This window comes from Ensifer adhaerens, from assembly GCF_002940685.1.
In the GTDB taxonomy this organism is placed as follows: Bacteria; Pseudomonadota; Alphaproteobacteria; order Rhizobiales; family Rhizobiaceae; genus Ensifer; species Ensifer adhaerens_E.
The window spans coordinates 1-112,225 of the sequence record NZ_PNFP01000012.1; the positions used below are offsets into that span (position 1 = coordinate 1).

The window sequence follows — 112,225 nt, forward strand, 5'->3', positions numbered from 1 at the left end:
TGGGTGTCGATGCCGCGCTTCTGGCCGTTGCCGAGATCGATGATCTCCTTCGGCTCGCCGAAATAGACGCCGCCGGTCAGTTCGCGCACGATCAGGATGTCGAGGCCTTCGACCAGCTCGGGCTTCAGCGACGAGGCGTCCGCCAGTGCCGGGTAGCAGATTGCCGGACGCAGGTTGGCGAAGAGTTCGAGATCCTTGCGCAGGCGCAACAGGCCCGCTTCCGGGCGCACCTCGTAAGGCACCGCATCCCACTTCGGACCACCGACGGCGCCGAACAGCACCGCGTCGGCTGAAAGCGCCTTTGCCATGTCCTCTTCCGAGATCGCCTGGCCATGGGCGTCATAGGCCGAACCGCCGACCAGGCCCTCGTCGGTCACGAAGCCGGAGCCAAGCTCGGCGTTCATGTAGGCGATGATCTTGCGGACTTCCGCCATGGCTTCCGGGCCGATGCCGTCGCCGGGGAGGATGAAAAGCTTGCGGGCCATTGTCGGCACTCCTGTGGTTCTCAGTCTGATATCGAGCGGCATGGCCGCGTTGATGATGATGCGGGCGAGATCTGGCTAGGCCGGCTTCGCGCCTTCGATCTGGCCGATGCGTTCGCGCAGCGTGTTGGCGATGCTCTGCGAGCTCGGGGCGACGGCGATTTCGAGGCTCGCCTTGCCACCATCCACCTCGACCGCAAGCTTCGAAACGCTGACGCCGAGCCGGCGAACGATGTCGAGCAGCCGCGAAACGATGTTTTCGAGATCGCCGCTTTCGACGGTGTAGCGCATCGTGTCGGTCATGCCGCCACCTTCGGCCAGGGGCGCTGCTGAGGGCGCATGGTCTCAAAAGCGCGCGCAAGGCGAAGCACGCCGATGTCGTCGAACTGTTGGCCGATGATCTGCAGGCCGATCGGCAGGCCGCCTTCGGTGTAGCCGCAATTGATCGACACGGCCGGTTGTCCGCCCATGTTGACGGCGACGGTGAAGGCGATGTGTTCGAAAGGCTTCTGCGGATCGTTGACCGGCGACGCCCATTCGGCCGGGTAGGAAGCGGTCGGAGCGGTTGGCGACAGGATGAAATCGTAGCCGGAAAGGGCTGTGTGCAACGCGTTGCGCATCGCCTCGATCTGGGCAAAGCCGGTATAGACCTCGCGGCCGGAGAAGTTCTCGGCGGTTTTGATCCAGTCGAAGATGTAGGGCAGGATCTGCGCCTGTTTCTCCGGCGAAAGGCGCGAGACGTCTTCCCAGCCCCGGGCCCGCCAGAAGCGGTCGAGACCGTCGATCATTTCGCGGGTTAGGAACGGACCGACCGGCTCGATGATCGCGCCGGCGTCAGCGAAGAGCCGTGCCGCCTTTTTGACCGCCCGTTCGGTCTCTTCGGTGACCGCCTGGCCGAAGCCGGCGTCGAGCCAGAGGCCGATCTTCAGGCCCTTCACGCCACGATCGAGATCGAGCCAGGGAATGTCGGCATAGGGCAGGGCCATGGTGTCACGGGCGTCCGGTTTCGACAGCACCGACATGTAGAGCGCGGTGTCGGCGACGGTTCGCGTCATCGGCCCGGCGACGCGACCGATGAAGGGCGGGTTGATCGGCACGCGTCCCGCCGAAGGCTTCAGGCCGACGATGCCGCACCAGCCGGCCGGCAGGCGGACGGAGCCGCCGATATCCGTGCCGATGTGAAGCGGACCATAACCGGCTGCTGCCGCAGCACCCGCCCCGGCGCTCGATCCGCCGGGATTGGCAGAGAGGTCCCAGGGATTGCGGGCGAGCTTGTGGAAGCTCGAAAGACCCGAGGAGAGCATGCCGTAGTCGGGCATGGTGGTCTTGGCGAGCAGGATGCCACCCGCCTCGCGGGTGCGGGCTGCCGGCGGCGCATCGGCTGCGGCCGGCGTCAGCGATACGGCGGCGCAGCCGAGCGGCACGGCCGTGCCCTTCGTCGCGATGTTTTCCTTGATTGTCACCGGCACGCCATCGATCGCGCCGAGCGGTTCGCCCTTCGCCCAGCGTTCCTCCGATGCCCCTGCAGCCTTTCGCGCTTCGGTGGGATCATAGGCCCAGAGCGCGTTCAGCTTCGGCTCGGAGGCATCGATGCGGGCGATGACGGCGTCGGTCACCTCGACGGGAGAGAGCTTTTTCGAGCGGTAGGCCTCGACAAGGTCGATGGCGGAGAGATCGGCGAGTTCGGACATGGGGCACTTCCTAGGCAAAATGGCAGCGGGCGGACCAGGCCGGCGTCACCGGCTTGGCCTCAGGCGTACGGGTCAGACAGATCTCCTGCCTCACGGGGCAGACGGCGGCATAGGCGCAGCCGACTGCGGTCGTTGCGGTATGAACAGGCGTTTGCGGCGGGCCGTCGGAGCGCACGCGCTTGCGGCGCCCGGAAAAGGGTTTCGGCACGGCGGCGACCAGCGCCTGGGTATAGGGGTGGCGCGGGTTGTCGAAGACTGCAGCCGTCGGTCCTTCCTCGACGATGCGGCCGAGATGCATGACGGCGACCCGGTCGGTGATGGCACGCACGACGCCGAGATCGTGGCTGATGAACAGATAGGAGAGGCCGAGCTTTTCCTGCAGGTCCATCATCAGGTTCAGCACCTGCGCCTGGATCGAGACGTCGAGTGCGGAGACCGGCTCGTCGGCGACGATCAGCGCCGGCCGGGTGATCAGCGCCCGCGCGATGGCGATGCGCTGGCGCTGGCCGCCGGAGAACTCATGCGGGTACTTGTCGGCCGACGCCAGCGGCAGGCCGACCGCCTCCAGCACCTCGGCGATGCGCCGGTTGCGCTCGGCGGGCGCAGTCCCGCGCTCCAGCGACACGATCGGTTCGGAGATGATCGTGCGCACCGTATGGCGCGGATCGAGCGAGCCGTAGGGATCCTGGAAAATCGCCTGGAAGCCCTTGCGCGCCTCGCGCAGGCCCGAGCGGTCGAGCGCATAGATGTTGCGGCCGGCGATGTTGACCTCGCCCGATTGCGGGCGTTCCAGTCCCATGACGGCGCGCGCGAGCGTCGACTTGCCCGAGCCGCTCTCGCCGACGATGCCGAGGCTCCGGCCGGCGGCGAGTTCAACACTGACGCCGTGCAGCACGCGCAGGCGGCTCTGTTTCGAGAAGATCGACGGGCGCGGCAGGTCGTATTCGCGCACCAGATCGGTGGTCTTGAGGATCACCTCGCTCACGGGGCCACCATCCTTTCGCGCGGATGAAAGCAGGCGGCGCGATGTTCGACGTTGTCATCGGTGTTGATCAGGTCGAGCGCCGGGATCGCCTGCCGGCAGTCCGCCTGAGCATAGGAACAGCGCTCGGCGAAGGAACAGTGCGGCGGCCGGCCAAAGGGATCGGGAACGATGCCGGGGATGGCATTCAGCCGCGGCCGTCCTTGGCTTGGCTGTCGGTCTGCAAGTGCCGCGCCGTGCGGCGAAGCGGCAAAGAGGCCGCGCGCATAGGGATGCGCCATCCGGGCAAAGACATCGTCGGTGCGCCCGGTCTCGATGATGCGGCCGGCATACATGACCGCGATGCGGTCGGTCATCTCCGAGACGACGCCGAGATCGTGGGTGATCAGCATCAGCGCCGTACCGGTGTCTTCGATCAGTTCGTCGAGCAGGTCGAGGATCTGCGCCTGCACCGTCACGTCGAGTGCCGTCGTCGGCTCGTCGGCAATCAGGAGATCCGGTTCGCAGGCGATCGCCATTGCGATCATCACGCGCTGGCGCTGGCCGCCGGAGAGCTGATGCGGGTAGAGATCGAGATCGAAGCGCGGCGCCGGCAGGCCGACCCGGTCGAGCAACGCGCGGGCCTTCTTCTCGGCATCGGCCTTGCTTTCTCCAAGGTGCAGTCGCCGGCCCTCGGCGATCTGGGCGCCGATCGACTTGACGGGATTGAGCGCGGTCATCGGCTCCTGGAAGATCATCGCCATGCGTCGGCCGCGATAGCCGCAGTATTCGGCTTCGGACAGACCAGCCAGATTGCGTCCGTCGAAGGAAAGTTCGCCCCGCACCCGCATGCGCTGCGGCAACAGGCCCATGACGGCAAGTGCGGTCATGGATTTGCCGCTGCCGGATTCACCGACGATCCCGAGGCGTTCGCCGCGGTTGAGCTTAAGATCGATGTCGCAGACGATATCGACCCGGCTCGCGCCCGCGGAGAGTTCGACCGACATGCCGGCCATCTGAAGCAAGGGTTTCGTCATCGTTGCCGCCTCACGCGCGGATCGAGAATGTCGCGCAGGCCATCGCCGAGCAGATTGAGGCCGAGCACGGCGAAGGTGATCGCGAGCCCCGGGAAGATCGCGAGCCACGGCGCCTGGTAGATGAAGGTCTGGGCGTCGTTCAGCATCTTGCCCCAGCTCGGCATCGGCGGCTGCGTACCGAGGCCGACATAGGAGAGGCCGGCTTCGGCGACGATCGCGAGCGCGAACTGGATCGTCACCTGGACGAGCAGCACGTGGTTGATGTTGGGCAGGATGTGCAGAAGCGTGATCGACACGTCGCCACGGCCGGCGCAGCGGGCAGCCTGCACATATTCGCGCTTCCAGAGGCCCATCGAGGCGCCGCGGGTCACGCGGGCAAAGACCGGGATGTTGAAGATACCGATCGCGATCATCGCATTGGTGGCGCCGGGACCGAAGATGGCGGTGATGATGACGGCGGTCAAAAGTGCGGGGAAGGCGAAGGCGAGGTCGCTCATGCGCATCACAAGACCGTCGACCCAGCCGCCGCGGGCAGCCGCCCAGGCGCCGAGCGGCACGCCGATGCCGGCGCCGACGAGCACCGCGACGATCGACACCGAGATCGAGTTGCGGGCGCCGACCATGATCATCGACAGGATGTCGCGGCCGAAGTTGTCGGTGCCGAACCAGTGCGCGAGGCTCGGTCCCTGCAGCTTGTCACGGAAGTTCATCGCGGTCGGCGAATAGGGCGTCCAGACAAAGGAGATGAGCGCCATCGCCACGAGGATCAGGGTGACAGTGGTGCCGATCGTCAGGTTTCGGCTGCCGATGAGCTTGGAGATCAGGCCGGGTTCGGAGGTTGTTGCCGAGGTGGACATCAGTGGCCTCCTCGCGACAGCCGCGGATCCAGGTAGCCATAGACCAGATCGACGAGGAAATTGATGGTGATGACCGAAGCCGCAAGTAGCGTCACCAGCGTCTGCACGGTGACCAGGTCGCGCTGTGCGATCGCCTGGAACACGAGGCGGCCGATGCCCGGCAGGTTGAAGACGTTCTCGATGATGATCGTACCGGCAAGCAGGAAGGAAAACTGCAGCCCGATGATGGTGACGACCGGGATCAGCGCATTCGGCACGGCATGCTTCCAGAGCGCGCCGGAGCGGCTGAGCCCCTTGGCCCGGGCGGTGCGGATGAAATCCTCGCCGAGCGTCTCGATGACGGCGGAGCGGGTGACGCGCCCGAGAATGGCGGCAAGCGGCAGGCCGAGTGCGAGTGCCGGGAGAATGAGCGAATGCAGGCCGTTCCAGATGCCGCCTTCCCAGCCGGCAAAGCCGGAGGCCGGGAACCAGGCGAGCTTCAGCGCAAAGAGCAGGATGAAGAGCAGCGCCAGCCAGAAGTTGGGGATCGCGACGCCGACCTGGGCGATGCCCATGACGACGGTGTCGCCGGCCTTGCCGCGGTTGGCGGCGGCATAGACGCCGATGGCGATGGCGACGACGACGGAGATCGCCATGGAGAGCAGCGCCAGCGGCAGCGTCACAAGGATGCGCGGTCCGAGCAGCTCGCGGATCGGCACGGAGTAGGTGAGGCTCATGCCGAAATCACCGACGACGAAGCCGCCGATCCAGTGGAGGTAGCGGATCCAGATCGGCTGATCGAGGCCAAGCTGCCGGTGCAGCGCCGCGATCGCGTCGGCGTCGGCATTCATGCCGAGCATCAGCACCGCCGGGTCGCCCGGCAGCACCTGCATCAGCAGAAAGACGATGACTGAGGCAACCAGCGTCGTCAGGACGAGCGACACGAGGCGACCGCCAATGAAGGAAATCACATCAACCTCCCGGAAAGAGCGGGCGTTGACCGGCGCCGGGTGCGCCAGTCAACGGCAGGTCCGCGCCGACCCCTCGTGGAAGGGGCCGGTGCCATTCCTTAGTTTTCCCAATAGGTCTGGGTCTGGTCGTCGGCCGGCACCGGCATGTTCTTCCAGAGACCCTTCACCTTCTTGTTCCAGACGCCGATCTTCGGCAGCGCGTAGAGGAACACGTTCGGTTCGTCCGCTGCCAGCTTGCGCTGGAGCTGTCCGATCAGATCCATCTGCTCGGCTTCGGTCGAAGCGAGCGTGTAGGACTTGTAGAGCGCCTTGTATTCCGGGTTCTGGTAGTTGAAGTAGTACTTGTCGCGGGCGTAGATATCGAGGTCGCGGGCCTCCGCATGGGCGATGATCGTCGCGTCGAAGTTCGAGTTCTTGAACACCTGATCGAGCCATTGCGCGAACTCGATCGGCACGAGGTTCACCTTGACGCCGACTTCGGCAAGCATGGCCGCGATGATCTCGCCGCCACGGCGGGCATAGGCCGGCGGCGGCAGCATGATGGTGATCTCGAGGTTCTGAACGCCCGCTTCCTGCAGCAGTTGCTGCGCCTTGCCCGGATCATAGGGGTAGGTGTCGTTGAGATCGACGTAACCGGGCTCGACCGGCGAATAATGCGAGCCGATGGTCGTGCCGAAGCCCGAATACGTGCCTTCGACCAGCGCCTTGCGGTCGATCGCATGGGCGAGAGCCTGGCGGACGCGCACGTCGTCGAAGGGCTTCTTCGCATTGTTGAGCGCGAGCACCACCTTGCCCGAGGTGCTGCCGACCTCGACCTGCAGGTTCGGGTCGCTCTGGAACTGGCTGACCAGTTCTGCGGCCTGGAACATCGGGAAGGCATCGACGTTGCCGGCAAGAACGGCGGCGGCCGCCGCCGACGGGTCGCTGATGAACTTGAAGGTCACTTCGCTGAGCTTTGCCGGTTCGCCCCAGTAGTCGGCGTTCTTTTCAAGCACGACCTTGTCGCCCTTGGCCCATTCCTTGAACTTGAACGGGCCGGTGCCGACCGGCTTGGTCTTGTTGTCGGCGGCCGACGACGGCGCGATCATGACCGCGTCGCCCCAGGCCATGTTGAAGAGGAAATTCGAGGCGGGGCGCTTCAGGGTCACGACGGCGGTCGCCGGATCCGGGCATTCGGTCTTTTCGATCGGCTCGAACAGGCCCTTCTGCGCATTGGTGGAATCGGCCGAGACGGCGCGCTCGTAGGAGAACTTCACGACCGAGCAGTCGAATGCGGTGCCATCGTGGAACTTGACGCCCTGGCGAAGCTTGAAGCTGTAGGTCTTCTGGTCGTCGGAGATCGTCCAGCTCTCGGCGAGCAACGGCTTTACCGTGCCGTCCTCCACGACGCGGACGAGCCCTTCGAACAGGTTGCCGTAGGTGATGTAGCGGATCGGCGCTGCGGCGCCGGCGGTCGGGTCGAGGCCCGGCGGCTCCAGCACCTGGCCGACGGTGATCGTATCCTTGGCCATCGCCGTCGTCAGCGACGCGGCGATGAAGCACGAGGCAAGCGCCCATTTCGTCAAGTTCATCATGGTTCCCCCGCTTTGCGGTTTGGTTGTTTATGGTCCCAGTAAGTCAATCGAAGCAATCAGATCGAGCGGCCGCCGTCGACATCGAGCGCCACGCCGGTGATCATCGATGCCTGCGGCGAGGCGACGAAGAAGGCGGCCTCGGCAAGATCCTCGGGCTTCAGCAGGCGTCCGAGCGGAATGGAGTCGCGGAACTTCTTGCGGATCTCCTCGGTGTCCTCGCCCATGAAGGTCGAAAGCAGCGGCGTTTCGCCGGCGACCGGGTTGAGCGCGACGACGCGGATGTTGAAGGGCGCAAGCTCGATCGCCAGTGCCTTCGTGGCGGAGACCACCCAGCCCTTGGTCGCATTGTACCAGGCAAGGTTCGGACGCGGCCGGTTGGCGCCGGTCGACGCGACGTTGACGATGACGCCCGCCTTGTTGTCCTTCATGTGCGGCAGCAGCGCTCGCGTCATCAGGTAGACGCCGCGCACATTGACGCCGAGGATGCGGTCGAATTCGTCGGGCTCGACCAGTTCGGCATTCTGCGGCTTGTGGCCGATGCCGGCATTGTTGATCAGGATGTCGATGCGCCCGAACTTTTCGAGGCCGGCCGCTACGGCGGCTGCGACATCCGTTTCCTTGGCGATATCGGCGACCACGGCGAAGGCGTTCGCGCCAAGCGCCTTGGCGACGCGCTCTGCGCCCGTGGCATCACGATCGACGACGATGACCTTGGCGCCGCCCTCGACGAAGCGCTTCGCAATGCCCTCGCCAAAGCCCGAACCTGCGCCGGTGATGAGAGCGACTTTACCTTCTAGTGACACGTGTTTCTCCTCAGGCAATCATGGTTGGAGCGGGATGGAGCGGACACCGCCCCATCCCGTTCTAGCCGTGGTAGACAGAAATGGTTTTCATGCTGGCAAAGCCGTAGAGGGCCTCGAAACCCTTCTCGCGGCCATGACCGGATTTCTTGACGCCGCCGAAGGGCAGCTCGACGCCGCCGCCGGCGCCGTAGTTGTTGATGAACACCTGGCCGGCGTGCACTGCGCGCGCCAGGCGCAGCTGCCGTCCGCCGTCATTGGTCCAGACGCCGCAGACGAGGCCATAGGCGGTGCCGTTGGCAAGGCGGATCGCCTCCTCTTCGCCGTCGAACGGCATGATTACCTGCACCGGGCCGAAGATCTCTTCCTGCACCGTGCGGTGTTCGTGCGGCACGTCGCGCAGCAATGTCGGTGCGACATAGGCACCCTGCGAGGGCGCATCGGCGACGATCTGGCCCTGGGCCGCGACCTTCAGGCCATCCTTGGCGGCGTCTGCAAGGAAGCTCTCGATGATCGCCTTCTGCCTCGGCGAGACGACGGGACCGACCGCGAGGTCGCTGCCGGCCGGGCCGACCTTGAGCGCGCGGTAGCGTTCGCTCATGCGTGCCACCACCTCTTCGTAGACGGCGCGCTCGACGAGGATGCGCGACGAGGCCGAGCAGGTCTGGCCGGCGTTCTGGATGCCGGCATTGACAAGGAAGGGAACAGCGCGGTCGAGGTCCGCATCGGCAAAGACGATCTGCGCCGACTTGCCGCCGAGTTCGAGCGTCACCGGCACGGCGTTTTTCGCCGCAGCGGCCTGCACCATTTCGCCGGTGCGCACCGAGCCGGTGAACGAGATGTGGTTGACGTCAGGATGTTCCGAGAGGGCGGCACCCGCTTCCGAGCCGAAGCCGGTGACGATGTTGAGCGCGCCCGACGGCAGGCCCTCTTCCTCGGCGATGCGGGCAAACTCGAGGATCGTGAGGCAAGCCTCTTCCGCGGGCTTGACGACGGCGGCGTTGCCCATGGCAAGGGCTGCACCCAGGCTGCGGCCGAGGATCTGCATCGGATAGTTCCAGGGGATGATATGGCCGGTGACGCCGTGCGGCTCGTAGACCGTCAGGACGGTGAAGCCGTTCTGGTAGGGGATGGTGTCACCATGCACCTTGTCGGCGGCGCCGCCATAAAATTCGAGATAGCGGGAAAGCGCCACCACGTCGGCGCGCGCCTGCGTCAGCGGCTTGCCGACGTCGCGCGCCTCAAGCTCGGTCAAGAGGTCGATGTTGCGCAGCACGGCCGCCGAAATCCGGGTCAGCACCCGGCCGCGCTCGGTCGGCGTCATGCGTCCCCAGTCACCGGCAAGCGCTGCGCGGGCCGAACGCACGGCGAGATCGATATCGTCCCGGGTACCGCGGGCGATGCGTGCAAATTCCTGGCCGTTGGAAGGATCCCGCACCGGGATGAACTCGCCGCCCGTTGCGTCCTGCCACTTGTTCGCGATGAAATTGCCGTAGGTCTTCACAGTCATGCCTCTTCGTCAGTCCCGCGCTCTTCAAGCAGCGCCTTCAATCTCATGGCCGTCGCGTTGATATGGGCGCGGGCCAGTTTCTCGGATTCATCAAGGTTCCGTGCGGCGATCGCCTCGACGATCAGCCCGTGTTCGGCGACCGCCGTGCTTGCCCGTTCGCTGGAAAGCGAAAAGGCCGGCGCAAAGACCTGTGAGGTCATGCGCAGAAGCGGCCCGAGCGCTGCGAGCGACGCATTGCGCGAGGCACTGACAATCGCCTCGTGAAAGACGACATTGGACTGGGTATAGGCGCCGGGATCCCAGTTTTCGACGATCTTGCGCTGGCGCTCGACCTGCTTTGCCAGATCCTTGATTTCGGCCGCGGTTGCGCGTTCGGCGGCGTTGCGCGCCGCCACGCCGTCCATCGCCTCGCGCACCGCATAGGCGTCCAAGAGTTTCGGCAGGTCGGCCGTCGCCACGCGCACGCCGCTGCCCGGCTTGTTGACGACCAGCCCATCGCGCTCCAGCACCCGCAAGGCTTCGCGCAGCGGCGTGCGGCTTATGCCGAACTCGGCAGCGATCTTCTCCTGGCGGAGCGTCGCGCCGGGCGCATAGACGCCGGCATAGATACGTTCGCGAAGAGCCTGGGCCACTTCGTCGAGCAGGCGTGACTGGCTTCGCCATTCGAAGGATTGGTTCATCGATCCCTCCCAAGATCGAGGCAAATTGTATCCAGGATACAGGCCGTGTCAATCCGCTGATGGCATGTAAGTCCCAGGGATTAACGGGAAGCGCTCGCCACGCCTTCGCCTTCGGCAAATCTCGAACTGCACCGACGCGTTGACGCGCCGCTCGCCGCGGCTTCTATTAGGAACAGCTGTGATGGGAGGCTGGCCGTGCAGATGCTTGATTGGATTGCGATTATCCTGTTCCTCGTGACCTGGGCGGGGCTGGAGCCGATGATGGCGCTTGGCTGGCCGCGCCGGACTGACAGCCTGATGTTGGACATGGTGCGTGTCCGACAGGCGTGGATGCGCGAAGTGCTCACGCGGGACACCAACTTCATCGGCGACGCGGCCATCCTCGGTCACACGATCAATTCGGCGTCGTTCTTCGGTTCAGCCAATCTCATCGTCATCGTCGCCATGAGCAGCGCGCTTTTCATCCAGCCGACGATCGGCCTCCAGTCGGGCATCATCGCGATGTTCGCGCCGATCGAGCCGTTGTGGCTGTTTCAATGCAAGGTGCTGCTCGTCATGGCGACCTTGCTGCGCGGGCTGTCCGAATTCATCTGGGCTGTCCGGCAGATCAACTATTGCCTCGCGGCGATCGGAGCGAGCCCGTCGCGCGAAGAAGCCCGCGATATCGCCGCATGGGCCCACGCCCTGTCGCTGATGATCAATCCGGCCCTTCGCTCCTTCAGCCAGGGCGTCCGCTCCTATTACTTCACCGTTGCCGCCGCGCTCTGGTTCCTGGGGCCGATCGCCTTTCTTATCGCCATCGTCGGCTCGGTCGCGCTTCTCGTCTGGAGGCATAGCTGGTCGGATACAGCCAAGGGCGTCATGGAGGTGCGCAAGCTGCTCGACGAGAGCGATCAGGCGGCCGCGGCGGCAGAACCCTCAACAGCCGTCCGTACTCCGGCGGCAAACAGCTGAGGGTTTTTGGCGTGACCGGTTGGATTTGGCCGGCGAGGTAACCACCTAGTATCCGTAACGCTCTGGAGGCGATCGCCCATGTCCGACAAACCGATCAAGATTCCCGGTCCCGATCACCCGATCACCATCGCGCAAAACCCGGCGCGGGTCGTTGTCAAACTCGACGGTCGCGTCGTTGCCGACACGCGCAATGCACTGATTTTGCGGGAGGCGTCCCATCCGCCGGTGCAGTACATCCCACGTGAGGACGTCGACATGTCGTTGCTTGAGCGCACCGATCACGCATCCCACTGCCCCTACAAGGGCGACGCTTCCTATTACAGCATCACCATTGGCGGCGAGCGCGCGAAGAACGCCGTCTGGACTTACGAGGACCCGCACGCGGCGGTCGCCGAAATCCGAAACCGGGTGGCCTTCTATCCGGATCGGGTGGATACGATCGAAGAGCTTCGGCCCTAGGCGCGAAAGGGCGCCCCGCCGCCCGCGCGTCGCCGCGTGACGGTTGTTGGAAGCGGGAGCGGGGTGACCCTACTTGCTCCGGACCCGAAACGTCTCGCGCACCGCTTTTAGGAACTCCGTCACTTTCGGCAGGTCGCCCAGTTGCTGGTGGTAGAGGTAGTAGAGGGGCGTGGGCGGCCCGGACCATTCGGGAAGAACCGGGACAAGTCTTCCTGCCGCTACGCCGTCGGCGGCGAGCGCGTCGCTCAGCATGCCGATACCGAGACCTTCGGCGATCAGGCGTTCGCCGATCGCCGGATCGTCGACGACGATGGATGGCGGACGCTCGAGCGTGAAATGCCTTATGCCATCTGTCAGCACCCAGTGTGCCAGCTCCCGGCGCATGCGGGTCCGGTGGGCGATAAGCGCGACCTGCATCAGGTCCTCGGGCGCGGACAGCGCCAATCCGGCGCAATAGCCTGGTGCGGCATAGAGGCGCTGTTCGATCGTTCCGATTTTCCGGTAGATCATCTCGCTGTCGACGGGTTCGCCCATGCGCAGCGCCACGTCGACGCTCTCGCCGATCAGGTCGACATTGTGGTGCGTCGTCTGCAGGTCGACCTGGACGTCGGGGCAAAGCTGTGCATAGCGCTTCAGGATCGGCGGCAGAAAGGTGCGGGCAAAGGCGACCGATGTCGCCACCCGCAGGCGCCCACGCGCCGTGCCGTCGGCGGGTCCGAAACCGGCAATGCCGCGATCGATGAGCTCCACCGCCCCGCCGATCTGTTCCAGCAGATGGTTGCCCGCCTCGGTGAGCGAGACACGGCGCGTCGAACGCAACAAAAGCGCGACACCGAGCGCGGTCTCAAGCTCCTGCAGCCGTCGGCTGACCGTGCTTGGCGGAAGATGAAGGCGAAGCGCCGCTGAGGAAAAGCTCTCGGTACGGGCAACCTCGAGGAAAATCCGGAGGCTGTTGAGATCGGCAGACAGAGGAGATTTCATGCGTTTCCGGAACAATCACTTCCACGATCGCAGGATAATCGACCGACGGTTGAATTGATAGCGTCTCGGCATCCAATCGAAGGAGCCGATCATGACCACCCGCAGACAAGCCCTTGGCCTTCTCGCCGCCACCGCCCTCTTGCCGCTGGCGCCGCGGTTTGCCTTTTCCGCCGCGCCATTCTCGACCGTCGCCAATGCAGGTTACTATCGCTTCCGCTTCGGAAAGTTCGAAGTCACCGCCTTGTCGGACGGCACCCTGGCACTGCCGATGACGAAGATCTATCAGAACGAACCGGAAGGCGAGCTGCAGCGCAGACTGGACGCGAACTTCCTCGGCAAGGAGCCGCATCTGTCGATCAACGCCTATCTCGTCAACGACGGCGAACGGCTGGTGCTGATCGATGCCGGGTCGGGCGCCCTGCTCGGTGCCGCCGCCGGCAAGCTCTTGCGGCATCTCATCGCCTCCGGCTACCGGGCCGATCAGGTCGACGCGGTGATCCTGACCCACGTGCACGCCGACCACTCCGGCGGCCTGACCGTCGACGGCAAGCCGCAGTTTCCGAATGCGGAAATCCACCTTGCCGATCGCGAGTACCGGTACTGGATCGAGCAAGAGGGCGTGACGGGGATGACCGAGGCGCAGAAGACCGATTTCCAGCGGGCGCACGATGCCCTCGTTCCCTATATCGACGCCGGAAAAGTGAAGCGTTTCGCCGACAATGCGGACGTCTTGCCGAACCTTGGATCGACCTTGCGCGCCGGGCACACGCCCGGGCATTCATCCATCGTGCTGAAAGCGGATGACGGCCAGCGCCTCGTCTTCTGGGGCGACATCATCCACGGGGATTACATCCAGTTCGACACGCCTGACGTCTTCGTCAGCTTCGACGTCGACGGCACCGCCGCGGCAGCGACGCGTGCCGTGGCACTGGCGGATGCGGCCGATGGGCGATACCTCGTTGCCGGTGCGCATCTGCCATTCCCCGGCGTTGGCCATGTGGCGCGCGACGAGACGCTCTATCGCTTCGTCCCCTGGAACTACGTCGAGTAGCGGGTGGCAGCTTAGGCCTTGTCTACGAGATGACGTTGCGGACGAAGGTCACGACGTCGTCGCCGTCATTGATGTAGGCATAGGCCTGGGCCGAGCTGAAGACCGTGAAGGTGCCGCTTGCGTAGCGCTTGCGCTCGCCCGAGAGCTCCAGCGTCAGGGCGCCTTCCGTCACGAACAGCATCTCATGCCAGCCCTGCGGGTCGGGCTCGGCGTCGTAGCGTTCGCCGGGCGCCAGCGACCACAGCCACATCTGGGCTTCGCTCGCTGCCGGGGTGGATGCCAGCAGCCGCGCTTCGCTTTCCGCTTGGCGGCCGCGCCAGGTCGCCGCGTCGATATTGTCGCGGGAGTGACGCGACGGGTCCCGGACGAGATCGACGAAGCCGATATTCATCGCTGCCGCCAGCCTGTCGAGGCTCGAGAGGCTGATATTGGCGTCGCCCCCTTCGACCGCCACGATCATGCGCCGGCTGATGCCCGATGCCTCTGCCAATGCCGCCTGGCTCAATCCGGCTGCGAGCCGGATCCGCTTCAGGTTCTCGGCCACGTGGGACAAAACGTCGGATCGATCTTGACTGTGCAATATATTGCTCATAACGTCTTTCTACAGGGATCGAACACCAAATGCCACAGCCATTTCCAGGGGCTTCCGTCAGCGACGGCGGGCTGCTGCGGAGCCGTGTCGGCATCATCGGTTCATGTCACAGGAAACGGCAATTCTCAACGAGCGTGCCCCGCACGGTTTCGGTTCGGGCGCCGGCATGCCCGAACATGTCTCAAGAATTCGAAAGGACGCATGCCATGAAAATCCGCGACTTCGGCGTCGAGATCTGGATGAACCGCTACGAGAACCATTGCGAATGGAACCTCGCCGAGACCTGCGTCGAATCGCTGACCGTGGCGGAACTCCTGGATATGGCGGGCAAGACGGACGCTATCCTTTCCGAACTGCTGCCGCTGAAACTGACCTATGGCGCTATCGAGGGGTCCGAGCGGCTGCGCGGCCTGATCGCCGGCCTTTACGCGAAGCAGGCGATCGAAAACGTCGTCACCACCCACGGCGCGATCGGCGCCAATGCCCTTGTTCACGCGACGCTCGTCGAGCCGGGCGACCGGGTGATTTCGGTGCTGCCGACCTACCAGCAGCACTATTCGATCCCCGAGAGCTACGGTGCCGATACGCAGATCCTGAGATTGACCGAAGCGACCGGCTTCCTGCCCGATCTGGAGCAGCTGCGGCGGCTGGCGATCCCGGGTACAAAGCTTATCGCCATCAACAATCCCAACAATCCGACCGGCGCGCTGATGGACCGCGCCTATCTCGAAAGGATCGTCGCGATCGCGCGCGCCTCGGGCGCCTGGATCCTCTGCGACGAGGTCTATCGCGGCACGGATCAGCAGGGCGACGGGCTGACCGCGTCGATCGCCGACCTCTACGAAAAGGGCATCAGCACCGGCAGCATGTCGAAGACCTTTTCGCTCGCCGGCCTCAGGCTCGGCTGGATCGGCGCGCCTCCGGAACTGATCCGCGCCGTTTCGGTCCATCGCGATTACAACACCATCAGCGTCGGCATGCTCGACGATCACTTCGCGGCAATCGCGCTTGAGAACAAGGACAAGATTCTCGCCCGCAGCCAGAGCATCACCCGCACCAACCTCGCCATTCTCTCGGACTGGGTGGAGGAGGAGCCGCTGATCTCCTGGGTCAAGCCACAGTCGGGCACGACGGCGCTTCTGAAATACGACCTGCCGATGACATCCGAGGCCTTCTGCCTCGAACTGCTCCAGCGCACCGGCGTGATGTTCACGCCGGGCAGTGCGATGGACATGGAGGGCTACCTCCGGATCGGCTACGCCAACAATGAGGGCATCCTGCGCGAAGGGCTGAAGCGCGTCTCCGCGTTCTTGCGGGAGCAACAGGCGGCCGCTGCCTGAGGGGGCTCAGGGCGCGATATCCAGTTCCGGGTAACGGCGGAAGATACCGTCCTCGTTGAAGGCCAGCCGTCGCGATGAGGCGAGATAGGCGGCGATGTTCGGCCGGGCTTTCACCGAGGCATGCAGTTTCATGAGGTTCGGGTAGCTCTCCTCATAGTGCCGCATCGCCTTGGCAAAGGCATAGCGGAGCCCCTCGATCACCTGGAACAGCGATAGGTCGACATAGGTGGTGGTGCGGCCTACTGCATGTCCGCCGCCCTCAGGGTTTTGCGCGAGAATCCGCTCGAAGTAACCGAGATACTTCGGGATGCGGTTGGTGACGAATTCGAATGCGCGATCCCTAGCCTCCGCCTTCTGCTCCTCATAATATTTCGAAGTCGCGATCGGATGGTGCGTGTCATGCACTTCGGCGATGAAGTCGGTGACGGTGAGCTGCAGGCCGTTGGCAAAGCACCGCAGCGCCTCATCGTCAGGCGCAAGGCCGACCTTGGGGCCGAGGTAGAAGAGGATGTTGGCCACATGCGAGATGGTCTGGTCGCCGTCTCGCAGGAAGGGCGGCGCAAAGGGCACGTACGCCTCGGTGGTGCTCTCCATCCGTTTCAGCATCTCACTGGTGCCGCGGCCCGTCGCGCGCGTGACATCGACGTAATCGGCGCCGGCGTCCTCGAGTGCCAGCCGGACAAATTCACCGCGCCCCTGGATGCCGTCCCAGTAGTACAATTCATAGGTCATGATGCCTCGATCCCGTTCTGCATACCCGGTTGATATAGGCGCCGCGGCAGCGGTGGCGAGGGGAGGCCCGACTTCGACGCGTGCTCTGTCGAACAGGGCCGGTCCCATGCTAAGGCGCTATGAACACGTGCGGTCGGTTGGGGGTAAGTCTGGGTGAGCAAACCGAACTATCGCGACATTGCCGAACTCGCGGGCGTCGGAACCGCGACGGTCGAGCGGGTTTTGAACGGGCGCGGCGGCGTTCGTCCGGAACTGGTGGAAAAAGTGGTCGTGGCCGCGCGCGCGCTCGCCTATCCGCGAACCCTTCCCGATGCCCATCGCGGGCTGCTGCGCATCGACGTGCTGATGGTCCGTCCGGAGACGACCTTCTATCGCCGCCTGTCCCAGGCGTTCCAGCGCATCGCCGAGACGCTCGACCCGCTCGTCGTCGTGCATCGCAGTTTTGCCGAGGAAATGAAGCCGGAAGAGATAGCCAGGCGCATCCTTTCAACGGAGGTCAGCCGCGCCGGATTGATCCTCGCCGTGCCGAACCATCCGCTGATCAGCGCCGCCGTCGAAGCCGTAATCGCGCGCGGCGTGCCTGTTGTCCACGTCGTGACAAGGGCCTCGGACAGGTTGGGCGAATTCGTCGGCATCGACAACCACGCAGCCGGACGGACGGCGGCACTCTTCATCGCGCGCATGGCGCGCCGAGCCGGACCCGTCGTCGCCCTCTGCCACCCGATCTACCAGGTCCATCGCGATCGGCTCAGCGGCTTTTCCGACTACTTCGCGACGCATCCGGGCGAGCGCCAGTTCGAGTGGCTGGGCTTCACCCGCGACGAGGAGCACTACGGCGCCGAAGCGCTGCGGTCCGCGCTCGAGATGTATCCTGATATGGCCGGGCTCTACAATGCCGGCGGCGCCAACGCGGCGCTGATAGACGTGCTTCGCCGCCACAAGCGCGGAAGTGAGATCTTCTTCGTCGGCCATGAACTGACCGACTATACGCGCAAGGCGCTTGGCGACGGCATCATGGATGTGGTGCTCGACCAGGCGCCCGAGGCGCAGGCTCGTCGCTCGCTAGACCTGATGCTGCGCCGGATCGGGCTTTCCGAGATGGAGCCGGACACCGCGCCCATTCGCTTCATCACCATCACCGCCGAGAGCCTTTGATCTGATTTGATCAAACAAGGCTTCGCCGTCCCAAGCGCCTCCTGCTAGATTTTTGTCAAGAAGGAGAGTGCGGATCCGAGGCAACCGGACAGTCTTCTCCTTCATCGGAATTTGGGCGGAGCGCACGCGGTCCGCCGGGAGGAGAGCGCCATGGACGATCTGAAGTATGGAACCCGCAACAAGCGCGGCGACTGGGCGCCGAACGAGCCGATCGAAACGGCACCGCTGTTTGCTTTCCCACCAAAACTGCTGGCGCTCATCAAGTGGCTGCCGCATTATTTCTTTCCGTGGAACGCGATCTTCGCCGCTTCCGCCGTCGCCTACTGGGCCTGGGTGATCCCGCCGGTCGAGACGATGCAGAGCCTGAGCTTCGGCTGGATCGCCTGGCTCTATGTCGTCAACGCGGCTTGCGTCTTCCTGTTCTACGGCGCTTTCGAACTGCATCTCTATGTGCTGAAGCGACAGGAAACGCGCTTCAAGTACAATGGCAAGTTCCCGGCCGAGCAGAAGAGCAAGGCCTTCTGGTTCGAAAGCCAGAACCTCGACAACATCCTGCGCACGTTCCTCTCAGGCGTCACCATCTGGACCGCCGTCGAAGTCGCCATGCTCTTTGCCTATGCCAATGGCTACGCGCCGTGGCTCACCTTCGCCGACAACCCCTGGACGCTCGCTTTGGTCGCGCTCGTCGTGCCAATCATCCACGAGTTCCACTTCTTCTGCATTCATCGGCTCATCCACACGCCGTTCCTCTACAAGTGGGTGCATTCGGTCCACCACAATTCGGTGAACCCGTCGCCGTGGTCGTCGCTGTCGATGCATCCGGTCGAGCACCTGCTCTATTTCGGCACCGCCTTCTATCACCTGGTCCTGCCGTCCAACCCGGTCCTGATGCTCTACCAGCTTCACTATGCGGGCTTCGGCGCCATTCCCGGCCATGTCGGCTTCGACAAGGTCGAGGTCGGCGAAGAGACGCTGGTCGATAGCCACGCCTATGCGCATTACCTGCACCACAAATATTTCGAGGTGAACTACGGCGATGCCCTGATCCCGCTCGATCGCTGGTTCGGCACCTGGCACGACGGTTCCAAGGAGGGCGAGGCGCGGATGCAGGAACGCTACCGCAAGCGCAAGGAAAAACTCGCTCGCCGCAAGGCACGCAACACCATCGGGGAGGCAGCAGAATGAGCAACGTGATCACCTGGGTTCCGGCTTGCAAGCTGGACGACATCGAACAGGAAGGGGCGATCCGCTTCGACCATGGCGGCCGCACCTACGCGATCTACCGCGGCCCCGACGACAGCGTCTATTGCACCGCCGGTCTCTGCACCCACGAAGCCATCCATCTCGCCGATGGGTTGGTGATGGACTACGAGGTGGAATGTCCCAAGCATTCCGGTGCCTTCGACTATCGCACCGGTGAAGCCATCAGGCTTCCGGCCTGCGAGAATCTCAAGACCTATCCCGCCGAAATCGTCGACGGGGAGGTCCGCGTGGCCCTCGGCTGAGGTCGAGCACGCAAGCACTGACCGGGCCCGCGGGGCCCCCGGAATGCGCTCGGGTGATCCGGCACCCATCGGGAGGAAATCATGAAATCCATGTGCCTGGCGGCAGCGCTTGCCGCCTTGTTGGGAAGTGCTGCCTCGGCGGAGACGATCGGCGTCTCGATGCAGAGCTTTGACAACAACTTCCAGACCCTGCTTCGTGAAGGCATAAGCGCCCGGGCGTCTGAAGCCGGCGGTGTCAGTGTTCAGATCGAGGACGCCCAGACCGACATCTCCAAGCAGCTCAACCAGGTCAACAACTTCATCGCGTCCGGCGTCGACGCGATCATCACGACGCTCGCCGATACCTCGGCCGCGCCCGGCATCAGCGAGGCGGCGGAGAAGGCCGGTATCCCGCTCGTCTATCTCAACCTTGAGCCTGACAATGTCGCCAGACTGCCGCAAAAGCAGGCCTATGTCGGCAGCCGGGAGACCGATTCCGGCAAGCTGGGCGCGGAAGCTGCCTGCTCACTGCTGAAGGAAAAGGGCAAGGCCGGCGATGCGCAGGTCTATATCCTGATGGGCGACCTTGCCCACCAGGCCTCGCGCGATCGCACCTCGTCGTTCAAGGAAACGTTGGCTGCCGGCGACTGCAAGGGCGTGACGATCGCCGACGAACAATCGGCCGCCTGGACGCGAACCACTGCGATGGATCTCACCACCAACTGGATCACCGCCGGTCGGCCGATCGACGTGGTCTTTGCCAACAATGACGAAATGGCGATCGGCGCCATCCAGGCGCTCAAGGCCGCCGGCGTGTCGATGGACGACGTGATCGTGGTCGGCATCGATGCGACGCAGGATGGCCTTGCCGCCATGGCCGCCGGCGATCTCGATGCGACGGTGTTCCAGAACGCCAGGGGCCAGTCGGCAAGTGCGCTCGATGCCGCCGTTGCGCTGGCGCGCGGCAAGACCGTCGAACGCGAAGTGATGGTTCCCTTCGAGCTCGTCACGCCCAGGAACATGGCCGACTACGCGACCCGCAACTGATCCTCCGACTGCATGTTTTTGTCCTTTGCCGTAGCCGGTCGAAGGACAGAAACATGCGGGAGTTCAAAAGTTCTGCAGCGACCTTGGCGCGTCTGATCCGACGCGCGGCGCTGTGGGCCGGCGCATGTCTCCTGCCTGCGCCGGCCACCTTTTTCCCTAAGCGGGATGAGGAAAAGTGCGGTTTTCCGCCCGCATCCCGTTCCACCCATGATTTATGGAGCCATGCCATGGACCGCATCGTCATCATCGGCGCCGGGGAATCCGGCACGCGCGCGGCCTTTGCGCTGAGGGAATCCGGGTTTACCGGCAGCGTCACGCTGGTCGGCACCGAACCGCATCTGCCCTATGAGCGCCCGCCGCTGTCGAAACCTGTCAACGGCGCGGTGCAGATGAAGCCGATCTGCGGCGCCGAGGCTCTGAAGGCTGCCGGCATCGACTATCTCCAGGGCGTATCGGCGCTGAACGTCGATCCGCATGCCCGGTCCGTGGCCTTGAGCGCGGGGGGAACGCTCACCTATGACAAGCTGCTGCTTTCCACTGGTGCCCGCCCGAGACGGCTGACGTGTCCCGGCTCGGAGCGCGCGCTTGATTTCCGCACCTTAGGCGATGCCGAAACCATCTTTTCGCGTGCCGCGGCAGGGCAGAACGTTGCGATCATCGGTGGTGGTCTGATCGGCATGGAGCTCGCGGCGGTGCTGCGCGGCAAGGGCATAGATGTCGGCATTATCGAAATGGCGCCGAAGCCGCTCGGACGCGCGGTTCCGGCACGCTTTGCTGCAAGGTTCCACGCCCGGCACCAGGCCGAAGGTGTCGGCTTCCATCTCGGGCAGGGCATCGCCGAAATCACCGACGATGCGGTTGTTCTCGCCGACGGCGGCAAGGTGCCGGCCGATATCGTCGTCGCGGCGATCGGCGTCCAGCCGGACACAGCACTTGCCGAGGCGGCAGGGATTGCCGTCGGCAACGGTATCCTGACGGACGGTCATCTGCGCACCAGCGACCCGAACATCTATGCGTCAGGCGATTGCGCCGCCGTGGCCCAGCCGGGCGGCGGCCATGTGCGGTTTGAAAGCTGGCGCAATGCCCGCGCCCAGGCGGAGGCAGCGGCCCGCAACATGGCCGGCGGCAAGGAGATCTTTGCCGCGATCCCCTGGTTCTGGACTGATCAATACGATCTCGGCCTGCAGGTGGCGGGCCTGCCGCATCCGGACCATCAAAGCGTGATACGCCAACTCGAAGGCGGCGAACTCGAATTCTACCTCGATGGTGGGTGCCTCGTCGCGGCCGCAGGCCTTGGTGTCGGCAATGGCCTCGCCAAGGAGATCAAGCTGGCGGAAATGCTGATCGCCGCCGGCATCAGCCCCGATCCGGCAGTGCTCGCCGATCCCGGCGTGAACCTCAAGTCGCTCTTGAAAAGCGCGCGGGCGGCCTGATGCAGAACCTGCTTGTCTTTCAGTCGCTCTGGGCCATGGAGCGCCGGCATCCGGACGGACACGAGCGCAGTCTTGAAGAAAACATCGCTGCCATCGTCGAGGCCGGGTTCGACGGCATCAGCGCGCACTACACCAGCCGCCATGACGTTGTGCGCCTCAACGAAGCGATCCGCGGCACCGGCTTGAAGATCGAGGGCGTCTGCTTTCCGAGAAGCGTCGAGGATCTGCGCCTGACGCTGGAACTGGCCTCGGAGTTCCCGGTGAGCCATATCGACCTGCAGGCCGACATTCGTCCACGCAGGGTCGAGGATTGCCTGCCCCTGCTCGACGGCTGGATGCGGCTTGCAGAGCAGGCGCGTGTTCCCGTCTACGTCGAAACCCATCGCCACCGGATCACCAGCGACCTGCTGTTCACGCTCGACCTGCTCGACCGGCGGCCCGATCTGCCGCTCTTGGCCGACCTCTCGCATTACCTGGTCGGCCGCGAATTCGCCTTTCCGGTCGAGGACGAAAGCCACGCCCAGATCCGGCGCGTCCTAGACAATGCCAGGGCGTTCCACGGCCGCATCGGTTCGTGCCAGCAGATCCAGATCGAGCTTTCCTTTGCGCAGCATCGACCATGGCTGGAGCTCTTCCGTAACTGGTGGGCCTGCGGTTTCCGGAAATGGCGCGCCCGCGCCGCTGACGATGCCGAGCTGGTCATGACCTGCGAGCTTGGCCCCAGGCCCTATGCGATTACCGACAGGCACGGCAACGACACGACCGACCGCTGGGCCGAGGCGCTTCTGCTGCGCGAGATGGTCCGTGAAATCTGGGCGGAGAGCGCCATGCTCCCGGCGCGTGAAACAAGGGATTTGACGCCTGAAGTCGTCACTTAACGAAGGATGGCCGGAATGGCAGATTGTGCTCGAGGCCGAGCCAGGGCGGGTTCTCCGCATACATTTCGACGATCAGATCCTTGATCAGCTCGATATGGCGTGAATTGTCGCCGGCCCGATGGTTGAGAATGACCGGCGAGGTCGCACGTTCGCCCTCGACCATGCGATAATGCACGTCCGAGCGGACCTGCCGGGCCGAAGAGGGCACGACGCAGAGGCCGGCTTCCGAGGCGACGAGGCCAAGGGCGCTCTGGATCTCGCGCACTTCATGCACCTCGGCCGGGCGCACATCCTCAGCGTGAAGCAGGCTGAGCACGTGATCGGCATAACTCGGGCGCGGTTCCTTGGGATAGACGATCAGCTTCTGACCGTTGAGCGCGCTCAAGGGCAGCGGAGACGTCTCAGCAGCCAGTGGCGTGCCCTGGGGTATTGCGATCGCAAGGCGCTCCTCGCGCATGAGGATGCCGACGACATTGGGATCGTTGTGGTGGAGCCGGCCGAAGCCGACATCGATCCGGCCTTCCTTCAGCGCCGCGATCTGCTGCACCGACACCATCTCGAGCAGCCTGATGTCGAGCTCCGGCGCGTTCTGGCGCAGCTTGCGCACGAGCGTCGGCAACCCGCCATAGAGCGTGGAGGCGACGAAACCGATCGACAGCACGCGGTTCTGGTTGAGGCCGACGCGGCGCGTCGCCTCCACCATCTGCTCGACTCTCCCCAGAACTTGCAGCGACTGCTCGTAAAACAGCCGGCCTGCTTCCGTCAGCCGCACCGGCCGGCTCTTGCGGATGATCAGCGGCACGCCCAGTTCTTCCTCAAGCAGCTGGATCTGCCGGCTCAAGGGCGGCTGGGCTATGTGCAGCTGCTCGGCGGCGCGGGTGAAATTGCGCTCACGGGCGACGGCGACGAAGTAGCGAAGCTGGCGCAGATCCAATGTTACAGCCTTTATTTTCCTACCATTGCGGTATGTTGCAGTGCGGCAAGCGCATGAATGCACGTAATCTTTGCCATACTATACCGTGAAGGTATCATAGATAACCTATTTGGTGTTGGACGTCACGCGCTGCGTGGGCGCACATTCAGGTCATGAACACGACCCTTGCACCCCTTGCTCCGACCGCAGCCCTGGCCCCCGTCGTCGAACGGGTCGAAACGATACTGGTCGACCTGCCGACGATCCGGCCGCACAAGCTCTCGGTCGCGACCATGACCGGCCAGACACTGATGCTGGTGAAGGTTCATTGCAGCGACGGCACGGTTGGCATCGGCGAAGGCACGACGATCGGCGGGCTCGCTTATGGCGGCGAAAGCCCGGAATCGATGAAGCTTTCGATCGATACCTATTTCGCGCCTGTCATGGTTGGCGAGGACGCGACCCGCGTGAAGGCGCTGATGGCGCGCATCGGCAAGGCGGTGAAGGAAAACCGCTTCGCCAAGTGTGCAATCGAAACGGCGCTGCTCGACGCCCATGGAAAGCGCCTGGGTCTGCCGATCAGCGAACTACTCGGCGGCGCGCTGCGCAAGCGGCTGCCGGTCGCATGGACACTGGCGTCGGGCGATACCGCCAAGGATATTGCCGAAGCAGAGACAATGCTCGACCTTCGCCGCCACCGGATCTTCAAGCTGAAGATCGGTGCCAGGCCGTTGAAGGACGACATCGCCCATGTGGCGGAGATCAAGAAGGCGCTCGGCGACCGCGGCGCGGTGCGCGTCGACGTCAACATGGCCTGGAGCGAATTCGAGGCCGCCTACGGCATGGCCGCGCTTGCCGACGCCGGTTGCGAACTGGTCGAGCAGCCGGTTGCATCGACCGCGGCACTCGGGCGCCTCGTCCGCCGCTTTCCGGTGGCGCTGATGGCCGACGAGTCGCTGACCGGGCCTGAATCGGCCTTCGAGATTGCCAAGACCAAGGGTGCCGACGTCTTTGCCGTCAAGATCGAGCAGAGCGGCGGGCTGTTCAATGCCCAGCGCGTGGCGGCGATCGCCGATGCCGCCGGCATCGAACTCTACGGCGGCACGATGCTGGAAGGTGGCATCGGCACGGTGGCGTCAGCCCACGTATTTTCCACCTTCACCAATCTGCAATGGGGCACGGAACTCTTTGGCCCGCTGCTGTTGACCGAGGAAATCCTGTCGACCCCGCTCGATTACAGCGACTTCGAACTGACGGTGCCAGACGGGCCGGGGCTCGGGATCGAACTTGATGAAGACCGGTTGAAGTTCTTTGCGCGCGACGGGCTGCGCAAGACGATCAGCGTTGCGAAGTGAGGATCGGCCCATGCTGTTTCACGTACGAATGGACGTTCGCATTCCCCATGACTTTCCGGCTGAGCAGGCAGCGGAAATCATCGCCCGGGAAAAGGCCTATTCGCAATGGCTGCAGCAGAGCGGCAAGTGGCGGCATATCTGGCGGATCGCGGGCGAGTACGCCAACTACAGCGTCTTTGACGTCAAGGACAATGCCGAGCTGCACGAGATCCTCTTGGGCCTGCCGCTCTTCAAATTCATGCAGATCGAAGTGACGCCGCTGCTTCGGCATCCGTCGTCGGTCCGCGAGGACGATAGCTAGATTTTTGTGCGTGCCGCGGCCGGGAGGTTTGGCAAGCGGCTTGAGCTTCAAGACAATCCAAGTGGAGGATTTGATATGAGTGTGAAGATTTTCGACAAGCCGGAGACTCAAGCTTTCCTGCAGATCTTGAGCGGCCTCGACAAGGACGGCGGCAATCCGCGCGTCAAGGAGATCGTGCACCGGCTGATGTCGGACCTGTTCAAGGCGATCGACGATCTCGACATCACCCCAGACGAATACTGGACCGGCATTGCCTGGCTGAATGAAATCGGTGCGGCCGGCCAGGCTGGCCTGATTTCGCCCGGCCTCGGCCTCGACCATTTCCTCGATGAACGCCTAGACGCGATCGACGAAGCGCTCGGCATCGAGAATCAGACGCCGCGAACGATCGAAGGTCCGCTCTATGTCGCCGGCGCGCCGGCCTCGGAAGGGTTTGCCCGCCTCGATGACGGCCGCGACACCAATGGCCAGACGCTGATCATGCACGGCACCGTCTACGATGCCGCCGGCGAACCGCTGAAGGGCGCGACCGTCGAGGTCTGGCACTGCGATACCCGCGGCTTCTATTCGCACTTCGACCCGACCGGCCTGCAGGCGCCGTTCAACATGCGCCGCACGATCGTGACCGACGCCAAGGGCTGTTACAAGTTCCAGAGCATCGTGCCGCACGGATACGGCGTGCCCCCGGGCAGCCCGACCGAACAGCTGCTTTCCGCCCTTGGCCGCCACGGCCAGCGCCCGGCCCATATCCATTTCTTCATCAGCGCCGACGGCCATCGCAAGCTGACGACCCAGATCAACATCGCCGGCGACCCGCTGGTCAACGATGACTTCGCCTATGCCACCCGCGACGGCCTGGTGCCCGATGTCACCGAGCGCACCGACGAAGCGAGCATCAAGGCGAACGGTCTTTCCGGTCCCTTCGCCGAAATCGAATTCGACATCCATCTGACCTCACTGGTCAATGGCGTCGACAACCAGATCAACGAGCAGCGCAAGCGCGCCGCCGCCTGATCGTTGCCGCGGCGGCCGAACAAGCCGCCGCACCCTGACATCAGACATTGTTGCAATCGCTAGAGCCGAGCACGGATCAGCCGTTTGCGGGAGAAGAACCATGTCCGCAGTTATCGACAAAGCCCAAGCCCTCGACGACCTGCTCGCAACCGCGGTCGAGGACGATCACGAAGCCGGCACGTTCCGCTGCCGCCGCGACATCTTCACCAACGAAGACCTCTTCGAGCTGGAGATGAAGCACATCTTCGAAAGCAACTGGGTCTATCTCGCCCATGAGAGCCAGATCCCCGAGAACAACGACTATTACACCACCTATATCGGCCGGCAGCCGGTTGTCGTCACCCGCGACAAGACGGGCGAATTGCACGCCGTCATCAATGCCTGTGCACATCGCGGCGCCATGCTCTGCCGGCGCAAGCACGGCAACAAGGGCAGCTTCACCTGTCCCTTCCATGGCTGGACGTTCTCCAACACCGGCAAGCTCCTGAAGGTGAAGGACGAGAAGACCACGCAGTATCCGCCGCAGTTTGCGAAAGACGGTTCGCACGACCTGAAGCGCGTTGCCCGTTTCGAGAGCTATCGCGGCTTCCTCTTCGGCAGCCTCAACCCGGACGTTTCCTCGCTCGAAGACTATCTCGGCGAAACCAAGGTCATCATCGACCAGATCGTCGACCAGGCGCCGGGTGGCCTCGAGGTACTACGCGGCAACTCTTCCTACATCTACGACGGGAACTGGAAGCTGCAGATGGAGAACGGCTGCGACGGCTATCACGTCAGCTCCGTTCACTGGAACTATGCGGCCACCATGGGCCGGCGCAACGAGGAGGGCACAAAGGCGGTCGACGCCTCTAGCTGGAGCCGCTCGGTCGCCGGTGTCTACGGTTTCGACAACGGCCACATCCTGCTTTGGACCAACACCATGAACCCCGAGGTCCGGCCGATCTACAGCCACCGCGAGGAGATCAAGTCTCGTGTCGGCGAGGTCCAGGCGGATTTCATCGTCAATCAGACCCGCAACCTCTGCCTCTATCCGAACGTGTTCCTGATGGACCAGTTCAGCACGCAGATCCGCGTGACCCGTCCGATTAGCGTCGACAAGACCGAGATCAGCATCTTCTGCTTTGCGCCGAAGGGTGAAAATGCGGCCGATCGCACGCTGCGCATCCGCCAATACGAAGATTTCTTCAACGTCTCCGGCATGGGCACGGCCGACGACCTCGAGGAATTCCGCGCCTGCCAGCAGGGCTATGCCGGCATCACCGCGCTCTGGAACGATCTCTCTCGCGGTGCGCCGCTCTGGATCGACGGTCCGGACGAGAACGCCAAGCGCATGGGCATCGAACCCTTGCTCTCGGGCGAGCGCAGCGAAGACGAAGGCCTCTTCGTCCGCCAGCACGAATATTGGGCGAAGGTGATGCGCACAGCACTCGCCTCCAAAAAGCAGGGAGCGGTCGCATGAGGATCTCCTATGACACCGCCTGCGCCTTCCTCTACCGCGAAGCACGTCTGCTCGACGACCGTGAGTGGGACGAATGGCTGACCTGTTACGCGCCCGACGTCACCTATTGGATGCCGGCCTGGGACGATGACGATCAGCTGACCGAGGACCCGCAGTCCGAGATCTCGTTGATCTTCTATCCGAGCCGCGATGGCCTCGAAGATCGTGTCTTCCGCATCAAGACCGAGCGTTCGGGCGCCTCCACGCCGGAGCCGCGCACCAGCCACAACGTCACCAATGTCGAGCTTGTGGCCGACCGCGGCGAGGAGGCGGACTTCCGCTACAACTTCCACACGCTCAACCACCGCTACAAGGTCACCGACCATTTCTTCGGCACCATGTTCGTCACGCTGCGCAAGAGCGGCGATGGGCTGGTGATTTCGCAAAAGAAGATCGTGCTGAAGAACGACTACATCCGCCAGGTCATCGACGTCTACCACATATGACCGTCGTCACCTGACAAGACAGGACTGGGAGGAGCAACCATGGCCAGCTACAGGATCGCTTTGAATTTCGAGGACGGCGTCACCCGCTTCGTCGAATGCAGGGACGATGAGAAGGTGCTCGACGCTGCCTTCCGCAACAAGATCAACCTGCCGATGGACTGTTCCGACGGCGTCTGCGGCACCTGCAAGTGTCGCGCTGAAAGCGGCACCTACGATCTCGGCGACGACTTCATCGACGATGCCCTGACATCGGACGAGGCTGAAGGCGGCCTGGTTCTGACCTGCCAGATGAAACCGTCGAGCGACTGCGTCATCGCGGTGCCGACGACGTCGGCCGCCTGCAAGACCGGGCAGCAGAAATTTGCCGCGACCGTGGCGCGTATCATCCCGCACAATGATGCGGCGATCGTGCTGGAGCTGGACGCGGACGCAGCCCCCGCCTTTCTGCCCGGCCAATACGTCAACATCGACGTGCCCGGCTGCGGCCAGAGCCGCTCCTATTCCTTCTCCTCGGCTCCGGGCGAAACGCGTCTCGGCTTCCTGATCAAGAAGATCCCGGGCGGGCTGATGAGCATCTGGCTGGAGCGTGCCGAGGTCGGCACGAAACTCGAACTGACCGGGCCGCTTGGCAGTTTCTACCTGCGGGAGGTCCAGCGCCCGCTGCTGTTGCTCGCTGGCGGCACCGGCCTGGCGCCGTTCCTGTCGATGCTCGAGCAACTCGCCCGAACGAACCCTGACCAGAAGGTGCATCTGATCTACGGCGTCACCCGCGATCTCGATCTGGTGCTGGTCGACCATATCGAAGCCTATGCGAAGCGGCTTCCCAACTTCACCTTCTCAACGGTCGTGGCGGATGCCGCCTCCGGCCATCCGCGCAAGGGCTGGGTCACCCAGCACATGCCCGAGGACGTGCTGAACGGCGGCGATGTCGACGTCTATCTCTGCGGCCCGCCGCCGATGGTCGACGCCGTGCGCAAGCACTTCGACGACACCGGCGTGAAACCCAACAGTTTCCACTATGAGAAGTTCACGCCGAACGTCGCGGCGAAGGAGGCGGCATGAGCTCCGCTCGTTTCGAAGGACGCTTTGCTGGCAAAGCAATCGTGGTCACCGGCGCTGCACAAGGGATCGGGCGCGCCGTGGCGCTGCGTGCCGCCGCCGAGGGCGGCCGGGTCCTGTTCGTCGACCGCGCCGATTTCGTCGCCGAGGTGGCGGCGGAAGCGGGCAGCGAACGGACGGCCGCCTTTGTGGCCGATCTCGAAACCCATGAGGGGGCGGCTGCGGCCATGCATTTTGCCGCCGAACGCTTCGGCGGCATCGACATCCTGATCAACAATGTCGGCGGCGCGATCCGCATGCGCCCCTTTTCGGAGTTCGAACCGCAGCAGATCGATGCCGAAATCCGCCGCTCGCTGATGCCGACGCTCTATTGCTGCCATGCGGTGCTGCCGCACCTCTTTACCCGCGGCGGCGGTGCCATCGTCAACGTCTCGTCGAACGCCACGCGCGGCATCCACCGCGTGCCCTATTCGGCAGCCAAGGGCGGGGTCAACGCCCTCACCCAGTCGCTGGCGATGGAGCTTGCGGACCGCAACATCCGCGTTGTGGCGACAGCACCAGGAGGCACCGAGGCGCCGCCACGCCGCATCCCGCGCAATGCCGAGGGCGACAATGAGGCCGAGAAGGCCTGGATGGACGATGTCGTCGCGCAGGTGAAGCAGTCGAGCTTCATGAAGCGCTACGGCAGCATCGAGGAGCAGGTGGCTCCAATCCTGTTCCTGGCCTCCGACGAGGCCTCCTACATCACCGGCAGCGTGCTGCCGGTCGCCGGCGGTGACCTCGGCTGACAAGACCTTACCTTTCAACGCGCTAAGACCTGGGGAGGAGATGATGCGTACGATCGATGTGAATGAAGCGATAGACGGGAGCCCGCTTGGGGGCTTCCAATGGATGGTGGTGGTGCTCTCGGCGCTGCTTTTGATCGTCGACGGTTACGACGTCTTCGTCGCCGGCACGGTGCTGCCGACGCTGATCGCCGAATGGGGCCTGAGCAAACCGCAGGCCGGCGCGCTGCAGGCCTGGGCGCTGTTCGGCATGATGTTCGGGGCGCTGATCTTCGGTCCACTCGCCGACCGGATCGGCCGCAAGAAGGGCATCGCGATCAGCTTCCTGCTGTTTACGGTCTCCACGCTTCTGACCGGCTTTGCCAGTTCGCCGGAGCAGTTCAAGATCTTCCGGTTTTTTGCCGGTCTCGGCTGCGGCGGCTTGATGCCCAATGCCGTGGCGCTGATGAACGAGTATGCGCCGAAGCGTCTGCGCGGTACCCTGGTGGCACTGATGTTCTCCGGCTATTCGGTCGGCGGCATGGTCGCGGCCGGCCTCGGCATCGGCCTCATCCCGTCCTATGGCTGGAAGCCGATGTTCTTCATCGCCGCCGTGCCGCTGCTGCTTTTGCCTGTCATTCTCTGGAAGCTGCCGGAATCGCTCGGCTTCCTCATTCGCCAGGGCAAGCAGGAGGAGGCGAAGCGCATCTATGCGAAGATCGATCCGAACACGCGTCTTGATGCCGCTGACAGGCTGGTCTTCTCCGAGACGAAGGGTGCCTCGGCATCAGTCCTGGAACTCTTCCGCCATCAGCGCACGCTTCGTACCGTCATGCTGTGGGTCGCGTTCTTCTGCTGCCTGCTGCTCGTCTATCTCCTGTCGTCCTGGCTGCCGAAGGTGCTGCAGGAAGCCGGTTATGCCGAGAAGGCAAGCCTGCTCAGCCTCTTCTCGCTGAATTTCGGCGGCATGGTCGGCGCGATTGCCGGCGGCTGGCTCGGAGACCGGTTCGGCCTGCCGAAGGTGGTCGTTGGCTTCTTCGTCGCGGCCGCGTTCTCGATCGCGCTGATCGGCTTCAGTCTGCCGCCGGCGCTGCTGTTCCTGATGGTGTTCATTGCCGGCGCCACCACGATAGGCACGCAGATCCTGCTCTATGCCAGCGTGGCGCAACTCTACAATCTCTCGGTGCGCTCCACCGGGCTTGGCTGGGCCTCCGGTGTCGGCCGCATCGGCGCCATTGTCGGGCCGACGCTCGGCGGCGTGCTTCTGGCGCAGGAGTTTCCGCTGCAGCAGAACTTTGCGATCTTCGCCATACCGGCGGCGATCTCGGCTGTCGCAATGCTCATCTTCGCGGTCAGCAACGCCCGCCGCGTCGAGGTCACGCAATTGGCAACGGCATAGACGGCGGCGCTGGTATCCGGATCACGAAAGGGTCCGGCCGCCATCCCTTGAGCGCGCTCTATTGGCTTCTACCTATTGCAGCGCGCGTGACAGCTGAGGCGTGCCGTCGCGCCAAGAATAACGGAGCCGCCATCGTTGGCGGCTTTTACGATCGGAGTTCTCTTTCATGGCCTATCTCGACCTGTCCAGCCACCGGCTTCACTACCGCATCGACGGTGACCAAGAGGGCAACGCGCCCTGGCTGCTGTTCTGCAACTCGCTCGGGACCGACCTCGCCATGTGGGATGCGCAGGTCGCCGATCTGTCGCCGCATTTCCGCGTGCTGCGCTACGATCGCCGCGGCCACGGCCGCTCCTCGGCGCCGCCACCGCCCTTTGCGCTTGCCGATCTCGGCCGTGATGTAATTGCCTTGCTGGATGCGCTCGGGATCGAAAAGGCGCATTTCTGCGGCCTGTCGATCGGAGGTCTGACCGGGCAATGGCTGGGGATCCATGCCGGGCGTCGTCTGGACAGGATCGTGCTCTGCGCGACGGCGGCGCGTATCGGCACAGCCGAAGGCTGGGCCGCGCGCATTGGCAGCGTGAGAGCGGACGGTCTTGCGGCTTTGACCGCCGCCACGGCCGAACGCTGGTTCAGCCCGGAATTCGCAGCCGGCCATCGTGAAGCAGTCGATCGCGTCATCGAGAGCTTCACCGCCACCTCGACCGACGGCTATATCGGCGGCTGCACGGCACTGGCGAGGGCGGATTTGCGCGAGCACATCGCTGCGATCGCCAATCCCTTGCTGGCGATTTCCGGCAACGGCGATCCGGTATGTCCGCCGGCAGACCTCGAAAACATAGCTGCTCTCGTGCAGCGAGGCCGGCATCTGTCGCTGCCGGGGCGCCATATCGTCAACATCGAGTCCGCGTCCCTGTTCAACGCCGCGCTGCTGGAGTTCCTCCACGTCTGAAGGCGCTCCAGCGGCGCCACGTCGATCAACGCAGTGCCTATTTGACGGGAACGAGAAGCGGCGCGTCCTTGGTGACGATGTAGGTCGCCAGTTCCGACGCCCGGGCGGTGCCGACGTTCTTTGCCACATGGGCAACACCGGCCGGAATGAACAGCGCCTGGCTCGCCTGAAGTGTTACCGGCGCCTGGCCCTCGAGCTGGTATTCCAGCGAACCTTCGAGCACATAGGCGATTTCTTCGCCCGGATGCGAATGCTTGATCGAGGCGGTGCCCGGCTCGATATCGACGCGGACCTGCACGGCTTCGTGTCCGGGCACGCTGATCTCGTTCTTGATCAGGTCGGTGCGCTGAATGCCCTGCATCTGCTGGGCTTCCGCGACGCGAAGCGTCGTCAGGCTGCCGACGATCAGCAATGCCGCGGCGATGATATGGCTCGTTTTCATAGGATCCTCCGTCTTGGGGTTGGTCGCATGTGCGTCGTTGGAAGCACGCTGATTTGAGCGGAGGCGTGTATGGCCTGTGTGTCGGCCGGGCGGCGCTTTTGTAAGCCTTTGTATGTCGCGGCCATAGGAACCGGCGATGGCCGCTCTTGGCTATCTGGTTGCGCGAAGCGGGACGGTGCGCCGATATCTGCTCGGGCTGACGGCGATCCGCATCGCCGTCAGCCTTGCTCTCTCGCCAAGCGCTATTCGCCAAGGCTCTGCTGCAATGCCTCGCGGGCAAGCTTGATGATATCCGCATGGATGTCGGTACGGGCGCGCCCGGTCGGTTCGCAGATCGGATCGACCTCGCCGACGGATTTCAACCGCTCGGTTGCGCCATCCTTGCATTCCGGCAGGAAACTGAAATGGTCGGCCCCGGCGATCGCGGCATAGGAGCTCTTCGGCGTCAGCGCCGCCAGCGGCTTGGAGGCGACGGCCAAGGGCAGGGTCTCCGCGCTGCCGAGATTGATGAAATGCATCGGGATCTCGATCGTCTTCAGGCTTTCGTCCCGATAGGCCTGGGCGAGGCCCGGATCGACCAGAACCGCCGCCTTGATGCGCCGGTCGAGGTTTGACTGTTCGAAGCGTGCCTTGTCGAGGGTGCGAAGATCGAGCTTGTCGACCGCGACCGGGATGTCGTCGACATAGCCCTTTCCGCCGGAAAACCAGGCGCAATCCCATTTCGTGTAGCTGTCGCAATAGCGGGCATAGGCCTCGAGGCTCGCCTGCGCGCCGGATATTTCCATGGCCGTCGAGCCTCCGAGCGAAAAGCCGAGGACGGCGATGCGGTCGGCGTCGATGACCCTGTTCCATTCGCCGTCGCCGGTGAGCTTGTCGATGACCGCCGAGAGGTCGGCCGTGCGCTCCCAGAGCTTCGGCGTGTTGGCGGGCGTCGAGTCGCCGCTGGTCGTGCCGGGATGGTTGGGCCCGGCGACGATGAAGCCGGCTTCCGCAAGTGCCGTCGCCAGCCAGCTCATGGCTTGAACGCGGCCCCCGGAACCGTGCGAAACAACGACCAGCGGGAACGGTCCCGGAAGGGAAGGGGCGTTTCTTGCGGCCTCTGTTCCCTTGAAGATCTGGTTGTCGCCGACAAGTGTGGTCTCGCCGCCGGCGGCAGCCGGATACCAGATCGAAACGGCGAGGTCCCGGCCCCGCTCGGGAGCCGGAACGCTGATTTCGCGCACGCCGACATCATGGGCCTGCGCGGGAGTGGCAACGGCCAGGATGAAGACGGCGGCGGGCAGAAACTGGAGGAGGGGCATGAGGATCTCGCTGTTGAAAAAGACGGCCGATCGTCGCCGGCGTCGCGTCTATCCGCGTCCTCGATCGTGATTGAGGTCGTCCCGAATCGCGATCTGGGCCATGACTTGCCCGGTTGTTCGCGCCAAAGGACCCGTTCTTGATCTTCCTGCCGTTACCCTTCGTCGTCGCCTTGCTGCTCCTCACACTGCTCGCGATCATAGTGCGCGGCGACGAGCCTGAGCGGCGCAACTGGCCGTTTCTGGCCTTGATCGCGCTTTGCGCCCTCCAGTCCGTGATCGTCGGCCTGCGCTGGGGTTATGACGTCACGGCGTTGAAATTTGTCTTGCCGGTGCTCGCAAGCGGCGCGCCGCCCCTGGTGCTTGCAAGTTTTCACAGCCTGATCCGCAGGGAGGAGCGAGGCGGGCCCGGTGGCGCGTGGATCCACGCGACGCCGACGATCGGTGTTCTCCTGCTGGTGCTGCTTGCTCCGCAATATATCGATTTCGCACTGATCGTCGAATATGTCGGCTATGCGCTGGCGCTCCTGAACATGGCGCGCACCGGTACGGACGCCCTAGACGAAGCTCGTTTCGAAGGCGCCGTCGCGGCGTACCGTGCCTTGGTCATTGCCGCCTTCTCGCTCTGCCTGTCGACCCTTTTCGATCTTGCGATCATTCTGGATTTCGAGTGGACGAAGGGGGAGAACATCGGCCTCATCGTCAGCAACGCGAATTTGCTGGGATTGCTCTTCATCGGGGGCACGGCCATGGTTGCCGACCGCGCGCGTGCGCTTCCGGTGGCGAATGCGATCGTCGATGAGGAGCCGGCATCCCTGCCGCAGGATCGCGAAATCCTGGACCGGATCGACCACCTGCTCGTCAGCCAGAAACTGGCGCGTGACGAGAACCTCACTTTGTCGCGTCTTGCGCGGCGCGCGGGCCTGCCGGCCCGGCAGATATCGATTGCGGTCAATCGCCTGGCGGGCAAGAACGTCTCGCAGTACATCAACGATTTCCGCATTGCCGAAGCCTGCCGGCTGCTGCGCGAGACCGACATGTCGGTGACTTCGGCAATGCTCGAATCCGGCTTCCAGACGAAATCCAACTTCAATCGCGAATTCCGCCGGGTCACCGCCCTGAGCCCGGTCGCCTGGCGCGAACAGAACCGGGCCGGGGCGCTTGCCGCCTGATTGCGAGCGGCAAGGCCATGCCCGGACGCGAGGCGGCCGGGCATGGTCAAAGATGGAGATGAAGCGTGCCGCCCTATCCGGCCGCGAGCGCTACTGCTGATCCGCGGCATTGTCGCCGATGGTGATCGCAACGTCCTTCGTCTTGCCGGTCCGCCATACGCTCAGGTTCTTCGAGGTGCCGGGCGAGAGATCGGCAACCATGCGCGACAGGTCGCGCGGCGACTTGACCGGGTTGCCGCCAAGCGCGGTGATGACGTCGCCCGCCTTGAGGCCGGCCTTGGCGGCAGGCGTTCCGCCGTTGACGCCGGCAACAAGGGCGCCCTGAGGCTCAGCAAGGCCGATGGCGTCGGCGATGTCGGCCGTGACCGGCTGGATCTGCACGCCGATGAAGCCGTGCCGGATCGAGCCGTCCTTCATCAGCTCAGTGACGACCTTCCGGGCCTGGTCGGAGGGGATGGCGAAGCCGACGCCGACGCTGCCACCGTTCGGTGAGTAGATGGCCGTGTTGATCCCGACCACCTTGCCCTGACCATCGACCAGCGGGCCGCCGGAATTGCCGCGGTTGATCGGTGCATCGATCTGGATGAAGTCGTCATAGGGGCCGCTGTTGAGGTCGCGGCCGCGCGCCGAGACGATCCCCGCCGTCACCGTCGTGCCGATGCCGAACGGGTTGCCGATGGCCAGCACCTGGTCGCCAACGCGCAAGGCGTCGGAATCGCCCCAGGCAACCGTCGCAAGCGGCTTCGGCGCCTTGATCTTCAGCACGGCGAGGTCGTTCTTCGGGTCGGCGCCGACAAGCTTGGCGGCCACTTGCGTGCCGTCGTCGAGGGTGACGGTGATGCTCGATGCCTTGTCGATGACGTGGTTGTTGGTGACGATGTAGCCGTCGGCGGCCACGATGAAGCCGGAGCCGAGCGCTTCGGCCCGCTGAGCCTGACGCTGCTCGGGGGCCTGTTCCGGCATCGGAATGCCCTGGTCGCGGAAGAACTGGCGGAACTGCTCGTCGAAGGGCGAGTTTCCGCCGGGCTCTGGCGTTTCATCGGAGCCGGCGTTTTCGGCCTTGATCACGGTCGTGACGGTGACGACCGCCGGCTTGTCCGTCGACACGATCGGCGCAAAGGAGCCGCTTGATGGGGCCGGAACCGCAACGGCCGGGCCGGGCGCGGCGGCCACGTCATGGCCTGAAAAGGCGGCCACGGACAAGGGCGCAATGATGACGGCTGCGCCGAGGAGGGCGGCAGCGCGATACCTCACGAGAATGTTTGACATGATCCAGTTCCTTTCGCTGCCTGTTTGCCGGACGAGCGTGCTCGGGCGCAGCCCGGGGCAGCCGGGTCTGCGGCGTGGCGTCGGCCGGCTTCGGTTGAAGGGTCGTGTTGGTTGCCGTGAACCTTGCGAGATCCCCGTGCCAACGGTTGAGGCCCACCCGAAAGCCGGGTGAGCCTCTGCCTGTCGTCAGGCCATTCGGGCGATGTCACGGTCGAGGTGACGAACGTCGCCCTGGAGGCGAGCATAGGATCGGGCCGGCAGCATGCCGTTGTGGGCGGCGGCGGTCTTCAAGGCTTCGGAGCGCACGGCGCCGTCCTCGCGTTCGAGCTTCCTGTAGTTTGCGGCCGTCAGCTTGCCCTGCTCGCGATCGGCGGTGATGCGGTGATTGTCGACATTGAGTTCATCAAGGACGCGATCGAGCCGCGACGATGCCATGTGAACAGGTACCCGATAGACAGGCATGGCTGGCGTCGTCATGTCGTCCTCGCCGAAAATGCCCTGGTTGTAATCGCCGGTGTAAGCACCCTTGTCGCTGTCGCGGCCGACGTCGTGATGATCGGCCGCAAAGGCGGCGCCGCTCAGGAGGACGAGGGCGAGGGTTGCGATTGTGGTGGTCTTGAGGGACGAGCGCATATCTGCATCTCCTGAATCCAAGGAAGCGCCATGCGCTTCCGTTCGAGGCTGTCTCCTATTGTCGCGTCACGGCCGAAGCGGTCGCCGGCAATATTCAGCCTCGAAGTGAAGGTATTACGTCCGATCTGCGTCGTCATGTTAATAGTATGTAATATTTCTGAAAGCATCATCGGAATGATGCTTCATTAACATTATTTAATAATCCGGATCTTGCTGGTGCGCCCTGGGGGTTATTCTCGGAGTGGCAGTGCATGCTCCTTGAAAGGTCGAGCCTGCATCTTCTTCCGTGGCGCGTTCAGTTGGCGAGGCGCGCCGGGTCGACGCCAGAGCGCCGTGCGTTCGACCGAACGCACAAGGGACGCTCCGGCACTTTGATTCCAGAGCATCTTTCCGCCTGCAGTGGCTCCCCTTGAAAGCGGGAGGCTCTAGGAGCCGGCATAGTGGGCGCGGGGGCGGATCAGGTCGCCGCTTTCGATCTGCTCCATCGCATGGGCGAGCCAGCCGACGGTGCGCGCCAGCGCGAAAATGACCAGGGGCGCATCGTCGGGAAGGGCATGGGCCGCCGCCAGCGCTGCCAGCGCGAAGTCGACATTGGCGGGCTCTCCGAGCAGTTCTTCACCGGCTTCGGCCAAGGTGACGTAGAGCGCCGGCACGTCGAAACTTGCCATGATCGCCTTGGCGCGCGGATCGCCGTCGGGATAGAGCCTATGACCAAAGGCCCGCACGACGCCCTCGGAGGAAAGCATTCCCCGGATCGCTTCGCGCACACCACTCGCCGCCGCCTGTTCGGCAAGCCGGGTGACGCTCAGCCAGGCGCCGCCATGCCGGGGTCCTGTGAGGGTGGCAAGGCCCGAAAGCGTCGCGGCGGAAAGCGCTGCTCCCGAGGACGCCGTGACGCGGGCCGCGAAGGCCGAAACGTTGAGTTCGTGTTCCGCCGTCAGCGCAAGGCATCGCCGGATCGGCTCCGCCGCCTCGGGCCGTCCCCAACCCAGCGCCAGCCGCTCGTGCAGCGGCAGGGTTTCCCGCGACGGTGCAAGTCCCGCCGCGACGGTCGCGAGCACGTCGGCGGCCTCGGCCTTCAATATGGTCGGCCGCCGACCGAGCGCGGGCAGGTCGCCTTCGATCCGTGCGGCTAGGCGCGCGAAGGTTGCAGCCAGCCGCGATTGGTCGCCGCCATGATCGCCAGCGGGTACGCTCACGGTCTCGGATGATAGCCAAAGCAGCGTCGCAACATCTTCCAGCTTTGCGCCGCTGGAGAGTTCGACCGCATCATGGCCGCGATAGAAAAGCCTGCCGCCGGCGATGCTAGAAATCGTCGTCGGCAGCATCGGCTCGCCCCAGCGGATTGCTTCGGCAGCGACCGCCGCCGCCTGGCGCCGCCCGGCGTGGCGTTCCGCCAGTCGCTTGACGTCGTCGACCTGGTAGAGGCTGCGGCGCGGGTCGGCCGGGTCGGGCTTGGCGCGAATGCGTCCGCGGCTGACATTGGCATAGAGCGTCTGCCGCTTGCTGCCGAGCGTGGCGAGTGCCTCTTCGGCGGTGATCCAGAGTGTCTTCATATTGATCAATTGCATCAAGATTGACGTCAATAGGTCTAGGTCGGATCATTCTCCGCGTAAAGGAGAAACTTGATGATGAAGAACGGACTTGAAGACGTCGTCGCCGCCGAAACGCAACTCTCCCATGTCGATGGCGAGGCGGGGCAATTGATCATCCGCGGCGTCTCGCTCGATCACCTGGCCGGCCACGCGAGCTATGAGGATGTCGTCGCGCTGTTGTTCGGCGGACTGCTGGGGCAGGCCTATGACCGCGCCGAACTCGCCAGACGCCTCGGGGAGATGCGGGCGGAAGTGTTCGCCCATGTTGGCGCCGTTGACGGTCCGCTGCTGGAGTTGCCACCGGTCGACATCATGCGCGCGCTGATCGCCCGCCTGCCCGATGGGGACGATCTCGATACGGCGCTTCGTCTGCTCGCCGCCCCCGCCGTCTTCCTGCCGGCGGCGCTGCGCCTGAAGCTGGGCGAGGCACCGGTCGCGCCGAAGCCGGCATTGTCGCATTCCGCCGATATCCTCGCGATGCTCGGCGACAGAATGCCGAGCAAACAGGAAGTGGCGGCCCTCGACGCCTATCTCGTGACGATTTCGGACCACGGCCTCAACGCCTCGACCTTTGCCTCGCGCGTGGTCGCGTCCACCAAGGCCGGCCTCACCTCTTCGGTGCTTGCCGCGATCGGCGCGCTCAAGGGGCCGCTTCACGGCGGCGCGCCCGGGCCCGTGCTCGATATGCTGGAGGCGATCGGGACGGCGGAGAACGCGGAAGCCTGGCTCCTCGACGCGCTCGACCATGGCGAACGGCTGATGGGTTTTGGCCATCGCGTCTATCGTGTCCGCGACCCGCGTGCCGATGCGCTGAAAGGCGCGCTGAAACGGCTGACCACCGCCGACCCGGCGAGCCATCACCGTATTCAGCTGGCGGAAGCGGTCGAGCAGTCGGCGCTCGCCATCCTGAAAGCGCGCAAGCCCGATCGCCCGCTCGACGTCAATGTGGAGTTCTACACGGCGCTGCTGCTCGACGCGCTGAGCTTCCCGCGCGAAGCCTTTACCGGCGTGTTCGCGATCGGCCGCACGGTCGGCTGGATCGCCCACGCCCGCGAGCAGGCGCTGGAAGGCCGCCTCATCCGGCCGCGCTCGCTTTATGTCGGGCCGCTGCCGCAACAGGCGGCCTGAGCAGAAGAGGTGGACTGGTCTTCGGCGCGGCGCCGGAGGTCTGACCCTAGACGAAAACACGGCAGCATCCGCCGGATACTGCCGTGTTGAACTTCCAAAGGGAGAAGGCGGCGTTCAGGCCGCCTTCTTTGCATCGAAGGGGATCTCGATATCGACGGCGAGCGTCGAGACCTGGGGGCCGCGCTCCATCGTGACGCGGACCTTGTCGTCGTCGATCTGCATGTGCTTGGAGATCGCCTGGAGGATCTCGTCGCGCAGTTTGGTGACGAGATCGCTGTCGCCGGCGGATGCGCGCTCATGGGCGAGCAGCACCTGCAGCCGCTCGCGGGCGGCCGGCGCTGACTGGGTGCGGGAGAAGAAACGGAAAAGGTTCATGCCGCTTTCCTTCCGAAAATCTTGCCGAGGAAGCTGCGCTTCTCGCCGGGGATGGTGATCGGCAGGGCTTCGCCCTTGAGCCGGCGCGCAGCGTCGAAGTAGGCGAGTGCCGGCGCGCAACGGTTGTCGGCGAGCGTCACCGGCGAGCCGACGTTGGAGGCGCGCAGCACGTCGGCGCTTTCCGGGATGATGCCCATCAGCGGGATCGACAGGATTTCGAGCACGTCGTCGACCTTGAGCATGTCGCCACGCTCGGCGCGTACCGGGTCGTAGCGGGTGAGCAGCAGGTGTTTTTCCATGCGCTCGCCGTTCTCGGCCTTGAGAGTCTTGGAATCGAGCAGGCCGATGATGCGGTCGGAGTCGCGCACCGACGAGACTTCCGGATTGGTCACGACAATCGCGATGTCGGCATGACGCATGGCCAGCGTCGCGCCGCGCTCGATGCCGGCGGGGCTGTCGCAGATGACCCAGTCGAAGGCGCTCTGAAGGGCGGCGATGACCTTTTCGACGCCTTCCGGCGTCAGGTTGTCCTTGTCGCGGGTCTGCGACGCCGGCAGCAGATAGAGCGTCTCCAGCCGCTTGTCGCGGATCAGCGCCTGCGACAGCTTGGCTTCGCCCTGGATCACGTTGACCAGGTCATAGACGACGCGCCGTTCGGCGCCCATGACGAGATCGAGATTGCGAAGACCGACGTCGAAATCGACGACAACGACCTTCTCGCCGTTCTGAGCGAGTGCGGCGCCCAGTGCGGCGCTGGACGTCGTCTTGCCGACGCCGCCCTTGCCCGATGTAACTACGACTACCTTGCCCATTCGTCTCTCCAAGTATCTAAGAATTCGCCTTCGCCTACGTCCTCGTGACCCCGGCCGGATCGACCTGAATCACCAGATGCGGATGGCAAGCATCCACACCTTTCCTTGCCTCGGCCTAACCGAGCGTTCCCGCCTTCAGCTCTTCGCCGTCGAGCCAGATCTGCACGGCCTTGCCACGCAGGTTCTGCTCCATGTCGTCGGCCGTCTTGTAGAAGCCGTCGATCGCAATCAGTTCCGCTTCGAGCTTGCGGCAGAAGATCCGCGCCGAGGCATTGCCCGTGGTGCCGGCCATCGCCCGGCCGCGCAGCGCGCCGTAAATGTGGATCGAACCGCCGGCGACGACTTCGGCGCCCGAGGCGACCGAGCCGATGATCGTCACGTCGCCTTCGGGGAAGAACAGCGACTGGCCGGAGCGCACCGGCTGGGTGACGACGATCGACGGCGTCGCCTTGGTGGCAAGCGGTTCTGCCGTGATCACGGTTTCCGCGGCTGCTTCCGCTTCCGGCGCCTCGGTCTTTTCGGCCTGTTCCGCCATCTTGGCTTCGTAGTCCGCCGCCGGGCGACCGTCGGTCATCGCGGGGGGAAGGTCGGCGCCGAGCAGAGACTGGCGCGCACCTTCGATGCCCATGATGCGCACGTTGCGCTTGCCGAGCTGGTCGACGAGTTCGCGCAGTTGCGACCGGTCGATGTCGAGGCCGTCAACATCGAGCACGACCGGGCGCCGCAGGAAGAAGCCGGCGGAGCGGGAGGCGAGATGGTCGAGGCGGGTGAGCCAATCCTCGAGCGGAAGCTCGGGGGTCAGCGCTAGCGCAAGGAAGGATCGCCCCTTGAGGCGGATCGGCCGGGATTCGGTTAACACATCGTTCATCTTGGTAAATTTTCCGTTGCTTCGGTGTATCGATCAAATGGTTAACAAATGGTTAATTCGACAATGCGAAGGTTAATGAGGCGGCGCTGAGGACCGGCCGTCGGACGCTGGAAAACAAGGAAAATCGAGCGACGGAAAAAGCCGCTCTTTTGCCCATCATCGCCTTGGCTTCGGCCGATCGGACCCTGCGCCAGGCGCCGGGAGACGCAGAAAGCGTCGATATGGCAAGAGCGATTCGTCCGGGCTCATGAAGGGAGTTGACATTGGAACGCTAAAATTAGAACATAACAAGAACAAATCGGAGGTTCCCATGAATCGGATGGAGACCATGACCCACACGGAAGAAGTGATCGAACGCGCCATGGCCGCCGTTGCGGCCGCCCGAAAGAAGCGGGAACGCGAGGCCGAATGGCGCAAGCGCACCTTCGGCCGAATCGACATGGCGCCGCCTCTGCCGCGACTGAAGCGCGGCGGGGTGCAGCTTTCCTTGCGGCTCGACGGTTCGGCACGGTGACAGAAGGCACGGTTGCTGCGGATCGGGCGAGCTGACGAAGATTTCGCAGCGTCTGGTCTGGCGTCGAGGAGGCCGGGCCACCTCGCAAACCACGGCTGCCCGCGCGTCATGACGGGCGGATCGAGACGACGCTTCGAGAGGACTGATAATGAGGCATCGTCGAAGCATCGAGCTGATGCCGCGCGAAAATGCGGCCGATTGCGGCTCGACCCTGGAGCTGCTGCCGGAATGGTATGTGCTCGTGGCGAAATGCGGGGCATGTCGCCACCAAGGGCGAATTGACCGCCGGATGATCGCCAAGACCTGCGGATGGGGCGTTCATCTCAATTCCATCGGCGGCACGCTCAAATGTTCGCGCTGCGGCAACAGGGAAGGGAACAACCTGCTGCTTGGCCGGTTACCCCGCGACTAGTGGGGCCGAGAACCTCGTCGCCGCCGGCTATGGCATCGGCGAAAATCGCTGCTTTTGATTCTGCAGGGTGTGCGGAGCGAAGTCGAACCATGTGCGCCGGCGGATTGTTCAGAGTAACGGTGCCAATAGTTGAAGTAAATGTTCGTCATTGCTTCGGATGTAAGGCATAATCTTCCCGATCGATCGGATCTCATGTGATTGTTGACGAAGGTCATCAAGCGTGATTCCAAGGATGGGAAGCAAATCTGGAGCAATTTATTACTCCATTCGTTGAGGTGGTGCTCGAACGAAAGGATGAGATCATGAAGAAGTTTGCAATCACGGCGGCTGTTGCTGCGCTGCTGGCAGGCTCTGCCTTTGCGCAGGACACCAACAAGGAAGCCGGTACGGCCGCAGGTATCGTTGGCGGCGCGACCGCGGGTGCGGTTGTCGGTGGCCCGATCGGTGCCGGTGTCGGTGCTGTCGTGGGTGGCGCGCTCGGTGGAGCGCTGACGCCTCCTCCGCCGGAAGTGGTTACCTATGTCGAGCAGCAGCCGGCGCCGCCGTCTGTCGTCGTTCAGGAACGGATCGTGGTTGGCAAGCCGATCCCGTCAGCCATCGTGTTGACGCCGGTTCCCGAAAACCCGCGCTACGCCTATGCTGTCGTCAACGACCATCGGGTGATCGTCGAACCGCAGTCGAGAACGGTGGTTCAGGTCATCAACTGACCGCGTTCCCAATCGTCTCTCCCCTAGGCGGCGCTCAGGCGCCGCCTTTCTTTTGCAGTTTGCGGCCGGCTACCGCAGCCGCCTTTACCGAAGGCGTGCGGATCGCAACCGGACCATCGTGCCGAAGCGGCAGCGCTGCTAAACTTGAAACCTCATGGGACTGTCGATCCAGGGGGGCAGCATGGACGTGATCGTGCATAGGAACCGGCCCGTCGAGCTATGGCGCCCCGGCGTCGAAACGCGGATGCTGATCTCGGCCGTGAACGGCGCCTCGCAATTGTGCCTTTTCGAGCAATGGGTGGCGCCCGGCGCCGGCGCTCCGACGCACCTTCATCCCGTCGAGGAAATCCTGGCCGTGATCGCCGGCAAGGCGGAAATGTGGATCGGCGCGAAGCGCCTCGTCGTTATGCCCGGCCAGTCGCTCATCGTGCCGCCGCTCCACCTCCATGGCTTCACGAACATAGGCAGCGAAACGCTCCACCTTCAGGCGACCCTCGCGTCAGCAAGCTTCGAGGCCCGGCTCGACGGTTCGGTCGAAAGCGTCAGGCGCTGGTGGGGAGAGGCGGACTAGAAAACACGGGTCTGGTTCGTACCGCGTAAGTTCCTGTTCTGATTAAGGGCGCTTCGCACTCGGTTCGCGAACGGCGACGTCGCCTTCGGCCTCGGCTGCGCGTTCGCCGAGACTCAGCCGTGCGGCGGCCCGTTTTCGCTCGGAAGCGTCGCATCCTCGGACTGCGTGCTCAGGCGCCCGTCGATCAGTTGCAGGCGCCGGTCCATGCGCGAAGCCATGTCGAGATCATGCGTGACTGCGACCACGGTCTTGCCCTGTTCGCGCACCAGCGTTTCGAGGATCTTGAACACCTGTTCGGAACTCTTGCTGTCCAGACTGCCGGTCGGCTCATCCGCAAGGATCAGCGGCGGATCGTTGGCGAGTGCTCGGGCAACCGCCACGCGCTGGCGCTGGCCGCCCGAGAGCTGATCGGGCCGCTTGTCGAGGTGGTCGGCAAGCCCGAGTGCCGCAAGCAGGTCGCTTGCCCTTTGCCGCATCTCGTTCCGGCCAAGGCGGCCGAGCTTGCGCATGGGGATCTCGACGTTCTCGCGGGCGGTAAACTCCGGCAGCAGGAAGTGGAACTGGAAGACGAAGCCGATATTGGCAAGCCGCGTGGCGGCGCGCTCGCCCTCGTCCATCCGCTCCGTGTCGCGGCCGCGGATCGCAAGCGTGCCGGCCGTCGGCCGGTCGAGCAGGCCGAGCAGATAGAGAAGCGACGACTTGCCGGAGCCCGAGGGGCCGGTGACCGCGACGAATTCCCGTTCGTCGATCTTGAGCGAGATGTCCTTCACCAATGTGACCGGCACTGTCTCCTGGAGGATGCGCGTCAGGTCCCTGGTCTCGATCAGCGTGCTCATGTCGCGCCCCTGATGATGTCGACGGGGTTGGAGCGGGCCGCGCGCCGTGCCGGCAGATAGCCCGCGACCGCCGCCGATCCGAGCGCGAAGGCGGCGGCAATCAGATAGTGCAGCATGCTCCAGGCGATCGGCAGCCGGGTCATTTCCTGGCCGGTCGCAGCGAGCTCGAAGCGGACGAGCGAGAGCGCATAGATCATCGCGAAACCGAGCGCCCAGCCGAGAAGCGTGCCGGCTGTGGCGATCGCCACGCCTTCGAGCACGAAGAGGATGCGCATGTCGGCCTCGGTGAAGCCGAGCGACTTCATGATGGCGATGTCGCGCGCCTTCTCGTGGGTGATCGTCGAGATGATGTTGAAGATACCGAAGCCGGCGACCAGCATGATCGCGGCCACGACCGTGTACATGATGACGTTGCGCACGACGAGCGCTTCCAGGATCGACTCGTTGGCCTCCTGCCAGGCGACCGCCTTGTAGCCGAGATCCGCTTCTATGCGGCGCGCGACTGCGGGTGCGACGTTCGGATCGTCGAGCTTGATGTTGATCTCGTTGATCGCGTTCGGCCGGGCCGAGAGGATCTGGGCGTTCTTCTGCAGCACATAGGCCTCGCCCTCGTCGCGCGCCGTCGTGCCGGTGTGGAAGAGGCCGACGATCTTGAAGCGGCGGCTGAGGCCCTCCGAAGAGACCGCGGTGATCGTATCGCCGAGCTTTGCCCCGAGCCGGGAGGCCATGGTGTCGCCGATCACGATATTGTTGCCGCCGGCGGCAAGGGCGGCGAAGCTGCCCGCCTTGAAGTCTCCGATGATCGGCGAGACCCGTGGCTCCGCCTGCGGATCGATGCCGATGACGGCGGCGCCGACCTCCTGGCCGGAATAGCGAATGACGCCCTGCGCCTTGAGGGTCGCGGCAAAGCGGCCGGGGATCCAGCCGTCGAGCCAGGAGAGTGCTGCCGTGGGGTTGATGATGCCGCGGCGGTCGTCCCGTGGCCTGAGGCCGGAAACCGCGGCGGCATCGAAAAGGTCTTCGGCCGGCTGCCGGCGCGCCTTGCGCTGCTCGTCTGTCACCTGCACATGCGGCATGGTGTCGACGAGCTGTCGGACGAAATCGTCCTGGCCGCCCTGCATCAGCGCCGCCATGGCGATGGAGAAGCCGACGCCGACGGCGACGCCCAGCATCGCGACGATCGTCTGCCGGCCCCGGCCGGAGATGTGAGTCAGCGCGATGTCGAAGATGAGGCGCATGGCAAGCTCATTTCTCGGCGGCAGGTGTGGCCTTCACCCGCGCGCCGTCGGCAAGGCCGGTCGGGAACGGGGAGACGACGCGCGCATCGTCTTCCAGGCCCGAAAGCACTTCGACGCCGTCGGCGCCGCGTATGCCCGATTTGAGTTCACGGATCCTGGCACGATCGCCGTCGATGACGGCCGCCTTCGTTCCTTCCAGCGCCACGGTCGGGAGGATCAAGGCGCCCTCTGATACCCGCACGATGATGTTGACGTCGGTCGACATGCCGATCCGAAGCGGCGTGTCGTCGGGAAGCCGAAAGCGCACGCGATAGGTCTTCGTCACCGGATCGCCCTTGGGAGTGATGCTGTCGACCGTCGCCTCCAGCTTGCGATCGGGAAAAGCATCAGACCGTAGCAATGCCTTCTGGCCGACTTCGACGCGCGGGATATCCTCCTCGTTGACGTCGGCGGTGACGATCAGCGGTTTCGGTTCGCCCACCCAGAAGAGCACCGTGCCGAGATCGGCAACCTCGCCGATCTCGCCGTCCTGCCTTAGCACCTGGCCGGCGCTCGGTGCCCTGAGCACATAGGTCGCGAGCCGCGCCTGGCGGCCGGCGACGAGCGCTTCGAGCTGCCCGAGTTCGCTGCGGGCCCGGTCGACTTCCTGTGCGCTGATCGTGCTGCGTTCGGAGAGCGCCAGCTTGCGACGATATTCCTCCTGCGCCAGCGTCAGCCGCGCCTGAAGTTCGCCGAGCGCTGCTCGCGCTTCCGTGTCGTCGAGACGGGCGAGCACGTCGCCCTTGGCGACACGCTCGCCCTCGCAATTGCACTGTTCGACGATGCGTTCGGCAACCGTGGGGGTGACTTTCGCCCAGGTGCGCGGCTCCACGACGCCATCGGCATAGATGATCTCCGCCGCATCGCCGCGCTTTGGCGTGACGGTAGACACCGGCACCGGGCGAAACAGATACCAGGTGACGGCGGCGCCGATGGCGACGACCATTGCCGATCCGATTGCATAACGAGCCAGCCGCACGAGACGCTCCTTGAAGACTTTCAATCCATTCTGTATAAATAGACCGACGGTCGGTTTGTTTCAAGGATACGCGTTTGTGCTTGCGATCGGGAGCGTCGTGGACCGCGCTGCAAACCCGTGCTAAGCCGTTGTTCCAGGAGCGCTTATGGTCAGAACGAAGAAATCGCCGGAAGTCCGATCGAACGAGCTGATCGATTGCGCCGAGCGTCTGTTCTTCCAGCACGGCTACGAGAACACGACGGTCAACGACGTCATCCGCGAGGCCAAGGTCTCCAAGGGCGCCTTCTATCACTATTTCGTCTCGAAGGAGGCGCTGCTGGAGGCGGTCGCCACCCGGATGGCGGAGCGGAACCTCAAGGAATTGCAACCGCTTTTCGAGGATCCGTCGCTGGATGCGGTCGGGCAGCTGAACGCGCTCTTTGCCGGCTCGCGGCGGCTGAAGCTCGACATGGCGCCGCAGTTGAAGAACACCTTCAACGCCCTCTTCAAGCCCGAAAACGTCGCGCTCTACCACCGTATCGACGAGGCGTTGATGGCCGTCAGCGTGCCGCTGGTCGCCGAGATGCTTCGGCGCGGGCATGCGGACGGGACGCTCGATGCGCCCGATCCGGAAGCCTCCGCCCTGATGCTGCTGCAACTGCGGTTGAGCGTTGCCAAGGTGATGCACAAGGCCCTGCAGCGGCAGGAGGCCGGCGACCTCGACGGGGCGGCCGCGATGCTCGACGGCTGGATGCGCACCTACGGCACCGCCATCGAACGCTTTCTGAAGCTTCCGGACGGGACGATCGAAGTGACCGAACCGGGTTTCGCCCGCACCTTTCTCGAGGCGTAGCCGGTCGTTCGGTGCTCTGCCACCCCATCCGTGCCGCCTGAGGTGGTAGGGTTCAAAGCGCTCCGTCGATCACGCCGCCGTTGCGCTCGCCTCCGTTCGAAGGCGACGGAAAGAGTTGGGAGCCGAAGGCGCCCTGGTCGCTGATTTCAGGGAAACTGACATCGGCGATCTCAAAATCGGGCATCAGCGCAAGCATCGGCAAAATGCGCTCGAAGACCGCGCCGCCCAGCGGCGCCGCGTTCCAGCCGGAGGTGCGAAAGCCATAGGTTTCCTTCAGACCCTTGGGCTCGTCGAGCAGGGTCAAAAGCAGGTAGCGCGGATTGTCGACGGGAACGACGCCCATGAAGGAGGTGATGTTCAGTTCCTTGGAATAGCGCCCGCCGACGACCTTCTCGGCGGTGCCCGTCTTGCCGCCGATGAAATAGCCTTTGACTTCCGCTTTCTTGGCCGAGCCGGTCTTGGCGTTGAGCCGCAGCAGATAGCGCAGTGCCTCGCCTGTCTCGGGCTTGATCAGATCGCGCGCGATAATGCGATCCTCCAAAGCTGCGCCCTTGATCAGCGTCGGCCTAATGAGACGCCCGCCGTTGACGAGCGCCGCGACCGCGATGCTCGCCTGCAGCGGTGTCACGGCAATGCCGTGGCCATAGGAGGCGGTCGCCGTATCGATCTCGCCCCAGCGTCGCGGCAATTGCGGATGGGCGCTCTCCGGCAGTTCCGTCGTCAGCCGCGACATCTGCCCGAAGCGATCGAGGAAAGTTCTGAAATTCTCCGGCCCAAGGGCGATCGCCATCTTCGCCATCGAGATGTTCGACGAATAGATAAAGGCCTCCGGCACGGTCAGCGGCCGGTACTGGCCGCGATAGTCGTTGATACGGAAGCGGCCGAAGGCGAGCGGCTTGCTGGCATCGACAACGGAGCGAAGCGTGAACTGGCCGGAGTCGAGCGCCATCGCCGTCGTCAGCGCCTTGAAGGTCGAGCCCATCTCGAAGGTGGCGGCCGCGATGCGGTTGATGCGGTCGGGTTTCAGCGCGTCCACCGGCAGGTTCGGGTCGAAATCGGGATAGGAAACGAGCGCCAGGATCTCGCCGTTGGTGACGTCGAGCACCAGCCCGGCGCCGGCCTTGGCGCTGAACTTGGCGATCGCCTTGCGAAGTTCGGTCTCGAGCGCATGCTGGATGCGGATATCGAGCGTCGTGCTCACCGGTTCCAGATTGCGGTGCGAGAGATCCATGCCGCTCTGGCGCAGCACCTCAAGACCCTGACCCTCGATCCAACGTTCGATACCGGCAATGCCGATATTGTCGATGTCGACCGCCCCGAGCACGTGCGCGGCGAGCGCGCCATTGGGGTAGAAGCGCTGCTTCTCGCGCTGGAAACCGACCGCGGGAAGGCCGGCATTCCAGACCGCCTGTTCTTCCGCCGGCGTTACCTGTCGCTTGATCCAGGCAAACGCCGCGCCGCTCTTCAGGCGGCGATAGAGATCGCGCCCGTCGAGATCGGGAAAGATCGCCGTCAGTTTCTCCACGGCCTCGTCGACATCGACGATCAGTCGCGGCTCGGCATAGAGCCCGGAGCTCGGCACGTCGATCGCCAGCAGGTTGCCGTTGCGGTCGAGGATCGAGGGGCGACCGAGCGACGGCGGCGGCGGTATGTAGCCGGTGCGCTCGTAGTCGGCGGCGCCGAGCTGGACAAGGCGCGCGAGCATGAGGCCGAAGACGAGCGCGAAGGCGCCGACGACGAGGAGAAGGCGGCCGCGCGGATCCGGCCGGCGATGACCCTGCCGTGCCATGTCAATAGAGCCCGCTGCTGTTGGTGAGGAGCTTTTCCCGCAGCTCGGGCGAGAGGTCCGCATCGGCGGTGACCGCGGCACCTGTCGTCTCGAAGCCGTCGATCACGGGGCAGCCGCCGGCGCAGGGCGCGGTTCCCGGCTTGAAGGATTCGAGGATGGCGCCCGGCGTGCCCGCCGGCACCGGCTGGCCGCTCTTCCGGTCGATCGCCTCGATCGTCATGCCTGATGGTGCATGGAAATCGGCCGCTGGGCGTCCTTCAAGCGCCACCTTCATGAAATCGATGAAGATGGGCGCGGCGAGACCGCCGCCGGTTTCGCCAAAGCCCATCGGCTTCGGCGTGTCGTAGCCGAGAAAGACACCGGTGACGATGTCAGGGGTGTAGCCGACGAACCAGACGTCCTTCTCGTCGTTGGTGGTCCCGGTCTTGCCGGCGATCGGCACGCCGAGCGAGGCGACATTCCGGGCGGTTCCGCGCTCGACCACCCCGCGCAGCATCGAGGTCACCTGATAGGCGGTCATCGGATCGAGCACGTAGTCGCGGTCGTCGACAGGCACGGGCTCCTCCTGGCCCGTCCACTCCGAAGTGTTGCAGGCGTCGCATTGGCGCTGGTCATGGCGAAAAATGGTACGGCCGTAGCGGTCCTGGATGCGGTCGACCATCGAGGGCGTGACCGCCTTGCCGCCGTTGGCGATGACCGCATAGGCAGAAACCAGCCTGAGCAGCGTCGTCTCGCCGGCCCCAAGCGACATCGGCAGGTAAGGCTTGAGTTCGTCATAGAGGCCGAAGCGCTTGCCGTAGTCGGCGACGAGGTCCATACCGAGATGGCGGGCGAGGCGCACGGTCATCAGGTTGCGGCTGTTTTCGAGCCCGACGCGCAGGGTCGACGGGCCGCTGAAACGCCCGTCATAGTTCTTCGGCTTCCATGTCCGCCCGGCACCATCGGCAAGGGCGATCGGCGCATCCATCACCAGCGTCGTCGGCGCGTAACCATTGTCGAGCGCGGCGGCATAGACGAAGGGCTTGAACGACGAGCCGGGCTGACGATAGGCTTGGGTTGCGCGGTTGAACTCCGACTGGGCATAGGAAAAGCCGCCGGCGACCGCGAGCACCCGGCCGGTGTTCGGATCCATGGAAACGAGCGCGCCCTGCACCTGCGGCGGCTGTCTGAGCACGTAGCCGTCGTCCAGCTTCTCCACGTAGACGACGTCGCCGGGCGAGAGAACGCCATCGGCGCCTGCGGCACAGTTCCGCTTGGCCCTGGTCGAGCGGCAGAGCGCCCAGTTCAGGCCTTGCCGGCCGAGGCGGATGGTCTCGTCGTCGCCGAGCGCGCCGCTTGTTGTCGATGCCGTCGGTCTGAGCCCGATCTCCGCCCCGTCCTTGTCCGTCGCCAGCACCACGCCGAGCCGCCATTCCGGTACGTCGGCGAGCGGCTGGAGGCTGGCAAGCGCCGGCGACCAGTTCCCGGTCGACGCGAGCCTGGTAACGGGGCCGCGGTAGCCCTTTGCCTGATCATAGGCGACGAGGCCCTTGCGCAGCGCCGCCATCGCGGCGGCCTGCAAGCGCGGATCGAGCGTCGTGCGCACCGAAAAACCGGCGGTGTAAAGGGCAGCCTCGCCGTATTGGGCGTTGAGCTGACGGCGGACGTCCTCGGCGAAATAGTCGGAGCTTGCGATCGCCGGCGATTGCCGGCGCTGCCTGACGCCGAGCGGGGCGGCCGCCGCCTTGGCAGCGGTCGCGGCATCGATGACGCCGTTCTGCCGCATCTGGTCGATCACCCAGTTGCGGCGGCCCGTCGCGCGCTCCGCCTGACGGTCCGGGTCGTAGTTGTTGGGCGCCTTCGGCAGCGCCGCAAGGAACGCCGCCTCGGCGACCGAGAGTTCGCTGACCGGCTTGTCGAAATAGGTAAGCGCCGCCTGGGCGACGCCATAGGCCCCGCGCCCGAGATAGATGTCGTTGAGATAGAGTTCGAGAATGCGGTCCTTGGAATAGGTCTGGTCGATCCGCAGCGACAGGATCGCTTCGCGCAGCTTGCGCTCCACCGTGCGGTCCGAGGTCAGCAGGAAATTCTTGGTGATCTGCTGCGTGATCGTCGAGCCGCCGATCATGCGCCGGCCGGAGCCGAAATTGGCGAGATTGGCAAAGAGCGCCGTGCCGATGCTCGCAACGTCGATGCCGGGATGGGTGTAGAAGTTCTTGTCCTCGGCCGACAGGAACGCCTGGCGAATGCGTGCGGGGATCGTGGCGATCGGCAGGAACAGCCGGCGTTCCCGCGCGAGTTCGGCGACCTTCGTGCCGTCGGCGGCATAAAGGCGGGTGGTGACCGCCGGCTCCCAGTTTGCAAGCGTGCGGTGGTCGGGCAAATGCCGTGTCAAGGCCGCGACGAGCGTGGCGGCGGCGAGCCCGACGACGACAGCGAGATTGAGGCATGTGCCGAGCAGGTTAGCGACGAATTTCATGGCGGACAGAGCGGACCTTCATGGCAGCGGGCAGCGCTGCCGGCACGGGCGTTCGTGCGGCAGGCGGTTATGCGGAGCGGAAACTGGTTACGCCGGCGTTTGAAGACGCCGGCTCAGCGACGATCAAACGGCGCATGGATCGGTTCTCCGAAAGCGGTGCGGCTCACCGCGCCTTTCCTGAGGTGACGGCTGCCGGGCAACGGCGCCGATGAAGTTCACCGTAAAGGGATTGTGCTTCAGCAACAAACCACGTTTATTTGCGAGACCCATTAGGTGAGTTAGGGCATTCATGGTCAGGCCATATCTTCCGCTCAATGCGCTCAGGGCTTTCGAAGCCTCGGCGCGGCATCTGAGCTTCACGCGCGCGGCAATCGAGCTTTGCGTCACGCAAGCCGCGGTCAGTCATCAGGTCAAGCTTCTCGAAAACCGCCTGAACGTCACCCTGTTCAAGCGGTTGCCGCGCGGACTGATGATCACGGCGGAGGGCGAAGCGCTGCTGCCGGTCCTGCGCGATAGCTTCGACCGGATGGCGGACATGCTCGATCGCTTCGAGGCCGGTCATATCCGCGAAGTGCTGATGATCGGCGCCGTCGGCACCTTCGCGGTCGGCTGGCTGCTGCCCCGCCTTGCGGATTTTCAGGCGAAGTATCCCTTTGTCGACGTCCGTCTTTCGACCAACAACAACCGGGTCGACATGGCGGCCGAAGGCCTCGACTTCGCCATCCGCTTCGGCGGCGGTTCCTGGCACAATATCGAGGCGACGCGGCTTTTCGAGGCGCCGTTATCCGTGCTTTGCATTCCCGAGATCGCCGACCGCTTGAAGACGCCGGCCGATCTGCTTGATGAGACGTTGCTTCGGTCCTATCGGGCCGACGAATGGGTGACCTGGTTCGACGCGGCCGGCATCGCCTATCCGGCGCCGCTGCTCAAGGGCATCGTTTTCGATAGTTCTCTGGCGATGATGGAAGCCGCAGCCCAGGGGATCGGCGTTGCGCTGGCGCCGCCGCTGATGTTTTCGCGGCTCCTGTCGAACGGCACGATCCGGCAGCCCTTCGATGTCCATACCTCGATGGGAAGCTACTGGCTGACACGGCTGAAATCGCGTCCCTTCACGCCGGCGATGAACGCCTTTCACGATTGGCTCGCCGCCGCGGCAGAGCAAGAAGTGGCCGCCATGCCGGCCACGTTTGCCGGCGCCGCAGGCTGACGACCTTTGCGGCGTGCGACGGCCGCTCCTGCGATTTGACGGCCCCGACGCGATGATGACGACCAGGCTTCGGTCGCGATCGGCCGAGACGGACGCTTGGAAGCCTTATTGCTCGCCGGTCTCCTTTTTCACCGAGCGCTTCGTCAGAGGCGCGGCGGCCGCCGTAGACCACTGAATTCCGGCGTTTCCTGTCTTTATTCGGCGGCGGCATGCCGAGGCGCGGTTCTCCACGCTCTTGCATGAGAGCGATCCGCGTGCTAATCACTGAACCATATGGTTCAGTTTTCGACAGCGCGACTTGATGCCTCCTTTGCTGCACTCGCGGACGCCACCCGACGTGGCGTCCTGGAGCAGCTCGGGCGTGGGGAAGCCTCGATCACGGAGCTTGCAGAGACGTTTGGCATGACCCTCACGGGCATGAAGAAACACGTTGGCGTCCTGGAACAGGCGGGGCTGGTCACGACGGAGAAGGTCGGGCGCGTCCGCACCTGTCGTCTCGGTCTGAGCGGTCTCGAGGAAGAGGCGGCCTGGATCGAAGCGCGCCGCCAGATCTGGAGCGCACGCTTCGACGCGCTCGACGAAGTCGTCGAGGCCCTTAAGCGGAAGGAGAAGCTCGATGGGTCACAGAGCAAGTGACGGCCGCACGGCGGTCGAACGGAAGTCCGAGCGCGAGCTCGTCGTGAAGCGCACGTTCAATGGCCCGCTTCAGCTTGTGTTCGACGCGTGGACCAAGCCCGAATTGTTCAAGCTGTGGTGGGCGCCGAAGTCGCACGGAATCCCCCTGCTTTCCTGCGAGATGGACGTTCGCACCGGGGGGAGCTATCGCATCGCGTTTGGACACGACGCCGCGCAGGCCATGGCTTTCTTCGGCAAATACCTCGACGTGTCGCCGCCTTCGCGCATCGTCTGGACCAATGACGAAGGCGATGACGGCGCAGTCACTACGGTGACTTTCGAGGAAAGCGACGGCAGGACACTGTTGGTCCTGAGCGAACTCTACCCGTCGAAGGAAGCGCTCGACGAGGCCTTCATAGGCATGGAAGATGTGATGCCCGAGCAGTTCGAACAGCTGGACGAGCTTCTCCTCGCCCTGGACGCGAGCGTGTGACTGCGGCGCATCAGACCAAATTTTATTGATGGCTGATCCGAATTCTTGTCATGACATCGCGTGTCAAACCGTGGCTTCCGCGCGCGCTTCGACAGTCGTCTACAGCGCCGCGCGCCTTATCTGGCGCACAAAGGTCGCTGCAGAACTTTGAAGCCAGCAGGTTCATTCCGGCTTCTTGGCCGTCGAGCACTCGTAGACGGTGCGCCCGGTCTGCGCATCGACGCCGGCAAGGCTCACCTCATAGCCCCAGAGATGGCGGATATGACGCATCGTCGCATCACGGCTGCCCTCGTCGAGCAGGATGCCGCGCTTGACATTGTGCTGAAGCCGCAATTGCCGGTCGCCGAGCAGATCGACGTCCATCACCTGGATATCCGGCTGGTTGGCGGCGACATCGTAGCTGTTGGCGAGCGCTGAACGAACCGCCGAATAGCCGCGCTCGTCATGGATCGAGGCGACCTCGACGAAGCGGTCGGAGGAGCGGTCGTGGAGCTGGAACAGCCGGAACCGGCGCATCACCGCCGGGCTCAGATATTGCAGGATGAAGGACTCGTCGCGATGGTTCGCCCAGGCGTCGCGCAGCGTCTCCATCCAGTCGCCGTTGCCGGCAAAGGACGGGAACCAGTCGCGGTCTTCGGCCGTCGGCTCGGTGGCGATCCGCTGGATATCCTGCATCATCGCGAAGCCGAGTGCATAGGGGTTGATGCCCGGATAGCGCCGGTCGTCGAAATCCGGCTGGAACACGACGTTGGAATGGCTCTGCAAGAGTTCCAGCATATGGCCTTCGCCGATCCTGCCCTGGTCGTAGAGCCGGTTGATGATGGTGTAGTGCACGAAGGTGGCGCAGCCCTCGTTCATCACCTTCGTCTGGCGCTGCGGATAGAAATACTGTGCGATGACGCGAACGATCCTGAGCAGTTCCCGCTGCCATGGCTCCAGGATCAGGCTGTGCTTTTCGAGGAAATAGAGCAGGTTCTCCTCCGGCAGGTTGAGCACCTTCTTGCGTTCGGAGGCGTCGCGCTCGGCCTCGGCCGGATCGCGGTTTTCGGCCACCTGCGGCAGCGTCCGCCAGATGTCGCTATAGGTCTGTTCCTCGTATTCCAGCCGCTCGCGCGCCCGCTCCCGGACCTTCTCCGACGATAGGCGCGGCGGCCGGCGATAGCGGAAGACCCCCTGGTCCATCAGCGCATGGGCGGAGTCGAGAATGGCTTCGACGGCGGCGTTGCCGTGGCGCTCCTCGCATTTCATCACGTATTTCTTGGCGAAATCCATGTAGCTCAGGATCGCGCCGGCGTCGGTCCATTGCCGGAAGAGGTAGTTGTTCTTGAAGAAGTGGTTATGGCCGAAGGCGGCATGGGCGGTCACCAGCGCCTGCATCGCCATGGTGTTTTCTTCCATGAGATAGGTGATGCAGGGATTGGAATTGATCACCAGCTCATAGGCGAGACCCCGGTGGCCCTTGCGGTAGTGGTGTTCCTCGTAGGCGAAGCGCTTGCCGAAGGACCAGTGCTGGTACATCAGCGGCATGCCGACCGAGGAATAGGCGTCGAGCATCTGCTCGGAGGTGATGATCTCCAGTTGGTTCGGGTAGACGCTGAGGCCCATCTCCTCGAGCGCGACCTGCTCGATCGCGTCATAGGCACGGGAAAGGGTGGCGAAGTTCCAGTCCGAGCCCTGGAACAGGAGACCTGAAGTCGCACGTCGAGCCATCCGGTCGTCCCCTTATTTCCGGGTGCGTGTGGCCGGCTGCCGGGCAAAGAGCCTGCGGAAGACCGGGTAGATGTCGGCGGGTTTGGCGATCCGGGTCATCTGGAAGTTCGACTTCTCGCCGTCCACCGTGCGATAGGCCCGCCAGAGTGCTGTGCCGTTGTCGGTCGAGCCGAAGATCTCCGTTTCCCTTTCGTCGATGATCTCGACATAGGCATAGTACTGGCAGAGCTTCGTCAGCTTCTCGCGCAGGAGCGCCGCACAATGCTCGCTGTCGCCGATGATGTTGTCACCATCGGACGCCTGGGCGGCATAGATGTTCCAGATCTGCGAGGGATAGCGGTCCTCGACGATCCGGATCATCTCCTCAAGTGCAGTCGACACGATCGTGCCACCGCTCTGGGTGCTGTAGAAGAAGGTCTCCTCGTCGACCTCGCGCGCCTCGTCCGTATGGCGGATGAAGACGATGTCGATGCGTTCGTAACGGCGCTTCAGGAACAGGTGCAGGAGCACGAAGAAGCGCTTGGCGAGGTCCTTCTCGCGCTCGCCCATCGATGCCGAAACGTCCATCAGGCAGAACATGACAGCATTGGCGTTCGGCAATGGCTGCTGTTCGAAGCGGTTGAAGCGGATGTCGACCGGATCGACATAGGGGATGCGCCGCCGCTTCTTTTCGATCCTTTCCAGTTCGCTTCGCAGTTCCTTCAGCCGCAGGCGGTCTTTCGCCGAAATCTCCGGCTCCGCTTCCAGCCGGGCGATCTCCTCGGTGATCGCGGTCAGTTCCTTCTCCTTCGGCCGGTGAAGCGCCAGGCGCCGGCCGAAGCTGTTGCGCATCGTGCGCCCGACATTGATGTTCGTCGGCGTTCCCGCCGTGGCAAAGCCGGCGCGGCGGGGCTTGAAGGTGACCGTTTCCTTGAGGCTGAGCTTGACCATGTCGGGAAGCTCCAGATCCTCGAAGAAGAGATCCAGCACTTCCTCGCGCGACAGGATGAACTGGAAGTCATCGTCGCTCTCGCCGGTGCCGGGGCGGCCCTTGCCGCCGCCGCCGCCGCCCGCTTCCGGCTTCGGCAACCGGTCGCCCGCCGAAAACTCCTTGTTGCCTGGGAGCACGTAGTTGCGTTCGCCGGAGCCGCGCGACGGCTGGAACGTCGGCTCGCTGGCACCATCGGTTGGCATCGGCACGCCATGGGCGGCGTCGACGTCGATGATCCTGTCCGACTTGACCTGATCCTTGATGACCCGCTTGAGCTCTTCGCGGGCCCGCTTCAGAAAGCGCTGTCGGTTGCCGAGGCTCTTATCCTTCGGATTGAGCCGCCGGTCGATGAAATTCGGCATATACCAATCCCCTGCTTCGGCATCGTCAGCCCGCCTTGTTGACTCGCATGTACCAGTCGACCAGCCGTCGGACCTGGCGCTCCGTATAGCCGCGCTCGGTCATGCGTTGGACGAACTCGGCATGTTGCTTTTCGGATGCGCTGTCCTTCTTCGAGCCGAAGCTGATGACCGGAAGCAGGTCTTCGACCTGGCCGAACATGCGCTTCTCGATCACGTCGCGAAGCTTCTCGTAGCTCGTCCAGGAGGGGTTGCGCCCATGGTTCTTGGCGCGGGCGCGCAGGGTGAACTTGACGACCTCGTTGCGGAAGTCCTTGGGATTGGCGATGCCGGCCGGCTTTTCGATCTGCGACAGTTCGCTGTCGAGGATCTCCCGGTTGAGGATCTGTCCGGTATCCGGATCCTTGAAGTCCTGATCTTCGAGCCAGGCGTCCGCATAGGCGATGTAGCGGTCGAAGAGGTTCTGGCCGTATTCGCTGTAGGATTCGAGATAGGCCTTCTGGATTTCATGGCCGATGAACTCGGCATAACGCGAGGCCAACTCGGACTTGATGAAGTCCAGATAGCTCGCCTCCGTCTCCTTCGGGAACTGTTCGCGGCGGATCGCCTGTTCCAGGATATACATGAGGTGCACGGGATCGGCCGCCACCTCCTTGGTGTCGTAGTTGAAGGTTTCCGACAGGACCTTGAAGGCAAAGCGGGTGCTGATGCCGGTCATGCCCTCGTCGACACCGGCAGCGTCGCGGTATTCCTGGACCGACTTCGCTTTCGGATCGGTGTCCTTCAGGTTCTCGCCGTCATAGACGCGCATCTTGGTGTAGAGCGGCGAGTTTTCGTGGCGGGCAAGGCGGGTCGAGACGGTGAAGCGGCTGAGGCTTTCGAGCACTTCCGGGGCGCAAGGGCTCTTGGTCAGTTCGCTCTCGCGCAGCAGCTTCTCGTAGATCTGGCGCTCTTCGGTGACGCGCAGGCAATAGGGCACCTTGACCACCAGGATACGGTCAAGAAAGGCCTCGTTGTTCTTGTTGTTCTTGAACTGCAGCCATTCCGACTCGTTGGAATGGGCGACGACGATGCCCTGATAGGGGAAGGCGCCGAAGTTTTCGGTGCCGTTGTAGTTGCCTTCCTGCGTCGCCGTCAAAAGCGGATGCAGCACCTTGATCGGCGCCTTGAACATTTCGACGAATTCGAGCAGGCCTTGCGTCGTGCGGTTGAGGCCGCCGCTATAGGAATAGGCGTCGGGATCGGCCTGGCTGTAGTTTTCGAGCTGGCGGATGTCGACCTTGCCGACCAGCGAGGAAACGTCCTGGTTGTTCTCGTCGCCGGGCTCGGTCTTGGCGATTGCCACCTGGCGCAGGCGCGAGGGCATCAGCTTGACGACGCTGAATTTGGAGATGTCGCCGTCGACTTCGTCGAGCCGCTTCGTCGCCCAGGGCGAGATGAGGCCCGTGAGCCGGCGCCGGGCGATGCCGTATTTGTCTTCGAGCAGGTCGGCCATGCGGTCGGGATGGAAGAGGCCGAGCGGAGATTCAAAGACGGGACTGACCTTGCCGCCGACGGCGAGCGTATAGATCGGCTGCAGCTCCATCAGCTTTTTCAGTCTCTCGGCGAGCGAAGACTTGCCGCCGCCGACGGGTCCGAGCAGGTAGAGGATCTGCTTGCGCTCCTCCAGTCCCTGCGCGGCATAGCGGAAGTAGCCGACGATGCGCTCGATCGTGTCCTCCATGCCGTAGAAGTCGGCGAAGGACGGGTAGATCTTGACGGTGCGGTTGGAGAAGATGCGGCCGAGACGTTCGTCCGCGCTGGTATCGATGAGGGTTGGATTACCTATGGCTGTAACCATCCGCTCCTGCGCGGTGGCATACATGCTTTTGTCATCGCGACATGCGAGGAGGTATTCCTGAAGGCTGATTTCTTCTTGCGCTGCACTGGTGTAGATCTCCGAGAAGAGATCGAAGACGTCGCATTCGCTCTTTTGCATCATGCTCTCCCGCGGCCGCTGGCTGAGACGGGGATCGCTGCTTATCGGCTCGCTCATTCGAATAAACGGCGTCCCATGCGCAATGTTCCTTCAGAGTACTCGCTTTCTCGTGATTCTCGAAGGGGTTGCTTTCGATCTTTGAAAGATCGTGACCGCGACATCACGAAATCCTGATCGAACCGGCGGTGCGCGCGTTGGGAGGTGGGGCGGAGCGCCTGCTCGAAGCCCGGTGGCTCGGCTATTTTGCCCGATTGCGACGGCTGGTCGGCTCAGTCGTCGCCCGTTCCGCCGAGGTGGCGCGTGAGGAATGCGAGAACCGTGTCGCGCATGGTGCGGGTTTCGACATGGCCGATGCCCGGTTCTGCAACCAAAGATACGTCACCCCCGGCGTCGGCCGCCCGATAGGCGGCCAGCGTCTCGCCATAGGCGCGCTCCACGGCCGGCGGCGGCGTCAGCGGATCGTCGAGCCCGACGCAGATCAGTTGCGGACGCGGCGCGACGAGCCCGGCGATCGCGCCGGTCGATGTTTCCGAAAGCAGGCCGGGCACGGTGAGATAGTGGCCGTGCCGATCATGCGCGCCGGTCTCGATCAGCGATGCGAAATCGGCAAAGCTGCAGAGGTGCGCGGTCGCCGCGATGCGCTCATCGAGCGCGGCGAGAAAATAGGAAAGCGTTGCGCCCATCGAAATCCCGGTCATGCCGATCCTGTCGGTATCGACGTCGTCGCGCGACGAAAGCCAGGTGAGTGCTGCCTGCTGCTCGGCGAGCATCTGGCCGAACAGGGTGCGGCCGTACCAGAGGGCCGCCTTCGCCGCGGCGCTTTCGGTGACGATGGAGCGCTCGCCGAATGTCGGCATATCGATGCAAAGGGTGACGAAACCATGTTCTGCGAGAAGGGGACCGGGCGGGCCAAGCAGCGCTGGCCGGCCCTCAAGCAATTCGTTGGCACCGATCTCGTAGCGTCCGCCATGGGCGTGGGCATAGAGGATTGCCGGCCTGGGCCCGTCGTTTCCGGGCGGTCGCGTCAGCAGGCCGCGGATCTCGGCGCCGTTGCGAAGGCTGCGAAAACGCAGCCGCTCGACAACGTGTGTGCCTCGCTCTTCCGTCTCACGAGCCTCCAGCCCGAGTTCCGTATCGGCGAGACCGAGAAGCGTGCGCAGGCGTTCGCGAGAAATGGACATGGGTGTCAGTCTATCGGACCAGCCAGCCGCCGTCGACCGGCAGCACCGTGCCGGTGACATAGCCGGAGGCCGGGGCGGCGAAGAACAGCACGGCGGTCGCGAGATCATCCGGCGTGCCCCAGCGCCCGGCGGGGATGCGGGCGGAGATCTGGGCATTGCGATCGGGGTCGTTGCGCAGCGCCTCGGTGTTGTCGGTCGCCATGTAGCCGGGGGCGATCGCGTTGACGGTGATCCCGCGCGACGCCAGTTCGTTGGCCATCGCCTTGGTCAGGCCGGCAATGCCGTGTTTCGAGGCGGCATAGGCCGGCACGCGGATGCCGCCCTGGAAGGTGAGCATCGAGGCGACGTTGACGATGCGGCCGGCGCGTCCGGTCGCAACCATGTGTTTGGCCGCGGCCTGGGAGAGCAGGAAGGCTGCCTTGAGGTTGACGTCGAGCACGCTGTCCCAGTCTTCCTCGGAATAGTCGAGCAGGTCGGCACGGCGGATGATGCCGGCATTGTTGACGAGGATGTCGACGCCGCCGAGCGCTGATGCCGCCTCGGCGACGACATTGGTCGCATTGAACGGTCGCGAAAGGTCCACGGTCTGCTGGTGGAAGCGCACGCCGGCGTTCTCAACCAGCGCTGCCGTCTCGGGCATCGGCGACGAGCCGAGTGCGGCGATGTTGGCGCCGGCCCTTGCCAGTGCCAAGGCCATGCCCTGGCCGAGGCCGGTTCGCGCGCCGGTGACGAGGGCGGTCTTGCCCGAGAGGTCAAACAGCGCGTTCAAGGCGAAGCCCCTTGTCGTTGAAGAGGTGGATGGGGGCGGCGCCAAGCGACAGCCGGATATCGTCGCCCTGCGCGAGATTGTGCTGACCGGGAGCAACGACCAGCAGCTTCTGTCCGGCGACGTCCGCGTGCAGCACGGTTTCCGAGCCGAGCGCCTCGACGAGACGGATCTTCGCCGGGATGCTGTTTTCGCCGGCGTCGAGCGTTATGTGATGCGGCCGCACGCCAAGCGTGATCGGCCCGCCAGCCACGGCCACGCCATTGGCGATCGGCACCGGCAGCCGGTGGCCGCCCTTCAGCGTTGCGACCGCAGAGCCTGCGCCGGCCGCTTCCAGCGTGCCCTCGAGGAAGTTCATGTGCGGCGAGCCGATGAAGCCGGCGACGAAACGGTTGGCTGGGCTGTTGTAGAGCTCGAGCGGCGTGCCGATCTGCTCGATGCGGCCGGCGCGCAACACGACGATGCGGTCGGCAAGCGTCATCGCTTCGACCTGGTCGTGCGTCACATAGATCATCGTCGCCGAAAGGCGGGCATGCAGGGCCGCCAGCTCCGCGCGGGTCGAGCCACGCAGTTCGGCGTCAAGGTTCGACAGCGGCTCGTCGAGCAGGAAGGCGACCGGGCGTCGCACGATCGCCCGGCCGATCGCGACGCGCTGGCGCTGGCCGCCGGAGAGCTGCCCGGGGCGGCGCTCAAGATAGGCTTCGATCTCCAGCATGCGCGCGGCCTCGGCGATGCGCTCGGCAATCTCGGTCTTCGGCATGCGGGTGTTTTCCAGCCCGAAGGCGAGGTTCTGGCGCACGCTCATATGCGGGTAGAGCGCATAGGACTGGAACACCATGGCAAGGCCGCGGTCGGCGGCTGGCACGTCGTTGACCACCTTGCCGTCGATCGCAAGTTCGCCGCCGGTCGGTTTCTCCAGCCCGGCGATCATGCGCAACAGCGTGGACTTGCCGCAGCCGGAGGGGCCGACGAAGACGACGAACTCGCCGTCCTTGATCTCCAGGTTGATGTCATGAAGCACGTCGACGGCGCCGAACGACTTGGTCACATTGGTAAGCTTGATGTGGCCCATTTGTGCCCCCTTATTTCAGTCCGGTGCCGGCGATGCCGGTGGTGATGAAGCGTTGCAGGAAGATGAAGACCAGCACGACCGGGATCATGGTCACGACCGTCATGGCGAGGATGAAATGCCACTGCACGTTCAGCTCGCCGGAATAGATGCTCAAGCCCACCTGCAGCGTATAGAGCTCCTTGCGCGACAGCACGATCAGCGGCCAGAGGAAGTCGTTCCAGCGCCAGACGACCGAGAAGATCGCGAGCACCGCAAGCGCCGGTGCCGTCAGGGGCAGGATGATGCGCCAGTAGATCTGCCATTCGGACGCCTTGTCCATGCGGGCCGCGTCGATCAGTTCGTCGGGGATGGTCAGCATGTACTGGCGCAGGATGAAGACGCCCGTCGGTGTGGCGACTGTCGGCAGGATCACGCCCCAGAGATTGTTGAACAGCCCGAGCGCCGAGACGATCGAATAGAGCGGCACCATGATCACCGAGAGCGGCACCATCAGCGTCGCGAGGATCAGAAGCATCGCGAAGGTGCGGCCGCGGAACTCGTATTTGCTGAGCGCGAAGGCTGCCATCGAGTTGACGATCAGCGTGATCAGCGTCGCCGTCACCGTCACGAAAACGGAATTCCAGAGATAGCGGACGAAATCGAAATGGGTGAAGGGCTCGCTGTAGTTCGAGGTGGCGAAGGACATGGTGCGCACCGGCGTGCGCTCGGCGATCTTGACCTTGACGATCTCGGTCGGCTTGTCCGGTGAAACCATCTGGCTGACGATGCCGATGCGGCGCACCTCGGCGAGCACCTTCCTGCTGCCGTCGGCCATCGTCACCTCGTAGAGGTCGAGCGGCTTGTCATAGCCTTCGACCGTCGCCTTCTGCGTCACATAGGGCATGATCGAGGGCGGGAACTCCGCAAGCGCTGCCGGTGACTTGAAGGAGGAGCCGACAAGCCAGACGGCCGGGCCGAACATGATGAAGAGGCCGCCGATCAGCCAGACCCAGGTGAAGACGTCGGTCCAGTGCCAGCCGTCGCGCCCGCGGCGGCGGAAGATGAATTCGGCGACACGGCTCATTTGCGGGCTCCCTTCTTCTCGCCTTTGCGGCCAAGGCCGAGCTGAACCAGTGTCAGCACCACCAGAACGGCGCCCATCAGGATCGAGGCGGCGGCGGCAAGGCCTGGATTGCGAAGCTGCGTCGCAAAGCCGGTCTCGTAGATGTATTGCGTGATGTAGAGCGTGCTGGTACCGGGCCCGCCGCCAGTCAGCACGTAGACCTCGTCGAAGATCTGCACGGCGCGGATGAGCACGAGCACGATGACGACGAGCAGGTTGGGCATCAGGAGCGGCAGCGTGATGCGCCAGAAGGCGCGTGCCGGCCGCGTGCCGTCCATCTCGGCCGCTTCATAAAGATCCTTGGGGATCGCCTGCAGGCCGGCAAGCAGGATCAGGGTGTAGAAGCCCATATGCGCCCAGATCGAGACGCCGACGGTCGCCGCAAAGGACCAGTTGCGGTCGTTGAGCCAGGTATAGGGGTCGAAGCCGAGGCCGTAGAGCCCGAAGTTCAAGAGCCCCTGGCGCTGCAGGATCCACTTCCAGATGAGACCCACGACGACCGGTGACAGCAGCACGGGGAAGAAGAACACCGCCCGCCAGAAGCTGCGCGCCATGAGCTCGCGGTTGAGGATCAGCGCGGTGACGAGCGAAAACAGGATCATCAGGGTGACCTGAAGCACCACGAACCAGGCGGTGTTGCCGACGGCCGTCCAGAAGGTGTCTTCCGCGCAGGAGTTAGGGTCGGTGTAGTTCACGCAGTCGAAGAGCCGCGCATATTGGTCGCCGCCGACGAAGCTGCGGTCGGGCAGGAAAAGCGCCGTGCCGCCGGTCATGGAATAAGCGAAGTTGATGAAGAACGGCAACAGCACGAAGATGCCGAAGATCAGCATGTTCGGCAAAAGGAAGAAGGTCGCCATCCCGCCGATGCCGAGACGGCGCTGGACCCAGCGCAGCGGTGCGTCGATGGCGCTCAGCGCCAGGCGAACGGGTACCATGACCACTTCGCCGAGGCTGAAACCTCCCCCTTCTCTTGGAACATCTGCCTTCATGCTTGGCTTCCTCACCACCCTATGTGTGCTTGCTGCACGAAATGCACGGATCAATGCCGGATCTTGGTGCGCTGCCCACTTTACGTGGGCAAACGCAATTCGCCGAAGGGCAAGTTTCGGACACATATAGGTAAGTGCGTGCTAACCTATCCGCAGGCATCACCTCCGTGTTCGGCCGGGCGGCGTGACCTGAAATGCCGCCCGGGCCCGAGAGGCGATGGCTCCCGTCAGTTGCCGCTGTCTTTCACCTTGGTGGCGATGTCGCTATCGATGCGCGCGAAGGCCTCATCGACCGTCATCTCGCCGGCAGCCGCCTGGCTGACACGGGTGACGAGCGCACCGTAGACGGCGTCGGACCAGAGCCAGCCGGGCAGCTTGCGCGCCTCGTCGGAGAGCGTCTTGCTCGCCTCGACGAAGGCGTTGAGTGCCGCCTTCGCCTGGGCGTCGTCGGTCTTGAAGTCGAGACCCTTGGCAAGCACGCCCTTATGCGCGGGCAGGAACAGCGTTCGCTCGGAGAATTCCTTCACGATCGGTTCGCTCGCAAGGTAGTCCATCACCTTGGCGACGTCCTTCGGGTTCTTGGTGTACTTGACCGCAACCAGGCCGGCGCCGCCGGTCATGCCGGTGCAGTTGGAGGGCCCGCAGGGGCTGCCGGTGGCCACCCAGTCGAAGTTGGTGCCGATCTTCGTCGAGAAGTTCGGGACCTGCCAGGAACCGGAATAATAATAGACGAGCTGGCCATTGATGAAGTCGTCGGCAGCGGCCCGATAGGTGGAGCCCGCTGCCGAAACCCAGACGTCCTTGCTCATCGTGCCGTCGGCAACCCAGCCGACGAAGGTCTTCAGGAAGTTCTTCGAGCCGTCGTCGAGCGGCGCCGGCTTGCCGTCGGCGCCGATATAGTTGCCGCCATAGGCGAGGTTCGGGCCGCTCAGGCGATGGCCGGAGCGGTCAAGCGCCATCGGGAAGGGCACCTGCTGGTTTTCCGCCACCTGCTTGGCCGCCTTCGCCCAGTCGTCCCAGGTCGCATCCTTGCCGGGTATGGCAACGCCCGCCTGGTCGAACAGCGTCTTGTTGGCAAAGCCGCCGGCAATCGTGATCTGGGTCATGAAGCCGGAGATCTGGTTCGATCCGTCCGGGCGCATCCAGTCTGCCTGGCCGCCGAAGTTTTCGTCCCAATAGGCAGCGTCGGCAACCAGTGGCCGAAGGTCGAGCCAGTGCTGGGCCTGAGCCTTGAGATTGGTGACGCGGGCGATATCGGGGCCGTTTCCGGCTTCCAACTGTACCGGCAGCTGTTCCTTGACGACGCTGTAGGAGACGTTGTCGAGGATCACGTTGATCCCGGGGTTCTCCTTCATGAAGCGATCGAGCAGGTCCTTCAGCACCTCGCCTTCGACGCCATCGGAATACCACATGATGCGGACGTCGCCCGCGAGCGCCGCCGTCGACGTCAGAAGCCCGACGGCAAGCGCCGCGAGCATCGTTCTGGTCTTCTTCATTGCCTTCCTCCTCCACTTGTCCATGAGCCGAGCGTCCTCCCGCCCGTTTCGGTCTGGCGCCGGCTTCTCCCGGCCGGCGCAATTCTCGTTCGTCAGCCTGCGGCCAGCATGGTGACCTCGCCTGCCACGGTGAAATCCTTGGCGACGATCGTGCGCCCTTCCGCTTCCGTCGAACCGTCTTGACGGAAGACGACGCGGCCATACTCGGGGTCGTTGATGACAAGAGATCCGTCGCCGGTCTCTTCGACCGCAAGTGCTGCAAATCGGTCTTCCACGCCGGCGAGATCGGTGGCTTCGCACACGCGCACGATCCAGCGTGTCCTGTGTCCGGCCTGGCGCAGTTCCGCATTGGCCGACGGGCCGTCGGTGACGGGGATCAGACCGCTAGCGCCAATCAGGACAACGGCGCCGCGGCCGCTGCGGGCCAGCGCGAGTTTGCCACTCACCCTGCTCTCGTCGAATTCGGCGACCGGGAACCAGGCATGGGTGAAATCCGGCTGTTCGCTGACGGTCGAAAAGTCGAGTACGGCCAGCCCCCTGTACTGGTGGGCACGAGGGAGGGTGCCGCAACCACCCCAATAGGATGGCCGGCCGTACCCGAACTGAATGGTCTCGCCCGGGTGGTTGATCCAGATCGCCGCTTCCGGGCGCTGACCAAGGCGCAGGTGCAGCACCGTTTCCTGGTAGCCCCATTCGTTCCAGCGATAATGCGCCGCCGAGCCCATGGCAAAGTGCCGGCCCTTGTAGTGGTAGAGTGCTGCGAAGCGGTTTTCGCCCTGGGCGAAGCGCCATTCCTGGTGCTGTGCATCGTCCTCGTGGCAGGCGACAGCGGCGAGCGCTTCCGGCACGACGAGGCGGTGGTCGCGCAGGCAGACGGCAAGCTGCGGCAGCGCGTGCACGCGGCGGCCGTACCAGCCCTTGCCCCAGAGCAGGCGGGCGACGCCCGACAGTTCGAGCGAACGGCCGGCGCAGAGCGTGTGCTCGTAGGAGCGACCCTGGGCGGCCGTCACCATGCCATGGTGAGCGGAGCGGGCGATGATCTCGCAAAGGCGGACAATGCCCTTCCTGGCGCGCTCGGCGATGTCGGCGTCGGGCGAAAGCGCTGCCAGCGCCGTCAGGCCCTTGAGGTCGATCGGGAAGTAGGGTGCGGAGTTGAATTCCGCCATTTCCCAGGCTTCGAAGTGATCGAGCCAGGCGCGAACACGCGCAGCACCGACGGCGCTTTGCTCGCTTCCCTTGCGGCCCGAGCGGCGGAAGGTGGCTTCAGGAAAGAGGTGGCCGGCGAGATAGGCCGAGGTGTGGAACAGCAGCGCGTGGTTTTCGGAGAAATACCACTGCACGTCGTTGCCGGGCTCGTCCATCCAGTAGCGGAAGCTAAGAATCGCCTGGTCGATGCGGTCCCGGGTCTTCTCGCCGATATCCTTGCCCCAGCTCGCGCGCGACCAGATGAGCGGCACCAGCGAAAAGTCGGCGCAGTCGTGGCAGTCCTCGATCGAGGGCAGGATCTCCTCGATCATCGCGTCGGTGTCGGCGCCGCCGCGGCCGCTTGCAAGCCTCGCAAAGGCGCGCACCGTGTCACGTTCGGAAAATCCGGAGATCTCGTCCAGCGTCTCGGCGATGCGGGCGGAAAGTGCTTCCGGCGGCTTGCCTTGCCGTCCGGTATGGCAGATTTCGACGCCGAGCGAGCGCGAGGCGACGAAGCCGCCGGCATCGAGCGTGATGCGGAAATGGCGGAAGTCGGCCGGGGTATCCTCGGATGCGCCCACCCGCAGGCTACGGTCGCCGGCCCTCAACACGAAGTCGTGGTCGAAGCGCTCGGTCGACATGAAGTCGCCTTCGACCGCGACATTGACCTTGACGTCGAGCGGCAGCGCGGCTGCGAAATTGAGGGTGATGTCGCCTTCGAAATAGGCGGTGCGGTCGAAATGCATGCCGTCGAGCGCAGTCTCGATTTCGGCAGCGGCCGAACTCGAGCAGGGGACGGGCAGCGCTACACTTGCAGAAGGACCGGAGAGATAGTCAAGCTGGAAGAAATAGCGCGCGTCACGCTCTGCGAGATCATCGAAGAAGATCGTGACCTCGTTGAGCCCGGCCTGAAGCGGCAGGTCGAACTCGGCCTTGGCTTCGAGGTTACGGCTATAGGGCGCCATCCAGCCGATTTCGGCGCCGTTGAGGAAGACCACCGCGCCGCCGCAGGTGCCGAGGCGGATCTTTGCCGTTCCTGCGGTCTCGACTTCGATCGAGGTGCGGGCCCAGGTCGCAAGCCGTGTCGGCCGGAACCAGAAGCCGGAGAGATCGAGCCGCGGCGAGCCGAAGGGCAGCCACCAGCGGGTCGCTGCGAACGCGCCGCGCACATCGGGTCGCTTGCCGCGATATTGTTCGGCAAAGATGGTGCGGCAGGGATATTCGTGCGGAATGAAGTTCTTGTGCTTGGTCAGGAAGAAGAAGGGGTCCATTTCGCCCTTCATCGGCTGGTCCGGCACGTCGAAACGCTCCTCGGCGATCGCGCCGAGCTGCCAGTAGCCGATGGCCTGCCCCGGAACGAGGCTCTTCTTCAGATGGAAAATCGTATCGCTCATTTCAGCTCAGCCAAGGCTACGGGGGTGACGTCGTTATATTCCTGGTTTTCGCCGGTCATGCCCCAGACGAAGGCATAGGGGCCGGTGCCGGCGCCCATATGGATAGACCAGGCGGGTGACAGCACCGCATCGCAGTCGGCGACGATCAGGTGCCGTGTCTCGTCCGGCTCGCCCATCACGTGGACGATGCGGTCTTCGGGCGCCATGTCGAAGTAGCAATAGGCTTCCATGCGTCGCTCGTGCACATGCGGCGGCATGGTGTTCCACGCACTGCCTTCCGAGAGGTCGGTAATGCCCATCAGAAGCAGGCAGGAGGGCATGACTTCCGGGTGGATATACATGACGAGGCGGCGCCTGTTGGAGCGCTTGGTATCGCCGAGTTCGATCGCCTTCGCCTCGGCCTTCTTCACCAGCCGGTGCGGCAGGTCGGCGCCGGCGGGCACCGAGTTCATGTAGAAGCGTGCCGGGCGATCGGCGCTTTCGCTCGAGACGACGATCTCCTTCGCGCCGCGCCCGACATAGAGCACATCGCGATTTTCGAGCGTGAAGCTCCGGCCGTCGACGGTGACCATGCCGGTGCCGCCGAGATTGGCAATGCCCATTTCGCGGGCCGAAAGCAGATAGGGCGTGCCGATCTCGGCGCCCGATCCGAAGGAAACGCTCTTCGTCTTCGGCATGGCGCCGCCGAGGATCAGCCGGTCGACATGGGTATAGGTGAAGCTCACCGCGTCCTCGGCGAAGAGATCGCTGATCAGGAACTCGCGGCGCAGCCGCGCCGTGTCGTAAGTCTTGATGTCTTCGGGGTTTGCCCCGTAGAGAACCTTCATCGTCATGCTGCCTGTCCTTCCGCGCCGACATGCTTCAGGGCTTCGGAAAGGCACAGGATTGCCAGTGCCTGGCCATAGCCGGTCGGCTGAATGGGGATGTCCTTGTAGAATTGCAGGTCGTGGCCCATGCGGGTGCCGTAGGAGACGTTGAGCACCGTGCCGCTCTCGTCGATGTTGCGCATGACGGCATCCAGCGCGTTGAGACCGGCCGCGCGCCAGGCCGGTGTGCCGTAGCCGAGGCGATAGCCCTTCAGCAGTCCGTAGCCGATGCCGGCGGTCGCAGAGATTTCTTCATAAGACGACGCATCGTCGAGCAGAGTGCGCCAGGCGCCCGACGCGGTCTGCAGCGGCAGGAGCGCCTCGACCTGGGTGACGAGCACGCCGCGCAGATACTCCTTCACCGGCGCCGCGATCTCGGCGAGGTCGAAGAGGTCGAGCATGCCGGCGGTGATCCAGGCATTGCCGCGCGCCCAGCGGGCGCGGGCGAAATTGTGCCGGCCGTCGAAGGTCCAGCCGTGGAACCAGAGGCCCGACTGGGTGTCGGCGAGATAGCGGGCGTGCACGAGAAACTGCCTGGAGGCTTCGTCGACCAGCTCGCGCCGGCCGCTCGCCTGGCCGTAGGAGGCGAGGAAAAGGGCGACCATGTAGAGCGTGTCGTCCCAGAGCTCGTTGTCGTTGACCTTGTCGGAAACATGATGCTCGAAGCCGCCTTCGGGCGTGCGACCCATGTCGCTCATCACCCGGTTCGCCCACGCGTCGAGCAACGGCTTCCAGCGCGGGTTCCCGGTTTTCGCCCAGAGAACCGAAAGACCCAACATGGGTGCGGTCGTGTTGACGTTGAGCTCGGGCAGACCGGCGGCCAGACGCCCCTCGTACCAACCTTCGATGAGCTGGCGGATGTCGTCGCGGCCGGTGAACAGCCAGAGCTTGATCAGGCCATAGAGGCCGACGCCCTGCGGCCATTCCCAGCTGTCGAAGCTGATGTAGTCGCCAGCCGAGCCGTCGAGGTTCGGCTCGTCGAAACGGCCGTCATGCTTGAGACCGGTCATGCCGCCGACAAGACGATCGAGACCCATGCGAATATCGTGGGCGTTGAGGCCCATGGCGCTCCTCCTCCTTGAGCCGCTCTTCCCTCGGCTTTGTTGAGACGATAAAGGCATGACATTTTTTCTTGCGCAATATGAAAATTTTTCCCAGTATTGTGGCAAGGGAGGAGCGGATGACCGTCAAACCGTTGGCCGGCAAGCGCGGCAAGAAGAGCAAGAAGGTAAGGCTGGAGGATATTGCCGAGGCCTGCGGCGTGTCGCTCAGCACCGCCTCACGGGCGCTCGCGGGCGAGAAGGGCGTGCGCGCGGAAATCCGCCAGAAGGTGCTGGAGGCGGCGAAGAACGCCAACTACATGATTCCGACGGCGGTCGCCGGCCAGAAGGTCATCGTCGCGGCGTCGAGTGCGGCAATGATCGACTATGTGCGCAATCAGTTCACCCACTATGTGCTGGAGGGACTGAAGGAGCGGGCCCAGGCGCTCGACCTTGAAATCGTCACGCGACCGATTGCCGACCGGAACGAAGAATTGGCCGTGCTTGCCGAGGCCGAAAGAGACGAACAGGTTGCTGGCCTCCTGTTCCTCACCATCGACGACGAGGGCATGCTGGCCGCGACGCGCGGCTTCGACAAGCCGGTGGTGCTCCTGAACAGCGACGACCCGTTCATGCGTCTGTCGAGCGTCACACCCTGCAACCGCTCAAGCGCGCGGCTTGCGACCGATCACCTGACGGAACTTGGCCATGAACGCATCCTGTTTCTGATGCGGCCGGGACGCCGCACGATCGAGCGGCGCTATGAAGGCTGGCGTGACGGCTTGCTGGCGAAGGGACTGCCTGCCGACGACGACCTGCTCGTGACCGTCGAGGACTGGCTGCCGGAACTGGCAATGCAGGCGTTGATGCAGCGCATCGCCGATCGGGGATTGGACTTCACGGCGGTGCTTGCGGCTGGCGATAGCCTTGCCGTCGGGGCCATGGTCGGTATCCAGCAGAAAGGCTTTTCGGTTCCGGGTGACGTTTCGGTCATGGGCATGGACGACCTGCCGCAGGCGGCCTTCCTCAATCCGCCGCTGACGACGATGCATATCCCGATGCGCGAGATCGGCTCGGTTGCGCTCGACCTCTTGCGCGACACGCTCTCCGGCATCCCGGCGCCGCCGCGACGGGTCGAGCTTGCTTGTCATCTGGTACCGCGCGCCTCGACGGCACCGCCGCGCAGCGGCGCCTGAGCGCGGAACAGAGCCGTCAGGAAAGCCAGGCCGGCAGGCGCGCCGGCACGCGGCCGGTCAGCGCCGCCTCGACGCAATCGGCGAGGTTGCCGAAGCGAACGGCGCGGCCGGAGAGGCCGGGGCCGTAATGGGCGTACTTGCCGGAATTGGTCATCAGCGCCCGCGTCTTCGTAGGGAACACCGGCTCGGAGATCGAGCACCAGCAGAGATCCGGCAAGACCTGGATGCCGCTCGCTTCAAGGCGCGAGAGCAGACCTTCGTCCCTTGCTGCAGCGATCGCGTCGCGTCCCGCCGTCACGATGACGGCGACATTGCTGTCGCGCTTGCGGCCGTCGAACGCTGTGGCCAGCGCGCGGCATTCCTCGAGCGACGCATGCGGGCTGCCGATCGCGACAAGCTCGACTTCCGCCGGCCCTTCGTTCAGGAGCGACCAGGCGTCCGCCATGTCGGCGCGCGTGATCTTCGTGCGGTCAGCATCCTCGGCGACGGCGCCCGCTGCTTCTGGCGTCACGCCCTCGACATGCAGCATGGGCGATGCGGACGTCGTGCCGAAGGCAGCGCAGAGCGCCTTCAGGTCGTCGCGCGAGGGTTTTGCCGAGGCAAGACCGCGCAGCAGCGGGATGCGATCGGGCGCAGCCTTTCCGGCGAGGTAGCCGATCAGCGGCCAGAAGGCATCGTCGATATTGTCAGGCAGCTCCACGTCGATGACGCGCGTCGCCTTGCGCGGCGCGTCGAGATAGACGCCCGAGAGCGGCGCACGGCCGGTGAGCGCGATGCAGAGGTCGAGGAAGTCAGGATGTTTCGCCGTGCGCGCACCGAGCACGGTGTTGGCGAAGATGACGGCGTTCGATTCCGCCCAAGCGATGGATTCGCCCGCCTTCGGCGCGCTGTCGAGCAGGTAGGGCGAGCAGGTGAAGGTCGGGCGGCAGCCCATGCGCACATAGGCGTCGGCAAGCCGTGCTGCCGGATCGCCAAAACTTTCCGGCACGCCCTGTGCCTGCCAGTTGGCGCGATCGACCGAGATCGCATTCATCGTCGTCGGCACCCGCACCTTGGCGCCCATGTCCGCCATCTTCTCGGCGAAGGTGAGGTTGGCGGGACTTGCATAGATGCAGCCGTCAATGTGGCCCTGCACCACGTCGATAAGCCTTTCCGCACCCTGTCCAGCCGCCATCGCCGCGATGATGCGCATCGCCTGCTGCACCGCGACGCCGTCGCGGCCGTCGAGCATGGCGCGATCGTCTTCGGTAAGATCGAGGGTGGTCGTTGCCGGCGGGACGACCGCGATCGTCAGGCCATCCGCCTCGATGGTCTTGTCAGTGATCCGCGCCGTCTTCGCCTCAGACAGCGCCCTGAAGGCGTCACGCGATAGGCGCAGCACCGGCAGGGACTTGCCAAACATTTCCGCGGCAATCAGCGCGCCAAGCGTCAGCACGTCCTCGGCTTCCGAAAACACCAGAGCGGCCGGCGCGCGGCCGGTCAGTGCCATGTCGAGCAGCACGCCCGAACCGGTGCAAGAACCGCGGCTCGACGGCATCATCAGGATGCCGCCGGTGAGACAGAGGCCGTGCAGCGGGTGGTGCACGTCGATGACCCGGCCGGTCGCCGGATCGACCCCGCCCCAGAAACTTAAAGCCTCCTGCGTGGCGATGATGGGGCCATCGGCGGAGCCGGAAAGAATGCTGCGGGCGGAGATCGGTTGGGTCATTTTACGACAAATCCATGAGCAAAGGGGTCGCGGTCATCGATGAAGATCGTGTTGATGCCGGTCATGCGGGCCCAGCCGGCGATCGACGGGATGATGGCGTCGCGATCGGCGACCTTGGTCGCCGCCTCGACGCGGCCCTTGAACAGCGAGCCGATGATCGACTCGTGCACGAACTCGTCGCCGACCTTGAGCTTGCCCTTGGCGGCAAGCTGGGCCATGCGCGCGGACGTACCGGTGCCGCAGGGCGAGCGGTCGATCGCCTTGTCGCCGTAGAAAACGGCGTTGCGGGCATGCGCCTCGGCCTTGGTCGCCTTGCCGGTCCACTGGATGTGGCTGAGGCTCTTAATTTCCGGATGCTCCGGATGGACGAACTCGTATTTTGCGTTCAGCGCCGCCCGCAGTTTCGGGCTCCAGCCGACGAGTTCGCCGGCCGTGTGGTCGGCCATGTCGCGAAAGTTCTTCTGCGGCTCGACGATGGCGTAGAAATTGCCGCCATAGGCGACGTCGACGACGATCTCGCCGAGACCCTCGACCTCGGCCGTCAGCCCCTCGGCGTAGAGGAAGCCCGGAACGTTGGTCAGCCGCACTTCTTCGACAAAGCGGCCCTCCTGGCGGTAGGTGATGTCGACCTTGCCGGCCGGCGCATCGATCGAAAGCTTTCCCGGTTCGCGCGGGGTGATGAGGCCGTTTTCGATCGCCATGGTGATGGTGCCGATCGTGCCGTGGCCGCACATCGGCAGGCAGCCCGACGTTTCGATGAAGAGCACCGCCACGTCGCAGTCGGGCCTGGTCGGCGGATAGAGGATCGAACCGGACATCATGTCGTGGCCGCGCGGCTCGAACATCAGGCCGGTGCGGATCCAGTCGAACTCGCGCAGGAAATGCGCCCGCTTCTCCAGCATGTTGGCGCCGTCGAGCCGTGGCCCGCCGCCGGAAACGAGGCGGACCGGATTGCCGCAGGTGTGGCCGTCGATGCAGGAGAAGGTGTGGTTGGCCATGGTCTAAACTCTGTCAGAAACGTTGGGGCGAGAAGGAGCTGATGTCGATCGCCGGCCGCTGGCCGGTGATGAGATCGGCGACCAGCCGTGCGGTGCCGGCCGATTGCGTGAGGCCGAGATGGCCGTGGCCGAAGGCATAGACGACGCGGCCCGTTGCGCGGGCGCGGCCGATCGCCGGCAGGCTGTCGGGCAGCGACGGGCGGAAGCCCATCCATTGTACGCCGCCTTCGCTCCGGAAACCGGGCAGGAAGGCCTGCGCCTTTTTCAGCATCGCCTCCGAGCGGCGATAGTTCGGCGGCAGCTTCAGGCCGCCGAGCTCGACGGCGCCGCCGACGCGAATGCCGGTCGAAAGCCGGGTCACGACGAAGCCGTGGCCACCGAAGGTGACCTGGGTGCGCAGGTCAAAGGCATCCTGCGGCAGTGTGGTATTGTAACCGCGCTCGGTTTCGAGCGGGATGCGCTCGCCGAGCGTGCGGGCAACCTGGTGGGAGAAGGCGCCGGCCGACAGCACCACCTGGTCTGCGCGCCGTGTCTTGCCGCTAGCCGTCAGCTCGACGCCGCCTTCGACCGGCTTCAGTGCGGTCACCTCGGCCCGTTCGATCTTGCCGCCCTTGGCACGGAAATGGTCGGCGAGCGCCAGCGTGTAGAGCTTCGGGTCGGCGATCGAGTACCAGCCGGGGGTGAAGGTGCCATGGGTGAAGCGCGGCGCAAGGCCGGGCTGGATCTCGGCCATTTCGGCCGCACCCATATGGCGGAATTCGATGCCGTGTTCGGCCCGAGCCTTCCAGCCGGGAAGCGATGCCTTCAGCTCGGCTTCGCTTTCATAGACCTGGAGATTGCCTTCCTTGCGCAGCATCGGCAGCGTGCCGGTCTCGGCCAGAAAAGGTTCCAGCTCCGCCTTGGAGAGGTCCATGATCGCCGTCTGCGCGGTCGTCGAGTGCGCCACGCGGCTTGCTGAGCAGGCGCGCCAGAAGCGGAACATCCACGGTGCGATCTGTGCCGCATAGGCCGGCGGCACGCTCAAGGGTCCGAGCGGGTCGAGCAGCCACTTCGGCGCCTTTTTCAGGATGCCGGGTGAGGCGAGCGGCAGGATGTCGGTGAAGGCGAAGGCCCCGGCATTGCCCGCCGAGGCACCTGCTGCCGGGCCTTCCCGGTCGAGCACGGTGACGGAAAGCCCCCGTGCCTGGGCGGCGATCGCCGCAGAAAGGCCGACAACGCCGGCGCCGATGACGATGACGTCAGGCTGAACTGCATCCTTCATGATCGTCTCAGTGCGTCGCTGCCAGGAACTTCTGGAGTTCCGGATCCTTCGGTGCGCCGAAGAGCGCTTCGGGTGCCGCGATTTCCGCCATCACGCCCTTGTGGAAGAAGGCGACGCGGTCGGAGACTTCGCGGGCGAACTTCATTTCATGGGTGACGCAGATCATCGTCATGCCCTCGGACGCCAGCATGCGCAGCGTGTCGAGCACTTCGCCGACGAGCTGCGGATCGAGTGCCGAGGTCACTTCGTCAAACAGCATGTATTCCGGCGACATGGCAAGCGCCCGGGCGATGGCCATGCGCTGCTGCTGGCCGCCCGACATGCGGGTCGGATAGACGCCGAGCTTCTCGCCGAGGCCGACATGCGTGAGCTGCTTGATGGCGTTCTCCTCGGCCTTTTCCTTGGTAAGGCCAAGCACCTTGCGCGGCGCCAGCATGACGTTTTCAAGCACGGTCAGGTGCGGGAAAGCATTGAACTGCTGGAAGACGATGCCGAGCTTGCTGCGCAGCTTGTTGAGGTTTGTTGATTTCGCGTGGACCTCGGTGCCGTCGACGAGGATGCGGCCCGCATCGATCGGCTCGAGGCCGTTGATGCAGGTCAGCAGCGTCGACTTGCCCGAGCCGGAGCCGCCAATGATGGTCAGCACCTCGCCCTTGTTGACGGTGAGGTCGATGCCTTTGAGAACCTCCAGCGAGCCGAAGGATTTGCGAACGTTCTGGATCTCAATCATTGGACCACCGTTTTTCAAGGTAACCGCCGAGCCGGGCGATTGGGAAGCTGATGAGGAAGTAGATGGCGCCGCAGATCAGAAGGATCAGCAGCGGTTCCTGCAGGCGGGTGACGAGAACCTGCGAGGCGCGCAAGAGCTCGATCAGGCCGAGCCAGAGGACGAGGGCCGAGTCCTTCATGACGCCGAGCGTCAGGCCGATCCAGGACGGCAGCGAAACGCGGGTTGCAAGCGGCGCCACGATGTAGCGCATGTCCTGCCACCAGGTCATGCCGAGCGAGCGGGCCGCGCGGCGGGTCGTCGGCGGAACCGAGGCGATGCCACCGCGCACGATCTCGGTGCAATAGGCGGCCGTATAGAGCGACAGCACCACGCAGGAGGTCGTGAACGGCGCCCAGCCGAGCTTGGCGATCGCCTGGAAGGCATTGGCAAGCACAAGCTGGATCAAGAGCGGCACCGAACGGAAGACGTCGAGCACAAAGGTGAGCGGTGCACCCCAATAGGGGCCGACCTGATTGCGCACGACGCCGAAGATGATGCCGAGCACGGTGCCGGCCGTAACCGACACGGCAGTGACCGCAAGCGTCATCAGGGCGCCCTGCAGCAGGAAGCCGAGGTCAGCGAGGGTGAGGGCGGTATTGAACATCTCTCACCTCTCCTTAGTAGCGGAACATGCGCGCGGCGAGCAGGCGCGCCCCGAGCGTCACGGCCTTGGCGATCAGGTAGTAGATGACCGCCGCGATCGCGAAGAATTCGAAGGTGCGGAACGAGCGCGCGTTCAGTTCCTGGGTGATGCCGGCAAGGTCGGTGTTCATGCCGACCGTGACGCCGAGCGAGGTCATCAGGATCGCCCAGACCATCTGGTTGGTAACCGGCAGGAAGGCGATGCGCAGCATCTGTGGCAGCACGATGTAGCGGAAGGCCTGCACCGGGGTCATGCCGAGCGAGCGGCCGGCCCGCGTCTGGGTATCCGGAATGGCCTTGAGCGCGCCGCGGAAGTTTTCCGCGAGGTAGCCGGCATTGTTGAAGGCGATCCCTGCGAGCAGCGCCGTATAGGGGCTCAGGTGGATGCCGAAATTGCCGAGGCCGAAATGGGCCATGTAGATCTGGAACAGCGCCGGCGTGTTGCGGGCGATCTCGACCCAGGCGGTGGCAAAACCGCCGAGGATGCGATTGCCCGACAGGCGGCAGGCCGTCAGCGCGAGCGCCAGCGCCAGGCCGATGACCATCGAGAGCAGGGCCACCTGCAAGGTGACCAGTGCTCCATCGAGCATCTGCGGCAGGGCTTTGAGCGCCTGGTTCCAATGGAAGGTATAACTGAACATGTTTCGTCTCACCTCTTCGGAAACGAATAGCGGCGCGAAGCTACACTTCGCGCCGCCAGATGAACGGCATATTAGCGGTAAACGCCCTTTGCCGTAAGGTCCGGAAGTTCGCCGCCGACCCACTTTTCGTAAAGTTCAGCGTAGCGGCCGGTGCGGACCTGCTGGTTGATGAAGAGGTTGAGGAAGTTGATGAAGCCGTATTCTTCGCGGTTGGTGAAGAGCGCGACGTAGTCGGTGTCGAACGGTGCCTTGCCGACGACGGAGATGCCGGCGAACTTGCCGCCCTTGACGTTGGCCTGGGCGACGGTCGAGGTCGAAACCGTGGCGTCGATCTGGCCCTGGCTGAGCGCGAGGAAGACGTCGGCCTGGGTCTGGTACGGACGGAACTCGCCAGCGCCCCATTCCTTGACCTGCTTTTCGAGCGCGATCGCTTCGAACGTGCCGGCGGTGGCGCCGACGACCTTGCCCTTCATGTCTTCGAAGGACTTGACGCCCGACTTCTCGTTGGCGGTGACGGCCATTTCGAAGGCGAAGTAGGGGATCGTCATGCCGACGGTCTTTGCACGCTCAAGCGTGTCGGAGGTCGAGGCAACGCCGACGTCGACACGGCCCGACATCAGAGCGGGAATACGCTCCGGGAACGGGGTCTCGACGATTTCGGCGGTGACGCCGAGCGCCTTTGCGAGGTCATTGCAATAGTCGACGTCGAAACCGATCGGGTTGTTGTTCTCGTCGCGAGAACCCATCGGCGGGAAGTCGAGCACCACTGCGCAACGCAGCGTACCCGAGCCGATGACGTCATCCAGCTTGTCGGCATGGGCCTGGCTGGTCAGAGCAGCGGCCGCAACGAGGCCGAGCGCGAGCACCGAAGTCTTCATTATCTCTCTCCCTGAAATGAGTGCCGTTTTACGGCTGAGGCACTATTCCGTTTTAGAGAGCACAAATCAATAGAAAAATACAATTAGTATACAAAAAGTATATCATCATATCGTAGAACGCGCTCAGGCATCCCATTTGTTTCGCGAAATGGGATGCCTGCGCAGCGATCTGTCGTGTCTTGCGGTCGCGGGCGGCAGGCCGCCCACCTTTTTTCCGCGCGTCTTAGCCCTGGAAATCCTCGGGCAGCAGGCCTTCCGGCATGTTCTGGTAGGCAACCGGACGCAGGAAGCGGCGGATCGACATCGTGCCGACGCTGGTGGCGCCGAAGTTGGTCGAGGCCGGGTAGGGGCCGCCATGAACCATCGAATCCACAACCTCGACGCCGGTCGGGAAGCCGTTGACGAGCACGCGGCCGGCCTTGCGCTCGAGGATCGGACGCAGGCGCCGGGCGGTTTCGAGGTCGGCCGCATCCATGTGGATCGTCGTCGTCAGCTGTCCCTCGAAGCCGCGGGCGAGCTGTTCCATCTCGCCGGTCGAGCCGACGCGGACGACGAGGCCGAGCGGGCCGAACACCTCTTCGCCGAGCGCATGGTCGGCAAGGAACTGGTCGCCCGATGTCTCGAACAGGTTCGGCGAGACCGAGCGGCCGGAGGATTCGGTCGTCAGCAGCGGCTTCACGGTGTTGCGGCTTTCAAAGCGCGCCTGGCCGTCGTGATAGGCCTTGGCGATGCCGTCGGTCAGCATCGTCTGCGGCGCCACCTTGCCGAGAGCCTCGACGGCCGCCGCGGTGAAGCGGTCGGCGTCGGCGCCTTCGACGACGACGGCGATGCCGGGGTTGGTGCAGAACTGGCCGGCACCCATGGTCAGCGAGCCGGCCCAGCCCTGGCCGAGCGTCTCGGCCCGAGCTTTCAGCGCTTCCGGCAGCAGGAACATCGGGTTGACCGAGCCGAGTTCGCCGAAGAACGGGATCGGCTCGGGACGGGCGGCGCAGAGATTGAAGAGCGCGCGGCCACCGGCGAGCGACCCGGTAAAGCCCACGGCCTTGATCAGCGGATGCTGTACCAGCGCTTCGCCGACCTGGCGGTTGCCGCCCTGGATCAGCGAGAAGACGCCGGGATGCACGCCGGTCTTGCGGATTGCCGCTTCGACGGCCTCAGCGACGATCTCACCGGTGCCCGGATGGGCCGAGTGCCCCTTGACGACAACCGGGCAACCGGCGGCGAGTGCGGCAGCCGTGTCGCCGCCGGCGGTCGAAAACGCGAGCGGGAAGTTCGAGGCGCCGAAGACGGCGACCGGGCCGATCGGGCGCTGGATCAGGCGGATCTCCGGGCGGGGCGCCGGCTGGCGCTCGGGCAGGGCCGCATCGAAACGGCGGTCGAGATACTCGCCCTTTTCGATGTGGTCGGCGAAGAGGCGGAGCTGGCCGGTGGTGCGGCCGCGCTCGCCCTGCAGGCGCGCTTCCGGCAGGCCGGTTTCCTGGGTGCCGATTTCGGTAATGACGTCGGCGCGTGCCTCGATCTCGTCGGCAATGGCGCGCAGGAAGGCGGCGCGTTCAGCCCGGGTCGAGTAACCGTAGCTCAGGAACGCTTCTTCGGCGGCTTCAGCGGCACGGTTGACGAGCTCGACAGTGCCGGTGGCGAACTGATGGACCGGACCATGGGCGGGTGCGGATGCGAAGGTGCCCGCGCCGTCGAGCCATTCGCCGGCGACAAGGTGTTTTCCTTTGGGGGTGAAGGCCATCTGCCGATCCTTTCGTTCGATCCCGGATTGCCTTTTATGGCGGAGGGGATCATGGCTGAATTGCACTTGTCGGATCTTTGTATACTATATGTATGCAGAACATCAATCGCCTGACTGGCCCTTCCGGATCAGGCGCAGCATTTGAGAGGGAGAGAGATGAGCGAAACCAATACCCTGACGATCGCAGCACTTTTCGAGCGCGTCGAAGCGATTTTCCTGAAGGCGGGGCTCAACGCCGTCCAGGCCGGCGCGCTTGCGCGCGTGATCGTCGCCGGCGAGCGCGACGCCTGCAAGTCGCACGGCATCTACCGTATTGAAGGGGCGCTTCGCACCGTCAAGGCCGGCAAGGTGAAGCCCGATGCCGTCCCGGTGCTCGATGCGCAGGAAGGCTCGGCGATCGTCAAGGTCAACGCCAGCGGCGGTTTCGCCAATCCGGCTTTCGAGCTCGGCCTGCCGGTGCTTGCCGAGCGTGCCCGCGCTCTCGGGATCGCCGCGCTCGTCATCAATGATTGCACCCATTTCTCGGCACTCTGGCCGGAAGTGGAAGGCCTGACGGGCGAGGGGCTTGCCGGCCTCGTCATGTGCCCGAGCTATGCCACCGTTGCGCCGACCGGGGGCAACAAGCCGCTGCTCGGCACCAACCCCTTCGCCTTCGGCTGGCCGCGCGAGAACCAGCCGCCTTACGTCTTCGACTTCGCGACGTCCGTCGCCGCCCGCGGCGAGATCGAGCTGCACCGCCGCGCCGGCAAGCCCTTGCCGGCGGGCTGGGCGATCGATGCCCAAGGCAATCCGACGACCGATCCGGAAGCGGCCCTTGCCGGCGCCATGCTGCCCTTCGGCGGCCACAAGGGCTCGGCGATCGGCACGATGGTCGAGCTCCTCGCCGGCATCATGATCGGCGACCTGACGAGCCCGGAAGTGCTCGATTACCTCGGCACCACGACGCTGGCCCCCTTCCACGGCGAACTGATCGTCGCCTTCTCGCCGGAAAAATTCGCGGCCGGCCGGCCGGGCAATCCCTTCGCCCGCGCCGAGGTGCTGTTCGAAGCGATCGTCGGCCAGGGCGCCCGCCTGCCGTCGCAGCGCCGCTTCGTGGCGCGCGCCAAGTCGGAGGCCGAAGGTGTCGTGCTCAACCAGGCGGAAATGGAGCAGCTCGACCGGCTGCTTGCTCTTGGCCTGGACGCTATCGCGTAAGCGACGGCTAACCTTTTCGGCGGCCAGTTTGCGGCCCCAACGACCAAACAAAAGGGCCCTCCAACCGGAGGGCCCTTTTTTGCGAGAGTGGAACCACTGACCTCCCTCATCCTCCCCCTCGTGGCGGGGATCCAGTGGCCCGACGTCCGTCGGGTCGGGAGGCCCTTCAGCCCAAGGACTTGCGTTGTTCCTGCAGTTCCAACGGAACTGCAGGATTCCTGTGACAAACACAGGAATGAAGAAAACCTTGGCTTGGTGTCTGCGATCCCAAGGTCCCCTGCAATGTCGAATAGGGTCGACGAAAAAAAAGGCCCTCCAACCGGAGGGCCTTTTCCATTTGAGTGCCGATCGAGCGATCAGGCCTTGTACTTCTGCACCGCGCCCGGGAGCTTGCTCCACTCGGCGTACCAGCTGTTGAACAGCTTGAACTGGGCTTCGACATAGCCGCGCTGGCTGTCGGAGAGCACGTCGCTCTCGTTGAAGTGCAGCGTGTATTCCTTGTCGCCCTTCAGCACCATCATGTGCTTGAAGTAGAGAACGAGGTCCGGGCCTTCGTCGAAGGACGAGAGCACGGCGAGCGCCTGTTCCAGTTCCAGTGCGCGCTGGCGGGCGTCGACGTCGCCTTCGGCGGCGGCGCGCGACAGGTTGCACATGTGGATGACTTCCTTCGGCAGCACGCAGCCGATGCCGGTGATGGCACCCGTTGCGCCGCAGTTGACGAAGCCGTGGAATACGGCCGTGTCGACGCCGATCATCAGCGAGACGCCATCGTCACGGCTGGTGATGTTTTCGGCTGCGTAGCGCATGTCGGCAGCGCCGCCGAATTCCTTGAAGCCGACGAGGTTCGGATGTTCGGCGCGCAGCGCGAAGAACAGGTCGGCGCGGGTGGCAAAGCCGTAGTAGGGGCTGTTGTAGATGACAGCCGGCAGGCTCGGGGCTGCCGAAAGAATGGCCTTGAAGTGGTTCTTCTGGGCGGCGACGACCGAGCCGCGCGACAGAACGCGCGGGATGACCATCAGGCCCTGGGCGCCGACCTTCTCGGCGTGTGCCGCATGGGCAACGGCCGAAGCGGTGTTGACGGCGCCGGTGCCGACGATGACAGGGATGCCGGCCTTGACCAGGCGCTCGACGCCTTCCATGCGCTGTTCGTCCGTCAGGAGCGGCCAGTCACCCATCGAGCCGCAATAGACGACGGCGGACATCCCTTGCGCGATCAGTTCCTTGCCCTTGCGCACCAGCGCGTCGAAATCGGGCGTGCGGTCTTCCTTGCAGGGGGTCATCAGCGCCGGGATGACGCCGGTGAAAATCTGAGCCTTCATCTGAAACTCCTCTCGGGCTTGTCTTCAGGGCAGCGGCGCACCTACGCCCCTGCCTTTGATCCAGACAATAGCCGTTTGTATTTTATTTGTCGACAAGAAAAATACAAAAGCCGCTACAGGGCGATGTCGAGCTTGTTGTTGCGGGCAAAAAGCTTCTGCACCTGCTCGACGATCTGCTCCGCATGCGCCTTGCCGAGCCGGTCGGCCGCCTCGACGTCGCGGGCGGCGATCGCCGCGATCATTGCCGCATGCTCGTCGACGAAGCGCTGGGGAAACTGCTCGTCATAGGACTGGTAGTAGAGACGGAGAATGCGCCGCCCTTCGTCCAGCAGCCGGCGAAACAGGCTGGTGAAATAGGGGTTGCGCCCGCTTTCCGCGATCGCCGCATGGAAGGCGGCGTTGGTGGCGATCATCGTCAGCGCGTCGCGCGTTTGCACGGCGGCGGCATAATCCTCATGGAAGCCGCGTATGATCGGCAGGTCTTCCGGGCGGTGGTTCTGCGCCGCAAGCCGCGTGGTGACGCGGTACATCAGCACCAGCGCGTCGAAGAACGGGTTCAGGTTGAGAAAGTCGATGTTTGCCACCATCGTCGAGCGGTTCGGCAGGGTGTCGATCAACCCTTCGCCGGCAAGCCGTACCAGCGCTTCGCGGATCGGTGTGCGCGACATCTTCAGTCGCTCGGCGAGCTGCACCTCGTCGATCGGGCTGCCGGGCGGCAGCACCAGGTCGAGGATCTCGTCGCGCAGGAGGTCATAGACCATCTTTACGCCGGAACCGCGCTTGCGTTCGGGGATGGGGCTGTTGTCGGTGTCGATATCGGTCATGTCGGAATCCTTTGTCGACAAAAGAAATACTTGTCTCTGTCGCCGGGATCAACAGTTTCCGCCGCTGTCATTGCGCGAAGCTGATATCCGCATCCGCGTGCACAGGTTGTTGCTTCGACCCATGCATTTCCCACATGGGAGCGCTGAGTTTTGAGCGCTGCAACTTATCAAAGGCCTGAGCTATAAGGTGTTCATCGAAGCGAAACGAGGCGCCACGGACTGGCTGCCAGGCTTCGAAAGCCCATTGAAAGGGGGATCAAATGAACATCGCACGCTCCATCAACAACTGGCGCAAGTATCGTCAGACGGTCACCGAGCTGGGCCGCATGTCGAACCGCGAACTCCGCGACCTCGGCATCGAACGCGCCGACATCGACCGCGTCGCACGTACGGCCTTCGCCCGCTAAGGCGACCCGCATAGACTGAAAATTTGCCAAGCGCCTGCATCTCCTGCGGGCGCTTTTGCTTTTTGCCGCCTTCATTGCGCCATTGTCCTTCGGCAACCCGAAGCCGTCGTTTGATAAATTGACTAATTGATCCATTTAATGCGGCGCGATCCGCGCGTTCGCCCGCCTGTTTTAAGAGGCAGAGGCATGGCCCAGTTTTCCCCCGAGATTGCCAACCACTGGCGGGCGACGTTCTCGTCCGGCACGGTCATGGAATGCGAAGGCGGTTTCACCGTCGCGATCACCTCGGTCCTCGACGACGACAGCGAAGCGATGGTGCTGAAGACCGTCGACCGCAAGGTCATGGCCGCCGTCACACCGGCGCTAGCGGAAAAGCTGGCAATGTCAGCCCGGCGCGACCTCTCCGAACCGGTGTTCCTTCGCATGCTGCAGGAGGCGGGCATTACGCTGCACGACGCGGATTACATCTTCTATCTTGCTGAAGGCGAAAAGGCGGCATTGCTTCGCGAACAACCGGCAAGCTCGGTGCGTTTGCTGACGGCCGACGATGCGGCGGTCTTCGCCGCGTTTCAGTCGTCGGCCTCGGAGGAGGATCTGGATGCTGCCTATGTCGAACTCGACCATTGGCTCGTGTTCGGCGCGTTCGAGAGCGACCGGCTGGTCTGCGCCGCAAGCATGTATCCGTGGATGGAAGAAAGCCGCCTTGCGGATATGGGTATCCTGACCTTGGCGACGCACCGTGGCAAAGGTCATGCCCGCAGCGTCGTGCGCGCCATCAGCCGTCATGCGCTTGGGCAGGGGTACGAGCCGCAGTATCGCTGCCAGCTCGACAATCCGGCATCGGCCGCGCTCGCAAAGGCGGCGGGCCTGACGCTGTTTGGCGAATGGCAGCCGGTTTCGCCGTCATCACAGGGCTGAAATCGCGGCGATTGCTCGCCTGAAGGCGGGTGAGGCCGGGAGGTAACGAAGGCGGAACGAGACGTGAATCAATGCTGACAGAATCTGGCAGGGGTCGCGCGTAAAGTGGTTCCATGATCAGAGATCGAGGGATGACCGATGTCGGCGCAGGATATGTTTCAGATGGGTGCAGCAAGCAGGTCGGGCGAGCGCAATTTCTGGATCGGGGCCGTCTCGGCCGATGACCTGCAGCCTGGTCCGGGCGAGGGCTTCTCGCGGTTCGGCTACGGCTACGGCAATGTTCAGGCGATCACGCGGATGAAGGCCGGTGACGGGTTTATCGGTTACGCGCTCAATGCCGCCTTCAACGGCAGAGCGGCGCTCGCATGTTTTGCGGCCATCGGTGTGGTCAAGGAGCGTCCGCCCTACTTCTTTGCCATGGGTGGCGTCGCGCCGCATCGCGGCGACATCGATTGGGCCGACAGCATGGAAGCCCCTGTTCGTCCGTGGCTCGACAGCCTCGAATTTGCCGAGGGCAATCGCAATTGGGACCAGAAGCTTCGTTTTGGTCATCTCGCCATCAGCGAACGGGATTTCCGTGTGATCGCGCGGGCGATGCACGCCGACCTCGGCATGATTCTCCCGAGGGCGCCGGCGTTTCGCCAGCAGCTTGCCGGCTGACGGCCCGCGCCGTCAGTCCGGTGCGAGCGCCGTTTCCTCCGGCGTATCGACCGGTTGCTCCACCGAACCGGCCGACACGCTCGCATACATGCCGGTGGTTCTGAATTCGGTTGGGCTCAAGCCGAAGGACCGACGAAAGACCTTGGCAAAATAGTTGGGGTCTTCGAAGCCCGAGAGGATCGCCACCTCCTTGACCGGCAGGCTCGCGGTCTTCGTCAGCAGCTTTACCGCGCGCTGCAAGCGTTTCTGCAGAACATATTCCGCCGGCGCCATGCCTTCGCTGGCGGCAAAGACGCGCGAGAAATGGGCACGGCTCAAGCCGGAAACGCGCGCCAGTTCCTCGACCGGAAGCGGGCTCTGCAGGTTGTTGACGATGTGGTCGACGACCCGGTGCATCGTCCGGTGCTCGTGGCTGAACACCGGATGCGAGCCGAACACGTCGTCATAGAGCGCCATGGCCGCCTCGTAGGCGATCGCCGAAGCGCGGCCCGGCGTCTCGCCGCCACGGATCAGGCGCAGGCTGCAGTCGGCCAGATGCTCGATCGTCTCGGGCTGCAACTTCAGCACCGGCCCGGTGACGGCAAGGATCGCGCGGTGGACACGCAGCGCCTCGTCGCCGTTCATCGAGATCCAGAAAAACTCCCAGCGCCCGCCGTCCTCCAGCCAGTAACGATGATTGTGCGGCACGAGCAGGAGCAGCGTCTCGCCCTCGCGCACCCGATAGTCCCGGTTTTCGTAGCGCAGGTTTCCGGCGCCCGCGATCGTGTGCTGCAGCACCGTGAAGGGCGTGTTTCCGCGCTTTCTGCCGTCCCAGTCATAGGTCGCATTGGTGCGGATTTCATAGCCGGTGCTGGTCGGCATCGTGTGCAGGCTCTGGCGTCCCCGTGGCAGCGAAACGGTGCGCATGACAGGGCCGTTGTCGATCAAATCTTGCAGCATAAAATTACCCATGAAAGCACAATACCGCTCTGGCGGGGTCGGTGATTATACACATAATGACCGCCAACAGCGCAACAGGCGGTGCTTTCGGCCCATAAGAAATGAGGGGCTTCGTCGAAGTTGCGCGCATAGGCGGCGACGAACCGTGAATTGATTTTACCCTTTGTCAGAGACGCATGCAGTTCATGAGGAGTGAAAGGGCATGGCAACATTCAAGCTCGCCATCATCGGCGCCGGCAGCATCGGCTTCACCAAGAAGCTCTTCACCGACATTGTCGCCGTGCCGGAACTGCGCGATATCGAGGTGGCGCTGACCGATCTCAGCGCCCGCAATCTGGAGATGATCAAGGCGATCCTCGACCGGATCGTCGAGGTCAACCGCCTGCCGACGAAGGTGACGGCGACAACCGACCGGCTGAAGGCGCTCGAAGGTGCGCGCTACATCATCAGCTGCGTCCGTGTCGGCGGTCTCGAAGCCTACGCCGACGACATCCGCATCCCCTTGAAATACGGCGTCGACCAATGCGTCGGCGATACGATCTGCGCCGGCGGTATCCTCTACGGCCAGCGCAACATTCCCGTCATCCTCGACTTCTGCAAGGATATCCGCGCGGTCGCCGAACCGGGCGCCAAGTTCCTGAACTACGCCAACCCGATGGCGATGAACACCTGGGCGGCGATCGAATACGGCAAGGTCGACACGGTCGGGCTTTGCCACGGCGTCCAGCACGGGGCTGAGCAGATCGCCGAAATCTTGCGAGCCGGCGAAGGCGAACTCGATTACGTCTGCTCCGGCATCAACCATCAGACCTGGTTCGTCGATGTCAGGTTCAAGGGCCGCAGGATCGGCAGGGACGAGCTGGTCGCCGCCTTCGAGGCGCATCCGGTGTTCTCGCAGCAGGAGAAGCTTCGGATCGACGTGTTGAAGCGCTTCGGCGTCTATTCGACCGAGAGCAATGGCCATCTCTCCGAATACCTGCCCTGGTACCGCAAGCGCCCGGAGGAAATCGGTCGCTGGATCGACATGTCGGACTGGATCCACGGCGAAACCGGCGGCTATCTGCGCCACTCGACCGAGACCCGGAACTGGTTCGAGACCGAGTTTCCGCAGTTCCTGGAGGCGGCCGGTCTGCCGCTCGACCACCACAAGCGCTCCAACGAGCACGCGAGCCATATCCTCGAGGCGCTGGAGACGGGCCGGGTCTATCGCGGCCACTTCAACGTCAAGAATTCCGGCGTCATCACCAACCTGCCGGCCGACGCCATCATCGAATCCCCCGGTTTCGTCGACCGCTTCGGCATCAACATGGTCTCTGGCATCACGCTTCCGGAGGCCTGCGCCGCCACCTGCCTGTCGTCGATCAACGTCCAGCGCATGTCGGTGCATGCGGCCGTCAGCGGCGATCTCGACCTTCTGAAACTGGCGATGCTGCACGACCCCTTGGTCGGGGCGATCTGCACGCCCGAGGAGGTCTGGCAGATGGTCGACGAAATGGTGGTCGCGCAAGCCCAATGGCTGCCGCAATACGCCCATGCGATCGATGCCGCCAAGGAGCGGCTGGCCCGCTCCACCGTCAAGACGCGCGAGTGGAACGGTGCGGCGCGGCGTCAGGTGCGCTCGCTCGACGAACTGCGCGCCGAACGGCAGGCCCGCGTAGCGGGCTGAACGATTGCAGCACGGTTCCGCGTGAGGAGACGCGGCCCCAAACTGCGACAACTGCAGACTTTCTAAGGAGGAGGCCGCGTTCCGGTGCGGCGACAAGAGGGAGAAACTGAGCCAATGACCAGCCACACACTGACGAAAATGGCGAGCATGCTGCTCGTCGGCATCTCTGCCTTCGCGCTTCAAGCGGCGGCCTCCGATCCAACGGTCGTGCCCGAGCAGCCGCCGTTTCCGGCCCAGGGCAAGATCACCTATGTGCCGCGCGACTCGATCGCCGAGTTCAAGGCGCTGCCGGAATACAAGGAGCCCGCCTGGGTCACGGAGAAATACGTCAAGGCCGGCAAGCTGCCGCCGGTCGCCGAACGCCTGCCGAAGGAGCCGATGGTCTTCAAGACAGGCAACATGCCCGACGGTGTCGGCGTCTATGGCGACACGCTGCGTCACGTGATCGGCGGGCGGCCCGAGGGCTGGAACTACTCGGCCGGCCAGAGCCAGGGCTGGGGCGGCATCGATATCGGCATGTCGGAATGCCTGACGCGCACCGCGCCGCTCTTCCAGGTGGAGGCAAACGACGTCGAGCCGCTGCCGAACCTTGCCAGGAGCTGGGACTGGTCGGCCGACGGCCACAAGCTGACGATGCATCTGGTCGAAGGCGCCAAGTGGTCCGACGGCGACCTCTTCGACGCCGACGACGTGATGTTTTACTGGGACGACAATGTTCTCGACCCGAATGTATCCCCGCTCAACGGCGCGACACCCGAGACCTTCGGCGTCGGCACGACGCTGAAGAAAGTCGACCAGTACACGGTGGAATGGACCTTCAAGGAGGCCTTCCCGCGCCAGCATCTCTATGCCATGGCCTACGGCACCTTCTGCCCCGGCCCGTCGCATATCCTGAAAACCAAGCATCCGAAATATGCCGGCACCACCTACGACCAGTACAAGAACGCCTTCCCGCCGGAATACATGAACATCCCGGTCATGGGTGCCTGGGTGCCGGTCGCCTATCGCCCTGACGATATCATCGTGCTGCGCCGCAACCCCTACTACTGGAAGGTGGACGAGGCCGGCAACCAGCTGCCCTACATCAACGAGCTTCACTACAAGCTCTCGACCTGGGCCGACCGCGACGTGCAGGCGATTGCCGGTTCCGCCGATCTTTCCAACCTCGAGCAGCCGGAAAACTTCGTCGAATCGCTGAAGCGTGCCGCGCAGGACACGGCGCCGGCCCGCCTTGCCTTCGGCCCGCGCCTCATCGGCTACAATCTGCACATGAACTTCTCGGCCAATGGCTGGGGAGAGCCGGACGAGCGGGCCCAGGCGGTGCGCGAACTCAACCGCAACGAGGACTTCCGCAGGGCCGTCACCATGGCGGTCGATCGCAAGAAGCTCGGCGAAGCCCTGGTGAAGGGGCCGTTCACCGCGATCTATCCGGGCGGTCTTTCCTCCGGCACCAGCTTCTACGACCGCCAGTCGACCGTCTACTATCCCTTCGATCTCGATGGCGCCAAGGGCCTGCTCGAGAAGGCTGGCCTGAAGGACACCGACGGCAACGGCTTCGTCAACTTCCCGGATGGCAAGGCCGGCGGCAAGGATGTCGAGATCGTGCTTCTGATCGACAACAGCTATGCGACCGACCGCAACCTCGCCGAAGGCATCATCGGCCAGATGGAAAGGCTCGGGCTTCGTGTGGTGCTGAATTCGCTGGACGGCAAGCAGCGTGACGCGGCCAACTATGCCGGCCGTTTCGACTGGATGGTTCACCGCAACGGGCCGGAATACGCGTCGGTCGTGCAGAACACGCCGCAGCTCGGCGCCACGGGCCCGCGCACCAGCTGGCACCACCGTGCGCCTGAGGGCGGCGAGGTCGATCTGATGCCGTTCGAGAAGGAGCTTGTCGACACCATCAACAAGTTCATCGCCAGCAACGACAATGCCGAACGCGTGGCGCTGATGAAACAGTACCAGACGATCGCGACGACGAACCTCGATACGATCGGTCTTACCGAATATCCGGGGGCGCTGATCATCAATAAGCGCTTCGCCAACGTGCCGACCGGTGCGCCGATCTTCATGTTCAACTGGGCGGAGGACACGATCATGCGCGAGCGCCTGTTCGTTCCCGCCGACAAACAGGGTGACTTCGAGCTCTTTGCCGAGCAGCTCCCGGGCAAGCCCGGCGAGAAGAGCCTCAGCAACTGATCGAAGGCCGCTCCTCCGGCGGATCGCTGGAGGGGCGGCATCCCAACCCAACCGACAGAAGGAAACGGCATGTTCAGGTTTCTGCTTGTCCGCATCGCCTCTGCCATTCCGGTATTGCTTGTCTTGAGCGTGGCGACCTTTGCCATCATCCAGGCCCCGCCCGGAGATTACAGCGACTATATCCGCTCGCAGCTGATCAACCAGGGCGGTGCCTCCTACGAGGAAGCCGAAGCCCAGGCGCAGGCCTATCGCAAGGAACATGGGCTCGATCGGCCGATGGCGGTGCAATACGTCAACTGGATGACCGGCATCCTGACGCGCGGCGATTTCGGCCACAGCCTCTACTACAACAAGCCGGTTGCCGACGTCGTCGGCGAGCGCCTGCCGCGAACGCTGGCGCTGGCGCTGGTCTGCCATATCCTCGCGTCGCTGATCGGTATTTCCTTCGGCATCATTGCTGCGACACGGCAATATTCCTGGATCGACAGCCTGCTGTCGACGGTCGCCTTCCTCGGCATGACGGTGCCGCGCTTCCTGATGGCGCTGATCATCGTCTACATCCTCGTCTTCCACTTCAATGTCAGCGAAATCAACAGCTTCCACTCGGCCCGCTACGGCGGCGCGCCCTGGTCGTGGGACAAGTTCGTCGACCTCGTCAAGCATGTCTGGCCGGTCGTGGCGATCGCCACCTTCGGCGGGCTCGCCTACAATATGCGGGTGATGCGCGGCAATCTCCTGGACACGCTGAACGCGCAATATGTCGAGACGGCACGCGCCAAGGGCTTGAGCGAAGGTGCGGTGGTCATGCGCCACGCGGTACCGAACGCGCTGCATCCGCTGATCATGTATCAGGGCGTGGTGCTTCCCTACATGCTGACCGGCGAGATCGAAACCGCGATCATCTTCGCGCTGCCGACCGTCGGTCCCGCCATCGTCGGCTCCATGTGGGTGGGCGACGTCTATGTCACCGCCACCTTCATGCTGGTGCTGTCGGCGACGCTGATCGTCGGCAACATTATCGCCGACATGCTGCTGGCCGCGCTCGATCCACGTGTGCGTCTCGGAGGAGCCCCGGCATGACGATGGAGATGCAAACCACCCTCCCGCTCGCTGTCGAACCCAAGAACGAGCAGCACAACGAAAGCTATTCCGCGCTCGTCTGGCGCCGGCTGAAACGCTCCTGGACCGGCATGCTCGGGCTCGTTCTCGTCGGCCTCCTGATCTTCATGGCTGTTTTTGCCGACTTCCTGTCGCCGGTCGATCCGAAGGCGACCGGTGTCGCCTTCGCGCCGCCGCAGGCGATCAGCTTTGCCGACAAGGACGGCAATTTCGTCTTCTCGCCGCGCAGCTACCCCTTGAGCGAAGGTACGGAGCTGGATCCGATCACCTTCCAGCCGATCATCGGCCCGGACTATGACAACCCGCAGATCCTCGGCTTCTTCGTCAAGGGCGCGCCCTACAGGCTCTTCGGGCTGATCCCGGCCGAGCGGCATTTCTTCGGCGCGGTCGATGGCTCGCCGGTGCATCTGCTCGGCACCGACAAGTTCGGCCGCGACGTGCTCTCGCGCATCTTCGTCGGATCGCGCATCTCGCTGATGATTGCGCTGATCGTCGTCTCGATCGTCACCGTGGTCGGCACCACCGTCGGCATGGCGTCGGGTTATTTCGGCGGCCGCTTCGATGTCTGGACCCAGCGCTTCGTGGAACTGGTGCTCGCCTTCCCGCAGCTGCCGCTTTACCTGGCGCTGACCTCGCTGATCCCGGTGACGGCGCCGACCAACGTCTTCCTCGCCTTTGTCATCATCGTCATGTCGGCGCTCGGCTGGGCGCAGATGTCGCGCGAGGTGCGCGGCAAGACCTTAGCGCTCGCCCGCATCGACTATGTGCGCGCGGCGATCGCTGTCGGCGCCAGCGACCGGCGCATCATCTTCCAGCACATCCTGCCGAACGTGATGAGCCATGTGATCGTCGCCGTCACGCTGTCGATCCCGCAGGTGGTGCTCTTGGAATCCTTCCTCGGGTTCCTGGGCTTCGCCGTCAAGCCGCCGCTCATCTCCTGGGGGCTGATGCTGCAGGACACGTCAACCTATTCCGTCATCGGGTCCTATCCCTGGATCCTCTCGCCCGTCGCCTTCGTGCTGGTCACCGTCTTCGCCTTCAATGCCCTTGGCGACGGCCTGCGCGACGCCATCGATCCCTATTGAGGAGGACGCATCATGACAGAGACACTCGACGTCCTCACGGCCGCTCCGCCCGAGCGCAGGGACCTTGCCGAACGGGATGGCCGACGGCCAATCATCGACGCGCGCAATGTCGCCGTTCGCTTCAAGGTCGAGCACGGCACGGTGGAGGCGGTGAAGGACGTGTCCTTCCAGCTCTACCGCGGCGAAACCATCGCCATCGTCGGCGAGTCCGGCTCGGGCAAATCGGTGACGGCGCGCAGTGTCATGGGGCTTCTGTCGAAGCGTGCCACGGTCGCTGCGCAATCGCGCATCGAGTACGAAGGCAAGGACGTGCTCAAGTTCTCTCCGCGCGAACGCCGTGCCTTGCGCGGCAACCGGCTGGCGATGATCTTCCAGGAACCGATGAGTTCGCTGAACCCGGTCTATACGATCGGGTCGCAGATCATCGAAGCGATCCGGGCGCATCGCAGGATGAGCCGCCGTGCGGCAACCGAGCGGGCGCTGGAACTGCTGCGCCACGTGAAGATCCCCGATCCGGAGCTTCGCATCAACCAGTATCCGCACCAGCTCTCCGGCGGCCAGCGTCAGCGGGTGATGATCGCCATGGCGCTTGCCAACGACCCGGATGTGCTGATCGCCGACGAGCCGACGACGGCGCTCGACGTCACTGTGCAGGCGCAGATCCTCAACATCATCCGCGACCTGCAGCGTGAGCTTGGCATGGCGGTGATCCTGATCACCCACGACCTGACGGTGGTGCGCCAGTTCTCCGACTATGTCTATGTCATGCAGTATGGCGAGGTGAAGGAGCACAACACGACGGCGGCGCTGTTCGCCAATCCGCTTCACGCCTACACGAAACGGCTGCTGTCGTCCGAGCCTTCCGGCGCCGCCAAACCGCTGCCGGATAACGCTCCGATCATGCTCGACGGGCGGGATGTGAAGGTCTCCTTCATGCTGAAGAAGGGTGGCCTGTTCCGGTCCGAGTTTTCCGAACTCGTTGCGGTCGACAGGCTCAGCCTGAACCTGCGCAAGCACGAGACGCTGGGGCTGGTCGGCGAGTCCGGCTCGGGCAAGACGACCTTCGGGCAGGCACTGATCCGCCTGCTCAACGCCGATGGCGGCGAGATCTACTTCGACGGTATCCCGATCCATGACAAGGACCGGACGGCCATGCGGCCTCTGCGCTCGCGCATCCAGATTGTCTTCCAGGACCCCTTCGCCTCGCTCAATCCGCGCATGTCGATCGGCCAGATCATCGAGGAGGGGCTGGTCGTCAATGGTATCGGCGAGACCCGCAAGGAGCGGCTCGACCGGGTGGTGGACGCGCTTGTCGCCGCCGGCATGCCCGGCAACATCCTGTCGCGTTTTCCGCATGAATTTTCCGGCGGTCAGCGCCAGCGTATCGCCATTGCCCGGGCGATCGCGCTCGAGCCGGAATTCATCCTGCTCGACGAGCCGACGTCGGCGCTCGATCTATCGGTCCAGGCCCAGATCATCGAACTCCTGCGCAAGCTGCAGGACGAGCGGGGGCTCAGTTATCTCTTCATCTCCCATGACCTCAAGGTCGTGCGCGCGCTCTGCCACCGGGTGGTGGTGATGCAGCACGGCAAAATCGTTGAGGAGGGGCCGGTGAGCGAAATCCTTTCCAATCCCAAGACCGCCTACACCGAAAGGCTCGTACGGGCCGCCTTCGATGTGGCAGCATGACCGCTAGAACTGAGAGGCAATCCATGACCAGACAACCCAAGATCACCTTCATCGGCGCCGGCTCCACCGTCTTCATGAAGAACATCATCGGCGACGTTTTGCAGCGGCCGTCGCTGTCATCAGCGACGATCGCGCTGATGGACGTCAACCCCGAGCGCCTCGCAGAAAGCGAGATCGTCGCCGGCAAGCTGGTGCGCACGCTCGGCGTCAAGGCGAAGGTCGAGACCCATTCCAACCAGAAGAAGGCGCTGGAAGGGGCCGATTTCGTCGTCGTCGCCTTCCAGATCGGCGGCTACGAGCCCTGCACGGTGACCGACTTCGAGGTGCCGAAGAAGTATGGCCTGCGCCAGACGATTGCCGATACACTCGGTGTCGGCGGCATCATGCGTGGACTTCGCACCGTGCCGCATCTCTGGAAGATCTGCGCGGACATGCTCGAGGTCTGCCCCAACGCGATCCTCTTGCAATACGTCAACCCGATGGCGATCAACACGTGGGCGATCTCCGAAAAATTCCCGACGATCCGCCAGGTCGGCCTTTGCCATTCGGTCCAGGGAACGGCCTTCGAGCTTGCGCGCGACCTCGATATTCCGGTGTCGGAAATCCGCTACCGCGCCGCCGGCATCAACCACATGGCCTTCTACCTGACCTTCGAGCACAAACAGGCGGACGGCAGCTTCCGCAACCTCTATCCGGATCTGGTGCGCGGCTACCGCGAGGGCCGTTTCCCCAAGCCCAGCCACTGGAACCCGCGCTGCCCCAACAAGGTGCGCTACGAGATGCTGACGCGGCTCGGCTATTTCGTCACCGAGAGCTCGGAGCATTTCGCCGAGTACACGCCCTATTTCATCAAGGACGGCCGGCCCGACCTGATCGAGAAGTTCGGCATCCCGCTCGACGAATATCCGAAGCGCTGCGTCGAGCAGATCGAGCGCTGGAAGGGGCAGGCCGCCGCCTTCAAGGAGGCCGAGAAGATCGAGGTGGCTGAGAGCCACGAATACGCCTCCTCGATCATGAACTCGGTCTGGACCGGCGAGCCGTCGGTGATCTACGGCAATCTCCGCAACAACGGTTGCATCACTTCGCTGCCCGAGAACTGCGCCGCCGAAGTGCCCTGCCTGGTCGACGCCTCCGGAATCCAGCCGACCTTCATCGGCGCCCTGCCGCCGCAACTGACGGCGCTGATCCGCACCAACATCAACGTTCAGGAACTGACGGTTCAGGCGCTTGTGACCGAAAACCGCGAGCATCTCTATCACGCGGCGATGATGGATCCGCACACGGCGGCCGAGCTCGACCTCGACCAGATCTGGTCGCTCGTCGACGACCTGCTGATTGCCCATCGCGACTGGATCCCGGAATGGGCGCGCGTCTCGAAAAAGGTCCAGGCAGCCTGACACTTTCTCCCGGTCAGGCCGCCGTCGAGCCCCGGAACCTCGTGTCTTCTTCCCCCTGTCCTAGCCGATTTAAGGGGAAGCAAGGCAGCGGAAGGTTCCGGGGCTTGTTCTTCTCAAGCCGAAGTGGCCGCCGCCAGCGGCAGCACGATGCGCATGCAGGCGCCGCCGGACGCAGATCGCGCGACGTCGACGTAGCCGCCGTGCAATTGCACGATCCTCTGCACGAGGTTTAGGCCGAGGCCCGCGCCCTTGCCGTCCTTGCGCAGCCGTTGGAACGGTTCGAAGATCCGGTCGGTTGCGCTGCGCGGGATGCCGTCGCCATCGTCGCAGACTTCGATCGCCCCTTGCGGCTCGACCTTGACCGTGATCGTGCCGCGCCGACCGCCGTGGTCGATGGCATTCTGCACCAGATTGGTGAGCGCCCGCTCCAGCGACGCCTCGTCTCCAATCACCATGACGGGCCGTTGATCCGCCTCGAAGCTCATCTCGTAGCCGGCGCCAAAGCCGAGCGGCGCCAGCGCAACGATCACCCGTTCGGCAAGCTCTGCGAGATCGACGGGCCGCAACTCGTCGTTCTCGGCATCGAGCCGTTCGAGGTCGAGAAGCTGGCCTGCCATTGTCGAGAGCCGCGTCACGTCTTCGTTGAGGCGCGTCTTGTCCGGCCCCGGCGGCAGCGAGGCGATGCGCGCGCCGAGGATGGCGACCGGCGTGCGCAGCTCGTGTGCCGCTTGCGCCAGGAAACGCTTGTGTCGCGTATAGCCGTCATCGAGCCTTGTCAGCGCGTCGTTGACGGCGGTTACCAGAGGCAGGAACTCCGAGGGGACGCCGGCGACCGGCATCTGGATGCCGCGCTGGTCATACTCGATATGGGCCGCATGCGCGGCCGCTTGCGAAAGGCCCGAAAGCATCCTTCGAACGACGATTGGCGTGACCACCACGGTGGCGAAGGCGAGCAGCAGCAGCATCGGCACGAAGATGGTCAGGAACGCGCCGGTCGTGGTGAGCAACAGGCGGCCAAGCGTCAGCTGCCCCTCCGTGCCGCTGAAGATCTGGACCATGCCGGCCGGCGACTCGAGCCATTTGACGACGGCCTCGGGACGCGCGTTCTTGTCGGGTGAAAGCCGGAAGCGGGCGTCGTTCGTGCGGTCGAGACCGGCGACCGCGAAGGCGAACTGTTCCGGCACCGTGCCTTCGGACAGACTGTGTCCATCCGTGTCGCGAACGATGAACCAGATCTTTCCCGCCTGCTGGCGCAGCCGGGCCAATTCGGTCGTTTCCTGAAGCACGAGTTCGTCTTCGGCGTTGCGGGTGATCGCATCCTTCAGCACGTCGACATTGCCGTTCTCGTAGCCGTCGATGAGATAGCCGGTCACCCAGAGCAGACCGACGGCAATGGTGATGACGACCAGGGTCGCGACCGTCTCGAACAGCACGAGCCAGCCGACGAGGCGCCATTTGAACGAATGCGCGGCGCGGTCGCTCATTGGTCTTGCCTGAGGAGATAGCCGACGCCGCGAATGCCGTTGATGATAACGCCTGCCTCGGCCTCCGCCAGCTTGCGGCGAACGCGGGATATATGGGTGTCGAGCGCATTGGACTGGATCTCGTCGTCAAGCCCGAAGACCGCTTCCATCAGCGCCGCGCGCAGCACCATGCGCCCCATCCGGCGGGTGAGCGTTTCGAGCACAAGCAGCTCGCGCCGCGGCATCTTCAGCGCCGTCCCGGCCACGCTGGCCTCGCAATGGGCGAGATCGAAGGAGAGCCGCCCGACGGTGACGACATCGGACTGCACCGGAACCGGGCGACGGGCCAGTGCGCGCAGCCGCGCCAGCAGCTCCTCGAAGGCGAAGGGCTTGCCGATATAGTCGTCGGCGCCGCCGTCGAGCCCGGCGACCCGGTCGGCGAGATCGTCGAGCGCCGTCAGCATCAGCACCGGCACTGTGTTGCCGCGCGACCGTATCACTGGGATCAGCGAAAGCCCGTCGCCATCGGGCAGCTTGCGGTCGAGCACGACCACGTCGTAGACCGCATCGGCAAGGATCAGGGCTGCTTCCGCGAGGTCACGCGCATGATCGGCGACCATCCGGTGATGGCTCAATGCGGCCTTAAGCGCACCTGCGAGCTCCTTCTCATCCTCGACCAGCAAGACCCGCATGAATGCGTTTACCTCGTGCAACGTGCCTACGCGCGCGACCCTAGCGCCGCTTCATTGAGGGAACCTGTCATCCCTCGGCACGCTAAACCCGATTGCCGTCGCCGCACAATCATTCGTTGCGAAGGTTCGGCATGACATGCTCCCTCAATCTTGATCCTTAGGCTCTCAGGCAGCGACATCTGACGAACAGGTTTCGCGGGCGAAGCCAACCCGGATCACGGCGCATGACATTCTGCAGACGGACGTCGCTTTCCATCAGGGAGAGCAGGGAAGGACCAGCCGGCGGCCACGCCAGACGCACGGTTGCACTCTTGCGCGCAAGACGATTCTTGCGGCGCGGCGCGTTGGCGATGGCGCTCGTGGCGGCCGGCTGTGCCGGCCCGGACGTGACGCCCACCAACCGGCGGCTGGAGCTGACGACGGGGGCCGTGCCGCTCGCGCAACCGGCGCCGGATCAGAGCGACACCGGCATCATCCTTGCCTTCTCCGGCGGCGGTGCCCGCTCTGCAGCCTTCGGCTATGGCGTCCTGTCGGCGCTTGCGGAGGCGCCTTCCCCGGGCGGACGGGGGCGCCGGCTCGCCGATGACGTCGCGGTCGTTGCCGGCGTTTCCGGTGGTGCGGTGCTCGCCTCCTATTTCGCCCTGAACGGTCGGGCGGGGCTTGAGGATTTTCGCAAGCGGTTTCTCGTGCACGACGTCGAGGCGTCGCTCCGAATGTCGTTCTCACCGCCCAACATCCTGCGCGGCTATCGCGGCGGGGTAAACGATCTCTCAGGGCTCCCGGCCTGGCTCGATGCGAACCTGTTCAAGGGCGCGACACTCGGGGCGGTGGCGCGACCCGGCCGTCCGCGCCTGGTGATCCACGCCACCGATCTCTACAACCGCGCGCCCTTCATCTTCGACCACACTACCTTCACCGCCATCTGCAGCAACTATGACGACTATCCGCTCGCCTATGCGGTCGCAGCCTCGGCCGCCGTTCCGGTCGTTTTCGCGCCGCTGACCCTGCGGAATTTTCGCACGGGCTGCGAGACCCTGCCGCCGGCGAACACGCAAGCCGCGAGACCGCAGCCGCAAGGCTCGCTCGTCTCGCGAGAATATGCGGACGCGCTTGGCCGCTACGAGATGGCCAAGGATCTCAACTACCTGAAGCTCTATGACGGCGGTCTCGTGGATGGCGTCGGAACGCAGAGCCTCTTGCACCTGATGGGTCGGGCTGCACCCGAACCGCTCCCGATGGAGCGCGCCCTGCGTCTCCGGCATCTGCTCGTCATCGTCGTCGATGCCTCGACCCGGATCGGCGGAGACCTGTCGAAGACTGCCGAAAGTCCCAGGGCCCCGGATGCGATCGTCGCCGCCATCGACGCGATGATCAACATCCCCAATCTGCAGAGCTTCGATGCGCTCAGCGATCATCTGCCCGCCTGGCGGGACAGGCTGGTGAAATGGCGGTGCCGTGTCGTTGTCGCCAGGCGCGGCTGCGGCGATCTCGACGTCGATATCGTCAGGCTGGCGCTGTCGGATATATCCGAGCCGGCGCCGGCGCGCCGGATCCTCGGGCTGCACAACCGGCTGAGCCTCAAGGCGGAGGACGTCGACTTTCTCGCCGATCTCGGGCAGCGCCTGTTGCGCGCGCATCCCGGCTATCGGCGGTTCCTCGAGCGTATCAACCATGGCGGGCCGAAGGTGGCCCGCGCGGGTTGACAGGTCGTGTCGTCCGCTTGGTAATGCTGGGGGTGAGGGCCCGAAGGCTTATCTCGCCCGCGCTTCCAGCCAGTCGTGCCACTGTTCCTCGTTGCCGTGGAAGACGTTGAGGTCGATCTTGCCGTCGACGCCTTGCGAAAGGCCGGAACCGGAATACTGCCAGAACACCCACTTGCGGTTCGGGTAGACGATCGACGGGTGCTGGGCGACGGCACGCAGCCAGAACGGATAGTTCTTGAAAGCGCCCTGCAGGTTGTCGGCATAGAAGTCCGGTGCCGTGTAGATGATCGGGCGCTGGCCGTAATGCGCTTCGAGCTTGTCCATGAACACCTGCATTTTCTCGCGGATGCGCTCGGGCGACAGGCGGCGCTTGCAGCTGGATTCGCCGTTGTATTCGACGTCGATGACCGGCGGCAGCGCACCCGGTTCGCGTGGCACGTTGCGGATGAACCAGTCGGCCTGCTCGCCGGCGGTGCGGCACCAGTAGAAGAAGTGATAGGCGCCACGGCGGATCCCGGCCGCCTTGGCGGCGCGCCAGTTCTTCTTGAACATCGGGTCGAGATGGTCGCCGCCATCGGTTGCCTTGATGAAGGCGAAATTGGCCCCTTGCGTGCGCAGCTTGGCCCAGTCGATGTCGGCCTGCCAGCGCGAGACGTCGACGCCGTGCACCGCCATCTTGCGCGGATTTTTGGCGCGGCCGAAATTGATCGGCTTGGCGTCGCGGAAGCGGTGGCCGTAGACGCGCGAGCGCCCCTGCGGCATCACCTGCGTCACCGGATTTTCCGGCGCGACGAAGGCGACCGGGCGCGCGCCGGGAACGGGCGTGGCGAGGGTCGTTGTCGTCGTCGTGGTATTGGCCGCGGGCGCGAAGGCCTCCGGCTCCGGGACCGGCCCGGCCCAGGCGAGCATTTCCTGCGGCGGAGCGTCCTGGATGTATTGCGGTGGCGTTGCCTGCGCCGCGGCCTGGCCGACGCTCGCCGCCGGTACGGGCGCCGCCGTCATGGCAACGGAACTGGTTGTTTCGCGAGAGGGCCGCGGGGCTATGCTGTCCAGGCTCGAACTGGAAGAGCAGCCCGAAATGAGGCCGGCAAAAAGGATTGCGGTCGCAGCTGAAAGACGCATGGGCACCCGTACGCAAAACAAGGTCGACGGCGATCGCCGGCCGACAGGTGTGAAATAGCTAACGGAAGCTTACCCAAAAAGTTTGAATCCAATCTTACCAAGTCGACCCAACTTCACGCACTGGAGGTTGCAGGGACAAGGGCACTTTGACGCAGCCGTTCCTGCTTACCCGGGCGCATGCTCGGTGCCGGCCAATCCCCGTCGCCGCTCGCTCGCGCGGAATTCGAGGTTGCGGGCAATGGTTTCGTCGAGCGCGCCCGAAGCGTCGGTGATCATCGTCGGTGCGAAGTGCGAACGAAAGCCCTCGCCGACCCGGAACGAAGGCGTATAGAGCGGGCCGAGCGGCTGCGTTGTCGTCACATAGGTCAGGTTTTCGTCGCTCCCCGAACGTGTCGGGAGACCGTGACGATGCAGCACCGAAGGAAGCGCGAGGCGCAGGCTGTTGGCCAGCAGGTGGATCATCTGCCGCCCGGAAAGCGAGTGGCGATAGTTGCGGTAGAATCCCAGGCAATGGCGCAGGATGCGGGCGCGGTTGCCGTCGAGGCGCGACAGCTTGCGGGCAAAGAGCGCCACGTCGTCGAGATCGTCGAGGGGGCGTGTCATCAGCGTGAACCCATCCATGTCGCGCAGTTTGGCCGATGGCAGGAAGCGACCCTCCGTGACGCATTCGTTAAACAGCGGCGTGCCGAGCAGCGGGATCGTCAGGCTCAGGAACGCCGGCAACGGCATCCGGCTTTCGCCGGTAATGAAGGCGAGTTCTTCCTGCATCGCCTGCATCGTCTGCGACGACGGATCGAACATCATTCCGTACTGGAAGGCGACGCCGGCGTTGAGGCAGGTCTGGATCGCTTCCAGCTGGGGCACGACCAGGTTCTGCTTTTTCTGATAGCGTTTCAGTTGCGCTTCGTTCAGCGTCTCGACGCCGCTGAAAAGACCGAGACAGCCGGCCGCGCGCACCGCTTCGAGGTTGTCGGGGTCGCGAAAGAAATCGCCGGTGACAAGCGCGATCCAGCCTTCGAACAGCCCCTGGCGCCAGAGCGAGCGGATCAGCTCGAGCTTGTCTCGAAAGACGTCCTTGCTGTTGCCGTAAAAATTGTTGTCGATGAACAGCACATATTTCTTCGGCGGGGCGTTGCGCAGCTGCGCCTCGATATAGGCGGGGTCGTAGCTGTGGTAGCGCCGGCCCTCGGCGGTGAGCGCGCAGAAGCTGCACTTGAAATTGCAGTAGCGGCTCGTCTCGATGTAGCTGACCGGGCCGCGCCAATTGGCGAGGTCGAAGCGCGGCAGGATCGTTTCGGACACGGCCCAGGCGCCGAAGACCGCTTCGATGACCGACTGCATTTCCTCGACATCGCCGTCGCAGGCGTAGTCGAAGGTCTCGGCGCTCGAAACCGGCAGGTTGCGCACGACCGGCCCGCCGGCGACGACGACGCAGCCGGGTGACCTGGTGCGGGCATAGGCCGTCAGGTGCCGCATCCGGTCGAAGGCGGCGGTCACCCCCGTCAGCACCAGCATGTCGAGTTCGGCAAAGGCGGCCTCGTCGACGAGCGGCCCGTCATGGAATTCGCTGTAGACGCGAAGATCCACGCGCTCGCGCGCAAAGGCCCCGGCCAGGAACAGGTGGCCGGTTCCCTGCGGAATGAAGTCGGGGCGACCCCTGGGGTTTCGGGTTTCATCGAAATGGGCAAGCACGATCAGAATGCGGGGCGGGCTGGTACGGTTCATGCGCGGCTTCCCTGGGATCTGGCAAACTGGACATGCGGCGCCTGGTCGGTTTGACCGAGCGGAAGAACCTCGCACCAGGTGGCCCGGCGCAGGGCAAACATCGTCTCGAAGGCCTGGCGCGCTTCGGCATCCCTCGGTCCGGCGGCATGCTGCAGGGCAGCGAGCGCCACGGCCGGCATCTCCAGCCGGATTGCTTCCGCGAAGGCATATTGGGCGACGCGCTCGGCGCGCCGCTGCTGCCCGCGACGCTGATGCAGGGTCGCCTCGCCGAGCGCAGCGGCGGGCCGGCCGATCGGGTAGACCCGCGCGAAGCGCTCGAGTTTTCGAAGGACGAGCTGTGCGGCCAAGAGGTCGCCTCCGTCAGGATCGCTTGCGACATCGAAGAGACGGGCAAGCGCCGGCAGCGTGCGCGTCTTCATCGCCGGATTGAGCGTCTCGCACCAGGACAGCGCGCGCTCGAGCCAGGAGGCAGCCTCGCTGGTGTTGCCGCGCCGCCGGGCGGCCTCGCTCAGCAGCGATGCGCCTTCGATGGAATGGACGAGCTCCAGCCCGTCTCCCTTCTCGCGCAGGATCTGCTCGAGTTCGTCGAGATCGGTGTCGATCGCGTTCCAGCGGCCAAGGGCGGCGTGCCCCCTCAGGCGGCCGAGCAACCCGCAGCCGAGCACCTGCATGTCGCCGCGCCTGCGGCCCTCCTCGCAGATCCGCTGAACGAGGATTTCCCACGGCGCTATGCCTTCGAACGCCGAGGTCAAAAGCCACGGGCCGGAGATCGTCTCCAACCCGACGGCCACCTCGCACCAGCGCCTGAGGTCGCCGACGGTGGTGGCATTGTTGAGGCCGGCCTCGAACGCCCGCTTGCCCTCGCGCCAGTGCCCGATGCCGATCTGGTACATGCCCGACAGGAGGTCGACGCGCACGCGCGTTCCCAACTGGTCGACGCGTTCGGAGAGCGCTGCCGCCAGCCGGCTGTAATGTTCGGCCTGGCTTTGCAGCGGGATCACGCCGCAGATGGCGCCGAGGCTCGCATAATTGGCAGCAGTCGTCGGCGACACGTATTTGTTTCGCTCCGCAAGGTTCGTCGCCCTGAGCGTCGCATGGATCAGCCGCAGCTTCTCGCTGGTGAAATAGTAGATCCGCGTCAGATCCTCATGCGCCTTTGCCGCAAGCAGGAAGGGATCGGTCGTCGATCGCGAGATTTCGCGCTTCAGGATCCAATCCTGGTCGCGGTGCGTGGTGCGGCGCCACATCTGTTCGGCGAGATCGAGCACGAGATGCAGCGCCAGGCCGGCGGAGGTGCGCGGCAACGGCATGCCGGAAAGCCGCAGGCCCTCCTCATAGGCGTTCCGGGCCGCCTCGGCGCGGCCGAGATTGAGGCTCGCTTCGCCGAGCAGGAAGCAGGCGGCCGCCCGCCGGGCGGGTGCAAGGGTTATCGAAAGCTCGCGCGCCGTCTTGAAGAAGCGTTCGATCAGGTCGACGACGGCGGCGTTGTCGAACTGGCGCAGGCGCAGTTCGGCAACGCGATCCAGATAGTTGAAGGCCCGCGCGGCGTCGCCGGCGCGCTCCCAGTGGCTGAGGAGACGCGGCAGGTTCTCGGCATTGTCAGGCTGCCCGCCTTCCTCGATTGCCTGGGCGATCGCGCGATGGGCTTCATGACGCTGTTCCGACAGCAGGCTTTCGTAGATCGCCTGGCGGATGACGGCATGGCTGAACATGTACCGGCCCGGCCGATCGTCGGCGGGCTTGATCAGATGGGCCGCCAGCAGCCGCTCGATGCTCGCCTCGATGTCGAGCGCGGTCTTGCGGATCGGCGGCAGCGCGCCGAGCTCGGCGACGGAGAAGGTCGAGCCCATGGCGCTTGCAATCTTCAACAGCACCTGGAGTTCCGCCGGAAGCTGGTCGGTCCGGGCGATCACGGTCACCTTGGCGGTGTTGAGCAGGGTCGCATCGTTCGAGCGGGGCTCGGAGAGCAGCGAGACGGGCGCCGGGGGCTCGGTGCCCTTCGGCAGCCGGCGCTCGCCGATCATCCGGCAGATTTCGCAGATCAAAAGCGGGTTTCCGGCCGACTGCGCATAGACCGCCTCGCCGAAACCGTCGGCGGGGGAGTTGCTGCCGATCGAGGCGCGAACGAGTGCGATCGTACCTTCGAAATCGAGCGGCAGCAGATCGAGCGTCTGGGCGCCATTGTAGTGCTGGCCGGTCCACCGGGTGAGGTCTTCCTGGGTCCGGGCCGTGCGGGTCGATACCACCACCGGCACCGGCGCCATTCCCGAGACCAGCCGCCCGAGCAACTGGCCCGACGCCTCGTCGAGCCAGTGCACATCTTCCAGCACGACAAAGCCCTGTCCTGCGGCGAGGTCGCTGGTCATCAGTTCGCTCAGCAACTCGCGCAGCCGATGGGAGCGCCCGTCGCCGGACATCGCCCGGGTCTCGGGCGTGTCGACCAAGGTGAGGTTGATGGCGTCGTTGAGCAAGGGCGCAAGCGGGGCAAGCTCCGGTCTTTGCGCAAAGAACAGCGCCACCTGATCCGCAGCCTCGGTGCCGCGCAGGTCGCCGATGCCGAGCAGGTCGCGAATGACCCCGCGCCAGGCGAAATAGGGCACGTCGCTCTCGATGTCGTCCGCGTTGCCGACGAGAACACGGCTGCCGCGGTCGCGACGGCTTTCGACGAAGGCGCGCAGAAGCGCCGACTTCCCGACGCCGGAATCGCCCCTGACGATCATCACCCCGGATTGCCCCCTGTACGCGCCTTCCAGATAGGCGGAAAGGGCGGTCATTTCGGCTGCGCGGTTGAGGAGGATCGGAGACTTGGTGTCGATCGTCGCGACCGTCTCGGCAATCGGCGCGAAGGCCGACACGCCGCCGCGCACGCCGGGTATGGCCAGCGACCACGGTCCGGAGAAGGCGATCTGGCCGGCGGTCTCCTTTGCCGTCGCCTGGTCGACGAGGATGCGTCCGGCAGCGACGCTTGCCAGCCGCGCGGCCATGTTCACCGCAGCACCCACCACCGTGTAGTCCGCGCGGTGGCTGGCGCCGAGCGCGCCGCAGAAGCTCTCGCCTGTGGAGATGCCGACCGATAGGCCGATATCGGGATCGTCAAGTTCGCCCGAAAGGCGCAGCGCCGCAACGATCGCACGTCGCGCATTGTCGGCATGTTTGGGACCGGGCAGGCCGAAGACGGCGAAGATTTCGAGACCATTGGCGTGCAGCGCCGTATGGAGGACCTCTCCGCCGGTGCGGCCGACGACGGCGATCGAGCGCGCGACGAGTTGGTTCAGCCGGTCGAGGTCACGCTCGATATCGCGGCCGACGATGTGCACGAACAGGGCCGTGACGGTCCTCAGATCGGCAAGCCACTGCGAAAGCGGCGACAGCAGGCGGCCGCGCAACGAGAGCGGCAGGTAGGCTTCAAGCCGCCCGAATTGCTGGTTGCTGGCGCTGCCCGAAAGGGCACGGTGCGGCCTGGCCGCGGTCGAATAGGGGTCGATGCGGTCGAGCCGGGCGGTTCCCTCCCGGCCAGGGCCGCCCGTCGCCCGCTTGCCGATCAACCGCCAGACGGCGTCGGAGACGAGAATTTCGCCGGCATCGCTCAAGAGGCCGCAATGGTCCGCCTGCGCCAGGCAATCGCCGCCGACGATCAGCCAGCGCTGGTCGACGCGGGGAACGAGATGCAGCAGCGTGATGGTGCCGACGCCGACGGCGATGCGCAGTTGCAGCGCGTCTTCCGGCCCGCCCGGCCGGCCCATTTCTTCGCGGATGCGGCCGGCGCAATAGCAGCTGCGCCAGGCGGCCTGCTCCAGCTCGTCGGCGGAGGCGGCCTGCCAACCGGCAAGCAGGCTGTCGCCGGCAAAGCTCAAGACGGTGCCGCCATGTTCTTCGATATGGCGGACGAGCGGCCCCATGTAGCCGTTCAAGAGCCGGCTTACCCGCTCGGCGCCGGCGGCGCGGTCGCTCTCGGACCATTTGGCGGTCAGGCGGGTAAAGCCGGAAATATCGGCGAACAACAACGCGCCCGGAAAGTCTTCGCGCGCCGGGCCAGCCGAATCCGTCGCCGCCGGGGAGGACCATCGAACCAGGGCTCCCGACAGGTAACGTTGGAATTCATTCTTGGCGGCGCCACCTATCACGCAAATTCTCCCCAAGATTTTAGAGTAACATGCCTCCTTTCCCACTTAAAGTCCGCCGGTGGTGACCTAAGGGAACCAGTAACGGCAAGTAAATATCTGTTCCACGGCGCTTGCGAACGGAGTAATGTTTGCCCGATTGTTCGAGGGGGTCTCGCAACAGGAGGGGACGATGGGGGTCGACTGGGCTGGTCCGGTCGCCGCCGTGACACGCCGCGATGTCTTGCGGCTGTTCTCGGCAGGCATGATGACGAGTGTGCTTTCCGGCTGCAGGCACGACTGGCCTCCGGCCGCCGCCTGCCAGCTTCCGCATCCGATCGTCGATGTTCACTGCCATTTCTTCAACGCGGCCGACGTGCCGGTCGAGGGGCTGGTGCGCTATGTGGCGCTGCGCGAGAAGCTACCGGAAGCCAGGCTTTCCGCCGATCCGCTGCAGTCGAAGCGCCTGGAAAATGCGCTGGTGGTCTTCCTCGTTACGGCCCTTGGCGACGTTGCGCCCAAGGCAAAGGCCGAGGCGCTGATTCTTGAGAGGCGGTTGCCGCGCCCCTCCGACGCCGAGTTCGAGCGACGGAAGGGCGAGCAGTTGCGTGCCGCTGTTCAGCAACTCGTGGCCCGTGCCGGCGAACAGCGCGCGTCGTTGACCGCACGAAGCGGCCCCGAAACGCCGGATTATCAGGGTCTGCTGGAACAGATCGGCGGCACTGCCGGCCTGCCGCAGGGCTTGCAGCGGCGTTCAGGCAGCGTGGGGGAAGCGGATGTCGATGCCCTGGCGTCGGCCGCCAAGGCGCACGACCAGATCGGCAACTACCTTTCCTTCGTGCGGCTGATGCAGGACTACCGGGAAAACCTGGCGGAAACCTACGCCCGGATCTTCGCGTCGAAATGCCGGTTTTCGATGATCACGCCGAGCATCCTCGACTTCGAAAAGTCGATCGGCGGCAGGGCTTCACCGCAACACGACCAGATCGATGTCATGGACGAGATCCAGCAGCTGGTGATCAAGCGGCACGGCATCCACATGCACAGCTTTGTCGGCTTCGATCCGCATCGCGAGGCGCTGAAACGGGGCTCGTCGCTGGAAAACGTCCGCTACGCGATCATGGAAAAGGGCTTCATCGGCGTGAAGATCTATCCGCCGATGGGGTTCAAGGCCTGGGGCAACGCGAACCCGGCGATCGATGCGGCGCTGAAGCGGCTCTACGACTGGTGTCGTGACAACAGCGTGCCGATCATGGCGCATGCCGAAAACAGCATTGGCGCCGGCTGCGGCTACGGCAATCTGGCGAGCCCCGCCTACTGGAAGAAGCTGCTAGACACCAATCGTTACAATGACTTGCGGATCAACCTCGCGCATTTCGGTGCTTTCGATGAAGTCATTCGCCCGGGTGCGCCGACGGGGGTGATGGTGTCCTGCGCCAAGGACAAGTTCTCCGGCCCGCCGACCTGGGAGGACATCATCGGCGAGACGATCGGCCACGGGCGCCGGCCGAACCTGTTTGCCGACTTGAGCTATCTCAGCGAACTCGTCACCGACAACACGCCCGGACTGCATGAAAAGATCCGCGCGCTGCTCGACAAGTGGCTGCGGGATTACGACCCCGATGCGCGCCATCTGATGTTCGGGACCGACTGGTCGATGATGGCATTGGAGAAGAACTACAATGCCTATGTTCCGAAGATCGCTCAGCAGCTGAAGGAGGCGGGTGTCAGCGAGGAAGACCAGCAGAACATCTTCTGGAAGAACGCCTCGCGTTATCTCGGTCTCGACCGTCCGGGGCCGACCCGCGAGCGGCTTGCCGCCTATTGCCGCAAGCGTGGCCTGGATGCCTCCTGGCTCTCGCAACTGGCGATCGCCTGACCGCCGCGGCCAGGCAAGCGCTTATCGCCACGGTGCCGTCCTGGCGATCCATTCACGGGTTCGCCCTTCCGGGTCGGCGTTGCGGGTGATGTCGGTGACGACGGCAGCGACATCGGCGCCGTGCTCGAAGACGCCCGAGATGCGCTCGATGTTGAGGCCGCCGATGGCGACCAGCGGCAGCGGCTGGATACGCTCCCGCCAGGCGGCAAGGCGCGGCAATCCCTGCGGCGCCCACTTCATCGCCTTGAGGATGGTCGGGTAGATCGGCCCGAGTGCGACATAATCCGGAGCGGCTGCAAGCGCCGTTTCCAGTTCCGTCTCGTCATGGGTGCTGAGACCGAGCTTCAGGCCGGCGGCGCGGATCGCCGCAACATCGGCGTCGGCAAGATCCTCCTGGCCGAGATGGACGAAATCGCAGCCTTCCTCGATCGCCAGTTGCCAGTAGTCGTTGACGACGAGCTGGCAGCCCTGTTCGTCGCAAACCGCCTTGGCGGCGCGTATCTCCCGGCGAAGCTCCGCTTCCGAACGGTCCTTGACGCGAAGCTGGACCAGCTTGACGCCGAGCGGCACCAGCCGCTCGACCCATTCGGCGCTGTCGACGATGAGGTAGAAGGGGTCGAGTTTCATGCAAACACCGCCTTTCCGATGACCGGCGTTGAAGGGACGGCGAAATCGCGCGGTTCGAGCATGCCCGCCTCGAAGGCCTGCCGGCCGGCATCGATCGCTGCCGCGAAGGCCGACGCCATCAGCGCCGGCCTGGCGGCGCCGGCAACGGCGGTGTTGAGCAGGACGGCATCGAAGCCGAGTTCCATCACGGTCGTTGCGTGCGATGGCCGGCCGATGCCGGCATCGACGATCAGCGGCACGTCGGGAAAATTCGCCCGGATTGCTCGGAGCGCCGGAATGTTCTGCGGACCCATGGCGCTGCCGATGGGCGCGCACCAGGGCATCAGCACCTTGCAGCCGGCCTCAAGGAGCCGTTCGGCGACGACCAGATCATCGGTGGTGTAGGGGAAAACCTCGAAGCCTTCGTCCGACAGAATGCGCGCCGCCTCGACCAGCGCAAAGACATCGGGCTGCAGCGTATCGTGATGGCCGATCACCTCGAGCTTGAGCCAGTTGGTGCCGAACACCTCGCGCGCCATTTTGGCGGTCAGCACCGCCTCCGACACCGAGTGACAGCCGGCGGTGTTCGGCAACACGTGCACGCCGAGCGCGCGGATCAGTTCGAAGAAGGCGCCGCCCTGGCGGCCCCCGGCGGTCTCGCGGCGAAGCGAGACCGTGACGATCTCCGTGCCTGAGGATCGCACCGCGTCTTCCAATGCGGCGGGGGAGGGGTAGCGGGCGGTGCCGAGAAGCAGCCGTGAGCGCAGGTCCTGTCCATAAAGCGTCAGCATGTCTTAGCCTCCTTTCATCGGCGAGAGGATTTCGATCCGGTCCCGATCGCTGAGCGCGTGACCAGAGCGGTCGGCCCGATGCACCAGCTCGCCGTTGACGGCGGTGGCGAGCCAGTCGCCTTCGTAGTCGAGGGCTGCCAGAAGCTCGGCGAGGGTTGCGACGGCGAGGTCGTGGTTCTCGCCATTGACGGTCAGTCTCATGCGGCGTCTCCCTTTAGGGCCGGCGCGACGGCCAGTTCGGCTGCTTCCGCCGCCAAGGCTGGCGAAAGCAGGAAGCCGTGGCGGTAAAGTCCGTTGATCGTGATCACTTGTCCGGCGCGCGTGACGCGCGGCAGGTTGTTGGCAAAGCCCGGGCGGACGCCGGTGCCGGTCTCGACGAGGCGCGCCTCGCCGAAAGCCGGATGCAGCGCATAGGCGGCATTCAGCAGTTCCATGAGCGAACGGGCGGTGATCGGGCCGCCGTCGTCCGTTTCGATCATCGTCGCCCCGCACATGAAGAGGCCGTCGCCGCGCGGCACGATGTAGAGCGGGATGCGCGGATGGATGAGCCTGACCGGCCGCGACAGTTCCACTTCGCCCGTCCGCAGATAGAGCATTTCGCCCCGAACGCCGCGCAGGCCGGGTGTTGCGCCGATGCGCGCCGCACCGGTGCAGTCGGCGATAAGATCGTGTTCGCCGCCGTCACCCATCTCGGCGATGAAGGTGACGCCGCGATCGGCAAGCTTTTGCCGCAGCTGGCTAAGCGCCAGGCGTGGGTCAAGATGCGCCTCGCCTGGAAAAAACAGCGCCTCGCGGAAACGTCCGGCAAGTGCCGGTTCCAGTCGTTCGATCGCGGCAGCGTCGAGCCAATCGAAGCCGGAGGTGCGCGAGGCAAAGCGCTTGAGTTCGCCCGCGTCCCGCGGCGGCGCGACGACCAGCGTGCCGTTGCGGGAGACCGCGCCCGGCAGGGCATCGTCCCACCAGTCGATGGCGCCGACGCCCTTTGTTAGCACCGCTTCCTCGGCGCTTTCGCGCTCGCACCAGGGCGCCAGCATGCCGCCGGCAAACCAGGAAGCAGCGCCGGCAAAGCCCGGTGTTCGCTCGGCAACCGTCACCGCGATGCCGCGGGTGCTGAGTTCATGGGCGAGGCAGAGCCCCGCGACGCCGGCACCTTTGATGAGAACCCGCATGGCTCAACACCCACGGAGAGCGTCAGCAGGGTGTCGTCCTGAGGGAAGCGGGATCGTGTTTGCTGTGTGCATGCCGAGGCTCCAATGGTGGAACCCAGTTCAGACGCGAAGGAGGGGGAAGGACGCCTTGCCGATCGATCGGTCGCATGAATGCGACGATTGCGGCAGCGATGTCTGCACCGTCCCTCCGCCAGTATGAACTGGATCAGGTTCAACGGGTCACTGCGCCGCGAAATCGCATGGCAGAATCTCAGCCCCTTGCCGGGACACCCCTGGTGAATGCTCCAAGCTGACCGCTCGGGGCGGTTTTTGTCAAGAGCCAGCGTTGGGCTCGACGCGATCTCGGTAGTTGAAGAAATTATCTATAATTTTCTTGACGTGAGAATGGTGGTGTCGGTGGCGTGATGGAGGAGCGTTGTTGGTCGTGCGCAATGGGAGGGGAAATGTCGGGGAAGTCCGGGTTTTCTGAGATTTCTGAGGTGCTGTGACCTTCATGTCGGGATGGCAAGCACAGGCGGATGATTGTGGGCTCTTGTTTCGTGTCAGCGAGCCTCCAAGCGCACTTGTGGCAACAAATACAACCATAGGAAGTTTACGTGACCATACATCGCCGTTTAGGTGCTTGCGCGCTCGTTCGTTGGAGAAAATTATAGATAATATTGGATTCTATCTATATCGCGTTCGCGATAACCGGAGGACGAGCCGAAATGTTGCACGCAGGCCCATCGACTGAAGCCGATTTCATCCCGGGCGACGCGGGTCATTGCCGTTGGACGCAAGCGGAAGCGGAAAAAATCTATAATTCGCCGTTCAATGATCTGCTCTACCGTGCCCACACCGTGCATCGGGCGCATTTCGACCCCAACGCCATCCAGATGAGCCGGCTGCTGTCGATCAAGACCGGGGGCTGCGCCGAGGACTGCGGCTATTGCAGCCAGTCCGCGCACTACCCGACCGGCCTCAAGGCATCGAAGCTGATGGAGGTC

General features: G+C 64.4%; 102 protein-coding genes, 1 pseudogene and 1 riboswitch (1 of these 104 cut by a window edge). Of the genes and pseudogenes, 43 read left to right on the plus strand and 60 right to left on the minus strand.

Annotated features, from left to right (window positions below; genetic code table 11):
* The 11 genes from C1A35_RS22310 to C1A35_RS22360 form a co-directional block, all read right to left on the minus strand.
* Positions 1-485 (minus strand): isocitrate/isopropylmalate family dehydrogenase (locus C1A35_RS22310; protein ID WP_234822952.1); only part of this gene is annotated, 485 nt, incomplete at its 3' end.
* A 75-nt stretch (positions 486-560) separates the two neighbouring features.
* Positions 561-785 carry a hypothetical protein gene (locus C1A35_RS22315; protein WP_104666463.1) on the minus strand — a complete coding sequence of 75 codons (225 nt, stop codon included), beginning with the start codon at positions 783-785 and terminating at the stop codon, positions 561-563.
* A complete protein-coding gene (locus C1A35_RS22320) occupies positions 782-2,173 on the minus strand; it encodes an amidase (protein WP_104666464.1) in 1,392 nt (463 codons plus the stop codon). The genes C1A35_RS22315 and C1A35_RS22320 overlap by 4 nt, the downstream gene beginning before the upstream one ends.
* Before the next feature lie 10 nt (positions 2,174-2,183).
* Positions 2,184-3,158, minus strand: coding sequence for an ABC transporter ATP-binding protein (locus C1A35_RS22325; protein ID WP_104666465.1), 975 nt, complete (start codon positions 3,156-3,158; stop codon positions 2,184-2,186).
* Positions 3,155-4,171, minus strand: coding sequence for an ABC transporter ATP-binding protein (locus tag C1A35_RS22330; protein WP_104666466.1), 1,017 nt, complete (start codon positions 4,169-4,171; stop codon positions 3,155-3,157). The genes C1A35_RS22325 and C1A35_RS22330 overlap by 4 nt, the downstream gene beginning before the upstream one ends.
* Positions 4,168-5,028, minus strand: a complete 861-nt coding sequence (locus C1A35_RS22335) for an ABC transporter permease (protein ID WP_104666467.1) — start codon at positions 5,026-5,028, stop codon at positions 4,168-4,170. The genes C1A35_RS22330 and C1A35_RS22335 overlap by 4 nt, the downstream gene beginning before the upstream one ends.
* On the minus strand, positions 5,028-5,978 hold the full coding sequence (locus tag C1A35_RS22340; protein ID WP_104666468.1) for an ABC transporter permease: 951 nt from the start codon (positions 5,976-5,978) through the stop codon (positions 5,028-5,030). Before C1A35_RS22340 ends, C1A35_RS22335 begins: the two co-directional genes overlap by 1 nt.
* A gap of 98 nt (positions 5,979-6,076) precedes the next feature.
* Complete coding sequence (locus C1A35_RS22345) at positions 6,077-7,552, minus strand: ABC transporter substrate-binding protein (protein ID WP_104666469.1); 1,476 nt, start codon at positions 7,550-7,552, stop codon at positions 6,077-6,079.
* A 56-nt stretch (positions 7,553-7,608) separates the two neighbouring features.
* On the minus strand, positions 7,609-8,355 hold the full coding sequence (locus C1A35_RS22350; RefSeq protein ID WP_104666470.1) for a glucose 1-dehydrogenase: 747 nt from the start codon (positions 8,353-8,355) through the stop codon (positions 7,609-7,611).
* A 61-nt stretch (positions 8,356-8,416) separates the two neighbouring features.
* Positions 8,417-9,862 (minus strand): aldehyde dehydrogenase family protein, encoded by a 1,446-nt coding sequence (locus tag C1A35_RS22355; RefSeq protein WP_104666471.1) that lies wholly within the window; start codon positions 9,860-9,862, stop codon positions 8,417-8,419.
* A complete protein-coding gene (locus tag C1A35_RS22360) occupies positions 9,859-10,542 on the minus strand; it encodes a GntR family transcriptional regulator (protein ID WP_104666472.1) in 684 nt (227 codons plus the stop codon). The genes C1A35_RS22355 and C1A35_RS22360 overlap by 4 nt, the downstream gene beginning before the upstream one ends.
* Before the next feature lie 201 nt (positions 10,543-10,743).
* On the opposite strand from C1A35_RS22360, the gene C1A35_RS22365 reads away from it, so the two are divergent.
* Together C1A35_RS22365 and C1A35_RS22370 are read left to right on the plus strand one after the other, a co-directional pair.
* Entirely contained in the window at positions 10,744-11,496 is a 753-nt protein-coding gene (locus C1A35_RS22365) for a DUF599 domain-containing protein (RefSeq protein ID WP_440271555.1), read from the plus strand.
* Between the two features lie 78 nt (positions 11,497-11,574).
* Positions 11,575-11,955 carry a DUF427 domain-containing protein gene (locus C1A35_RS22370; protein WP_104666474.1) on the plus strand — a complete coding sequence of 127 codons (381 nt, stop codon included), beginning with the start codon at positions 11,575-11,577 and terminating at the stop codon, positions 11,953-11,955.
* Between the two features lie 69 nt (positions 11,956-12,024).
* Here C1A35_RS22370 and C1A35_RS22375 read toward each other — a convergent pair whose 3' ends face one another.
* A complete protein-coding gene (locus C1A35_RS22375; protein WP_104666475.1) occupies positions 12,025-12,936 on the minus strand; it encodes a LysR family transcriptional regulator in 912 nt (303 codons plus the stop codon).
* A 91-nt stretch (positions 12,937-13,027) separates the two neighbouring features.
* On the opposite strand from C1A35_RS22375, the gene C1A35_RS22380 reads away from it, so the two are divergent.
* The gene (locus C1A35_RS22380) at positions 13,028-13,987 is read left to right on the plus strand and encodes an MBL fold metallo-hydrolase (protein WP_104666476.1); all 960 of its coding nucleotides are present in this window, start codon (positions 13,028-13,030) and stop codon (positions 13,985-13,987) included.
* 22 nt (positions 13,988-14,009) lie between these two features.
* On the opposite strand, the gene C1A35_RS22385 is transcribed toward C1A35_RS22380, so the two are convergent.
* Positions 14,010-14,579, minus strand: a complete 570-nt coding sequence (locus tag C1A35_RS22385) for a helix-turn-helix domain-containing protein (RefSeq protein ID WP_104666477.1) — start codon at positions 14,577-14,579, stop codon at positions 14,010-14,012.
* A 206-nt stretch (positions 14,580-14,785) separates the two neighbouring features.
* Between C1A35_RS22385 and C1A35_RS22390 the strand changes: the two genes are divergently transcribed.
* Positions 14,786-15,919: an aminotransferase gene (locus tag C1A35_RS22390; RefSeq protein ID WP_104666478.1), complete on the plus strand. Its 1,134-nt coding sequence runs from the start codon at positions 14,786-14,788 to the stop codon at positions 15,917-15,919.
* A 6-nt stretch (positions 15,920-15,925) separates the two neighbouring features.
* On the opposite strand, the gene C1A35_RS22395 is transcribed toward C1A35_RS22390, so the two are convergent.
* Positions 15,926-16,651: a glutathione S-transferase gene (locus C1A35_RS22395; RefSeq protein WP_104666479.1), complete on the minus strand. Its 726-nt coding sequence runs from the start codon at positions 16,649-16,651 to the stop codon at positions 15,926-15,928.
* Between the two features lie 153 nt (positions 16,652-16,804).
* Between C1A35_RS22395 and C1A35_RS22400 the strand changes: the two genes are divergently transcribed.
* The 6 genes from C1A35_RS22400 to C1A35_RS22425 all read left to right on the plus strand — a co-directional run bounded on the left by C1A35_RS22400 (position 16,805) and on the right by C1A35_RS22425 (position 22,648).
* The gene (locus C1A35_RS22400; protein ID WP_104666480.1) at positions 16,805-17,806 is read left to right on the plus strand and encodes a LacI family DNA-binding transcriptional regulator; all 1,002 of its coding nucleotides are present in this window, start codon (positions 16,805-16,807) and stop codon (positions 17,804-17,806) included.
* 150 nt (positions 17,807-17,956) lie between these two features.
* On the plus strand, positions 17,957-18,991 hold the full coding sequence (locus C1A35_RS22405; protein WP_104666481.1) for a sterol desaturase family protein: 1,035 nt from the start codon (positions 17,957-17,959) through the stop codon (positions 18,989-18,991).
* Positions 18,992-18,999: 8 nt separating this feature from the next.
* Positions 19,000-19,311 carry a MocE family 2Fe-2S type ferredoxin gene (locus C1A35_RS22410; RefSeq protein WP_077963514.1) on the plus strand — a complete coding sequence of 104 codons (312 nt, stop codon included), beginning with the start codon at positions 19,000-19,002 and terminating at the stop codon, positions 19,309-19,311.
* An 81-nt stretch (positions 19,312-19,392) separates the two neighbouring features.
* On the plus strand, positions 19,393-20,337 hold the full coding sequence (locus C1A35_RS22415) for a substrate-binding domain-containing protein (protein WP_104666482.1): 945 nt from the start codon (positions 19,393-19,395) through the stop codon (positions 20,335-20,337).
* 227 nt (positions 20,338-20,564) lie between these two features.
* The gene (locus tag C1A35_RS22420; RefSeq protein WP_104666483.1) at positions 20,565-21,770 is read left to right on the plus strand and encodes an NAD(P)/FAD-dependent oxidoreductase; all 1,206 of its coding nucleotides are present in this window, start codon (positions 20,565-20,567) and stop codon (positions 21,768-21,770) included.
* Entirely contained in the window at positions 21,770-22,648 is an 879-nt protein-coding gene (locus C1A35_RS22425) for a xylose isomerase (RefSeq protein ID WP_104666484.1), read from the plus strand. Before C1A35_RS22420 ends, C1A35_RS22425 begins: the two co-directional genes overlap by 1 nt.
* Here C1A35_RS22425 and C1A35_RS22430 read toward each other — a convergent pair.
* The gene (locus tag C1A35_RS22430; RefSeq protein WP_104666485.1) at positions 22,641-23,582 is read right to left on the minus strand and encodes a LysR family transcriptional regulator; all 942 of its coding nucleotides are present in this window, start codon (positions 23,580-23,582) and stop codon (positions 22,641-22,643) included. The genes C1A35_RS22425 and C1A35_RS22430 overlap by 8 nt on opposite strands.
* 152 nt (positions 23,583-23,734) lie before the next feature.
* Between C1A35_RS22430 and C1A35_RS22435 the strand changes: the two genes are divergently transcribed.
* The 9 genes from C1A35_RS22435 (at position 23,735) to pcaD (ending at position 32,349) form a co-directional block, all read left to right on the plus strand.
* On the plus strand, positions 23,735-24,916 hold the full coding sequence (locus C1A35_RS22435; RefSeq protein ID WP_104666486.1) for a muconate/chloromuconate family cycloisomerase: 1,182 nt from the start codon (positions 23,735-23,737) through the stop codon (positions 24,914-24,916).
* 10 nt (positions 24,917-24,926) lie between these two features.
* Positions 24,927-25,217 carry a muconolactone Delta-isomerase gene (gene catC / locus C1A35_RS22440; RefSeq protein ID WP_104666487.1) on the plus strand — a complete coding sequence of 97 codons (291 nt, stop codon included), beginning with the start codon at positions 24,927-24,929 and terminating at the stop codon, positions 25,215-25,217.
* Between the two features lie 75 nt (positions 25,218-25,292).
* Positions 25,293-26,231 carry a catechol 1,2-dioxygenase gene (catA, locus tag C1A35_RS22445; RefSeq protein ID WP_104666488.1) on the plus strand — a complete coding sequence of 313 codons (939 nt, stop codon included), beginning with the start codon at positions 25,293-25,295 and terminating at the stop codon, positions 26,229-26,231.
* A 100-nt stretch (positions 26,232-26,331) separates the two neighbouring features.
* On the plus strand, positions 26,332-27,690 hold the full coding sequence (locus tag C1A35_RS22450; RefSeq protein ID WP_104666489.1) for a Rieske 2Fe-2S domain-containing protein: 1,359 nt from the start codon (positions 26,332-26,334) through the stop codon (positions 27,688-27,690).
* Positions 27,687-28,175: a benzoate 1,2-dioxygenase small subunit gene (gene benB, locus C1A35_RS22455; protein WP_104666490.1), complete on the plus strand. Its 489-nt coding sequence runs from the start codon at positions 27,687-27,689 to the stop codon at positions 28,173-28,175. The genes C1A35_RS22450 and benB overlap by 4 nt, the downstream gene beginning before the upstream one ends.
* Positions 28,176-28,214: 39 nt before the next feature.
* The gene (benC, locus tag C1A35_RS22460; protein ID WP_104666491.1) at positions 28,215-29,237 is read left to right on the plus strand and encodes a benzoate 1,2-dioxygenase electron transfer component BenC; all 1,023 of its coding nucleotides are present in this window, start codon (positions 28,215-28,217) and stop codon (positions 29,235-29,237) included.
* Entirely contained in the window at positions 29,234-30,022 is a 789-nt protein-coding gene (benD, locus tag C1A35_RS22465; RefSeq protein ID WP_104666492.1) for a benzoate diol dehydrogenase BenD, read from the plus strand. The genes benC and benD overlap by 4 nt, the downstream gene beginning before the upstream one ends.
* 40 nt (positions 30,023-30,062) lie before the next feature.
* On the plus strand, positions 30,063-31,397 hold the full coding sequence (locus C1A35_RS22470) for an MFS transporter (RefSeq protein WP_104666493.1): 1,335 nt from the start codon (positions 30,063-30,065) through the stop codon (positions 31,395-31,397).
* Between the two features lie 166 nt (positions 31,398-31,563).
* Positions 31,564-32,349 carry a 3-oxoadipate enol-lactonase gene (gene pcaD / locus C1A35_RS22475; RefSeq protein ID WP_104666494.1) on the plus strand — a complete coding sequence of 262 codons (786 nt, stop codon included), beginning with the start codon at positions 31,564-31,566 and terminating at the stop codon, positions 32,347-32,349.
* A 37-nt stretch (positions 32,350-32,386) separates the two neighbouring features.
* Here the strand turns inward: pcaD and C1A35_RS22480 are convergent, their stop codons facing one another.
* Together C1A35_RS22480 and C1A35_RS22485 are read right to left on the minus strand one after the other, a co-directional pair.
* Positions 32,387-32,791 (minus strand): cupin domain-containing protein, encoded by a 405-nt coding sequence (locus tag C1A35_RS22480; RefSeq protein ID WP_104666495.1) that lies wholly within the window; start codon positions 32,789-32,791, stop codon positions 32,387-32,389.
* 242 nt (positions 32,792-33,033) lie between these two features.
* Entirely contained in the window at positions 33,034-34,092 is a 1,059-nt protein-coding gene (locus C1A35_RS22485; protein WP_104666496.1) for an alpha/beta hydrolase family protein, read from the minus strand.
* A 137-nt stretch (positions 34,093-34,229) separates the two neighbouring features.
* Between C1A35_RS22485 and C1A35_RS22490 the strand changes: the two genes are divergently transcribed.
* The gene (locus tag C1A35_RS22490) at positions 34,230-35,261 is read left to right on the plus strand and encodes a helix-turn-helix domain-containing protein (protein WP_104666670.1); all 1,032 of its coding nucleotides are present in this window, start codon (positions 34,230-34,232) and stop codon (positions 35,259-35,261) included.
* A gap of 93 nt (positions 35,262-35,354) precedes the next feature.
* On the opposite strand, the pseudogene C1A35_RS22495 reads toward C1A35_RS22490, so the two are convergent.
* The 3 genes and pseudogenes from C1A35_RS22495 to C1A35_RS22505 form a co-directional block, all read right to left on the minus strand.
* Positions 35,355-36,530: pseudogene (locus tag C1A35_RS22495) on the minus strand (Do family serine endopeptidase); the annotation flags it as partial.
* A gap of 186 nt (positions 36,531-36,716) precedes the next feature.
* A complete protein-coding gene (locus tag C1A35_RS22500; protein WP_104666498.1) occupies positions 36,717-37,163 on the minus strand; it encodes a hypothetical protein in 447 nt (148 codons plus the stop codon).
* A 425-nt stretch (positions 37,164-37,588) separates the two neighbouring features.
* Positions 37,589-38,734 carry a citrate synthase gene (locus tag C1A35_RS22505; protein ID WP_234822953.1) on the minus strand — a complete coding sequence of 382 codons (1,146 nt, stop codon included), beginning with the start codon at positions 38,732-38,734 and terminating at the stop codon, positions 37,589-37,591.
* Positions 38,735-38,794: 60 nt separating this feature from the next.
* Here C1A35_RS22505 and C1A35_RS22510 point away from each other — a divergent pair, with 60 nt between their 5' ends.
* Positions 38,795-39,886, plus strand: coding sequence for a citrate synthase/methylcitrate synthase (locus tag C1A35_RS22510; protein WP_104666671.1), 1,092 nt, complete (start codon positions 38,795-38,797; stop codon positions 39,884-39,886).
* 114 nt (positions 39,887-40,000) lie between these two features.
* Here C1A35_RS22510 and minE read toward each other — a convergent pair whose 3' ends face one another.
* The 3 genes from minE to minC form a co-directional block, all read right to left on the minus strand.
* Positions 40,001-40,261, minus strand: coding sequence for a cell division topological specificity factor MinE (minE, locus tag C1A35_RS22515; protein WP_034798387.1), 261 nt, complete (start codon positions 40,259-40,261; stop codon positions 40,001-40,003).
* Positions 40,258-41,073, minus strand: a complete 816-nt coding sequence (gene minD / locus C1A35_RS22520; RefSeq protein WP_104666499.1) for a septum site-determining protein MinD — start codon at positions 41,071-41,073, stop codon at positions 40,258-40,260. Before minD ends, minE begins: the two co-directional genes overlap by 4 nt.
* A gap of 115 nt (positions 41,074-41,188) precedes the next feature.
* Positions 41,189-41,941 carry a septum site-determining protein MinC gene (minC, locus tag C1A35_RS22525; protein WP_104666500.1) on the minus strand — a complete coding sequence of 251 codons (753 nt, stop codon included), beginning with the start codon at positions 41,939-41,941 and terminating at the stop codon, positions 41,189-41,191.
* Positions 41,942-42,269: 328 nt separating this feature from the next.
* On the opposite strand from minC, the gene C1A35_RS22530 reads away from it, so the two are divergent.
* The 4 genes from C1A35_RS22530 to C1A35_RS22545 all read left to right on the plus strand — a co-directional run bounded on the left by C1A35_RS22530 (position 42,270) and on the right by C1A35_RS22545 (position 44,145).
* Positions 42,270-42,455, plus strand: a complete 186-nt coding sequence (locus C1A35_RS22530) for a hypothetical protein (protein ID WP_034798488.1) — start codon at positions 42,270-42,272, stop codon at positions 42,453-42,455.
* Between the two features lie 175 nt (positions 42,456-42,630).
* Complete coding sequence (locus C1A35_RS22535) at positions 42,631-42,867, plus strand: hypothetical protein (RefSeq protein WP_234822954.1); 237 nt, start codon at positions 42,631-42,633, stop codon at positions 42,865-42,867.
* A 302-nt stretch (positions 42,868-43,169) separates the two neighbouring features.
* On the plus strand, positions 43,170-43,574 hold the full coding sequence (locus tag C1A35_RS22540) for a DUF1236 domain-containing protein (RefSeq protein ID WP_104666673.1): 405 nt from the start codon (positions 43,170-43,172) through the stop codon (positions 43,572-43,574).
* A 181-nt stretch (positions 43,575-43,755) separates the two neighbouring features.
* On the plus strand, positions 43,756-44,145 hold the full coding sequence (locus C1A35_RS22545) for a cupin domain-containing protein (protein WP_234822955.1): 390 nt from the start codon (positions 43,756-43,758) through the stop codon (positions 44,143-44,145).
* A 113-nt stretch (positions 44,146-44,258) separates the two neighbouring features.
* Here the strand turns inward: C1A35_RS22545 and C1A35_RS22550 are convergent, their stop codons facing one another.
* From C1A35_RS22550 to C1A35_RS22560, 3 genes are read right to left on the minus strand one after another with little or no spacing between them, the layout of a single operon-like run.
* Complete coding sequence (locus tag C1A35_RS22550; RefSeq protein WP_104666502.1) at positions 44,259-44,981, minus strand: ABC transporter ATP-binding protein; 723 nt, start codon at positions 44,979-44,981, stop codon at positions 44,259-44,261.
* A complete protein-coding gene (locus tag C1A35_RS22555) occupies positions 44,978-46,219 on the minus strand; it encodes an ABC transporter permease (protein ID WP_104666503.1) in 1,242 nt (413 codons plus the stop codon). Before C1A35_RS22555 ends, C1A35_RS22550 begins: the two co-directional genes overlap by 4 nt.
* A 7-nt stretch (positions 46,220-46,226) precedes the next feature.
* On the minus strand, positions 46,227-47,204 hold the full coding sequence (locus C1A35_RS22560; protein WP_104666675.1) for an efflux RND transporter periplasmic adaptor subunit: 978 nt from the start codon (positions 47,202-47,204) through the stop codon (positions 46,227-46,229).
* Between the two features lie 178 nt (positions 47,205-47,382).
* Between C1A35_RS22560 and C1A35_RS22565 the strand changes: the two genes are divergently transcribed.
* Positions 47,383-48,069, plus strand: coding sequence for a TetR/AcrR family transcriptional regulator (locus C1A35_RS22565; protein ID WP_104666504.1), 687 nt, complete (start codon positions 47,383-47,385; stop codon positions 48,067-48,069).
* Between the two features lie 52 nt (positions 48,070-48,121).
* Here the strand turns inward: C1A35_RS22565 and C1A35_RS22570 are convergent, their stop codons facing one another.
* Positions 48,122-49,858, minus strand: coding sequence for a peptidoglycan D,D-transpeptidase FtsI family protein (locus C1A35_RS22570; protein ID WP_104666505.1), 1,737 nt, complete (start codon positions 49,856-49,858; stop codon positions 48,122-48,124).
* A 1-nt stretch (position 49,859) separates the two neighbouring features.
* The gene (locus C1A35_RS22575; RefSeq protein WP_104666506.1) at positions 49,860-52,316 is read right to left on the minus strand and encodes a penicillin-binding protein 1A; all 2,457 of its coding nucleotides are present in this window, start codon (positions 52,314-52,316) and stop codon (positions 49,860-49,862) included.
* A 289-nt stretch (positions 52,317-52,605) separates the two neighbouring features.
* Here C1A35_RS22575 and C1A35_RS22580 point away from each other — a divergent pair, with 289 nt between their 5' ends.
* The 3 genes from C1A35_RS22580 to C1A35_RS22595 all read left to right on the plus strand — a co-directional run bounded on the left by C1A35_RS22580 (position 52,606) and on the right by C1A35_RS22595 (position 54,631).
* Positions 52,606-53,523 (plus strand): LysR family transcriptional regulator, encoded by a 918-nt coding sequence (locus C1A35_RS22580; protein WP_104666507.1) that lies wholly within the window; start codon positions 52,606-52,608, stop codon positions 53,521-53,523.
* Positions 53,524-53,796: 273 nt separating this feature from the next.
* Positions 53,797-54,159 carry an ArsR/SmtB family transcription factor gene (locus C1A35_RS22590; RefSeq protein WP_104666509.1) on the plus strand — a complete coding sequence of 121 codons (363 nt, stop codon included), beginning with the start codon at positions 53,797-53,799 and terminating at the stop codon, positions 54,157-54,159.
* Complete coding sequence (locus C1A35_RS22595; protein WP_104666510.1) at positions 54,140-54,631, plus strand: SRPBCC domain-containing protein; 492 nt, start codon at positions 54,140-54,142, stop codon at positions 54,629-54,631. Before C1A35_RS22590 ends, C1A35_RS22595 begins: the two co-directional genes overlap by 20 nt.
* 162 nt (positions 54,632-54,793) lie before the next feature.
* Here the strand turns inward: C1A35_RS22595 and C1A35_RS22600 are convergent, their stop codons facing one another.
* The 12 genes from C1A35_RS22600 to bglB form a co-directional block, all read right to left on the minus strand.
* A complete protein-coding gene (locus C1A35_RS22600) occupies positions 54,794-56,341 on the minus strand; it encodes a SpoVR family protein (protein ID WP_104666511.1) in 1,548 nt (515 codons plus the stop codon).
* A gap of 12 nt (positions 56,342-56,353) precedes the next feature.
* Entirely contained in the window at positions 56,354-57,673 is a 1,320-nt protein-coding gene (locus C1A35_RS22605) for a YeaH/YhbH family protein (protein ID WP_104666512.1), read from the minus strand.
* Positions 57,674-57,698: 25 nt separating this feature from the next.
* Entirely contained in the window at positions 57,699-59,648 is a 1,950-nt protein-coding gene (locus C1A35_RS22610) for a PrkA family serine protein kinase (protein ID WP_104666513.1), read from the minus strand.
* A gap of 269 nt (positions 59,649-59,917) precedes the next feature.
* Entirely contained in the window at positions 59,918-60,829 is a 912-nt protein-coding gene (locus C1A35_RS22615; protein ID WP_104666514.1) for an alpha/beta hydrolase family protein, read from the minus strand.
* A 10-nt stretch (positions 60,830-60,839) separates the two neighbouring features.
* Positions 60,840-61,598, minus strand: a complete 759-nt coding sequence (gene kduD, locus C1A35_RS22620) for a 2-dehydro-3-deoxy-D-gluconate 5-dehydrogenase KduD (RefSeq protein ID WP_104666515.1) — start codon at positions 61,596-61,598, stop codon at positions 60,840-60,842.
* Positions 61,582-62,667 carry an ABC transporter ATP-binding protein gene (locus C1A35_RS22625; protein WP_104666516.1) on the minus strand — a complete coding sequence of 362 codons (1,086 nt, stop codon included), beginning with the start codon at positions 62,665-62,667 and terminating at the stop codon, positions 61,582-61,584. Before C1A35_RS22625 ends, kduD begins: the two co-directional genes overlap by 17 nt.
* 10 nt (positions 62,668-62,677) lie before the next feature.
* Complete coding sequence (locus tag C1A35_RS22630; RefSeq protein ID WP_104666517.1) at positions 62,678-63,730, minus strand: carbohydrate ABC transporter permease; 1,053 nt, start codon at positions 63,728-63,730, stop codon at positions 62,678-62,680.
* A complete protein-coding gene (locus C1A35_RS22635; RefSeq protein WP_104666518.1) occupies positions 63,727-64,758 on the minus strand; it encodes a carbohydrate ABC transporter permease in 1,032 nt (343 codons plus the stop codon). The genes C1A35_RS22630 and C1A35_RS22635 overlap by 4 nt, the downstream gene beginning before the upstream one ends.
* A gap of 227 nt (positions 64,759-64,985) precedes the next feature.
* Positions 64,986-66,254: an ABC transporter substrate-binding protein gene (locus C1A35_RS22640; RefSeq protein WP_104666519.1), complete on the minus strand. Its 1,269-nt coding sequence runs from the start codon at positions 66,252-66,254 to the stop codon at positions 64,986-64,988.
* Between the two features lie 92 nt (positions 66,255-66,346).
* Positions 66,347-68,833, minus strand: coding sequence for a hypothetical protein (locus C1A35_RS22645; protein ID WP_104666520.1), 2,487 nt, complete (start codon positions 68,831-68,833; stop codon positions 66,347-66,349).
* Positions 68,830-69,666, minus strand: a complete 837-nt coding sequence (kduI, locus tag C1A35_RS22650; RefSeq protein ID WP_104666521.1) for a 5-dehydro-4-deoxy-D-glucuronate isomerase — start codon at positions 69,664-69,666, stop codon at positions 68,830-68,832. The genes C1A35_RS22645 and kduI overlap by 4 nt, the downstream gene beginning before the upstream one ends.
* The gene (gene bglB / locus C1A35_RS22655) at positions 69,663-70,763 is read right to left on the minus strand and encodes a beta-galactosidase BglB (RefSeq protein WP_104666522.1); all 1,101 of its coding nucleotides are present in this window, start codon (positions 70,761-70,763) and stop codon (positions 69,663-69,665) included. Before bglB ends, kduI begins: the two co-directional genes overlap by 4 nt.
* A gap of 116 nt (positions 70,764-70,879) precedes the next feature.
* Here bglB and C1A35_RS22660 point away from each other — a divergent pair, with 116 nt between their 5' ends.
* On the plus strand, positions 70,880-71,935 hold the full coding sequence (locus C1A35_RS22660) for a LacI family DNA-binding transcriptional regulator (protein WP_104666523.1): 1,056 nt from the start codon (positions 70,880-70,882) through the stop codon (positions 71,933-71,935).
* Between the two features lie 16 nt (positions 71,936-71,951).
* Here the strand turns inward: C1A35_RS22660 and lhpI are convergent, their stop codons facing one another.
* From lhpI to C1A35_RS22700, 8 genes are all read right to left on the minus strand, one after another.
* Entirely contained in the window at positions 71,952-73,643 is a 1,692-nt protein-coding gene (gene lhpI / locus C1A35_RS22665) for a cis-3-hydroxy-L-proline dehydratase (protein WP_104666524.1), read from the minus strand.
* Complete coding sequence (locus C1A35_RS22670; RefSeq protein WP_104666525.1) at positions 73,640-74,641, minus strand: 4-hydroxyproline epimerase; 1,002 nt, start codon at positions 74,639-74,641, stop codon at positions 73,640-73,642. Before C1A35_RS22670 ends, lhpI begins: the two co-directional genes overlap by 4 nt.
* 13 nt (positions 74,642-74,654) lie before the next feature.
* Complete coding sequence (locus tag C1A35_RS22675) at positions 74,655-75,902, minus strand: NAD(P)/FAD-dependent oxidoreductase (RefSeq protein WP_104666526.1); 1,248 nt, start codon at positions 75,900-75,902, stop codon at positions 74,655-74,657.
* A 7-nt stretch (positions 75,903-75,909) separates the two neighbouring features.
* On the minus strand, positions 75,910-76,632 hold the full coding sequence (locus tag C1A35_RS22680; RefSeq protein ID WP_104666527.1) for an amino acid ABC transporter ATP-binding protein: 723 nt from the start codon (positions 76,630-76,632) through the stop codon (positions 75,910-75,912).
* Positions 76,625-77,275: an amino acid ABC transporter permease gene (locus C1A35_RS22685; RefSeq protein WP_104666528.1), complete on the minus strand. Its 651-nt coding sequence runs from the start codon at positions 77,273-77,275 to the stop codon at positions 76,625-76,627. The genes C1A35_RS22680 and C1A35_RS22685 overlap by 8 nt, the downstream gene beginning before the upstream one ends.
* A gap of 13 nt (positions 77,276-77,288) precedes the next feature.
* The gene (locus C1A35_RS22690; RefSeq protein ID WP_104666529.1) at positions 77,289-77,954 is read right to left on the minus strand and encodes an amino acid ABC transporter permease; all 666 of its coding nucleotides are present in this window, start codon (positions 77,952-77,954) and stop codon (positions 77,289-77,291) included.
* A 71-nt stretch (positions 77,955-78,025) separates the two neighbouring features.
* Positions 78,026-78,832 (minus strand): ABC transporter substrate-binding protein, encoded by an 807-nt coding sequence (locus C1A35_RS22695; RefSeq protein ID WP_034798420.1) that lies wholly within the window; start codon positions 78,830-78,832, stop codon positions 78,026-78,028.
* 223 nt (positions 78,833-79,055) lie between these two features.
* A complete protein-coding gene (locus C1A35_RS22700; RefSeq protein ID WP_104666530.1) occupies positions 79,056-80,573 on the minus strand; it encodes an aldehyde dehydrogenase (NADP(+)) in 1,518 nt (505 codons plus the stop codon).
* 156 nt (positions 80,574-80,729) lie between these two features.
* Here C1A35_RS22700 and C1A35_RS22705 point away from each other — a divergent pair, with 156 nt between their 5' ends.
* Complete coding sequence (locus C1A35_RS22705) at positions 80,730-81,767, plus strand: Ldh family oxidoreductase (RefSeq protein ID WP_104666531.1); 1,038 nt, start codon at positions 80,730-80,732, stop codon at positions 81,765-81,767.
* Between the two features lie 356 nt (positions 81,768-82,123).
* Here C1A35_RS22705 and C1A35_RS22710 read toward each other — a convergent pair whose 3' ends face one another.
* Together C1A35_RS22710 and C1A35_RS22715 are read right to left on the minus strand one after the other, a co-directional pair.
* Entirely contained in the window at positions 82,124-83,086 is a 963-nt protein-coding gene (locus tag C1A35_RS22710) for a dihydrodipicolinate synthase family protein (RefSeq protein WP_104666532.1), read from the minus strand.
* Positions 83,087-83,199: 113 nt separating this feature from the next.
* Positions 83,200-83,910: a GntR family transcriptional regulator gene (locus C1A35_RS22715; RefSeq protein ID WP_104666676.1), complete on the minus strand. Its 711-nt coding sequence runs from the start codon at positions 83,908-83,910 to the stop codon at positions 83,200-83,202.
* 260 nt (positions 83,911-84,170) lie between these two features.
* Between C1A35_RS22715 and C1A35_RS22720 the strand changes: the two genes are divergently transcribed.
* The 3 genes from C1A35_RS22720 (at position 84,171) to C1A35_RS22730 (ending at position 85,895) form a co-directional block, all read left to right on the plus strand.
* A complete protein-coding gene (locus tag C1A35_RS22720) occupies positions 84,171-84,317 on the plus strand; it encodes a DUF1127 domain-containing protein (RefSeq protein ID WP_064817045.1) in 147 nt (48 codons plus the stop codon).
* Positions 84,318-84,503: 186 nt separating this feature from the next.
* Complete coding sequence (locus tag C1A35_RS22725) at positions 84,504-85,235, plus strand: GNAT family N-acetyltransferase (protein ID WP_104666533.1); 732 nt, start codon at positions 84,504-84,506, stop codon at positions 85,233-85,235.
* Positions 85,236-85,397: 162 nt separating this feature from the next.
* Positions 85,398-85,895, plus strand: a complete 498-nt coding sequence (locus C1A35_RS22730) for an EVE domain-containing protein (RefSeq protein ID WP_158665128.1) — start codon at positions 85,398-85,400, stop codon at positions 85,893-85,895.
* Positions 85,896-85,907: 12 nt separating this feature from the next.
* On the opposite strand, the gene C1A35_RS22735 is transcribed toward C1A35_RS22730, so the two are convergent.
* Entirely contained in the window at positions 85,908-86,846 is a 939-nt protein-coding gene (locus C1A35_RS22735; RefSeq protein ID WP_104666535.1) for an AraC family transcriptional regulator, read from the minus strand.
* 190 nt (positions 86,847-87,036) lie between these two features.
* On the opposite strand from C1A35_RS22735, the gene C1A35_RS22740 reads away from it, so the two are divergent.
* The 6 genes from C1A35_RS22740 to C1A35_RS22765 all read left to right on the plus strand — a co-directional run bounded on the left by C1A35_RS22740 (position 87,037) and on the right by C1A35_RS22765 (position 95,989).
* The gene (locus C1A35_RS22740) at positions 87,037-88,500 is read left to right on the plus strand and encodes an alpha-glucosidase/alpha-galactosidase (RefSeq protein ID WP_104666536.1); all 1,464 of its coding nucleotides are present in this window, start codon (positions 87,037-87,039) and stop codon (positions 88,498-88,500) included.
* 114 nt (positions 88,501-88,614) lie between these two features.
* The gene (locus tag C1A35_RS22745) at positions 88,615-90,699 is read left to right on the plus strand and encodes an ABC transporter substrate-binding protein (RefSeq protein WP_104666537.1); all 2,085 of its coding nucleotides are present in this window, start codon (positions 88,615-88,617) and stop codon (positions 90,697-90,699) included.
* Positions 90,700-90,768: 69 nt separating this feature from the next.
* Entirely contained in the window at positions 90,769-91,779 is a 1,011-nt protein-coding gene (locus C1A35_RS22750; protein ID WP_104666538.1) for an ABC transporter permease, read from the plus strand.
* Positions 91,776-92,903: an ABC transporter permease gene (locus C1A35_RS22755; RefSeq protein ID WP_104666539.1), complete on the plus strand. Its 1,128-nt coding sequence runs from the start codon at positions 91,776-91,778 to the stop codon at positions 92,901-92,903. The genes C1A35_RS22750 and C1A35_RS22755 overlap by 4 nt, the downstream gene beginning before the upstream one ends.
* A 12-nt stretch (positions 92,904-92,915) precedes the next feature.
* A complete protein-coding gene (locus tag C1A35_RS22760; RefSeq protein ID WP_104666540.1) occupies positions 92,916-94,592 on the plus strand; it encodes an ABC transporter ATP-binding protein in 1,677 nt (558 codons plus the stop codon).
* Between the two features lie 23 nt (positions 94,593-94,615).
* Positions 94,616-95,989: an alpha-glucosidase/alpha-galactosidase gene (locus tag C1A35_RS22765; RefSeq protein ID WP_104666541.1), complete on the plus strand. Its 1,374-nt coding sequence runs from the start codon at positions 94,616-94,618 to the stop codon at positions 95,987-95,989.
* A gap of 113 nt (positions 95,990-96,102) precedes the next feature.
* Here C1A35_RS22765 and C1A35_RS22770 read toward each other — a convergent pair whose 3' ends face one another.
* Complete coding sequence (locus C1A35_RS22770; protein WP_104666542.1) at positions 96,103-97,473, minus strand: sensor histidine kinase; 1,371 nt, start codon at positions 97,471-97,473, stop codon at positions 96,103-96,105.
* Positions 97,470-98,144, minus strand: a complete 675-nt coding sequence (locus C1A35_RS22775; protein WP_104666543.1) for a response regulator transcription factor — start codon at positions 98,142-98,144, stop codon at positions 97,470-97,472. Before C1A35_RS22775 ends, C1A35_RS22770 begins: the two co-directional genes overlap by 4 nt.
* 350 nt (positions 98,145-98,494) lie before the next feature.
* Between C1A35_RS22775 and C1A35_RS22780 the strand changes: the two genes are divergently transcribed.
* Positions 98,495-99,847, plus strand: coding sequence for a patatin-like phospholipase family protein (locus C1A35_RS22780; protein ID WP_158665129.1), 1,353 nt, complete (start codon positions 98,495-98,497; stop codon positions 99,845-99,847).
* 48 nt (positions 99,848-99,895) lie between these two features.
* Here the strand turns inward: C1A35_RS22780 and C1A35_RS22785 are convergent, their stop codons facing one another.
* The 3 genes from C1A35_RS22785 to C1A35_RS22795 all read right to left on the minus strand — a co-directional run bounded on the left by C1A35_RS22785 (position 99,896) and on the right by C1A35_RS22795 (position 106,818).
* Positions 99,896-100,969, minus strand: coding sequence for a glycoside hydrolase family 25 protein (locus C1A35_RS22785; RefSeq protein ID WP_104666545.1), 1,074 nt, complete (start codon positions 100,967-100,969; stop codon positions 99,896-99,898).
* A gap of 165 nt (positions 100,970-101,134) precedes the next feature.
* A complete protein-coding gene (locus C1A35_RS22790; protein WP_104666546.1) occupies positions 101,135-102,694 on the minus strand; it encodes a B12-binding domain-containing radical SAM protein in 1,560 nt (519 codons plus the stop codon).
* Positions 102,691-106,818 carry an AAA family ATPase gene (locus C1A35_RS22795; RefSeq protein WP_158665130.1) on the minus strand — a complete coding sequence of 1,376 codons (4,128 nt, stop codon included), beginning with the start codon at positions 106,816-106,818 and terminating at the stop codon, positions 102,691-102,693. The genes C1A35_RS22790 and C1A35_RS22795 overlap by 4 nt, the downstream gene beginning before the upstream one ends.
* Positions 106,819-106,987: 169 nt before the next feature.
* Between C1A35_RS22795 and C1A35_RS22800 the strand changes: the two genes are divergently transcribed.
* On the plus strand, positions 106,988-108,673 hold the full coding sequence (locus C1A35_RS22800) for an amidohydrolase family protein (protein WP_158665131.1): 1,686 nt from the start codon (positions 106,988-106,990) through the stop codon (positions 108,671-108,673).
* A 21-nt stretch (positions 108,674-108,694) separates the two neighbouring features.
* Here C1A35_RS22800 and C1A35_RS22805 read toward each other — a convergent pair whose 3' ends face one another.
* The 4 genes from C1A35_RS22805 to thiO are packed head-to-tail and all read right to left on the minus strand — an operon-like array spanning position 108,695 to position 111,239.
* Positions 108,695-109,300 (minus strand): thiamine phosphate synthase, encoded by a 606-nt coding sequence (locus C1A35_RS22805; protein ID WP_104666549.1) that lies wholly within the window; start codon positions 109,298-109,300, stop codon positions 108,695-108,697.
* On the minus strand, positions 109,297-110,070 hold the full coding sequence (locus tag C1A35_RS22810) for a thiazole synthase (RefSeq protein ID WP_104666550.1): 774 nt from the start codon (positions 110,068-110,070) through the stop codon (positions 109,297-109,299). Before C1A35_RS22810 ends, C1A35_RS22805 begins: the two co-directional genes overlap by 4 nt.
* Before the next feature lie 3 nt (positions 110,071-110,073).
* Positions 110,074-110,271 (minus strand): sulfur carrier protein ThiS, encoded by a 198-nt coding sequence (gene thiS / locus C1A35_RS22815; RefSeq protein ID WP_104666551.1) that lies wholly within the window; start codon positions 110,269-110,271, stop codon positions 110,074-110,076.
* Entirely contained in the window at positions 110,268-111,239 is a 972-nt protein-coding gene (gene thiO, locus C1A35_RS22820) for a glycine oxidase ThiO (RefSeq protein ID WP_104666552.1), read from the minus strand. Before thiO ends, thiS begins: the two co-directional genes overlap by 4 nt.
* A 164-nt stretch (positions 111,240-111,403) precedes the next feature.
* Positions 111,404-111,523, minus strand: a riboswitch (TPP riboswitch).
* 423 nt (positions 111,524-111,946) lie between these two features.
* Here thiO and bioB point away from each other — a divergent pair.
* Positions 111,947-112,225 carry the 5' end (the start) of a biotin synthase BioB gene (gene bioB / locus C1A35_RS22825; RefSeq protein ID WP_104666553.1) on the plus strand. It continues 738 nt past the right edge of the window, so the window shows 279 of its 1,017 coding nt (coding positions 1-279); its start codon is at positions 111,947-111,949; the stop codon falls past the right edge of the window.

What these genes read in the sequence shown, in the direction of transcription:
- C1A35_RS22315 (WP_104666463.1), bottom strand. Translation starts at nt 785, where the DNA reads ATGACCGACACGATGCGCTACACCGTCGAAAGCGGCGATCTCGAAAAC.
- C1A35_RS22320 (WP_104666464.1), bottom strand. Translation starts at nt 2,173, where the DNA reads ATGTCCGAACTCGCCGATCTCTCCGCCATCGACCTTGTCGAGGCCTAC.
- C1A35_RS22330 (WP_104666466.1), bottom strand. Translation starts at nt 4,171, where the DNA reads ATGACGAAACCCTTGCTTCAGATGGCCGGCATGTCGGTCGAACTCTCC.
- C1A35_RS22335 (WP_104666467.1), bottom strand. Translation starts at nt 5,028, where the DNA reads ATGTCCACCTCGGCAACAACCTCCGAACCCGGCCTGATCTCCAAGCTC.
- C1A35_RS22345 (WP_104666469.1), bottom strand. Translation starts at nt 7,552, where the DNA reads ATGATGAACTTGACGAAATGGGCGCTTGCCTCGTGCTTCATCGCCGCG.
- C1A35_RS22355 (WP_104666471.1), bottom strand. Translation starts at nt 9,862, where the DNA reads ATGACTGTGAAGACCTACGGCAATTTCATCGCGAACAAGTGGCAGGAC.
- C1A35_RS22360 (WP_104666472.1), bottom strand. Translation starts at nt 10,542, where the DNA reads ATGAACCAATCCTTCGAATGGCGAAGCCAGTCACGCCTGCTCGACGAA.
- C1A35_RS22365 (WP_440271555.1), top strand. Translation starts at nt 10,744, where the DNA reads ATGCTTGATTGGATTGCGATTATCCTGTTCCTCGTGACCTGGGCGGGG.
- C1A35_RS22370 (WP_104666474.1), top strand. Translation starts at nt 11,575, where the DNA reads ATGTCCGACAAACCGATCAAGATTCCCGGTCCCGATCACCCGATCACC.
- C1A35_RS22375 (WP_104666475.1), bottom strand. Translation starts at nt 12,936, where the DNA reads ATGAAATCTCCTCTGTCTGCCGATCTCAACAGCCTCCGGATTTTCCTC.
- C1A35_RS22380 (WP_104666476.1), top strand. Translation starts at nt 13,028, where the DNA reads ATGACCACCCGCAGACAAGCCCTTGGCCTTCTCGCCGCCACCGCCCTC.
- C1A35_RS22385 (WP_104666477.1), bottom strand. Translation starts at nt 14,579, where the DNA reads ATGAGCAATATATTGCACAGTCAAGATCGATCCGACGTTTTGTCCCAC.
- C1A35_RS22390 (WP_104666478.1), top strand. Translation starts at nt 14,786, where the DNA reads ATGAAAATCCGCGACTTCGGCGTCGAGATCTGGATGAACCGCTACGAG.
- C1A35_RS22395 (WP_104666479.1), bottom strand. Translation starts at nt 16,651, where the DNA reads ATGACCTATGAATTGTACTACTGGGACGGCATCCAGGGGCGCGGTGAA.
- C1A35_RS22405 (WP_104666481.1), top strand. Translation starts at nt 17,957, where the DNA reads ATGGACGATCTGAAGTATGGAACCCGCAACAAGCGCGGCGACTGGGCG.
- C1A35_RS22415 (WP_104666482.1), top strand. Translation starts at nt 19,393, where the DNA reads ATGAAATCCATGTGCCTGGCGGCAGCGCTTGCCGCCTTGTTGGGAAGT.
- C1A35_RS22420 (WP_104666483.1), top strand. Translation starts at nt 20,565, where the DNA reads ATGGACCGCATCGTCATCATCGGCGCCGGGGAATCCGGCACGCGCGCG.
- C1A35_RS22425 (WP_104666484.1), top strand. Translation starts at nt 21,770, where the DNA reads ATGCAGAACCTGCTTGTCTTTCAGTCGCTCTGGGCCATGGAGCGCCGG.
- C1A35_RS22435 (WP_104666486.1), top strand. Translation starts at nt 23,735, where the DNA reads ATGAACACGACCCTTGCACCCCTTGCTCCGACCGCAGCCCTGGCCCCC.
- catC (WP_104666487.1), top strand. Translation starts at nt 24,927, where the DNA reads ATGCTGTTTCACGTACGAATGGACGTTCGCATTCCCCATGACTTTCCG.
- catA (WP_104666488.1), top strand. Translation starts at nt 25,293, where the DNA reads ATGAGTGTGAAGATTTTCGACAAGCCGGAGACTCAAGCTTTCCTGCAG.
- C1A35_RS22450 (WP_104666489.1), top strand. Translation starts at nt 26,332, where the DNA reads ATGTCCGCAGTTATCGACAAAGCCCAAGCCCTCGACGACCTGCTCGCA.
- benB (WP_104666490.1), top strand. Translation starts at nt 27,687, where the DNA reads ATGAGGATCTCCTATGACACCGCCTGCGCCTTCCTCTACCGCGAAGCA.
- benC (WP_104666491.1), top strand. Translation starts at nt 28,215, where the DNA reads ATGGCCAGCTACAGGATCGCTTTGAATTTCGAGGACGGCGTCACCCGC.
- benD (WP_104666492.1), top strand. Translation starts at nt 29,234, where the DNA reads ATGAGCTCCGCTCGTTTCGAAGGACGCTTTGCTGGCAAAGCAATCGTG.
- C1A35_RS22470 (WP_104666493.1), top strand. Translation starts at nt 30,063, where the DNA reads ATGATGCGTACGATCGATGTGAATGAAGCGATAGACGGGAGCCCGCTT.
- pcaD (WP_104666494.1), top strand. Translation starts at nt 31,564, where the DNA reads ATGGCCTATCTCGACCTGTCCAGCCACCGGCTTCACTACCGCATCGAC.
- C1A35_RS22480 (WP_104666495.1), bottom strand. Translation starts at nt 32,791, where the DNA reads ATGAAAACGAGCCATATCATCGCCGCGGCATTGCTGATCGTCGGCAGC.
- C1A35_RS22485 (WP_104666496.1), bottom strand. Translation starts at nt 34,092, where the DNA reads ATGCCCCTCCTCCAGTTTCTGCCCGCCGCCGTCTTCATCCTGGCCGTT.
- C1A35_RS22500 (WP_104666498.1), bottom strand. Translation starts at nt 37,163, where the DNA reads ATGCGCTCGTCCCTCAAGACCACCACAATCGCAACCCTCGCCCTCGTC.
- C1A35_RS22505 (WP_234822953.1), bottom strand. Translation starts at nt 38,734, where the DNA reads ATGCAATTGATCAATATGAAGACACTCTGGATCACCGCCGAAGAGGCA.
- C1A35_RS22510 (WP_104666671.1), top strand. Translation starts at nt 38,795, where the DNA reads ATGAAGAACGGACTTGAAGACGTCGTCGCCGCCGAAACGCAACTCTCC.
- minE (WP_034798387.1), bottom strand. Translation starts at nt 40,261, where the DNA reads ATGAACCTTTTCCGTTTCTTCTCCCGCACCCAGTCAGCGCCGGCCGCC.
- minD (WP_104666499.1), bottom strand. Translation starts at nt 41,073, where the DNA reads ATGGGCAAGGTAGTCGTAGTTACATCGGGCAAGGGCGGCGTCGGCAAG.
- minC (WP_104666500.1), bottom strand. Translation starts at nt 41,941, where the DNA reads ATGAACGATGTGTTAACCGAATCCCGGCCGATCCGCCTCAAGGGGCGA.
- C1A35_RS22530 (WP_034798488.1), top strand. Translation starts at nt 42,270, where the DNA reads ATGACCCACACGGAAGAAGTGATCGAACGCGCCATGGCCGCCGTTGCG.
- C1A35_RS22535 (WP_234822954.1), top strand. Translation starts at nt 42,631, where the DNA reads ATGCCGCGCGAAAATGCGGCCGATTGCGGCTCGACCCTGGAGCTGCTG.
- C1A35_RS22540 (WP_104666673.1), top strand. Translation starts at nt 43,170, where the DNA reads ATGAAGAAGTTTGCAATCACGGCGGCTGTTGCTGCGCTGCTGGCAGGC.
- C1A35_RS22545 (WP_234822955.1), top strand. Translation starts at nt 43,756, where the DNA reads ATGGACGTGATCGTGCATAGGAACCGGCCCGTCGAGCTATGGCGCCCC.
- C1A35_RS22550 (WP_104666502.1), bottom strand. Translation starts at nt 44,981, where the DNA reads ATGAGCACGCTGATCGAGACCAGGGACCTGACGCGCATCCTCCAGGAG.
- C1A35_RS22555 (WP_104666503.1), bottom strand. Translation starts at nt 46,219, where the DNA reads ATGCGCCTCATCTTCGACATCGCGCTGACTCACATCTCCGGCCGGGGC.
- C1A35_RS22560 (WP_104666675.1), bottom strand. Translation starts at nt 47,204, where the DNA reads ATGGTCGTCGCCATCGGCGCCGCCGTCACCTGGTATCTGTTTCGCCCG.
- C1A35_RS22565 (WP_104666504.1), top strand. Translation starts at nt 47,383, where the DNA reads ATGGTCAGAACGAAGAAATCGCCGGAAGTCCGATCGAACGAGCTGATC.
- C1A35_RS22570 (WP_104666505.1), bottom strand. Translation starts at nt 49,858, where the DNA reads ATGGCACGGCAGGGTCATCGCCGGCCGGATCCGCGCGGCCGCCTTCTC.
- C1A35_RS22575 (WP_104666506.1), bottom strand. Translation starts at nt 52,316, where the DNA reads ATGAAATTCGTCGCTAACCTGCTCGGCACATGCCTCAATCTCGCTGTC.
- C1A35_RS22580 (WP_104666507.1), top strand. Translation starts at nt 52,606, where the DNA reads ATGGTCAGGCCATATCTTCCGCTCAATGCGCTCAGGGCTTTCGAAGCC.
- C1A35_RS22590 (WP_104666509.1), top strand. Translation starts at nt 53,797, where the DNA reads ATGGTTCAGTTTTCGACAGCGCGACTTGATGCCTCCTTTGCTGCACTC.
- C1A35_RS22595 (WP_104666510.1), top strand. Translation starts at nt 54,140, where the DNA reads ATGGGTCACAGAGCAAGTGACGGCCGCACGGCGGTCGAACGGAAGTCC.
- C1A35_RS22600 (WP_104666511.1), bottom strand. Translation starts at nt 56,341, where the DNA reads ATGGCTCGACGTGCGACTTCAGGTCTCCTGTTCCAGGGCTCGGACTGG.
- C1A35_RS22605 (WP_104666512.1), bottom strand. Translation starts at nt 57,673, where the DNA reads ATGCCGAATTTCATCGACCGGCGGCTCAATCCGAAGGATAAGAGCCTC.
- C1A35_RS22610 (WP_104666513.1), bottom strand. Translation starts at nt 59,648, where the DNA reads ATGCAAAAGAGCGAATGCGACGTCTTCGATCTCTTCTCGGAGATCTAC.
- C1A35_RS22615 (WP_104666514.1), bottom strand. Translation starts at nt 60,829, where the DNA reads ATGTCCATTTCTCGCGAACGCCTGCGCACGCTTCTCGGTCTCGCCGAT.
- C1A35_RS22625 (WP_104666516.1), bottom strand. Translation starts at nt 62,667, where the DNA reads ATGGGCCACATCAAGCTTACCAATGTGACCAAGTCGTTCGGCGCCGTC.
- C1A35_RS22630 (WP_104666517.1), bottom strand. Translation starts at nt 63,730, where the DNA reads ATGAGCCGTGTCGCCGAATTCATCTTCCGCCGCCGCGGGCGCGACGGC.
- C1A35_RS22635 (WP_104666518.1), bottom strand. Translation starts at nt 64,758, where the DNA reads ATGAAGGCAGATGTTCCAAGAGAAGGGGGAGGTTTCAGCCTCGGCGAA.
- C1A35_RS22640 (WP_104666519.1), bottom strand. Translation starts at nt 66,254, where the DNA reads ATGAAGAAGACCAGAACGATGCTCGCGGCGCTTGCCGTCGGGCTTCTG.
- C1A35_RS22645 (WP_104666520.1), bottom strand. Translation starts at nt 68,833, where the DNA reads ATGAGCGATACGATTTTCCATCTGAAGAAGAGCCTCGTTCCGGGGCAG.
- kduI (WP_104666521.1), bottom strand. Translation starts at nt 69,666, where the DNA reads ATGACGATGAAGGTTCTCTACGGGGCAAACCCCGAAGACATCAAGACT.
- bglB (WP_104666522.1), bottom strand. Translation starts at nt 70,763, where the DNA reads ATGGGCCTCAACGCCCACGATATTCGCATGGGTCTCGATCGTCTTGTC.
- C1A35_RS22660 (WP_104666523.1), top strand. Translation starts at nt 70,880, where the DNA reads ATGACCGTCAAACCGTTGGCCGGCAAGCGCGGCAAGAAGAGCAAGAAG.
- lhpI (WP_104666524.1), bottom strand. Translation starts at nt 73,643, where the DNA reads ATGACCCAACCGATCTCCGCCCGCAGCATTCTTTCCGGCTCCGCCGAT.
- C1A35_RS22670 (WP_104666525.1), bottom strand. Translation starts at nt 74,641, where the DNA reads ATGGCCAACCACACCTTCTCCTGCATCGACGGCCACACCTGCGGCAAT.
- C1A35_RS22675 (WP_104666526.1), bottom strand. Translation starts at nt 75,902, where the DNA reads ATGAAGGATGCAGTTCAGCCTGACGTCATCGTCATCGGCGCCGGCGTT.
- C1A35_RS22680 (WP_104666527.1), bottom strand. Translation starts at nt 76,632, where the DNA reads ATGATTGAGATCCAGAACGTTCGCAAATCCTTCGGCTCGCTGGAGGTT.
- C1A35_RS22685 (WP_104666528.1), bottom strand. Translation starts at nt 77,275, where the DNA reads ATGTTCAATACCGCCCTCACCCTCGCTGACCTCGGCTTCCTGCTGCAG.
- C1A35_RS22690 (WP_104666529.1), bottom strand. Translation starts at nt 77,954, where the DNA reads ATGTTCAGTTATACCTTCCATTGGAACCAGGCGCTCAAAGCCCTGCCG.
- C1A35_RS22695 (WP_034798420.1), bottom strand. Translation starts at nt 78,832, where the DNA reads ATGAAGACTTCGGTGCTCGCGCTCGGCCTCGTTGCGGCCGCTGCTCTG.
- C1A35_RS22700 (WP_104666530.1), bottom strand. Translation starts at nt 80,573, where the DNA reads ATGGCCTTCACCCCCAAAGGAAAACACCTTGTCGCCGGCGAATGGCTC.
- C1A35_RS22705 (WP_104666531.1), top strand. Translation starts at nt 80,730, where the DNA reads ATGAGCGAAACCAATACCCTGACGATCGCAGCACTTTTCGAGCGCGTC.
- C1A35_RS22710 (WP_104666532.1), bottom strand. Translation starts at nt 83,086, where the DNA reads ATGAAGGCTCAGATTTTCACCGGCGTCATCCCGGCGCTGATGACCCCC.
- C1A35_RS22715 (WP_104666676.1), bottom strand. Translation starts at nt 83,910, where the DNA reads ATGACCGATATCGACACCGACAACAGCCCCATCCCCGAACGCAAGCGC.
- C1A35_RS22720 (WP_064817045.1), top strand. Translation starts at nt 84,171, where the DNA reads ATGAACATCGCACGCTCCATCAACAACTGGCGCAAGTATCGTCAGACG.
- C1A35_RS22725 (WP_104666533.1), top strand. Translation starts at nt 84,504, where the DNA reads ATGGCCCAGTTTTCCCCCGAGATTGCCAACCACTGGCGGGCGACGTTC.
- C1A35_RS22730 (WP_158665128.1), top strand. Translation starts at nt 85,398, where the DNA reads ATGGGTGCAGCAAGCAGGTCGGGCGAGCGCAATTTCTGGATCGGGGCC.
- C1A35_RS22735 (WP_104666535.1), bottom strand. Translation starts at nt 86,846, where the DNA reads ATGGGTAATTTTATGCTGCAAGATTTGATCGACAACGGCCCTGTCATG.
- C1A35_RS22740 (WP_104666536.1), top strand. Translation starts at nt 87,037, where the DNA reads ATGGCAACATTCAAGCTCGCCATCATCGGCGCCGGCAGCATCGGCTTC.
- C1A35_RS22745 (WP_104666537.1), top strand. Translation starts at nt 88,615, where the DNA reads ATGACCAGCCACACACTGACGAAAATGGCGAGCATGCTGCTCGTCGGC.
- C1A35_RS22750 (WP_104666538.1), top strand. Translation starts at nt 90,769, where the DNA reads ATGTTCAGGTTTCTGCTTGTCCGCATCGCCTCTGCCATTCCGGTATTG.
- C1A35_RS22755 (WP_104666539.1), top strand. Translation starts at nt 91,776, where the DNA reads ATGACGATGGAGATGCAAACCACCCTCCCGCTCGCTGTCGAACCCAAG.
- C1A35_RS22760 (WP_104666540.1), top strand. Translation starts at nt 92,916, where the DNA reads ATGACAGAGACACTCGACGTCCTCACGGCCGCTCCGCCCGAGCGCAGG.
- C1A35_RS22765 (WP_104666541.1), top strand. Translation starts at nt 94,616, where the DNA reads ATGACCAGACAACCCAAGATCACCTTCATCGGCGCCGGCTCCACCGTC.
- C1A35_RS22770 (WP_104666542.1), bottom strand. Translation starts at nt 97,473, where the DNA reads ATGAGCGACCGCGCCGCGCATTCGTTCAAATGGCGCCTCGTCGGCTGG.
- C1A35_RS22775 (WP_104666543.1), bottom strand. Translation starts at nt 98,144, where the DNA reads ATGCGGGTCTTGCTGGTCGAGGATGAGAAGGAGCTCGCAGGTGCGCTT.
- C1A35_RS22780 (WP_158665129.1), top strand. Translation starts at nt 98,495, where the DNA reads ATGGCGCTCGTGGCGGCCGGCTGTGCCGGCCCGGACGTGACGCCCACC.
- C1A35_RS22785 (WP_104666545.1), bottom strand. Translation starts at nt 100,969, where the DNA reads ATGCGTCTTTCAGCTGCGACCGCAATCCTTTTTGCCGGCCTCATTTCG.
- C1A35_RS22790 (WP_104666546.1), bottom strand. Translation starts at nt 102,694, where the DNA reads ATGAACCGTACCAGCCCGCCCCGCATTCTGATCGTGCTTGCCCATTTC.
- C1A35_RS22800 (WP_158665131.1), top strand. Translation starts at nt 106,988, where the DNA reads ATGGGGGTCGACTGGGCTGGTCCGGTCGCCGCCGTGACACGCCGCGAT.
- C1A35_RS22805 (WP_104666549.1), bottom strand. Translation starts at nt 109,300, where the DNA reads ATGAAACTCGACCCCTTCTACCTCATCGTCGACAGCGCCGAATGGGTC.
- C1A35_RS22810 (WP_104666550.1), bottom strand. Translation starts at nt 110,070, where the DNA reads ATGCTGACGCTTTATGGACAGGACCTGCGCTCACGGCTGCTTCTCGGC.
- thiS (WP_104666551.1), bottom strand. Translation starts at nt 110,271, where the DNA reads ATGAGACTGACCGTCAATGGCGAGAACCACGACCTCGCCGTCGCAACC.
- thiO (WP_104666552.1), bottom strand. Translation starts at nt 111,239, where the DNA reads ATGCGGGTTCTCATCAAAGGTGCCGGCGTCGCGGGGCTCTGCCTCGCC.